The sequence below is a fragment of the Novosphingobium sp. G106 genome (assembly GCF_019075875.1).
In the GTDB taxonomy this organism is placed as follows: Bacteria; Pseudomonadota; Alphaproteobacteria; order Sphingomonadales; family Sphingomonadaceae; genus Novosphingobium.
In genome coordinates this window covers 167844-280865 of the sequence record NZ_JAHOOZ010000003.1, presented here as the reverse complement: position 1 = coordinate 280865, position 113022 = coordinate 167844, and the positions used below count along the sequence as shown (strand labels likewise).

Genomic DNA, 113022 nt, shown 5'->3' with positions numbered 1-113022 from the left:
GAACGTATTCTCGTCGAGGGGCCCAGCGGGCAACGCGGAGAAGTGAATAAAACCTTCGCCGAAGCGATGGTTCAGGATTTACCATCGATTCTTTTATGCGCGCTGCGGGGAATGAGAGCAGGCGCGTCGACGACGTAACTTCGGCGGTCGCAGTTGACACCGTAGCCATCCGGCGAAGGCCGCAGGATAGGATGAGCGGTGCTATATCAGTTCCCGCGAAGGGAGCTGACGGATGGCCGAGCCTGAGATTGACACTGAGCTGATTGACGAGGCGGTGTTGGCACTACTGTTTCTTACACTGCACAAAGATCGGGCCTCGGAGCCGCTTTGGCGTGCGTGGAAGTCGTTCGACTGGAACGCGATGGGCCGCCTGCACGAGAAGGAGCTGATTTTCGATCCGGTTGGTCAGGCGAAGTCCGTCGTGTTGACGCACGAGGGACGGCGACGCTGCGAAGAGGCATATTATCGCCTCTTTGCCAGGCGGGATAATCAGGCCTGAGCGGCTACAGCGTTCCAGTTCCAGGGCAGCAGTTGGTCGAGCTGCCGGGCGGGATGCCCAGCGATGCGGGCGAGCACGTCTGCGAGCCAAGCCAGCGGATCGACATCGTTCAGGCGGGCGGTCTGGATCATCGTGTAGAGGACGGCGGCGCGCTGGCCGCCGCGATCAGAGCCGCAGAACAGCCAGGCCTTCCTTCCGAGCGGCACGCAGCGCAGAGCGCGTTCGGCGGCGTTGTTGGTCAGGCAGACCCGGCCGTCTTCAAGGAAGCAGGTGAAGGCGTCCCAGCGCCGGAGCATGTAGTTGATGGCCTTGGTGAGGTCGTGGTTGCGCGAGAGCCTGGCGAGCTGGGCGATGAGCCAGGCGTGCAGTTCGGCCATCAGAGGCGCGCTCAACTCGCGGCGCACAGCGAGGCGCTCGGCGACGTTCTTCCCATTGATGGCGCGCTCGACATCGAACAGGGCATCGATCCGCTGCACGGCCTCGAGCGCGATCGGGTAGATCATGCTTGCATGCTCGCCGCGGCTCTTCTTGCGGGCTGCGCTGGCAACGTCGGCCAGCTCGAAGAACTTGCGCCTCGCGTGGGCAAAGCAGCCGGCCTCGAGCACGGGCGCAGGCACGCGACCGGGAGCATATAGCTCGCCGTAACCGCCATAGGCGTCGGCCTGCAGGATCCCCGACCAGGACACGAGATGCGCTCGTGGATGCTCACCGCGCCGATCGCGAGAATAGTGGAACAGTGCCGCGGGCGGGTCGGCGCCGGCGAACGGCCGATCATCGCGCACGTAGACCCACAATCGGGCGGTATCGGTCTTCACCTTGGCCATGACCGGCACGGTGGTATCGTCGCCGTGCAATCGCTCGGCGGCGAGGACATGGGCCTCGATCAAGCGATAGAGCGGCATCAGCGCAAAGGCGGCGGCACCGACTTGGTCGGCAAGCGTCGAGGTGCTGAGCGGCACCCCCTCGCGGGCGAAGCGCTCAGCCTGTCGGTTCAAGGGCTGGTGCTGGCCGTACTTCTCGAACAGCAGCATGGCGAGGAAGCTCGGGCCCGCCCAGCCACGCGACACGACGTGGAAGGGTGCCGGCGGCTGTGTGATCGTCTCGCAGTCGCGACAGGAGAATTTCTCGCGCACGGTCTGGACGACCTTCCAGGCGCGCGGGATCACCTCGAGCGTCTCGGTGACGTCCTCGCCAAGCTTGGACAGCCTGCTGCCGCCGCAGGCCGGGCAAGAGCACGGCGCCGGCACGATGACCCGCTCGCGCGGCAGGTGTTCGGGAAACGGCTTCCGGGCTGGCCGCTTGCGTTCGAAGGCAGTCACGGTCGCGCTCTTCTCGGCCGCGACTTCGGCTGCAAGATCATCCTCGGCCGCGTCGGCCTCGAGCTCTTCGAGCTGCAGTTCCATCTGGTCGAGCAGCCGGCGGGTGCGCTCGGCGCTGGCGCCGAACTGCTCACGCTTCAGCTTCGCGATCTGCAGCTTGAGGTGCGCAATCACCGCCTCGGTCGCGCTCTCCCGAGCATGGGCATTGGCAAGCTTGGCCTCGGCCTCATTAGCCCGCTGGGTCGCGCTCGCCAGCAGCGCCTTGAGCGCTTCGATATCGTCAGGAAGGGGCGAAACGGCAGCTTCCACGAGCGCGATGGAATCACAGAAAAGCGCCCGGATGAAGCACAAAATGCGAGGGCAGAGAAGAAAATGCGCGCCCTATCCGGCGCTCTGCGGACGCCAGGAATACTGCGGGTTACGCCAGTCGATCCCGTCGAGCAGGCAGGCCAGTTGGGCGCTGGTCAGCGACACCATACCGTCCTTCGCCGAAGGCCACACGAACCGACCCTTCTCGAGCCGCTTGGCGTAGAGCGACATGCCGATCCCGTCGTGCCAGATTAGCTTCACCAGCGATCCGGCGCGCCCGCGGAACACGAACAGATCGCCGCCATGGGGATCGCGCTTGAGGCCCTGCTGGACCAGCAAAGCCAGGCCCTGCATCCCCTTGCGCATATCCGTATGCCCCATCGCAATCCACACCCGCGCGCCCGAAGGGATCATCGCAGCGCCTTCAACGCTGAGGCCACCAGAGCCGGCGAAGCCGAAGCAAAGATGCTGATCCGCTTGCCGCGCGCCAGATCGATGACGATCGCGGGCTGCAGGCCGGAAGGAGCGACGTCCACATCTTCGATCATCACAGCCGCGGCGAAACCGGGGGCCGCCAAATCGTCCGGTTCGGGCTCGGCATGAGCATCGCGCAGCTTACGCCGCCACGTGTAGACCAGCGCGGTCGACACATCACGTCGCCGTGCGACCTCGGCGACGCAGGCCCCGGGCGCGAAGGCCTCGTTCAGGATCTCCAGCCGTTCCTCGTCGCTCCAACGGCGACGCCGCTCCGGCCCGGAAAACACCGTGATCTGACCCATCGACCGCTCCAAAGCGCACTCTCAAGAGCACGCTTAAGACCGCTCGGTCACCTCATCGACAAGGCGGGACCCGCCGGATGGCTACTTGACACCAAAGGAGCGGCGTATTGCACGCGCCGGTCGCCACACTTTCTACCGTTCAACTCGATACGGCGGCAGTCACCTGATTTCTAGCGGCGCCTGCGTGTTTCAGCGAACATCTGCAACGGACTCGGTTGTGCCTTGTCCGGAAAAACTGCTGTGGAGGCTGGACGCAGCGCGGGCCGCTCTTAGCCGCCTGCGAACGACAGGCAAGCGCGCCCAATCCTAATACGATGACCAATGCGATCATACACATCACGAGTGTCATATGTCGAGCATCACAGGAGTAAGAGCGCAGTAGCAAACTGATAGTGCGGATCATCGGCCCCTTCCTTTGTGAGGCGCAGATTGACTTCCTGGCTGCGCACACCGATCGCGCTGATCGTGTTTTTGCAGCGTCGTGTCGAGGCCGCCTAACGCCTCTGCCGGCGCTGCGCTGAGTTCGACCGCGGCCTGCCGCCTCTCCGCAGGAAACACGTTTCGAAATGGGACAGCTGATCGATTATGGTGAACTGGGGCAACCAATCCGGCCATCAAGCGTTCACGTCGGGCGCCCCTCTTACGAGGTTTTTTGGCGCGGGTTGGAGACTGCCGGATTGATCCGAGCGCGGTTTCTAGGGAGGTACGTATGAAGTTCGCTGTTGTTTCGTCCGCTATGGCACTTTCTTTTTTATTGGGACCTGCGGCGCAGGCCACCGTAGTCGCGAGCCTTGGCACAAGTGGGTCACCCTTCGTCGCCATTGATGCATTGGGCGGGCGCTCGGGAGGCGCTATCTACAACTCCGATCAGCCTTTTGCTGATATCCCGAAGAGCGGCATCTTCAACAACCAGTTTCTTGCCGTTGGCAAGACCGCAGGAACTCCTTCGAGCATTAACTTCGCTTCTGCCCTTAGCTATTTGAGTTTCTTATGGGGGTCGCCGGACACATACAACGTCCTAACTCTCAACACCAACTTGGGGAATACACTCACTTACACGCCGCAGAGTCTGAACTTTGCAGTTACTGACGGCAATCAGGCATTTTCGCAGTACGTGCAGTTCGTGACCTCGGGCGGTGAACTGATCACATCAGCTAAGTTCGATGTGACCCCGCTGAACGACGCGTTTGAAGTCGCCAACTTCCGCACCGGCGTTCCAGAACCGGCCACGTGGACCCTTATAATCATGGGAATCGGTTTCGCTGGTGTAGCAATGCGCCGCCGCCAGACAGTCCTGCATATGTTTGCCTAACTTGGATCTCATGTGATCGAAGTCCTCCCAACATTAATTCGGACAGGGCTTCGATCGATGAGGGGAATACCGGTATTTTTTGTCAATACGTAAAGCTATCCTGACGATAGCATTCGATGAAGATCAGCCACGCTGGATTCAAAGTCGCAGCGGCGTTTCATCACCGTGAAGCGGGTGAGTTAGCGCGAAGCAGCCTTGCAATCTCAAGCTGACGTCCTCTCCCTCGCGCCCGCTCTTCCCGCGGTCACCCTCCGCAGGAAGAGCTTTTATTGCGGGTGATTCCGAACGGCCTCGATCCCACTTCGCAACCTGTTCAGGCGACGCCCGCGGCTTGCCTTGATTTGCGCATTGTCGCCCCGACGAAAGCGATGCTGACCACCATCGTCGTTCAGGTGTTTAGCGCCGGAACGGCATTAACGGCGATGTTTCGGGCGTAGTTGAGTTACCTTGATATCGTCGGTAACGCCCCGTCCATAGGTCGGTCCGCCGCCGAAATTTCCGTTGACGTGATTTCTCGGACGACCTCCGTACCGGCGTAGCTGTGCGATGATGTATCGTTGTAGGTTCACGGCTCGGTCGCTTCCAAGGCGGCTCACGACCAAAATCCGCGCGGTCGTCGATGGGCGAGGCCTCCCGATCCGGCTGCGACTTACCTCCGCGCAAGCCATCACGGCCAAACAGCCGACGACGTGCTCGACCATATCGGTAGCGGAACAATCGTGTTGGCGGACAAGGCATACCATGCCGACCGCACCTGTCTCTCCGCGAAAGGGGCGCGTTCGCCAACAGCCCTCCCAAAGCCAACCGGAGGTCGAGCCCTTACTTCAGCACTTGGCTCTGCCGCGAGCGAAAACCTGATCGAGCGCTTCTTCTTCAAGCTGCACTTTCGCCAGGTTGCCACCCGCTAAAAAAGCTGGCCGAGAACTTTCTCGTCATGATCCAACTGGCGTCCATGCGCTTATGGCGTCGGGCTCATGAGTCTCGGCCATGCAAGAACCGTCGACATCTAAGCCTTGGCCAGAAATGTTGATTTCCGCTGAGAGTTGGCCCGGGATTTCCATCGAGAAGTGACCCGGGTGAAGATATGCCCCGCGATGCGCGCGGTGGGTCAGGCCGGCGATTTTCCTTTTGTTTTTTTGGCGCTGCGGCGGCGGTGCTGGCCTGCGATTTCTGCGGCTACCCGTGCGGGAAGCCCAAGCCGGTCTCGCAGCGCCATGGAAGTTACGATCCTCGCCGCCGCGCTCGCCTTCATACTTGGCCGATGTCGCAACCTTGGCGATCTGATCCAGATTTGACAGGCCGAAAACTTCCCCGTTCGGATGTCAGACCGCGCCTCGTTTGAGCTTTACACACTAGGCCACGAAGCGAGTCACCGCGCTGGCCCTTCCGATGGAGTTCGTCACCGAACAGACGCGCCTGTCGCAGTAGCCATTAAGCGGACGGGAATTTGGCTGGGATTATGGAGAAAGCGACCGCGCCTCGCGCGCGCTGCTCCACTCAAAAGCTGCACGCGAGTTCAGTTCGGGATGGAGGTTGCAAAAAGCCAACATGACTCGACTCGCGGCGAGGAATCTAATCCCGGCTACGGCGCGATTGCGATTTATCAGCGCCATCTTCAGGTCCCGCGCCAGTTACAGAGGAGGGTGACATGCGATACTGGATGTGCAGTGGCCTAGCTGCTTTTCTTCTTCCGATTGCCGGCGCCGCAGTCGCAAGCGAATTGGTGGTGTCGCCTCCTGTAGGCAACGACGTGGGACAGTGGGCTACTTCGGTCTCTCGGCTACTCGACGGCACGCTTCGGTATCCTTACGTGGTTCGGGAGCCGACCCCGACGGGAGCGGTATCAGTAATATTTCGCATAGATGGCTTGGGGCAGCCTACCGACATAAGGATCATTCGCTATTCTGGAGAAGCGCGGCTAGATCGTGCGGCCTTTCTCGCCGTCCAGCGTATGAGGGGGCTTCCCCCTGTTCCCCAAGGGCTGAACAGAGATTGTTTAATGCAAGCCAACATCGTGTTTGCTCCGGACCAGAAGACAGCAAAGCGCGAGGAGGCAGCTATGCGTGCCGCGTTGAGCGAAAAGGGGCGAGATGTTGCTATAGGCGAGCAGCCGCTTGTAATTACCGTAAGATATAAATTGAGCTAGCCCTTCGTCGCGAAACGATCGGTGCTTTTAAACGCTGCAAGCATCCTCAGGCTACGATGGGAGATCATCAAGCGCCATTATGGCATAAAAGCGCTCAACGCAATTTCCGACGACCGCGGTCACCCAAAAAATCAGGCAATTTTTTCAAAACCACTTAAAGATGCCGCAGTTTTCATTTTCTCGCTGCCCAAATATATTGCGACAATGTCGCGTTTTACAAGTGGCGCAGTTATTTAAAGATCGAGATTGCGAGGCGGCCCGAGAACTCGCTGACCTTGTTGACGATTTGTCTAAACTTTGCGGTCTGCGGCCATAAGGTCGTGGGCCGTACTTTATTTAGGTCTGTCAACTAACTAGCCGTACGGTATCAAGCGACCACTTAGGGCCGCCGCCCGGCGGTGTGCAGGTGTTCGTTATGTCGGAATCGCCGGTGAACGTGATCCTACGGCTCACGAGCTGGATGCAATTTACCGCCATTCCCGCTGTGCCCGCGAATGTCAGCGTGTCGGCGGGGAAATAGAAGGCGCCCGAGAAGCTCGAACTGGAGTTGCCGTTAACCATGCAGCACTGGTTGCTCGCAGAGGCCCGTCGATCGCGGTACATGACGATCCCAGCATAGGTGCCGGTGGTAGCCGCAGATATGTTCACTTGTGCGCCGCCATTGATGCTCATCGTGGCATGGCTGCTGCCGTTGTTCGGCGTAGTGCTGGTGAGTACGAAAGTGCAGCCGTTGCAGGTTAGGACAGCCTGCGAACCGATCTGGAGGCCGGCGTTATTTGCGCCGTTCGCCAGATAATAGGTGCCTGGATCAAGTATCAGGTTGCCTTGAACGCTTATCGTCCCATAGCATCCGGGACCGCCGATCGACCCGCCGCTCGCCGCCATGAGTTGCGCCGAGGTGGTGGTCGTTCCAGACGGGACCGATATGGTTCGCCAAGCGTTCCCGTTTTTGCATGCCGAGTTCGACACATCAGAACTGCTCGGATCAAGTGTGGTGCCACCTCCGAAGGGATCGGCGATCTGCGCGTGATTTGGCATTAAGACCGTGCCTTGCGCGTAGTTGGTCGAAGCCGGTACCCCGCCCATCGCAGCGATAGGTGAGGCCGTCACACTCGAGCTACCGCTGGCGATCGCGGCAGAGCCGCTTGTCGAGTTGGTGCCGACCCCGCAACCGAGATTGACCGTGGTGTTGCCTTGGAACGTGACGCCGGTGACGTTTCCGGTCTCAAGCGCGAGATAGCAGAATTTGCCCTCGGGCACGACGGCCGCCCGGGCCTCTGCAGCCACGCTGCTCGCACCCATGCCAAAAAGGCCCATTAACGGGGTTGCCTTGGTCGTGGTGAGCCGCACGTACATGCTTGATGTGAACGTGGCCGTGGCGGTGGTGTAAGGCCCGGGTGTGATCGTCGAACTCACGTTCGCCATCAGGTTGTTCTGCGTCAACGCATCGTTCGCCGCTGCTGTCGCGGCCGTGTTGCCTTGCGCCTGGAACAGCGAATAAGCGCCCGCCAGCGCCGCAGAATCCGCTTCGCGCTGCAGCTGCCGCTTCGTCAAGACCAGCTGGACCGAGTGAATGCCAATCCCTGCCCCGCCTACAACGATGGGAAGCGCCAGGCCTGCGGTCACAAGCACATTGCCGCGCACGTTGGCGAGCAGACGGCGCGCGAAGTGCAGATACCGCGTGAAGTCCATAGTGAGGCTCCGATCAGCTAGGAAACAGTGAAGGCCTTACGGCTTTCGGAAAGGGTAATGTTCTGCGTGCCCAGAACGTAGTTGACGCTAATGTTGTAGGTCATCGATATCGTCACGTAGTTGGGCGATGCGCCCGAGCTGAAGACGATGCTCGGCGTCCCGATGTTCGCAGGAATCAGCCCGAACCGGTTGTTCGTTATCCGTGTCTGGATGGCCGACGTGCTGGGCTTGGGCCAGGTCGTCGCATAGCGCGCAGCGTCCTCCACCGAGTTTCTGAGGCCCGATTGAGCCTGAAACAGGATGCCGAGCTGCACGACACCGAACAGGAGAGCAAAAAAGACCGGAGCAACGATTGCGAATTCCAACGCGGCAGCGCCGCCCCGGTCCTCCCCCAGTTGAGTGATTTTACCGCGCCGCGTCATTGGATTCGCACCGCGCCCGTAACCGAGATCGGGATGTTGCCGTTCGTGCTCTTGTACATCTGGTTCAGCGAATTCAGCACGAACGACGGGGTGAACGTGGTCGCGATCGAGACCTGCGTGTAGCGCGCGGTCTCCTGCCCGGAGGCGCAGGTTAGCGTCCAAGTCGTCACGGTGCCTGCGCACTTCAGAGTCTGTGTAACGGTGACGGCGCTTACGTCCACGCCAGCCTGATCCGCTGCCTGCGCCTGGATATCACTGAGGGCGACTGTCGGCCCACCCATCAGCGACATTTCGAGACTGCGGTTCACGGCCTGCTGGACCTTGATACCAGCCGCGAAATAGCGCGCCGTGTCGATGGTGCCCATCATCAGAGCAGCCATCAACGGCGCGATTAGCGCCATCTCGACGACAGCGGCCCCTTCGATAGCCGTCACCAATCCGCGAACAGAAGGTAGCATCAGAAAATCCTCACAATCGGGGATTAACTTAGGCCGCCGACATTAAGAAAAATTAAACACCGAGTCTTGATGCGCGACGGTCAAAACTTAATCATCGAACGACCGGATTTTCGTAAGGGTCGCCAGCGGAGGGCGCGGTTCTAAAATCAGCACGAACAGGAGTTCGCCGCAGGTTGCTCTTGTAGAAACGAACTCTTGCCCCAGTTTGGGGCACACATCGTCGCAATAGGATGACTAATGACGATTAACGCGCTTGACGTGACCCCTGGTTTCCACCAGCATGAGTTAGAGTCCAGCAGCTTTGTGCACTGCTACCCAACCTCGGACCGCTGGGGTCTAGAGTTTTGCGCCTGGCCCGTGTCCGGAGGGCTGGTTGCCCCGGTCGGGTTTGCCAGCATTATCGGGGGGATGTTCCCGATCGCGCTGTGCGGTCGCTCTTCGTTGTAGTGTCTACGCCAGCGGTCCAGTTTGTCGCAAGCATCTTCGAGCGACAGGAACCAGTGCGTGTTCACGCATTCGCTGCGCAGCTTGCTGTTGAACGCTTCGATGAACGCGTTGTCGGCGGGCTTGCCAGGGCGTGAGAAGTCGAGCGTCACGCCCCGCTGGTAAGCCCATAGATCCATGTCGCGCGAGACGAACTCGCTGCCATTGTCCACCCTGATCGTTCGCGGATAGCCGACCTCGCGGCAGGTTCGGTCGAGCGTCGTCACGACGTCCTCGCCGCGGTAGCTGAACGAAAAATCGCAAAACGAACTCCGGCGGAACATTTCTGCTCCGCCGATGTTCGTTGAGATCACCAAACTCGTTTTAATCAGAACAGAAGCAGGTCTGGCTCCAAAGAGGAAAGCGGAACGAGTTCGAATAGCGATGAGCTCGTGGCATTGGCTGACGAATCGCCCACAATGTTGATGCTGAACGTTTGCGCATCGGTCTTGTCACCGTCATAATCGGCGACCTGCACGCCGAAATCGAGGTGCGCGTCGGCCGTCTGCGTGTTCGAGGTGATGAAGCCGATATTGGTGATCTTGAACACGTCGCCATCCCAGGTGCCGCCGTTATTCGGACCGGAGTCCTGGATCATATCGAGGTTCTGATACTGCAGCACGCCGTTGACGCTGGATCCACCGCCCGCGCCGATCGCACGGACAAGGTTGACGCCCTGCCCCGAGATGCCTTCGGTCGAGGCAAGTACCTGTGCGCCCTGGATGTGCCAGGTCTCGCCGGCCCCGTTATAATCGTTGCTCTCGATCACGACGAAGCCATCGTTATTGTCGAGCGTTCCGGTAAAGCCGAAGCTGGCGGGCAGCTGGTTGATGTCGGTGTTGTGGTAGATGTCACCGTATCCGACGATTACGGCGCGCGTCGTCGTGTCATTGGGATTGTTCGGATTGACCAGCTTCAGGACAACGACCAGATCCTCGCCGTTGTCGAGCGCGTCGAATTGCATGAAGACGGTTGAGGCCGACACCTTGACCGGCACGGGATTGAGCGGCGGATTTGCGGCGGAGGGGTCGAGGAAGCCTTTGGGATTCCCGCTCCACAGGGTGAAATCGAGCACTTCACCATTCTGCATCGTATCGCCTGCTACGCCTGCTGCGCTACCCGACACACTGACCCAGGAGAGCAAGGGCTTGTCGTTTACGGCAGGGCCTGGATCCGCGTCGTAACGCAGACCGAAGAGCTCGCCGGGGGTGAAAGCATCGTCGTCGCCGTTGCTCCACGCCTCATTTGTCGTAAGTGCATCAAGGTTGTGGTTGTTGGCGAACAGGGCCTGCTTGGTAGCCGTATTGCCATCGGTGCCGCCGCTGTCTTCCGCAGTGCCGTTGAACTGCACGTAGAAGCTCGAGGCCAAGGCAGCGACCGAAACCGGCGGCTGAGAGTTGGTCGTCGTGCTGCTGTTCGCCAGATAGCCGGTGAAACCGACACCCGGGTCGCTCAGCGACAGGATAGTGTAGCTTGATATCGGCGCGTTGAGACTGACGTGGTAAGTGCCCGCGGCCTTGTCGAACGAAAGCGAGCCGGTGGCATTGGTCGCCGACGTGTTATCGGCAGGGTTAGACAGATAAGTGAACGAGAAATTGAATGTGGCCTGGGCGTCGCTTTCAGAAACCCAGGAAACGCTCTTGTTGGTGATCGCGCTTCCCCCAACGTCTCCGCTGGCAAAGGAAAGCAAGAGATCACTGCTCGACGCGCTGTAGCTGTCGCGATCGTCGAAACCGATTCTGTAGGCGAATACCCCGTTACCGCCGGGATTTGGATTGTCGGCGTTGTCGTAGGTGATGTCGTTCGCCGAATCGAGCGTGGTAATCACCGGGCTATCGTCGTCCGCGGTTATCGCCAGCTTGTTGGCGGCGGCATAGGCGGAGTCGCCGTCCTTGTCGGTCACCTTGAGGATTGCCCCGAGGTTGAGCGTCAGTTCATCCTCCCAGGCGACCTCCGCCGTTCCGATCGTAGCCGGATTGTCAGTCACCGGATGGTCGAGCTGGTCGATCAACGTGAAGAGGAATGCACCTGGCGTTCCGCCGACATTGAGATCGAGCGTGAAGACCTCGCGATCGTCTGCCGGGGTGTACCCTGCGGTAAGGCCATTGACGTAAGCGGTTAGCGTGTTGCCGGTTACGTCGTAGAGTACCTGTCCTCCTTGCGAAGTAAGCGAAGGCAGCAGGCCTATCTTGGCGGGGTCATTCGACAGACTGTAGCTTCCGACTCCGTCCGCGCCGGCACCAAAGATCGCCGAGACGTTGCCGCTCGCTGTCTTGGCAGCGAGATCATCATCGCCAGGACCGCCGGTGTTGCCGGTCCCGACGACATCGCCGTCCTCGTCGACGGTCTTCGCCTGCGCGGTGCCGTTGGCGTTGGGCCCATCGTCCTCGAACTGCAGGTTCTGGCCGATGCCGATCGTCGCCGAAGCGTGATCTCCGTCCTTGTCGGTGGGGATCGCGGTCAGCGTTATAAGGCCATCGGAAGCCAGCGTGGCTGCGGCCGCTCCGGTCTCGATGCCGTCGGTGGGATCGTCGTGGACGACCGCGCGCTGCTGGTCGAGCGTGATTTGGCCCGCGCTGTCGACGCTGACCACGAACACGGTCGGACCTACCGCACCAGCTTTGCCGACCACCTGGCCATTGCTGACGCTCAGCACCACCTCGAGACCCGTCGCCGTATCGAACAGGCCCGTCGAGCCGGCGGCGATACTCAGCGCATAGGTGACCCCGCCAGCGCCGAAGACCGGCGTGAACGCACCCGCGAAGCTCTTGGTATCGTCGCCGGAAAGCGTCGTCTCGTCGACGACCAGGGCTGGCTGCGCACCGGGCGCGGTGATCGACGGCCCATCGTCCTCGAACTGCAGGTTCTGGCCGATGCCGATCGTCGCCGAAGCGTGATCTCCGTCCTTGTCGGTCGCGGTCGCGGTCAGCGTTATAAGGCCATCGGAAGCCAGCGTGGCTGCGGCCGCTCCGGTCTCGATGCTGTCGTTGGGATCGTCGTGGACGACCGCGCGCTGCTGGTCGAGCGTGACCTGGCCCGCGTTATCCACGCTGACCACGAACACCGTCAGCGCACCGACCTTGCCGAATACCTGACCATTGCTGACGCTCAGTACGATCTCGAGGCCCGTGGCCGTATCGAACAGGCCGGTTGAGCCGGCAGCGATGCCCAGCGCATAAGTGACCCCGCCGTCCGCGGCGGCGACGCCGTCAGCGCCGAAGACCGGCGTGAAGGCACCTGCAAAGCTCTTGGTGTCGTCCCCGGTGAGCGTCGTCTCGTCGACAACCAAGGTCGGCTGCGTGCCGGGTGCGGTGATCGACGGCCCATCATCCTCGAACTGGAGGTTCTGACCGATGCCGATCGTCGACGAAGCGCTGTCACCGTCCTTGTCGGTTACTGTAGCGGTCAGAGTGATGAGACCGTCAGCCAGCGTTGCCGCACTCAGTCCCGACTCGATCGAATCGTTAGGATCGTTGTGGAGGACCGCGCGCTGCTGGTCGAGCGTGACTTGGCTGTGTGCCGTCGACGCTGACCACGAACACGGTCAGTGCGCCGACCTTGCCGAGCACCTGCCCGCCGACAAGGCTCAACACCGCCTCAGCTCCCGTGGCTGTGTCGAACAGGCCCGTCGAGCCGGCACCGATGCCCAGCGTGTAAACGATCCCGCCGCCCGCCTCTGCACCGTCGCTGCCAAATGAGGAAGTAAACGCGCCCGCGAAGCCCTTGGTGTCGTCGCCGGAGAGGGTCGTCTCATCGACAGTTAGTATTGGCTGCGTGCCGGGGGCCGTAATCGTCGGCGCATCATCGTCGACCAGCAGGTGGGACCCGAGGCCCGCGCTGGAAGTCGTGCCCTCGGTGATCTGGAGCCCGCCGAGGTCGAAGGCGCTGGTAGTCGCGAGGGCTGTGAGCTTGATGCGATTGAAGGAGGCGCCGCCGGCGGCGGTCCAATCGACATTGTCGAGCGAGCCGAGACCGGTAACCTCAAAGCTATCGAGGCCCGGCGCATTGATGGTGGCGAAGGCGTCGACCAGCGAAACCTTGACGCCCGACTGTGTGGTGCCGAACGCCGCGCCGCCAGTTCCCCAGGTCAGAACCACACCAGCATGCGTAACCTTGACCTGCCCAACCGAGACCAGCGCATCATCGTGCAGGGCTGTATCATCGCTGATAGTCGATTCATTCGTGAATGCGTTGTCGATGTAGGAAAAGCTCTCTTCGGGCGTCGTGCCGCCGCCTGCCTTCCACAAGGAAATGCGCATGTTGGCATGGGCGTTGCCGCCGGTGAGCTGGGAAATCGTCAGGCCTGCTCCCACCGTGTTGATGTAGCCGCCGTAGGCGATGTCCTGCCCGTTCGTCCCGGTAGCAGGCACGCCCCCGGTTCCCTGAAGCGGCACGAAGGCGGAAACGAATGTGAAGTTGGCGGTAGATTCGTCGGTCTTGTTCTGGCCGCTACCGCCGTAAGTGAAATGCTGCGCATCGATGCCGATGGTAGCTAGATTTCCTTAGCCGCTTGGCTGGTGTTGACTGTATCGCTGCTGTTGGTAATGATCTTACCATAGCCGCTTGAAGGTCGTCGCCAGTGACCAGCATTGCGACAGTCATGTTCCCGAAAGCAGCGTAGAGGAAATTGCCCGAGGGCAGGTTGGCAAATGTAAACGCGGTGCTGCCCGCCGCGCTTACTTGCAAGACATCACTGAAGTTGATCGGCTCATCAGCATTGTTGCTGTCCGTGTGCTTGAGCGCTTCGAACGTAACCATTTGCACTTGGGCGCTGAGATGGTCGGCGCTTTCCTTCAGGTAGAACGCGGCGACGATCTTTCCGCCCCAGGGTCGTCAAAGTCGCGAAATCGGTATCGGCGTTGATGTGAAAGAAAAGATCCTCGTTCGCCCGGGTTTTGACCGAATTGATGGCTCCCGATGGGGCTGAAGGAGCGAGGGAGAAGAACAAGTTACTGATCGTCTCGCCGGCCGTGGCCGTGACCTGGATGAAGCTGGTCGAACTCGATGCTCCGCCGACATTGGCGACAAAGCCCAGTGCGGTGTCCCTGACCGCATCCAAAGCGGGCTGTCCCGCCGGATCGAGATCAGGAAACAGACCGCTGATGTAGTTTACAAAGGCCACATCCAGGCCGCCAGCACCGCTGGCGAACACGTTCGACGTGGAATTGTAAGTTGCGAGAACGTCGTCGTCCTTGTCGCCGGTCGCCGTGCCATTGGCGTCGGCCGTGGTCTGCAGTGACGCGCTTTCGTCGAGGTCGAGCTGTTGGGTTCCCAGGAGGTTGCGATCGTTGTCGACAGTAATGGAGATAGCCATGACTCGCCCCTGGCTGAAAAGGATAGTCCGTCATGCGATGGCGACCGTCGTTCTATGAGCGTCTCTAAAAGGCCCGCTCTTGCCATTTCATCGTTCGATTGACCAGCCTTGGTTAAGTTAAAAACTGCAGCTTATGCCGCACCGAAATGCCACAATCACGCTCCTGATGGGGCGATTTTCAAACCAATTACGTGAGCAAAATAACCGGGGCGCCAAACCGCTTCCAGCGCTGGTCAATTCACCTACGCTTGAGTCGCTCTAGCACTGAACCCACGCACAGTTTGCTAATATTAGATTAGAGTCAAATATAATATCGCACATAACAGTTACTTTTTCCATTGACCCTCAAAGTCGATTTGGCCAGTATTTTACCTCTATTGAAAAAGCATTATACTCTTTGCCTTTAATCAATGTATCGAGTGCGGCTGGGGCATCCCCTGGTTCAGAGCACGCCTATTTCTGGGTGAGGCCGGTGACCGTGGCCACGTCGGCATCCTCACCTGCCGGAATCGCACGATCCCCGATAGGGTCGCTCGCGAACTTTCAGCCAGGTTCGCCATGAATGAATGTATGGCCCGCCCCGTTTGCACGACGAATTTTCGGGTGATCAGATCAGTCTGCGTCAACGTATACGGCCTCGTGGGCAAGCCATGGCCAAGATGGACATCCGCGCATCTGAAAACCCACAACGGCCACGGCATCGAGTGCCACTTGATTCGCCGGTTTTCCAGATGCCGGCCGATCGATAATGCGCGCCAGAGCGAGGCCTACCGGTTACTGATGTCCATCCCGGGCGTCGGTGCCGTCAACGCAACCGCTTTTGCCACTGCTGTCGAACACCCGGGTAATTCCCAAACTCTCCGTCGGTCGGCGCTTGGCTAGGGGTGACCACGCCCCAATACCAGTCAGGTCAAGTGGACTACGCCGGTCACCTCTCAGGCGCGGCGATCATCAAATGCGAAATCTGCCGCGCCGCCGTGCCGGTGGCACGGGAACTCTCGGTTGTGATGAGCGGGGGGCGCAGCATAGGCAGAACACCGCGTCCAGCGGCGCCGCTCCCTCTTGCATATTCGTAACAGGGGTCGGCTAGCGCGCGCAGCCCCTCGGGGTCACCATTGGCGCCTTCGATCAGCTTGGCGAGCGGCAGTACCACTATGCCAGCCCCACAGTTGCGCGGACCAGAAAGCGCAGTTTTTGGAAGCTGAGCAGCCAGACTTGCGAGGCCGGTCATTCAGAGCAATGACAAGCGCATCGTTGGCACGGAAGGACACACATGGGTGTCCTGATTTTCGACAGTCTCGATACACCACTGTCACCCCGACGTGCTAAGTAGCAATGTCAGAGTCAGCAGGATCAGCATGCGGCCAGCAAGGGGGCCGGGCAGTCAGAGCTGACCGTTGGACGAAGGCCCCCGACATAGCGGGGGTCTTCATTTTTCGCATTGTACGTTTGTCCGTCAGCTGCAGGACACTTGATTTAGCCACGCCCGAGGAGGGGCGAAGCTACAAAAGCTGGCTCGAATCAGGCCGCCAGCGAGGACGACGTGGAGTTGAACGTAGTTCCGAGCTGAGAGCCCAGGCCCTGCATCGCGCTGATCGCGGCAACGGCGATTAGCGCAGCGATCAGACCATACTCGATGGCCGTCGCGCCGGCTTGGTTCGTGCGCAGCTTGCTAAAAAACTTCATAGCCATTTCTCCCTGAACGCCAACTTGCTAGCGCTCCGAAGTTGAGGCTAAGTTAATACCCTCATCGGTTTTTTCGACGGCTGCGCACGCAGGCCAGTTCTGTTCTCGCTTGCACGAACGAAGCGAGGTGTCCGACGCAGCCCAGTTATTCTCTGGAGCGGACGATGGTCGCATCGGCCCGAATTGTCGATGACACGGGCTTTGACCGCTAACCCTAGCGCCGACCATATAGGCTTGAGCCGATCACCGTACGGCCCATTGGGCTCTCTTAGCACGGCCGTTTCGGCTAGGCCGAGGCTCCGCAAAAGATTCAATGTGCCGAGGCGACAGCAATCGGTCTCGACCGCGCGGCGCTGCGCTGAGGTGAGGCGACGAGCGATTCCCTCGACGTACGCGGTGTCCATGATGGGCGCCCTGGAAGTTGATGTCAGTTAACGCAAGCGTGGATTGAGGGTTCCGGCTTTGATGGTTGGGAGCCCTACACGCCCAGTCGCGTTTCACGAGCTGACAGAAAGCAACCGAAGCGCAGGTATGCCAAAAGAGAAACGCGAACCTCGCAAGAGTGTAATCGAACGGGCTCTCGACCTAGCCCGCAGTGGGAATACTCCACCATCGATAAGGTTCGACAGCGTTTGGACGCCGAAGGCTATTTCGACGCCCGGGAGCATTTGGCAGGGCGCTCCGAATCCAACTTCTCGCGCTCTTGCACAAAAGGGTCGAAATCCGAGACGGCGAATAAGCTGACGCGACCGGGCCACGTCTCCGGTAATGGACTCAAGAAAAGCGGAATACTTAGGAGTACGTCGCCATCATGATGACGCATTCAATGGTTGTGCTCGTCGTCGAGCCAGCGCGCTCGGCCGGGCGGCGGCAAGCGTTACCGCGCTGAGCTTGCAGACTCCCGGCCTGGCGCGCTGGTATCGGTATCCCACCGCCCGAGCGTCCTTGCTGCTGCTTCACTCCGGCAGCAAGGACGCTTAGCGTTTTCGGGTTACGTGTGGCTCGTTCGAGCGTTTTACCTACGTGCCGCCGCTCGACCCCTGCGGCGCCACACGAAGGGTTGACCGACCCTCCAACTTGCCCCCGACCCTGGTGGCCGGGGGCTTATTCAAGCGCAGCTCAGCTTCCCGATTGAGTGCCGCGACTGCGCCCCGTCATGCCTATGCCTGGTCGACGACTACACGCGGGAGTGCCTGACGCTGGTGGCCGACACGTCATTGTCGGGCGTGCGGTTGGCTCGGGAGTTGACGCGGCTGATCGGCATGCGCGGCAAACCACACACGGTGGTCAGTGACAACGGCACCGAGCTGACCACATCGGGCATCCTGCGCTGGTCGCAAGAGCGGCAGGTCGAGTGGGACTACATCGCGCCGGGCAGCCGATGAAGAATGGCTTTCGTCGAGAGCTTCAACGGGCGCCTGCGGTACGAATGCCTCAACGAGACGCTATTGTCGTCTCTGGCTCACGCCCCCTTCGTGCTCGACGCCTAAACTGGGCAAGGTCGGCGGCAACGCTCGAGGAGCGAGTGAGTTAAGGCAAATGGCGTCACCGTTTGACGTCAGCCAGCGAATCGAAAGGCTTGGGCATGATAGATACGAGACCGTATCAGCGGCCGTTTTCCGTTGAGGTCTACGATGGAGAAGTCGTCGTGAGATCCACCGAGGGCCCTTTCTCTGCGCACTGACGCCGACCGCGGCGGCGAAGACCGCGGAAGACTTAGCAGCCGCTGCGAAGATTGCGCTCGATCATCAAGCATCGCAGCAACGAACCTCGCGAGATTGAATATCTTGGCGAGCAAATGCTAGGGATTCCCGGCAGCTGCAGTCCGCAGTTTCGAGCCGCAGGACATCAAGGATTTCAAGGCCTCCGCCGCGACCCACTTCGTATTTGTCCAGCTCGTTGCAAGGTCGACATCGCTGCAGCGACGGTAGTACGTGGCACACCCAGAAGCTCGGCCAACGCGACTTTTGTGATTGGCAGCTTGGACGAACCAAATTTATCCGCTGCGTCCAGAAGGGTGCGCGCAAGCCGATTCTCCACGCTGTGAAGGGCATTGCACGCAACATATTGCCGTGCCTCGACCGTCAGAACCTCGACATATTTGTTGAATGGCGGTTCGAAGCGTGGAGCTATTATCATAGAGCGCGCGATATGTCGTCGCTGGGGTTTGCCATAACACACCTCCAAATTGGACCGTCGCCGCGGAATAGAACGTCCGGCTTCCGCAGGCTTCGAAAACACCCACGGCCCCTTCGTGGCCTAGGAGTGCCACATTAACGCTTTCGCCAGCGGCGGTTTCGATCCCCGGCACAATTACGGCGGTGGTAGGGAACTGAACATGCTCTACTTGCTCCCCGGGCTGCTGGAGGGACGCGCCTTTTCGTAATTCGAAAGGCGTGAATTTGCCCTGGAACTCCGCCCAGATCTCTGGCTCGATGCTTGCGATAAGCGCGTTTCGTCTCGGCATTATGTTCCGAATGTCCTCTGGCGGAGAAAGCTCTGGAACACTTAACGGCCATTCGCACTATGCTGTAGTAAAGTCGACAAGGCCTGAACATGGATTTTGCTAGGCACGCGTTCTGAGAATGGGGCCTGTAGCAATGAGTGGGACGGTAGCGGAACTAACTCTGATTGATCAGTCCGCGAGTCAGTCGGAAACCTGCATTATGTTCCATATCGGAATGGGATTATGAGCGCCGACATGACCGACCATTCGCTTCGCAAACCCGTCCGCAAGGCCGTTTTCCCCGTCGCCGGTCTCGGCACCCGATTCCTCCCCGCCACCAAGGCGATTCCCAAGGAGATGCTGCCGATCATCGACCGGCCGCTGATCCAGTACGCCGTCGACGAAGCGCGCGAGGCGGGGATCGAGCAGATGATCTTCGTCACCGGCCGCGGCAAGACTGCGATGGTCGAGCATTTCGACAACGCCTTCGAGCTCGAGGCGACGCTGCGCGAGCGTGGCAAGGCGCTCGACGCGCTGGAACCAACGCGCATCCAGCCCGGCAACCTCGTTGCCGTGCGCCAGCAAGTGCCGCTGGGTCTCGGCCATGCGATCTGGTGCGCGCGAGCCATCGTCGGCAACGAGCCATTCGCCATCATCCTGCCCGACGAGCTGATGATCGGCGCTCCAGGCTGCATGAAGCAGATGATGGAGGCCTACAACGAGGTCGGTGGCAATCTGATCTCGGTACTCGAAGTGCCGCACGAGAAGGTGTCGAACTACGGCGTGATCGCGCCGGGCGAGAAGCGCGACGGGTTCGGCGGCACGCTGACCGAAGTGAACGGGCTGGTCGAAAAGCCCAAAGCCGAAGAGGCGCCATCGAACCTGATCATCTCTGGCCGTTACATCCTTCAGGCCGACGTCATGCGCACGCTCGAAAACCAGGAAAAGGGTGCGGGCGGCGAGATCCAGCTGAGGGACGCCATGGCCAAGATGATCGGCCATCAGCCGTTCCACGCGGTCACCTTCAACGGCCGGCGCTTCGACTGCGGCTCAAAGGTTGGCTTCGTCGAGGCGACGCTGGCGCTGGCGCTGGAACGCCCCGACATCGGCGAGGCCGTGCGCGCCATGGCGAGCCGGCTGCTTCGGTAAGCTGCCAGGGGACGGATGACAGATGCCCCCGTGCAACTGCGACGAGAACAACAGCTTAGGCCAAAGCCCCCCTGCCCCTCCTGGTCGGTCTTTCTGCGGCCGATCGCGATCACCCCCGCCCCGTCGGCATCGGGCCCCTCGATATCAGTCACCTGCATCGCGGCGAGTTCCGAGCGCCGGCAGCCGGTGTCGTAGGCCGTTAGCAGCAGCGAACGGTCGCGTACCATCTCGATCCGGCCTCGCAGCCTGTTCGCCGTTTCCGGCACCTTGCTCCAGATGGGCAGCACATCCTCGGTGTCGATCTCTTCGACCACAAGGTGCGCAGCGGCGCAGCGTAGACTGTGAGAGTCATCTTCCACTGGGCGATGTGCTTTGGATTGCGCCATGAAGGCTCCATCGTCGCTATGTAGACGTCTGAGTAGGTGCCGAAGGTGACATGGCGATCGCACTGCTGCCGGGCAGTCTTGGGGTTGCGCCCCTCGCTTACCATTTCGCGCTATTCGGCCGCCATCTCGCGCGCCTTCGCGAGCGAAAGATCGCGGGCGCTCCCCAGCCCTAGCGACCTTTCCCGTTCTCGCCAGGTGTAGCGGAAAATCCATGAGCGCCGCGACCCATCGACGAGGAGATAAAGGCCGCCTCCGTCCGCATGCTTGCCGGGTGTCTTCAGTTTTGCTGCCTGCATCGCGGTCAGGCGATTCAAGGTGCGACTGGTCATGGTCTTGAACTCCCGTCCAAGACCCCTTCCCGCCATGGGCCGAAGCTGCACGAGGGAGTCAGTTCACGCGGAGGACCGGTTCCAGTACCCCGTCCATTACCCTGTTTAGTGTCGCGCTTACCGATGCGTCGCGAGATTACCCGAGACAACCCATCGCAGCAACCATTTGAAAGAAGAAGATTTACTGAACGTCTTGAGACCAGGTGCGACCTCCTGAGAAGGCGCAGTTGGCGGATAGCGTGGGGTTCGAACCCACGGTGCGTTTCAGCTCCCGCGAAACCTCCTCGCCATCCGCGCGGAGGCTCCCCTCTTGGCCGCCCGCTTGGCGCCATAGCGCAAAACCGTCTTGGGATCCCGCCAGCGGTAGGCCTGCATGATCGCCGGCAGGCCCTCGCCCGCGGCGATATTGTCCTGGGCGACGCCGACGCGGATCGAGTGCGAAGACACTGACCTAATCCACCGCACGACCTCGGTCTCGCCCATGTCGCCGAGCAGCCGCTTGTCATAGGCCTGCCGGATCAGCCGCTTATAGATCAGCGTCACCGAACCCGGATGGAGTGCCCCCTCCCCTACCGAGCGGACCGAACCGTCGAACCAGGTCTCCACCCGCCGGAACAGAGGCCCGCGCGTGATGCCGGCCTTCGAGCACCACGCCTCGATCGCGCGCATCGCCTGCGGCGACAAATAGGCCTGGGCCCCCTGCCCTTCCTGGTCGGTCTTGCTCCGGCCGATCGCGATCACCCCTGCCCCGTCGGCATCGGGCCCGTCGATGTCGGTGACCTGCATCGCCGCGAGCTCGGAGCGCCGGCAGCCGGTGTCATAGGCGGTCAGCAGCAGCGCGCGGTCGCGGAGCCCAAGCAGATCGCGCCGCGTCGCTTTCAGGAGAATTCCGAGCGAGACGCCGCTGGCCAGCGCATCGAGATCGCTTCCCTCGCCTTTGAACCGGATCGCCCTTGCCTGACGCTGCCGAGTGCCCAGCGCCTTGCGCGCCGCCTTCAGCTCCAGCCGCACGAGCGGCGCCGCGGTTGGATCCTCTCGCCCGGCCATGCGGTAAGCCCACCCGATGCTGACGAGGTACCGCGCAATGGACGCAGCAGCGCGGGTCTCGGTTGCGCGCGCCGCGGCGCTGTCAGGGTCCTGACCCGCGAGCGCGCGGACATAAGCTGCGACGGTGTGGGAGGTGGCTTCCCCGGTGGCGACGCGCGAGAGCTGGTACTAGGTATCCCAGAGCCTAATGTCGGACAGGAACGCGTGGATCGTGTTTGCCGACCAGGCGCGCGCCGCGGCTTCGACGAGCTGCGGATCGACGATGATCTGCTCGGTCGCCAGCGCGCGGACCTCGCTGACGACGTCAGACAAGCGCGGCGGCGGCGCGGCATTCCTCAGGGCAACGGCGCGTTTCGGCATGGACGCGAGCTGTCGTTTTCAGCAAAAGACCAGACTGCAAGGCACTGAGATTCCTTTGACCATGTGAAAGCCGACCCCCGGACTCTCGCATTTGTGGAGCACATTTGCTACCAAACGACCGGACCCGGCAACACGAGTCCCTGATGCAATCGGGGATAGATCATGGCCGACGTCGGTACCGCCCTGACGAGGACTAGCTCTGCTGATTGGCGCATCGCTTGTAGCCGCGACCCGGCGATCCGCATGCTCGTGGAAATGCCCAAAATAACCCGCATTGCCCTCCGCGACGTAGGCACAGAACTGGGCTTGAACCGATCGCGAATCTACGAACTTGTCGCGCGCTACCGCGAGGCGCCTGTCACCAGTTCCCTGCTGGATAAGGTAGGCGGCTATCCCAAAGGGCGGCGGCGGCTCTTGCCAGAGCTCGAACATGTCATCGCCGCAGAAATCGAGCGGTTCTATCTCACCCGCCCGAAGCCAAGGCTAGCCCAACTCGTCCGCAGCATCAAACACTTGTGCCATGATCAAGGCTGCGCGCGCCAACGCGCAATACGATCAGCAGCCGCGTTCTAGCGATCGGAAAAAACCGGCTGATCAAGGCCCGCGATGGTCCCAAGGCCGCTGCCGACAAATGCCGGCCCGTGGTCCAGTCTTACGTAGCCGAATACCCGCTCCAAATCGTCCAGATGGACCACACGCCCGCCGACATCATCATCGTCGACGACCATTTTCGTAGGCCGCTGTGCCGTCCGACCCTGACGCTGCAAATCGACATTGCGACACGCGTCATCCCAGGCTTCTACGTCTCGCTTGAGCATCCCTCCGCGACCTCGGTCGGCATGGCTTTGCGACATGGGATCTTGCCGAAGGCGGCATGGCTGCAAGAGCGGGGCATCGATATTGATTACCCTGTGGCGGGCATTCTCGACATCCTCCACGTCGACAACGCCCGCGAATTTCATTCACGAGCCTTTGCGCGCGGCTGCCAGCAACATGGTATCGACCTGCATTATCGTCCCAAACGAACTCCGCACTATGGTGGCCATATCGAGCGGCTGATCGGGACCATGATCGGCGAGATTCATCTGCTCCCAGGCACAACCTTCTCGAGCGTCGCGGACAAAGGCGACTACGATGCCGAAGGTCAGGCCTGCATGACACTTGGAGAATTCGAACGCTGGCTCACGCTGCAGGTCGGCGTCTATCACGCCGACACCCACAGCGAACTCGGCGTGCCACCCATTACCGCTTGGCAGGAAATGCAGGGCAAGCGACCCCTGCCCTTCCGGTTACCGGTCGACAGGACCCAGTTCCTGCTCGATTTTCTGCCGTTCGAGATGCGCAAGGTTCGACGCGAGGGCATCGAGCTGTTCCATGTGTTCTACTGGCATGGCGCGCTGGCAGGTCTCGTTGCCAATTGCGCCCACAAGCTGCCGATCAAGTACAATCCGCTCAATCTTTCAGCGGTCTACGTCGAACTCCCCGACAAAAGCCACCTGACCGTGCCGCTGCGGGATCACCGCCGGCCCCCGATCACCAAGTTTGAACATGATGCTGCACTCGGAGCACTACGCGAACACGGAAGGCAGTCGGTGGACGAACAGGCGCTGTTTGACATGGTCGCCAAGGAACGCCGCATTGTTCTTGAAGCGATAGAGAAGACCAAGACCGCACGGAAATCCGCGCAACGTATCACCAATGCACTGGATATCGGCGGTCCGCCGTACGTGCCGTTCGTCGCGCCGGGGATCGCCGCCGGCAATCTTCTAGAAAAGTTTGAGGATATCGTGCCCTTCGAAATCGAGGAACGACTATGACCGACCTCTACGAGCACCTATTTCCAGCTTACCGCGAACAGGCAGAAAACTCCGACGCTGCGCGTATAGACTGGCTCCGCCGCGATCGATGGGTTGCTCTTCCGCAGGCGGAGATGGCGCTTTCGCGTCTTGAGGACCTGGCGACCTATCCTCCACGCGGACGAATGCCTTGCCTGCTGCTGTTCGGTTCGACTGGCACGGGAAAGAGCGAAATCCTTCGCCGCTTTGCCGAGTTGCACGCCTCTACGTTTGATCAGCGTGCCGGCCTCACCAACATGCCGGTGGTTGTCGTGCAAATGCCGCCACAGCCGACCGAGGAAGAATTCTACACCGAGTTGCTGCTGGCGATGAACTATTCGGAATTCCACCACATTTCGCTACGATCTCTGCGGGGCCTTGCTCGCCGCACGCTCGCCGAATTCGGCGCCAAGGTCCTGGTGCTGGACGAGATCGGCAAGATGCTGGCCGGCTCGCCGCGGCAACAACGCATTTTCCTCAACACCATCCGGTTCCTCACGAACGACCTGCGGATCCCGATCGTATGTGCAGGGACTGAAGACGCGCGGATCGCCGTACTCACCGACCCCAATCTTGCCGACCGCTTCGGCGCCTTTGAGTTGCAGCCTTGGCGCAATGACCATGCGCTGCGACAGTTGATGGTCAGCTTCGCCGGGCTGCTTCCGCTGCGCCGCCCTTCCAATTTGGACACGAACGAGGTTCGCCAGCGCGTAATCGCGCTGACCGCTGGCGTCACCGGCCGGATATTCCGGCTGATGGAAGCGGTGGCGATCGCCGAGATCCGCAGCGGGCGCGAAATGATCGACGCGGACAGCTTCGATGACGAAGAACTGCTGCTCCCTTTGGTCTCGATGCAGATCATCGCCGGCAGCGACCGCGCGATGCGGCGACGTGCAGCATGACCGACTATCTCGCCCCGCTCCCCGGTGAACTGCTGACCTCCTGGTTTGCGCGGCGAAGCCACAAGCTTCAAGCACGGGCAAAAGCCGAGCCCCGAGCCGTCCAGGATCGCCGGGGCACATGGAGGCACCCGGATGTGCAGCCAACCAGATCCTGGCTCATTGCAGCCGCTACGAAATTTCATGTCGATGCTGCGGTTCTGGCAGCCAATTCGCTCGCCCGCCTGCGGCCCGGAGTTCCAGTGGATCTCTTAGCATGGGAACGGCCGCCATTTTCCGAGGATGTGGAGGGTTTCGCATCAGCACCCAGGCTGGCCAAAGCATGGTGCAGTCGTTGCCTCGCCGAGGATTTCGTTGCGGGTCGTCCTGCTCACATTCGGAAGCAATGGGCCGATGCCGCCACAAGCTTCTGCCGACTGCACCGCTGGCCGCTCTTCGATCAATGTCCTTTCTGCAGATCGTGTAAATGGCGGTTGATTGCGCCCCGGCGGGGCCCGCTCCGCACGTCATGCGCGGAATGCTGGCATCCGCTTGACCAAGCTACGCCCTGCGCCCTCACTTGTGCCGACGAGTATCGTGACCAGTGGGACTGCGTGACCGCCTTCGAAGCTGAGCTCCATGCTGCCTTGCGCGGCAGAACCCCCGATCAATTCCGTTTCAACTTCACGTCGGCATGCCAACTCATCAATGAAGTGCGAGATATCTGCAGCGTTCTGCTCTTTGTGAGCACCGGCTACGAAGCGACCAGCATCCCTTTGAATGCCTATCGTGTGCCGCAATGCGGATGTACGGATATTCTCGCCCTTTCGGGCCACTCGTTCGCCGTTCCCGCTCGCGATCGCGACCATGTGGCTCCGACGATCCTTGTTGGCAGCCATCTGTGCAATTCTCGACCCGACGGAGCAAGCGGGTCGTCGACTCTATCGCCCGGCTGAACCGTCGGCGCTCAGGATATTCCTCAACATCAGCGACAACGCCACGATCGACCGATATCTCGCAGAGCCAGGGCGGTGGTGCGCCATCGTTCGCGCGCCGGATCGAAGAAACGCGGCGAAAAGACCGGCAGGTCACTGCCGTCGAGAAGCTCCAGCGGGCAATCGGACAACTGCAGGAGGTCTTTGTGACGCGCTGTTGATTGGGCAATCGGCCTTCCAGCCAATAGCCGTTATGAACCGGTCGGATTCAACGATCGCGTCTGCACAACTCGACGCCGCACGCCCGCGGGGACCTTTCCATCGGCCGCGCGGGATGGAATCGGATGTACAAGCGGCAAGCCCCCAGAGATGCCTCGGGTCAGGGGTGCAAGTGGCGCTCAGCCTCACAAGGCTCGGTTTCGGTCTGAATGGTGCAATGCTGGATGTTAAATCGATCCGCGAGCATCGCCTGGACTGAAGATCGCACGTCATCGCTGCGTGATGGATCTCCGATCTCGACATGGGCGGTGCAGTTCACGTCGTCGGTCGTCATCGACCAGACATGCAGATCATGAACTCCAGTTACCCCGGGCACATTGCCTATAGCCCTGCGGATTTCGGGAAACCGCAATCCCCCGGGCACGCCTTCGAGCAATACGTTGATCGTATCGCGCAGCAATATCCACGTGCGCGGGAGGAGACCCAGAGGCCGATACCGACAGCGACGATCGGGTCCATGAGCGTCCAACCGGTAAACCGGATAACCAGGGCGCCCGCGATGACCCCGATCGAACCGAGCATGTCCGCCCACACCTCAAGGTAAGCGCCCCTGACGTTGAGGCTCGCGTCCTTGCCGGACATGAGGATCGCATCGAGACGAGGTTCACGACGAGGCCGATCACGGCCACGACCAGCATGCCGGTCGATTGCACGGGCTCTGGCGTCCGGAATCTCTGGACTGCCTCGATCAGAACATAGATCGCGACCGCGAAAAGCATCAGCGCATTGAATGCCGCCGCCAAGATCTCGAACCGGCGATAGCCGAAAGTCCTTTTGTCGTCGGGCGCGCGCTGTCCGATCCTGATCGCCATCAACGCGATGAGCAGCGCGGCCACGTCGGTGAGCATATGTCCCGCGTCGGACAACAGCGCGAGACTGTTGAATGCGAAGGCTCCGACGATCTCGGCGACCAGGTAGGTCGCGGTTAGCGCCAACGAGATCGTCAGCATCTTTGCATTCGCGCCGGCCGCATGATTATGCGCATGGCTTGCGTGCTCGTGATCATCGGATCCGTGATCGTGCGCGCCGCGGGCTTCGCCGTTCGCAGAGGCCTTCATATCGCTTCTCCCGGCGAGGACACCGCGCCGCTGGGATCACAACGCTGCTGTCGAGCAATTGTCCCGCGGCGCTCCAGCGACAATCGGCGCATCGCTAGGCCACCGGTGCAGGATCGAGAGGAAGAAGCTCTTCGGCGTGCGCCTCCCTCGATGCCGGCAGCTCACGCCGTCCGAACCGAGCATAGAGCGTCGGCAGGACGAACAGCGTGAGCAGGGTCGCCGAGATGAGGCCGCCGATCACGACCGTCGCGAGCGGCTTCTGCACTTCCGAACCGGCGCCATGGCCTAGAGCCATCGGGACGAAGCCCAGCGAGGCAACCAGCGCGGTCATCGCCACCGGCCGGAGCCGAAGCAAAGCACCCTCGCGACTGGCCCGAGCACGGTCCATGCCGGCGCGCATCAGGTCCTGGATCGAAGTGACCATGACGAGACCATTGAGCACGGCGATACCCGATTGAGCGATGAACCCGACTGCGGCCGAGATCGAGAACGGCATGCCTCTCAGCATCAGAGCCGCCACGCCGCCGACCAGCGCGAGCGGGATGCTCGAGAATACGATCGCGGCATCGCGGGCGCTGCCGAGCGCGCCGTAGAGCAGCAGCAGGATCAGCGCGAAGCAGGCCGGCACTACCAGCATCAGGCGGTCGCGCGCCGAGGCAAGGTTTTCGAACTGCCCGCCCCATTCGAGGAAGATACCGGCAGGAAGCCGCACGTTCTTGGCGATCCCCGCTTGGGCATCGGCAACAACGCTGGCGACATCGCGGCCACGGACATTGGCCTGGACGACGACACGCCGCTTGCCGTTCTCGCGGCTGATCTGGTTCGGCCCGTCGGCGACCCGTATGTCGGCGACGCTGGCAAGCGGAACGAAAGCGCCCGATGGCGTCGGCACCGGCGTCTGGCCGAGCGTCTCGAAATTGGCACGCTCGGCATCGGACAAGCGGATCACGATCGGGAAGCGCCGATCGCCTTCGAAGATCACGCCGGCCGTGCGGCCGCCGACGGCTGCCGCAATGACGTCCTGCACGTCCTTGGCCGTCACGCCGAGCCGTGCGGCGGCGTCGCGGTTGAACGCGATATCGAGCATCGGCAGGCCTTCGGTCTGCTCGACCTTGACGTCCTGCGCGCCTTCGGTGCGGCGGAGCACTGCGGCGATCTTGTCGGCGGTCTCGTTCATCTGCGCGAAGTCGTCGCCGAAGACTTTGACCGCGACATCGCTGCGAACACCGGCGATCAGCTCGTTGAAGCGCATCTGGATCGGCTGGGTGATCTCGTAGCTGTGCCCGGGAACTTGGCCCACGCGCTTCTCGATCCGCTCGACCACCTCGGCCTTGCTTTCGCTGGGATCGGGCCACTCGCTGCGCGGTTTCAGCATCACGAAGGTATCGGTGGCATTGGGCGGCATCGGGTCCGAGGCCAGCTCGGCGGTGCCGGTCCGCGAGAAAACCACACGGACTTCGGGCATGCCCGAGAGCGCCTTCTCGATCTGGAACTGCATCTTCTGGCTCTGGTCGACCGAAGTGCCGGGCACGCGGAAGGCCTGGACGAGGACATTGCCCTCATCCAGCTGCGGCAGGAACTCCTGGCCGAGCGTGACGTAACCGGCGCCGGCCAGCGCCAATGCGCCGAGCGCAATGCCGAACGTGCGCTTGGGGCGCAGCAGCGCGTGATCGAGTCCGGGCTCGTAGCGACCGCGCAGCCATGCGACGATCCGGCCTTCCTTCTCCTCGACCGGCTTGCTCAGCCACACCGCGATGGCGGCGGGCACGAAGGTCAGCGACAGCACGAAAGCGAAGACCAGCGCCATGATGACCGTCAGCGCCATGGGCTCGAAAGTCTTGCCCTCGACGCCCGAGAGGGTGAGCAGCGGAACATAGACGAGGATGATGATCGCTTGGCCGAAGACCGAAGGGCGGATCATCTCGCGTGCCGATTGCGCCACCAGGGCGAGGCGCTGACCGCGATCGAGAGCATGACCGAGATGGTGCTGGCGTTCGGCGATGCGTCGCAGCGCGTTCTCGACGATGATCACGGCGCCGTCGACGATGAGCCCGAAGTCGAGCGCGCCAAGGCTCATGAGATTGGCCGATACCCCGACCTGGAGCATGCCGAAGCCTGTGAGCAGCATGGTGATCGGGATCACCGCTGCAGCGATCAGGGCCGCGCGGAAGTTGCCGAGCAGCGCGAACAGCACGACGATGACCAGCAGCGCGCCTTCGCCGAGGTTGCGGCCCACGGTCGAGATCGTCGCGTTGACGAGATCGGTGCGGTCGAGGACAGGCTCGATGACGATGTCGGGCGGGAGCGACGGACCGATGCGGCGCAGCCGTTCGCCAACCCCGGTCGAGACGGTCCGGCTGTTCTCGCCGATACGCATCACTGCCGTGCCGGTCACGACCTCACGGCCCGCTTCCGAAGCCGATCCGAGGCGGATCGCTTGGCCGAGCCGAACGTCGGCAACCTGGCCGAGCAGGATGGGCGTCCCTTCGCGCGTGGCGATCACGGTGTCGCGTAGCTGCGCGGTGCCGATGATCCGGGCGTCTGCCCGCACGGCGAGACCTTCGCCGTTGCGGTCGATGATACCGCCGCCGATCGCACTGTTGTTGGCCTCAAGCGCAGTTGCCAATTCGCTCAGCGACAGCTTGAGCGAGGCGAGCTTCTGGACGTCGGGGACGACCAGATATTCCTTGTCGTAGCCGCCGAGCGAATCCACGCCCGCGACCCCCGCCACCGACTTGATCTGCGGCGCGACGATCCATTCCTGAACCGTGTGAAGATAGGTCGCCTTGTCGGCCTCGCTGACCAGCCGGTCGCCCTCGGGCGTAATGTAACTGCCGTCGGGCTGCGTCCCGGGTTCGCCGGGCTTGTGCTTTTCGTGCTCGCGATCCTGGTAGCGAACGGTCCACATATAGATGTCGCCGAGACCCGTCGCGATCGCGCCCATTTCCGGGGTCACGCCGTCGGGCAGCCGCTCCTTCGCGTCGTTGATCCGCTCGGCGACCTGCGCCCGCGCAAAATAGATGTCGGTCGTGTCCGAGAACACCGCCGTAATCTGGGCAAAGCCGTTGCGGCTTAGCGACCGCGTGCTTTCCAGCCCCTTGATACCGGCGAGCGCGGTCTCGACAGGGAATGTAACCTGCTTTTCGATCAGCTCGGGCGAAAGCGCAGGCGCACGGACGTTGATCTGGATCTGGTTGTTCGTGACGTCGGGGACCGCGTCTATCGGAAGCCGGTAGAGCGAGAATGCGCCGACGAGGGCGGCGATAGCGGTGAGCAGCAGAACGAACCAGCGGCGCTCGACCGCAAGCGTGACGATGCGATCGATCATGGCTTAGTCCTCGTCCCCGCCTGCGCCCTTGCCGAGTTCGGACTTGAGGATGAAGCTGTTGGCGGCGGCGATCTGCTCGCGTCCAGTCAATCCCGACAGGATCGTGACCTGGCCCCCGCTCGCCTGGCCAAGCGCAACCGCGGCTACTTTGAATCCAGTCGCCGTGCGGACGAACACGACCGGCTTGTTCTTGATCGTCTGCACTGCAGTCGAGGGGACGCTGATACCGGTTCCCGCTCCGCCTCCGAGCATGATCGCGGCTTGCACACTCTCACCGACGCGCCACTGGCCGCTGCGGTTGTCGATCGTGGCGATAATGGGAACCAGGCGCGTCGTCTGGTCGAGGACAGGCGAGACGAAGGTCACGCGGGCGGTGCCTTCCCGGGCGGGCGCGCTCACTTCCACAGCTGCGCCTGGCCGGACGCGTCCGGCATCGGCCGCGGAAATCGATAGGGTCAGCGAAACGGTCGAGAGATTGGCGACGCGGAACAGCTCGGCATCGGCCGCTACGGTCTGGCCGAGCGTGGCCGAGCGCGCGACCACCTGGCCGCCGATGGGAGCGCGTATCGCCAGCCGATTGAGCGAGCCGCCGCCACCGCCGGCCGCACCGAGCTGCTGCCTGGCGAGCCTCAAGGCAATGTCGGCTTCACGCGCTGCGGTACGCGCGGCGATCAGATCCTGCTTCGCCGACACGCGCTCGTCGAACAAACGCTGCTCGCGCTGAAGGTTGGATCCGGCGAGTGCAGCACGCGCCTGCGCCGCCTCGACCTCTGCGTTGAGCTGCGCCGCTTCGCGGCTTTCTATGACGGCCAGCGTCTCGCCGCGGCCGACCGATTGGCCGAGATTGCGTGTCAAGGCGACGACGCGCCCGCCGATCGCGGCCGACACGACCTGCGTGCCTTGCGGATCGCCTTCGATCGTGGCCGGGAGTTCGATCGCGCCACCGCCACCGACCGTCGGGCGGACGAGCTGGATGCCGGCAGAGGCGATCTGCTGCGGGCTGAGCTTGATAGCGGCTTCGGCCTTTTCGCCGGAGCCTTCTTTGACTTCGGTTTCGGGCTTTTCTTCGTTGGGCTTGGCGCCGCCGCAAGCGGCGAGCGTGGCGGCGAGCGCGAGCGGCAGCAAGGTGCGCAGGATCGGGGTGCTCATGGGGTCAGTCTTTTCGTGATCGGGGAGACGGCGCTGGTCAGGCGCTGGAGGCGGGCACGGGCGTCGTGCCAGGCGGCTAGCGCGTCGATCGCGGCGGCGAGGGTCTCGGTCAGTGTGCGTTCGGCATCAAGGACGTCGAGCTGGCCGAACTTGCCTTCGCGGTAGCCGATCCGGGCGATGCGCGCGGCTTCGACCGCGGCGGCGAGCGCAGGTCCGGCCGCGTTGCGCGCATCGGCGGCCGCATTGGCGACTTCGGCTGCAGCTTGGGCGACGGCCTGCTCGGCTTCGATCCGGGCCATCCGGCGGCGCGCTTCGGCCCCGTCGAGTTCGGCACGCGCCTGGGCGACGCTGGCACTTCCACTGTTGAACAGCGGCAGCGGCACCGAAACGCCAAATACTGCCGCGTTGTCGTTGGTCGCTTCCAATCGGCGTGCGCCTGCCTTTAACGTCACGTCGCCAACGCGCTGCGAACGCGCGAGACGTACCTGGGCATCGGCGGTGGCTACGTCGGCATCAGCCGCGGCCAGTGCGAGCGTGCCGTCGACGTTGACGGGGGCGCTCGGGCCATAACCGTCGATACGGTCGAACCAGGCGAGGTCGAGACCGGTGTCCACCTGTCGGCCGATCAAGCGGGCCAGGGTTTCGCGCGCGACGATCGCGCCACGTTCCGCCCTAGCCGCCGCTGCATCCATGTTGATGCGAAGCACGTCGGCGCGTTGCTGCTCGATCGGAGACGCACGGCCGGCTGCTACGCGCACGCTCGCGGCTCGGTAGGCTTCACCGGCGAGCTGCGCCTGCTCGCGGGCCACGCCGAGCCTGCGCTCGGCGGCAACCGCAGCGATATAGGCCTGAGTGACGCGCTGCGTGACATCTGCGTCGGCGATCGCCGCATCGACGCGTGTCCTGGCCCCTTGCGCATCGGCGACGCCGATCCGGGCCGAACGCTTGCCGCCGAGTTCGATGGGAAGCGCGAAACCGACGGTCGTCTCGGCGCTGTCGAACCCGCGGTAGGGACCGCTGCCAGCTACGTTTTCGGTTTCGGCTTCGAGCGAGGGATTGGGTCGAAGGCCGGCAACCCTGCGCGCGGCGCTGCTGGCGCGCAGGTCGGCCGATGCCGCTTCGAGTGCGGGCGAAGTGCTGCGGGCCGCTGCCAGCGCCTGCTCCAGCGTAAGCGGGGCGCTGCCCGGGGGCGCGCCCTGAGCTGCAACCGGTGGAATGGAGAGGGCCACCGCAGCGATGGCCGCGAGAATACGGGACATGGGAATTGGACTCCTGACGAAAGGTCGAATGTCCGCGCGGGCGTGGGGCGGCGCGGACGTACTTCGCGTCAGGCGATGGGTGGTCTGAGTTCGCTCGTGGCCGCGATAGAGTCGGGCTCAGTTGCGGTCCCGATGCGCCATGTGGTCAGCGCGAGCGGAATGGCCGTCTCGATTGTGTCGATGGAAGGCAGGCTGAAACAGTGACCGTGACAGGTGCCATGTTGATGCTGAGCCTGGTTGTCGGGGACGCCGGGCTGCTTGCTGTCGTTGGCGCTCAAATGTGTCTCGATGTCGGCGGAAAGTTCCGTGCAGCCCATGAACTCGGCGGCGTGCACGGCCGTAGTCGAGACCCCGATCCAGAGCGTGAGCGCCAAGACCAGTCCCGCAATCAGGCCAAGCGCACGAGGCAAGGGCTGGCGCCTCCTGATGACATGGGCCGGCAAGGCAAACCGTCTTGATCGCCGTCTGTTTTCCATCGGCTATTCCCCCTGCATCCTCGGTAGGTTCGGCGACCCGGCCTCCTGGCGAAGCTCCCCGGCCGCCTGCCTCACGATCTGCCATCCCCCGCTGATCCCCAGCGCCGCCATGATAAACGCGACCAGCAAATCGGGAATACCGCTACCCGACCACAGCACGGCGAGACCCGCGGCGATCACCAGCACGTTGTTGATCGCGTCGTTGCGCGAACAGATCCATACCGAGCGCATGTTCGCGTCGCCCGTTCGGTAGCGGAAGAGCATCAGAGCGACCGAGAGGTTGACCAGCAGGGCGACGAACCCGACGAAGCCCATGGCAAACGGATCGGGAGAAGAGCCGTGGACGAGGCCCCAGACTGCCCATGCGAGTACGCCCAGACCGAACGGCAGGATGGTCAGACCTTTGAGCAAGGCCGATCGCGCCCGCCATTGCACCGCTAGGCCCGACACGCCGAGGCTGATTGCATAGTTGGCGGCATCACCCAGAAAATCGAGCGCATCCGCCTGAAGCGAGCGCGAATGCGCCATCACGCCGGCCACGATCTCGGCCGCGAACATGGCCGCGTTGAGGCCGAGCGCGATCCAGAGCACCCGCCGCCAGCGCGGATCGTCCAGCGTCCCTTGGGTACCGCAGGAACTGGCACAACACTGATCGGCCATCCGAAATTCCTCGCGCGACTCTCGCTACGGCGTCCCCTATGCACCCTCTAGCAACTAGAGGGTCAAGCGATGAAAATCGGCGAACTGGCGAAGGCGACCGCCACCAAGGTCGAAACGGTCCGCTACTACGAGCAGACGGGCTTGCTGCCAGCGCCGGCGCGGACGCAGGGCAACTACCGGAGCTATGGAAGCGAACATCTTGCGCGGTTGTCTTTCATCCGCCGTGCGCGCGACCTCGGGTTCGCGATCGAACAGGTCCGCGCCTTGCTCGACTTGTCGGACGATCAGGCTCGCGACTGCGCGACCGTCGATCAGATCACCAGCGAGCATCTACGCGAGGTCGACCGCAAGATCGCCGACCTGACTGCGCTCAGGCGCGAGCTGAGCGCCGTCATCGCGTCATGCGGCGGCGGCACCGTTGCCGAGTGCCGGATCATCGAAGCGCTGGCGCCCGACCCGGACGCTTCAAGGAGCCGCGTCTGATGCCAACGCTGTTTGCTTATGTGGGGGCCGCACTTGCCGAAATTGCCGGCTGCTTCAGCTTCTGGGCATGGCTCCGTCTCGGCAAGTCACCGTGGTGGCTCGTGCCGGGAATGGCATCGCTCGCGCTTTTCGCCTGGCTGCTGACGCTGGTCGACAGCAACGCCGCTGGCCGTGCCTATGCTGCCTATGGCGGCGTCTATATCACCGCCTCGCTGGGATGGTTGTGGGCAGTCGAGGGATTGAGGCCCGACCGCTGGGATGGGATCGGGGCGACCGTTTGCCTGGTCGGGGCCGGCATCATTCTGCTTGCGCCGCGGACAGTCTGAGAGGGCCGGCCGCGGCGACTGCCGCGACCGGCCCATTCTCCTTTACTGCTTCTTGATCGCCGTGACTTCGCCGGCATTGCCGGTGATCGTCACGTCGAAGGCGACCTTGTCTCCCACCGCGACGCTCTCGAGCAGCGCGGGCTTGGCGGCGAAGGCCATCGTCATCGCCGGCCATTTGACCTCGGGGATTGCTTTATGATCGAGCGTGATCTTTCCGGCCACCTTGTCGATCGCGGTGACCGTGCCTGTGCTCTTCGCCATGGTCGCCCCAACGGGCATGTCCATCTTGCCCATGTCGCTAGCGGCACTGGCGACGGCAGGCGCCGGCGCCGCAGATGGCTCGGCAGCGGGGGTCTCAGCCTTCTTGCCGCAGCCGGAAAGCAGCACGGCAGCGGCAAGCGCAGCAGTCAGATATAGAGGTTTCATCGGTCTTCTCCTTCGGGTTGAACAGGTTGGGAAACAGCGCGCCGCCGCATCAGCAGGTAGGCGGCGGGAATAACGAACATCGAGAGTAGCGGTGCGGTGAGCATCCCGCCGATCATCGGAGCGGCGATCCGGCTCATGACCTCGGAGCCCGTGCCGGTGCCGAGCAGGATCGGCAGCAGGCCGGCAAGGATCACTGCGACGGTCATCGCCTTGGGCCGCACGCGCAGAAGCGCGCCCTCGCGTACCGCGCCTTCGACCTGGCCCGCATCGGGGGCGTCACCGCGCTCCGCGAGCGCATGCTTCAGGTAGATCAGCATGACCACGCCGAACTCCGCCGCGACGCCGGCGAGAGCGATGAACCCGACCGCGCTTGCGACCGATTGATTGTAGCCGAGCAGGTAGAGCAGCCAGAGGCCACCGGTTAGCGCGAACGGGAGCGTGCCCATGATCAGGAGAGCTTCGTCCCAGCGGCGGAAGGTCAGGTAGAGCAGCGCGAAGATGATCACGAGCGTCACCGGGATGACGAGCTTCATCCGTTCCTTGGCGCGGACGAAGAACTCGTATTGGCCGGTGTAGGAGACGCTGACGCCGGGCGGTAGTGTCACGTCTTTGGCAATCGCGCGCTGGATGTCGCTGACCAGCGCCTGCATGTCGCGGCCGCGTCCATCGACGTAGATCCAGGTGACGGGCCGGCCATTCTCGCTCCGGAGCATCGGCGGACCGTCGCTGACCCGAACGCTGGCCACCGTGCCCAGTGTGATTTGCTGGCCAGAGGGCGTCAGAACCGGCAGGCTTGCCAGCTTATAGGGGCTGTCGCGCAGCTCGCGCGGGTAACGCACGCTGATCGGATAACGCGCCAGACCTTCGACCGTCTGGCCAATGTTCTCACCGCCGATCGCGCCCGAGATTACAGCCTGGACGTCCGCGACGTTGAGACCGTAGCGGCCCGCCGCAGCGCGATCGACGTCGACATCGATATAGCGCCCGCCAGTCAGTCGTTCGGCGAGCGCCGAGCTTACGCCGGGAACGCCCTTTACCACCTGCTCGATCTGCTTTGCCGTGCGGTCGATCTCGGAAAGGTCGGCCCCCGCGATCTTGATGCCGACCGGGCTCTTGATCCCGGTCGCGAGCATGTCGATGCGATTGCGGATCGGTGGGATCCAGAAATTGGCAAGGCCCGGCACTTTCACCCGCGCATCAAGCTCATCGACCAGCTTCTCCGGCGTCATTCCCGGACGCCATTGGTCGCGGGGCTTAAAGCGGATTGTCGTCTCGAACATTTCGAGCGGCGCGGGATCGGTCGCGCTGTCGGCGCGGCCGGCCTTGCCGAAGACACTTTCAACTTCTGGCACAGTCTTGATCAGCCGGTCGGTCTGCTGGAGCAACCGGCCCGCTTCCGCTGGCGAAAGGCCCGGCAGCGCCGAGGGCATGTAGAGGAGATCGCCCTCATTCATCTGGGGCAAGAACTCTCCGCCGATCCGGGACATCGGCCAAAGCGTGGTTGCGAAGATCAACGCGGCGATCAGCAAAGTCTGCTTGGGCCGCCGCAAGACCCAATCGATCGCCGGGCGGTATGCTCGCGCAAGCCAGCGGTTGATCGGATTTGCGTCCTCGCTTGGGATGCGGCCCCGGATCAGCAGGCCCATAAGTACCGGGATCAGCGTAATCGACAGGAAGGCAGCAGCCGCCATCGCATAGGTCTTGGTGAAAGCCAGCGGCGAGAACAGTCGTCCTTCTTGCCCCTGGAGCGTAAAGATCGGCAGGAACGAGAAGGTGATGATGAGGAGGCTGAGGAAGAGCGCCGGCCCGACTTCCGCGGCGGCCTCGGTGACGAGCCGCCAGCGCGTCACACTGTCCGGCTCGGCATCAGGATTGTCGCGATGCCAGCGCTCGAGATGCTTGTGCGCATTCTCGATCATCACCACCGCCGCATCGACCATCGCGCCGATGGCGATAGCGATGCCGCCGAGCGACAGGATGTTGGCATTGAGCCCCTGCAGGCGCATCACGATGAATGCGGTCAGGATGCCGAGCGGCAAGGTCAGGATCGCGACCAGCGCCGAGCGCGCGTGCCACAGGAACAGCGCGCAGACGAGCGCGACAATGACGAACTCCTCGAAGAGTTTGCCCGTGAGGTTATCGACGGCACGATCGATCAGTCCCGAACGGTCATAGGTGGGGACGATTTCGACGCCGGGCGGCAGGCTTCTCTTGAGTTCGTCGAGCTTGGTCCTGACGCCATCGATAACCGCTCGTGCATTCTGACCCTGGCGCATGACGATGACACCGCCGGCGACTTCGCCTTCGCCATTGAGCTCGGCGATGCCGCGCCGCATTTCAGGGCCGATCTGGATCGTGGCAACGTCGCCCAGCGTGACCGGGATACCGCCCGCCGCAGTGCGGATCGGCACCGCGCGGAAGTCATCGAGCGTCTTGAGGTATCCGCTGGCGCGCACGGTATATTCGGCGCCCGCCATCTCGACGCTCGCCCCGCCGGTCTCCTGGTTGGCGCGCTTCAGGGCCTCGGCCACCTGATCGGCCGTCACACCATAGGCCGCGAGCTTCTGTGGATCGACGACGACCTGGTACTGCTTGACCATGCCGCCGATGCTCGCGACCTCGGCGACGCCGGGAACGGTCTTGAGTTCGAAACGCAGGAACCAGTCCTGGATCGAGCGCAGCTCAGCGAGATCGTGCCGACCGGTCTTGTCGACCAGCGCATATTCGTAGATCCATCCGACCCCGGTCGCATCGGGGCCGAGTGAGGCCTTGGCGCCTTCGGGCAGGCGGCTCTGCACCTGGCTTAGATATTCGAGCACGCGGCTTCGCGCCCAGTAGAGGTCCGTGCCGTCGTCGAAGAGCACATAGACGAAGTTGTCACCGACGAAGGAATAGCCGCGCACGACGCGCGCACCCGGTACCGAGAGCATGGTCGAGGTGATCGGATAGGTGACCTGGTTTTCGACGATCTGCGGCGCCTGGCCCGGGTAGGTCGTGCGGATGATCACCTGCACGTCGGACAAGTCCGGGAGCGCGTCGACCGGCGTGGTCCTGACCGCCGCTATGCCGATCACGGTCAGAACCAGAGCGATCGCAATCACCAGATTGCGGGCTCTTACAGATGCGCGGATTATGCTGGCGATCACTTGCGGCTCTCCAGCGGGCGTGCAGCGATGCCGGTCAGGCTCGCCTCGGAATCAAGCAGGAACTCGCCGGACGCGACAACGTTCTCGCCAGCGCTTAGGCCTTGGAGGATTTCGGTCTTTCCGCCGCCTTCCCGGCCGGCGCGCACTTCGGCCGGGCGGTACCGGCCACCATCGAGAGCGAGCATGACGAGGGTGCGAGCGCCGGTCCGGATCACGGCCTCGCTCGGGACGAGCAGGGCCTGCCGTTGATCGCCGCCGAGGGCGACACTGGCGAACATGCCGGGGCGCAGCCGTCCGCCGCGATTGGCGAGTTCGATCCGCACGGTCAGCGTGCGGCTCTCCGCCTGCGTTGTCGGCAGGATTGCGATGACCCGGCCAGTGAAAGTTTCACCTGGAAAAGCGGCGAGCGTTGCGGTCGCGTTCTGGCCAATCCTGAGCGTACCCGCTTGTACTTCGGGCACCGCGGCGTTCAGCCACACCGTCCCGACCCCGGTCACTTGCGCGAGTGTCTGGCCCTGGGCGAGCGTCACGCCTGCACGCGCATCGAGTGTCTGGATGACCCCCCCAATTGGCGAGCTGATCGTCACCGTGCCGTTCGTGCGCCCGCTACGCTCGACCCCCGCGATCAATCCGTCCGACATCCCCATCAACCGCAGGCGCTGCCTTGCGGCGGCGGTGAGTTCCGGCTTGCCGAGCCGTTTGACGGCGAGAAACTCTCCCTGCGCGCCGCCCCATTCGGGCAATTGCAGGTCCGCGATCGGCGCACCAGCGCCGATCACATCGCCGGGCGCGCGGCCATAGACCCGCGTGACGAACCCACCTGAGCGCGCCTGGACGACCGCAACATTTCGCTGGTTGAAATCGATCGTGCCGGTGACGGTGAGCGCCGATGGCAGACTGCCGATCTGTGCCGTTGCCGTGCGCAGTCCAAGGTTTTGCCTCGCGGCCGGATCGATACTGACGCCGGGTTCTGCATTCGCAGCAGGCGCTTCATCGGCATATTTGGGCTGTGTCTTCATCCCCATCGACGATAGGGAATTGGGGTTGTCGTAGTGCTCGGCCGGCACCATCGGGTCGTACCAGTAGAGGACCTTCCGCCCCGACTGGGTCGACGCCGTTTCGCTCGCAGGGGCTTCCCTGTGGCCGAGCCAATAGCCGCCGCCACCAGCGATCAGTGCCACGGTCAATGCTCCAGCGCCCCACAGCGCCGCCTGTTTCGCCTGCCAGGTCATGGCTGCGTCTCTCCATAGGTAAAATTGATCCGGATCGCGTCGCGCGCGACATCGGCTTCGCGTGCCAGCGCATCGACCTCGGCTTCGGCAAGCGCGAGCGTCGAGAGCAGCGCGCTTCCGAGATCGAGCTTGCCTGCGGCATAGCTTGCCATGTCGAGCTCGGCCCGGCGTGTGGCGAGCGGCACCAGGGTATTGCGCGCGTTCATGAGCCGCTGATGGTGCATGGCATGGTCGGCGAGATCGCCATCGAGCGCGGCTACGACTTCGCGTTCGCCGGCCGCGCGCATCAACCGCGCTCGCTCGGCCTCGCTCGCGCGCGCGGCGATCTTGGGATCCTGCCGGCGCTTGGCGAATAGCGGCAGGTCGATGCTGACACCGACCGAGACCATGTCGCCATAGGCGGGATCGCGGCGGCCGTAGGAAGTGTTGACCCGCCAATCGGGACGCTTGTCGGCACGGGCAAGTTCGGTCTCTGCGTCGGCCGCTTTGGTTTGGGAATCGAGGGACTGCAGGCGCGGCAGCTCCGCAAGTCCTGCCGCCAGCTCGGCGCGATCCACATCGAGCATGGGGGGATCGCCCGCTATTTCGGCCTCGGGATCGCCGGTAAAGCGCGCGAGGCGCGCCCGAGCCTTGCCGACATCGGCAGTCAGTTCGCTGCGCCGGTCGCTCACTGCAGCGCGCAGCTGCTCGGGTTCGAGCGCCGCGCTGGGGCGCGCCGAGCCCGAGGCCAGCCTTGCCGATACCGTCGCCTGAAGATCGCCGAGACTTTGATCGAGGACCTGCAATTGGGCGAGCCGCCGCTTCGCGTAGTAGAGATCGACCCAGGCCAGCGCGGTTTCGAGACGGACGTTCTGCGCTTCGATCGCGGCCCCTGCCTCGGCAATGCCAATGTCTGCCTGCGCGCGTTCGCGCTGGGCTCGGCGCTTGGCGGGGTTGGGGAATGCCTGCTCCACCCCGATGCGGGCCATCGTCATGCTATCGCGCGTGAAACTGAAGGCAGGCGGCCCCGAAATGGGAAAATTATCGATGCCGACGGACAGCGTGGGATCGGGCAGCTGGCCCGATGCTGTCTCGGCGGAACGAGCGGCATCAACACCGGACGCGCTCGCCTTGAGTGACGGCGCCTCGCTTCCGGCACGCCGCAGCGCCGCGTCGAAAGTTAGCGGCTCAGCCAGGGCTGCGCTGGGGATCGCCGCGAGCAGCGGCGCCAGAACAATCATTCGCATGGGTGTCTCCTGATCGGCAGGAAGCGACGCGCCTCAAAGGCTTGGGGCTAACGGGGCGCCGGCGGAGGGGGGTCATACTCCGCCGGCGCCGCGCGCCTGGCCTTGGGCTCTATCGCTATCGGCCAGGCAATCGCCTTAGCCGGCCGAAGGGGCTGCGCCCTTGCCGCGCATGTCCATGCATCCTGCATCATCGGTCTTCATCATGCCGCAGTCGCAGTTAGCCATGCTGGCCTCGGTGCCCTTGACCCAAACACGGAGGCGCGAGGGTCCGGTCGACTTGGGGCCAAACGTGGGCTGGCTGCGCCACTCCCAATGGCCCGTAGCTGTATCATGCGCCGAGGCGGCGGATGCGGTAGCGAGTGCTGCCGCGACAGCGGCGAGCGTGAGAAACGTCTTCATGTGGGGTATCCTTGGTTGAACAATGGGGAGGCACGAGGCGAACCTACGGGTTCGCCGCGCACCGCTCGGGTTCAGCCAAGGCGTGCGGGTGGTTCGGGCTCTGGACCGAAGTTTCGGCCGACAAGGGGGGCTGCCGGTATGATATCCGGAAGCATGGCGCGGAATTCCGGCGCTGCATCGGGTGCCAGGGGCGGCAACAGCGCCAGAGGCGCCGCACAGCCCATCTTCGCGATGCATTCGGGCGTCATGCCCTGGCAGGGCTGATCGGATTTCGGCTTTTGCTTTGTGAGCCCCATCATTTCCGCGCATTCTGGGCTCATCTGCTCGGAAGCAGACACTGGCTCGGCCTTCGGAGCCGGCATGACACGCGCAAAGGCTGCTTCTTGGCCGACCAGGCCAAGCAGTGCTCCTGCAAGCAGCAACAGAGTAAACCAGCGCTTCACACGACTTCTTTCCGCCTGCGACGGGCCGCTGTCAATTCCGGGGTCGGGCGGCGCTCGCGCTTTTCGGCTAGTCCGGCAAGGATCGGACAATCGGGGCGCGCATCGCCGCTGCACGCCTCGACCAGGTCGAGCAGCGTACGTCGCATCGCTTCCAGTGCCGCCGCTTTGCGCGCAAGATCCGAGGCATGTTCGAGCGCGATAGCCTTGACCTCGCTGCTAGCTCTTTCCCGATCATCCCATAGTCCGAGAAGCGCGGATATCTCTTCGACCAAAAACCCCAGATCGCGGGCATTGGCAATGAAGCGCAGGCGCTCCACCGAACGGGGCGGATAGTCTCGATATCCATTGTCACGCCGGTCGGGCAGCGGCATCAGCCGATGCATTCGTAGTGACGGATCATCCGCTGCGACACACCTGTCGCAATCGACACCTCTCCGATATTCATAGCGCGACTCTCCTGAGACGCAGGGAATTGCCGATGACACTCACCGAGGAGAGGGCCATCGCCGCCGCGGCGATGATCGGCGAAAGCATCAAGCCGAATAACGGGTACAGCGCGCCCGCCGCCACCGGTATGCCCGCGACATTATAGGCAAAGGCGAAAAATAGGTTCTGGCGAATGTTGCCCATGGTCGCATGGCTGAGGTGCCGGGCGCGGACAATGCCGGTGAGATCGCCCTTGAGCAGTGTCACCCCTGCGCTTTCGATCGCGACATCGGTGCCCGAACCCATGGCAATGCCGACGTCGGCGGCAGCGAGCGCGGGCGCATCATTCACACCGTCGCCGGCCATGGCGACGATCCGGCCCTGTTCCCTCAGGCGCTTGACTACCGCGCTCTTCTGGTCGGGCAGAACATCGGCCTCAATATCCGCGATACCCAGGCGGCGGGCAATCGCCTCTGCCGTGACGCGATTGTCGCCGGTCAGCATGATGATATGGAGGCCCGCCTCGGCGAGTGCCTTGAGCGCTGCAGGCGTCGTTTCTTTGATGGGATCCGCGATGCCGATGGCACCCGCCATCTTGCCATCAACACCAAGGAAGATCGCGGTCGCGCCTTCGCTGCGAAGCCGGTCGGCTCGCGCGGCAAGATCGGCCGTCGCAATGCCCTGCTCGTCCAGAAATCGTGCATTGCCCGCGACAATGCGGCGTCCGTCGATGAGGCCCGTGATCCCTTTTCCGACAGGCTGATCGACTTCGCTGGGCTCGCTGATGGTGAGGTTCCGATCCTCCGCGGCCTTGACGATGGCAAGCGCCAGCGGATGTTCGCTGCTGCGTTCGAGACTGGCGGCAAGGCGCAGCACTTCGTCCTCGCCGAAACCTTCGGTCGTCTCGACAGCGACCACAGCGGGCTGGCCCTGCGTGAGCGTGCCCGTCTTGTCGACGACGAGCGTGTCGACCTTTTCCATGCGCTCGAGGCTTTCCGCGTTCTTGATGAGAATGCCCGCATGCGCCCCTCGCCCAACCCCGACCATGATCGACATCGGCGTCGCGAGACCAAGCGCGCAAGGGCAGGCAATGATGAGCACCGCGACCGCTGCGATCAAGCCATAGCCCATCGCAGGGGGCGGACCGACGAGCGACCAGACGATGAAAGCCAGCACCGCGACCGCGATCACTGCGGGAACGAACCAGCCCGAAACCGTATCGGCAAGCCGCTGGATCGGCGCACGGCTGCGCTGCGCATCGGCGACCATCTGGACAATGCGCGAGAGCATGGTGTTGCGCCCGATCTTCTCGGCACGCATGACAATGCCGCCGGTCTGGTTGATCGTGCCTCCGATCAGCTTCGAGCCAGTTTCCTTGGTCACGGGCATGGACTCGCCGGTTACCATCGACTCGTCGACAGTGCCGCGGCCGTCGAGGACCACGCCGTCTACCGGCACCTTCTCGCCTGGGCGAACCCGCAGCGTGTCGCCGACCAGAACCGCATCGAGCGTGATTTCCTCATCCGATCCATCGGTACGAACCCGCCGCGCGAGCTTGGGCGAGAGGTCGAGCAAGGCACGGATCGCGCCGCTTGTCGTCTCGCGTGCGCGCAGTTCGAGCAGTTGGCCGAGCAGGACCAGCACCGTGATCACCGCCGCCGCCTCGAAATAAGCCGGAACCGCGCCGTGGGCCGTGCGGAACGCCATCGGGAAGACATCCGGCACGAGCGTGGCCGCCACGCTGTAGGTCCAGGCGACACCCGTTCCCATGGCGATCAGCGTGAACATGTTGAGATGACGGCTTTTCAGCGAGGCCCAGCCGCGCTCGAAAAACGGCCAGCCAGCCCAGAGCACGACCGGCGTCGCGAGCGCCATTTGCAGCCAGTTCGACATCTGCTGGCCGATCACCTGGTTGAGGCCCAGAAGATGTCCGCCCATCTCGAGCGCGACTACCGGCAACGCCAGGATCAGCCCGATAACGAAGCGCCGCTTCATGTCGGAATACTCGGCGGAAGGCCCGTCATTCAGCGTCGGTGTCATCGGCTCCAACGCCATGCCGCAGATCGGACAGCTTCCCGGACCCGGCCGTTGAATCTCGGGGTGCATCGGGCAGGTCCAGATTGCGCCTTCGGGCACTGGCTCGGCTCGCTCTGGCGCGCCGCTTGCGTAGCGTGCTGGATCGGCGTTGAACTTGGCGAGGCAGCCGGCACTACAGAAGTAATGGTGTGCGCCGGCATGAGTCGCGACATGCGGGGTAACCGCAGGATCGACGCTCATTCCGCAGACAGGATCGACTGCCAGTTCCGCTATCGGCGACCCGGAATGGGCGCCGTGGTGGTGATCGTGATGCGACTCGGCCATGCCAAATGCTCCTTCAGTCGCCACTTCATGAACCTTCACATCATGTCAGGGTCAACAGCCAATTCATCTTGTTGTGCTCAGCGGGTCCAGGGTGCCGAGCCAGGCGACCAGGGCGAGGATAGCGAGCGCGGCACTGCCCTCGGCCAGCAGGCTTCGCCTGAGACCGACCACGGCCAAGGTCGGGCTGTCATTGCGGATCCCAAAGCCCAGTGCTGGTGTCAGGCGCCAGCGATTGAGCGCTGCGATCGCCAACATCGCGGCGAACAGCAGCAGCTTGCAAATCAGCAGCTTGCCGTATGCCGTCAGGGGCAGCTGCGTGAAATGCGGGAAGCCCACGACGGCCAGGCAATTAATGATGCCCGTTGCCACGATCAGACCGACGGCAAGCGTGCCGACGCGCGAAAATCGGTCGAGCGCGCGATGCGCTATTGCAAGATGCGCCTTCGACCGGGCAGCGACGGGCCGAAACAACATCCATGAAAAGGCGGCGATGCCGCCAATCCAGACCGCTGCCGCCAACAAATGGACAATGTCGCTGAAGCGATGGGCGGTTCCCGGCCATCCCTCGGTCGCACCGGCGTGGCCGGTCCAGATCAGCGTCGCGACGGCAAGTGCCGCCGAGACAAGGAGGCCGACGCGAGCAGTCGTTGGACTTCGCGTAAGGGCCAGCGCGGAGAGGACAGCTACCGTCATGGCGGCCATGCGAACCATCCACGCAATGCCGATTGCCGTCTCGCCGACGATTTCGCTCAGGCTTGCGCGATCGATGACCCGCAGGCTCGAACCGGTCATCGACGCAACGAGGGCAAGCATTGCGAGAGCGGAGAGTAAAAATCCGGCCGACGACAGCGCGATTGCAGGTCTGGCCAGAGGCAAGACGCCGGCTGCGTACTCGTCGCGAGTCAGGGCATAGAACGAAAACGCCGCCATGCCCGCCAGCACCATCAGGTCGGCGTAGAGCGCAAACCGAAGGGCGATGACGGGCAGGTTGTCCATGCGGCCTACCGCACCGTGAAGTTGAAGTTGCCGCTCATGCGGTGGGTGTCCGCACCCGCAGCGGTCCACGTCACCTGATAGGTGCCAGCCATGAGCGGGCGCCTGAGAAGCAGCGTCATCGACTTGCGGTCCTTGCCGATCTGGGCGGTGAAGCCGGTGATCGCCATCGGCGCATGATTTGCCATGCCGGGCATCCCCGTCATGGCGATCTGCGCGCGAGCGGTGGCGCCGATGACGGCCTCGTTGAAGCGCAGCTCGATCTTGGTCGGGGCAGCGACAGTGGCATTGGCCGCGGGGCTCGACGAGACGAGCGCGGTGTGAGCCGCGGCAAGCTGCGGGGCCGCAAGCCCCAGAGCTGCGACGGCGAGGGCAAGACTTGGCAAACGCATTGGCGATCTCCTTGGGCTGCGTGTCACCCGAAATACGCAGCCGACGGCGCAACCCCTTGGAATTTTCTCGAGGAATTTTCGTGAGGGATCGCGTTGGCGCCCGCGTATAGGGAGCCGAGACTTAAGGAGACTGCCCGTGCCCGATATTGATCAGGCGCTTCACCGCCTTGGCGCTTTGCCGGTTCCTGTGGAGCTGGACGAGATCGACGATGCCGTATTCGCGTGCCTTGCGCGCCGCAGGCGAGAGGCGGCGGCCACGCCGCGCGTGATGGGCTTTGCCGTCGCCCTCGCATTGATCGTGGGAATTGCAGGAGGCGGGCTCGCGGGTAGTGAACCTGCGTCCGCGCAGCCAATGTCGCCCTTTGCGCCCGACAATCCGCTCGCACCATCGACCCTGCTCGATGTTCATCCGTGAACTGGGGCAAGCGGGTCGTCTTGATCGCGATCGTCGCCTTCGTGGCGGCCATGGGCGGCACCTATGCCGGGCGCACGCTCTTCGCGCCTCAAAAACAGACAGAAACCGAACTTCACGCGCTGCTGCACAAGGAACTGAAACTCGATGCTGCGCAGGAAGTGAAGATTGAGGCAATCGAGCAGCGATTTGCCACGCGGAGAAAGTCGCTCGAACTCGAGATGCGAGCCGCGAACGCCCATCTCGCTGAAGCGATCGAGGCTGAGCATGGCTACGGTCCCGAAGTCACCGCGGCGATCGATCACACGCATCAGGTCATGGGAGAGATGCAGAAGGAAACGCTCGAGCATCTGTTTGCCATGCGGGCCGTCCTGAAGCCTGAGCAGACAGCACAGTTCGACAGAACCGTGGTCAAGGCCCTGACCCCTGACACGTCACCGCCTGAAAAACGGTGAGTCTGCCGCTGTCCGATGGCAGCGACGCGGAACTCGCGGCGCTGGCGCTCGCCGGCCGGCAAGACGCCTACCGCGAGCTACTGGCGCGGCACCGCGAAGGCGTATTCCGCTTGGTCCGCGCAACCACCGGAGATGCGCATGAAGCTCTCGATGTCACCCAGGAAACCTTTGTCGCGGCTTTTGCATCGCTTGGACGCTACGACCGCGAACGACCGTTCTCCGTCTGGCTCAGGCAGATTGCGCTCAACAAATGCCGAGACTGGGCTCGCCGGCGCCGGGTGCGGTCGTTTTTCACCCGCGCGGCACCGCTGGACGACGCAGCCGGCATTTTCGACGAGGCTGTCCCGGCCGATGTACAAGCTGAAAACCGGACCGAGCTGCTACGCGTGACCGCCGCCATGGCGCGGTTGCCCGCGCGCTTGCGCGAGGTTCTGGTGCTAAGAACGGTCGATGGCCTGACCCAGGGCGAGGCCGCACAGGTGCTATCGGTCAGCGAGAAAACCGTCGAGACCAGGCTTTACCGTGCCCGGACCAAATTGAAGGCGCTGCTCAGCGATTAGCTTTGAGGGTTGCGGCGCGGCGCTGCGTATGGGGCAGTGACGTCAATTTTATCCGGTCATGCCCATGCCAGCAATCTCACTCGATCGACGCTCTCTGATACGCTCCGTCGCGTGGGGAGGCGGAGGGCTCGCACTTTCAGCGGCGCTACCGGCCTGGGCTCGCAGTGGAACGCAAGGACTTACCGCGCCCATGGCGACGGTGGCCGGCGAGGACATTCGTCTCTCGATCGGCCGTGCAATGATCGGCGTCGCGGGACGCGAAGGACATGCCATCGGTATCAACGGCGCCACTCCCGGACCTGTCATTCGGCTAAAGGAAGGTCAGAATGTCCGCCTGGCGGTGGCGAACACCCTCACCGAGGAAACCTCGATCCACTGGCACGGCCTGCTGGTCCCGTTCCAGATGGACGGCGTTCCGGGCGTCAGTTTCCCCGGGATCAAGCCGGGACAGAGCTTTCTCTACGAGTTCCCGGTGCGTCAGTCGGGCACCTACTGGTATCATAGCCATTCGGGGATGCAGGAAGCGATGGGGCTCTATGGCGCGATCGTGATCGATCCCGCGGGATCCGACCCCGTTGCCTATGACCGCGAGCATGTGATCCTGCTTGCCGACTGGAGCTTCACCCATCCGCATGAACTGCTGCGCAAGCTGAAGGTGCAGCCGGGCTATTTCAATATGCAGAAGCAGACGCTTTCCGGGCTGTTGGCCGGCAAGGACCAAAGCGCTTCCGAACGGCGCATGTGGGCAAAGATGCGGATGGATCCAACCGATATATCTGACGTCACCGGCTCGACCTACCATTTCCTAGTCAACGGCCACGACAGCGCGGCCAACTGGACGGGGCTTTTCGCGGCCGGCGAGCGTGTACGCCTGAGGATCATCAATGCATCGGCGATGACCAACTTCAATGTCCGGATTCCGGGGCTTGCCATGACCTTGGTCGCCGCCGACGGGCAGAACGTGCAGCCGGTCGAGACCGACGAGTTCCAGATCGGCATCGCCGAGACTTACGATGTGATCGTCCAGCCTTCGGCCGAACAGGCTTACGGCTTCATTGCCGAGGCTATCGACCGCTCGGGTCAAGTCCGCGCTACGCTGGCGCCGCGCCTTGGCATGGCGGCGCCAATCCCCGTAATCCGCGAGCGCCCCATCCTGACGATGAAGGACATGGGCATGGGCAACATGGACATGTCGTCCGAGAACGCCGCGAGCGGCGGCGGAATGACGAACATGGATACGTCCGGCGGCGAAATGGCCGGGATGGACCACTCGGCAATGGGCCATGACATGGGCGGCATGGATCACGGATCGATGAAGATGCGCGATCCGTCCGTCGCGCCGCAGGTCAAAATGGGGCCAGGAGTCGCGACGCTGGCCCCGATGCCCGTGGACCGAACGGGCGAGCGCCCGACCGGACTTGAGAATGTCGATCACCGCGTGCTCACCTATCGCGACCTGAAGTCGCTCGCGCCCAATCCCGACTCCCGCACGCCATCCCGCGAAATCGACCTGCATCTGACCGCCAACATGGAACGCTACATGTGGTCGTTCGATGGTGAGAAGTTTAGCGAGAACACTGACCCGATCCCCTTCCGGCATATGGAGCGGGTGCGCGTCAATCTCATCAACGACACGATGATGCCGCATCCGATCCACCTTCACGGCCACTTCTTCGAGGTCGTGACGGGCAATCCCGGCCATCACCCGCTGAAGCATACGGTCAATGTCCTGCCTGGGGGCAAGGTGTCGTTCGATCTGACCGCCGACGGTCTCGGCGACTGGGCGTTTCATTGCCACATGCTGCTTCACATGATGTCGGGCATGTTCCGTGTCGTAACCGTTCGCCACGAGGAGGACGCGGCATGAGAACTCTTCTGCTCGCCAGTGCCGCGGCGCTGCTCGGCGTACCCGCCATGGCTTCCGCCCAGTCCTCCATGCCGGGCATGGACATGAAGGCCGCGCCAAAGCCCGCAGAGGCTAAGCCGGCGCCGGCACCCGCCGAAGATCACGGCAACCATGACATGCAGGGCGCTGCTGCTCCGACGTCCGACCAGGCCGATCCGCATGCTGGGCACAAGGCGACCTCCAAGCCTGCCAGTCCATCGGACACGAGCACCATGGATCAGTCGGGTCACGGCATGGCGGAAATGCCAGGTATGGCGCCCAGCGGCGGCGAAGTTGGCACCGCTCCGGCACCTGCACTTCCAACCGACCACGCCGCGGATGCCTTGTTCGACCCTGTCGAAATGGCCCGAGCGCGCGAAGGGCTCCGGCGGGAAAATGGCGCATTCAGCGGATCGAAGATCCTTTTCGATCTCGCCGAATATCAGGCGCGCAAAGGCGGCGACGGTTATCGTTGGGAAGGTGAAGCTTGGTTCGGCGGCGACATCAATCGCTTGCTGATCAAGGGCGAAGGTGAAGGCACCTTTGGTGAAGCCATCAAGGACGTTGAAGTCCAGGCGCTCTATTCGCGAGCGATTTCGCCGTTCTGGAACGCTCATGTCGGTCTGCGGCATGACATCGTACCCAACCCATCGCGCACCTACGGCGTGGTCGGCGTCGAGGGCATCGCGCCCTATTGGTTCCACGTGACGGGGCAAATCTTTCTCTCGGACAAGGGCGATGTCCGTGGGCGGCTTGAAGGCAGCTACGATGAGCGCATCACCCAGCGGCTCATTTTCCAGCCTCGCGTCGAAATCAACTTCTCCGCGCAGGACATGCCTGCGATCGGCGTTGGATCGGGTCTTTCAAGCTTCGAACTGGGTGCGCGGCTGCGATACGAGATGCGCAAGGAGTTTGCGCCGTATGTCGGGTTCGAGTGGGCCAAGAGGACCGGGGATACTGCAAGATTTGCGCGACTCGCCGGGGAAAATCCTGACGCGGTGAATTTTGTCGCTGGAATAAGGTTCTGGTTTTGAAGGATAGCGACGGCACGTGGATCTCCCCGGCGGACTGACTGTCTGGCGCGCCTTATCCCTGGTCGCGTGAGCCCACGTTCCAATAGCTACATAGCCGTCATTTTGGCTGTTCGTATCTGCCACCCCTTTACCGTTACACTGTATAGGGGTAGGGGGTATGCCTATGGCGCACCTTTTCCACAGCAATAGCGATCTCGTAGCGCGCGTCCGCCGTATTTCGGGCCAGGTCGGCGCCGTTGAGCGTGCGCTACAATCGGACGCAGGATGCAGTGAGATTTTACATCTTGTGGCCGCAGTCCGCGGCGCCGTGAACGGTCTTTTGGATCAGATCATCGCTGAGCACCTCGAAGCCCATGTTTCGGCGCCCGGACTCACGGACAAGGAACGCGCTGAAGGTGCGAACGAACTGCTGGTGGTGATCCGCCGTTACGCGAAATAGGAATGAGTATAACGACGCTGCCCGACATTGACGGCCACACTCATAATCACGTGTTTCTGGGTTCATCGCATGACGAGAATGCGCGCCGTACGCGCTGGGTGATACCACTCACCACAGTGATGATGGTTGGTGAGATCATCGCCGGCTATATGACAGGCTCGATGGCGCTTCTGGCCGACGGCTTTCACATGGCAACGCACGCTGGCGCATTGTCGGTGGCCGCTGCCGCCTATACCTATGCCAAGCGGCACGCACGCAGCCCGAACTACAGCTTCGGCACGGGCAAGGTTGGCGATCTGGCCGGGTTCGCGTCGGCGATGGTGCTCGGCCTGATCGCGCTCTGGATCGGCGTGGAATCGGTTCTCCGGCTGCTGCAGCCAACTGCTGTTGCGTTCGGGGAAGCGACCATCATCGCTATCGTTGGGCTCGCGGTGAACATCGCTAGCGCCTTCCTGCTCTCGGGCGGCCATGGGCACGAAAACCATCATGACGGACATCATGACCATGGACATGCGGCCCATCGCGGTGACAACAATCTGCGGTCGGCCTACGTCCACGTCCTTGCCGACGCCCTAACCTCTCTGCTGGCCATCGCTGCCCTGCTCACGGGCCGTTATCTTGGATGGGTGTGGATGGACCCCGTAATGGGGATCGTCGGCGCGGTCGTCATCGCGCGCTGGTCCTGGAGCCTGCTGCGCGACACGGCTGCCGTTCTGCTCGACCGGACAGACGATCACGTGGCTGAGGAAGTGCGCGAACTGGTCGAGACGCCCGGCGATGCCAGGATTGCGGATTTGCATGTCTGGCGCGTGGGGCCGGATGCCCATGCAGCCATTGTCAGCGTCGTTGCCGATCGCGGCGTCACTGGGGCGATTATTCGCAGCAGGCTTGTGTCCGTTCACGAGCTTGCGCACCTCACGGTAGAATGCCGATAGCATGGCAGATTTATGTTCCCGGAAACTGTCGAACAGCACCTAGATAACGTGCTTGAGTTCGCGGCGCTTTTCGGATCCTCGGGCGCTGGATGCGCATGGTAACGATCCCGAACCAGTCCAACGTCTCGATGGTCTACAAGGAATTCGACGCCGCGGGCCGGATGCTCCCCTCGAGCTACTATGACCGGATCGTCGATGTCATGGAGGAACTGGTCCGGTTCACGGTGCTGCTCAGGCCGCACACCGAGCAAATGACCGACCGGCATTCAGAGCGCGTCGAGCAGGAACGGCCGGTGGCGAAAGCCGCGGAAATTCTCTCCTCGCTGCAGGACGGAAGTGCTATAGTTGCGCGCCGACTATAGGCGATCTTCACCCGCCTCGTCTGCTCCTTCATCGAGCAGATGCAGCGCCTTGGCCTTGGCGATCACGCGCCTGACCCCTTCGGGCGCCCACGCGAAACCACCGCGCGGGGTCGGTTCGCGCAGATCACGTGACAGCCAGGAGGCAATCTCGCGCAGCGTAGAATCGGGGTGCGTTCTCAGCCGGTCGGCCACGAGCCGAGCCACACGCGTGTCGGGCGGCAAACGCGGTGCGGGATCGAGGATGACCGCGTTCGCATAGCCGGCTCTGACCAACGTGCGGCACGCTTTTACCAGCGTGCGCTCGCTGAACGACCGCGCCGCCGGCGAGATCGCGCGGATCTGGCGCAGGCACCAGCGCCCAGGGAAGATGCGGGCGCAGACGCTCGACCGTGGGCAGCCAGCGCTGCCGTCCGTCAACCAGCGCGTGGAGATAGCGCTCGTTGTGGCTGTAGCGGATCTCGGCGATCGCCGCAGGATCGCGCGCGCGCATCTTCGGGTTGCCGGGCTTTGCCCCGCGCGCGACCGCCGCTTTGAGCCCGGCCCGCGTCCGTTCACGGATCAGCGCCCGCTCGAACTCGGCAAAGGCGCCAAGCATCTGGGTCATCAACATGCCCTGCGCGCTCGAGGTGTCGATCGGATCGTTGATCGAGCGGAAGTAGGCATCCTTGGTGCGCAAAGTCTCGACGATCTCCAACAAATGCGACAACGAGCGCGCCAGACGGTCGATGCGGACGACCAGCAGGGTATCTCCCTGCCCTACCCTTTCCAGTGCCCGAGCGAGGTTCGGCCGTTCGCGGCTGCCGCCGCTGGCCTTGTCCTCCAGAATCACGCTGCAGACCTCGGCGCGAAGCGCATCGCGCTGCGCGGCCGTGTCCTGCTCATCGGTGGAAACGCGGGCGTAGCCAATCAGGGCCATTTGTCACATTCCATAGAACGGGGGCAACCGACCGGTTGCCCCCGTATGATATAAATTCGACGACGTCCTGGCCAGTGCTGATTGATGCAGAACTGCGGGCTTAGATGGATTCTGCTGCCGCACCGCGACACACGCCACGCGCTCCCCCGAGCGGTCAGGCGCTTCGTGAGTGCGCTGTACGCGTAGACCGGAAACGACGCGGCTCCGCGGGATTAGCGCGGCAAGAGCCCGCCAGTCCGGCCGTATTTTGCCCAAAATCCGGAGGTTTGCGAACATTCTGACGCGCTAAATCGCGGGAGGTCCTTGAGTCCGGCCGTATGCGGAAACCGACAGTAAGCGATACCGGCAAATCGGCTTAAAAGATAGGGTCGCGATAATCTCCCATTATCACGACTAAGTATCACGGCCAAGTTGACTAAAATGGCCTCCGGGTTAAAAGATGGCATGGAACAGGCGTCCGGATCGGGCCGTTACGGCCCCGCTTATAGCGCGCAGATGGCCAGTGCGATCGCCTCTTGCACGGGCGCGATTTCTCGCCTCGACGCCCGGATTTGCGTCAGTCCGGTAGCCAAGGCCTGGGCGCGGCGCGCAATGTGGTCGGGCTATGCCAAGGCCTTACAACTGCAGCAGGCCGAGATCGACGAAATCGACGTATTTTCCTGGGGCTGCGGACTCAAAGTGCCCGGCCGCGCCCTCCGTACCACGCATCTCGACGTCTACGAAGACTTCGAGCCCTGGGAGGCCGCGCTTGCCGATAGCGATCCCCTCGCCTGGCGCGACGCGCTGCCGCTCGCGATCGGCGAACCGGCAGAAGCCGCAGACCACCCGCCTCTCGTACGCGCGTTCGACCGCGTACGCCAGCATGCACGCGCCGTTGGCAGCATCGTCCCCTGGCTCGCACTCCCCTTTGCGCTGCGCGACATGAAGATGACCGCGAGCCCCCTCCCCTGCCTCGCCGGCGGGGTGAAGGCCTTCCGGCTCAAGAAGACGCCGCAAGACGACGACTGGCTCGCCGCGCTGCGCGCGCTAGGCAGCAGCGCTCTTGCGGGCCTCGATCGGATACACGCACTCGAGCGTTTCTACCGCGATGCCCAGCGGGCCATTGCCGAGCAGTATCGCCCTGGCGCCCTCCCCGCGCTGCTTGCGCTCAGCCACCACCGCCCGCTGCTCTCCCCCCAGGCGGTCGCCGATCGGCTAGGGCTCAGCGTGGCTGGCGCCAGCAAGCTGCTCGAACGCGCGAAGGAAGCCCGCCTACTTGAGGAGATCACGCAGCGCCGCACCTGGCGCCTGTTCCTCACGCCCGACCTCGCCGCGGAATTCGGTTATGTGGAGCCTAAGGCGGGGCGTCCCACTAAGGAGCCCCTCCCCTACCCAGTGACCGGAATCTTGCCGCAGCCTTCGATGCATTTGACGAAGAGATGGCAGCGATCGACGCGTTGTTAGAAAGCCAGTCCGAACGCGCTGCACGATGAGAATATACTGCAACACGGAGTATTTTGGGCTCCTCACCGGAAAACGGCATTTAGTATTTTGTAATTACTAGAGAAATTTGAAGTCCTGTTTCAGCCTCGTACAGAGCCAAACGGCGCGCTCGGTAGGGCAGGAGGGCCGCTGGCGCGCGAAAGCGCTGGAAGGGCCGTCTGAGGTCAAATTCGGGCTTACGCGCCGCAGCAGGATGCTGATTCTCTCTGATTTTCCCCAAAGCTTGACGCCCGTTCGTCCGGTTCGCGCGTGTGTTGGTGAAAAATGTCGCTGAATTGCATAAATGAATGACTTATGGCACATCTGCTTGAGAAAAGCTTCAAGGAGACGCCAGAGTGGCAAGCGTACATTCAGTCGTGAGTCAGATCGGGGACATGGCGGAAGCCGGCGAACGAATGATCGAGAGACTTCGCCGCAAGGCTTTTTTGCCCGAAAGTCGAAAAGAGCTGAGCATTCGCTTTGGAATAGCCGAGGCAGCGCAGCTTCTCAATTGTTCCACGAACCGCATTCGCATGGCTGAAGAGGATGGGCGTCTCCCCCCTCCCCCCTGCTTCCGAAAATGGTCGCCGCCCTGGGTATTCCGTCGAAGAGCTACAAAACATGCGCAGCGTTCTTGGCGCGTCGCCAGAGCGGGCTCCCCTAGATGTGCCGGCGGTGATCGCCGTGCAGAATTTCAAGGGTGGCGTCGGCAAATCCACCGTGACCACCCACCTCGCGCACTACTTCGGGGTGCAAGGCTACCGCGTTCTGGTGGTCGACTGCGACAGTCAGGCGACTACGACCACCCTCTTCGGGTTCAATCCGCATTTTAACATCACCCGTGAAGAGACGTTGTACCCGTATCTCTCAATCGACCCGACCCAGGCCGACCTGCTCTACGCTGTAAAACACACGCCTTGGCCGAACGTGGACCTCATCCCGTCAAACCTTGAGCTCTTCGACGTCGAGTACGAACTCGCGGCCTCAGGTGCAGATGGCCAGTCGATTCTCGCGGCCCGCTTTCGAAAGCTCAAACAGGGCCTGATGGATCTCGCCCGCAACTACGACATCGTTATTCTCGACCCGCCGCCCGCGCTTGGCACAATCAGCCTCGCAGTTATGCAGGCAGCAAACGCCCTTCTCGTGCCGCTCGCGGCAACCACACCTGATTTCTGTTCAACGGTGCAATTCCTCTCAATGCTTGACCAGGTTTTGAGCCAGCTGAGCTCGGTAGGTATCGAGGTGGACTACAGCTTTGTGCGGCTGATTTGCTCTAAATTCGATAGCAACGATCCCAGCCACGCCATGGTCCGTTCCATCATGGAGCAGACATTCGGGCCCGCGCTACTTCCGGTACCCATTCTCGATTCCGCGGAGATTAGCCATGCTGCGCTTCGGATGATGACGGTTTTCGAACTCGAAAAGCCGATCGGGACCCCACGAACCCACAAGCGCTGCAAAGCAAACCTCGACGAGGCGATGGGCCAAATCGAGCAACTCGTTCGCCAGAGCTGGGGCCGCATTGCGCCCGCCTCGGAAGAGGAACTGCTCCATGCGACTGCATAGCTTGAACGTCGCTCGTCACAACCCTTCCAGATCGGGACGGAGATAAGCCATGGCCCGTAAGCAATCCGACTATCTCGCCGATCTCCTCGCAGAGGACCAGGAAAGCCCAAGCACCCTCCCCTCGTCTGAGATCGTAGAGCCAGCGTCACCTGTCCGTGAGCGCCCCCCGGGGCACTACTCTGCTCAGCCGCGAGAGCGCGCTGGCGCGCGTTGCTACTGGCGAAGTCCGTCAAGTTACCCAGCTCCTTCTCGATCCGGCGCGCGTCCGTATTTGGCCTGGAAATGCCCGCTCTTACGCGCACCTTTCGGAAGAGAGCTGCCGCGAACTCATCGACGCTATCATTGCCGAAGGTGGGCAGAAGGTTCCTGCGGTCGTCCGGAGGGTCGAGGGGGACCCGCAGTGCGACTTCGAGGTCATTGCCGGGACCCGCCGACATTTCGCGATCAGCTGGCTTCGGGGAAACAGCTATCCGGACATGCAGTTCGTCGCCCAGGTTGCCAACCTTGATGACGAGGCGGCCTTCCGGCTCGCAGACATCGAGAACCGTGCCCGCAAGGACGTGTCAGACCTCGAGCGCGCTCGAAATTATGCTGCAGCACTGAAGACCCACTACGGCAACCGAGCAACGAGAATGGCGGAGCGCCTGCGCGTCTCCAAGGGCTGGCTCTCCAAGATGCTTAAAGTCGCTGCGATTCCCGACGCGATTGTAGGTGCCTTTGCGTCCCCGGCCGATCTTCAGCTCAAGCCGGGCTACACCCTTGCCCAAGCACTAGACGACAAGGTCGCGGCCGGTGCAATTTCCCGAGCAGCTATCGCGATCGGAAAAGAGCAAGCTGCGCGCCGTAGCAAATCTCAACCTCTCATTCCCGCGCCGGAGGTCCTTAAGCGACTCCTGTCTGCGGCGGCGGGCGCCGATGGCCGAGAGGCTCTATTCGCTGCTAGTTCACCGCTCGGCCGGCCGATGCTAACCGTTCAATCTGCCAACCGCCAAGGGGTCACAGTTCGGCTGCACTCGGGATCGGGAGCGGAAATCGATGACCTCGTAGAAGCGCTCAAGAACGCTTTGGCCGATCTCGAATCCCAAGGGAAAGGTCTGATGAGGTGAACTTCAGGCCGGCAATCTCTTCCGCCGACCGGAAAGTTTCCCCGGGGAAACTTTTTACCACCCTCCCCTGCCCCGGGATTCTCGGATGACCGAAGCACGCAAACAAGGCATCGCTGAACAGTTCGATTTGTTCCTGCCCTATCTCGCTGATTTGCCGCTGCGCGATCAGCGCGAGATGATGGAGCGTCCGTTCTTCAGCCTCGCCAAGTCAAAGCGCACCAAGCCGATCGACTACACCTCCCCCGACGGGAAACTCTGGGTCCATGTGTCCGCTAATCCCGACTATGGCATGGCCACGATTTGGGACGCGGACATACTCATCTATTGCGCAAGCGTCTTGGCTGACATGGCACGGCGCGGCCAAAACGATGTTCCCCGCAAACTACACATTATGCCTTATGACCTTCTTCGGGCCATCGGCCGACCCACAACCGGGCGCGCGTACGAGCTGCTGGGTCAGTCACTGGACCGCCTCGTTTCCACAACTATCAAAACGAACATTCGCGCCGAGAATCGCCGCGAGGCCACCTTCAGTTGGTTAGACGGTTGGACCCAACTTGTTGACGAGCGCACCGAAAGATCTCGGGGCATGACCCTTGAGCTTTCCAACTGGTTCTGGGAGGGCGTCATGATGAAGGGTGGCGTTCTCTCGATCGACCGCGCCTATTTCGATATCACAGGCGGTCGTGAGCGCTGGCTGTACCGCGTCGCGCGAAAACATGCAGGAGGCGCCGGCGACGACGGCTTTGCGATCTCGATGCCCGTGTTGTTCGAAAAATCCGGGGCCGAGGGTCTTTACCGCCGCTTTAAATTTGAAATGCTGAAGCTGGCTGAAAAAGACGACCTGCCTGGTTACGGTTTATCTATCGAGCCGGGCAGGGGGAGGGGAGCCCAACCTTCGAATGCGCCGTGTGGATGGTAAGAACGGAGCAGAAAAACGGTTGGCTGACCAATCCAGCGTCCAGAGTGTTTCCCCGGGGAAACTCGAAGCTCCGGCACGGACGTCAAGGTCGAAATCCAGCGTCGAAGGCGAGGCGATAGAATCCTCGCCGTCCTCGATACTCGACGCACATTCACTTATCCGTTCGACGATCGCAGGCTTGTCGACCGCTGGTACGCGCGGGTTCATGACCGATGACACGATCGACCATCTCCGGGAGAAGTGCCCGGGATGGGATCTATACGCCCTGCATGCGGATTTCGAACGCTGGGTAAATGCCGATGCAACGCGCTCCCCGGCCGACTGGCAGAAGGCGTTCATTGGGTGGGTCAAACGCCACCATGAGAATCATCGCCACGAACTGCGCGGCTAGTGCCGAATTCGCCGCGGCCCATGTTCCTGAAGTGTCGGGTGGAAGAGGCGAGGCTTCAATTGAAACACGAAACGCGCGGCGAGCGGCACAAATTTGAACCTCATTGGCTCACAGACCGTGCGAAATGATTCAATCCGACGGCATCGAAGCACGCTCTACCCAAACCTTCGATACATTAGGAACGCAAGTCGACCTATCAGGAACAGACCGTCGACCTTTCAGGAACGCCAGCGTCGACACAACGAGAACGAACTCTCGACCCATCAGGAACACCCCGACCAACGCGACTCGCATGGAATCGCTCGATTTCGAGCATCTCCCGAGCCCCTAACCTTAGTAAAAGTCATATAAACCAATCTAACCTAGTCGAAGCCTTTAGGGCATTTGATTTTAGTGAGGGTGATAGCGGGTACGGGTCTGAATGCTTGCCACGGCAGATCAGAAACGCGAGTGAGCGAAGACCAGCTGATCGGGGCAATTGGAATCGCCTTCCCAGCTTCCAACGCAACGTGAAATTGTCCAGTTGGTGCCTAAGTTATTGAGGCGCAACAATATTATCCGTCGCCACGGCCATATTGGGCCGACATGGCGACGCGAACGGATAGAGGAAAGGGGGAGGGACCTTCGCGATCCAGTTGTTGGGTCGAAAGAAGGGAACCCCAATGCCCAGCCAAACGCTCGATGCGCAACAGGTCGCAGCGCACCTCTCGTCCGCGGCCGCCGCTATCTCCCACTCCCTGCTCACTTCTGTGGCACTCATAACTCGGGCCGCAGTGAACGACGCTATGAGTGAAGCCTTCCAAGCGACATCGCGAGAAGGCGTGTGGACACAGCGCGACAGCTTCCAGATGTGCGAAATCGCCTTGGTCATGGCGCTGTCCTCAACCGAGATCCCGCTGGACGCGATCGCCGCCGTCGCCCAGCTGGAGACACTGGAAGCGAGGCTTCCCACCCAAACGGTGCGAAGCGAAGACCAGGTCGCGCTCCAGCACTTCTCTACCCCTGCTGGACTCGCATGGATGGTTGGGCGGCTCGCGGCAATCACACCGGTCGATCATGTCCTGGAACCCAGTGCGGGAATCGGCATGCTGGCCCAGTGGGCGAGGGGGGCAACCTCGCTCCAGCTCAATGAACTCGACCCCGTCCGGAAGGCAGTACTTGGGCGGCTTTTTGCTCAATCGGTGGTGACCGATCACGACGCGGCCAAGATCGGCAGCATCATCACCCACAGACCGACGGTCATTCTCATGAACCCGCCGTTCTCCAGAAACGCTTCAGGCCACGCCGATGGAAGCGTCGCTGCGCGGCACTTCGCCGCGGGACTTTCAGTTCTTGCTCCTGGCGGCCGACTTGTCGCAGTGATGCCCGACAGTTTCTCGGCGACCGGACCCCACTCCGAAAGCTACAAGCGCGCCATCGCCGGCGCGACTGTCCGGCTTGATTGCCGATTGTCGGGGGCTTTCACAAAACAGGGGACGTCGGTCCTGGTCCGGGTGCTCGTTGCCGACAAGGGTTTGTCCGGCGGTCATGCGCCAGCGATTACACTCGGCTCCGCTTCCGAGCTCCTCTCGCAAATACCGGGACTGCCAAAGCGTCTTCAGCTTGCCGACGTGCGGGAGGAGAGGCCGGGAAGGCCAAAAGCCAATGATGGCCGTCTCTTTCGCAGGTTTGCATCCGGCCCCAGCGCCGCGCCGCGCCCTTCCGCGATGGAAGGGTCAGGCGAAACACGCCCTGTGGCTTTCGAGATTATCGAAGCAGCGGGCGAGGAGGGGAAGCAGATCGGCATATATGTCGCTTACCGCTCGCAGCGCTTGCGATTTCCTGGCGGGGCTGATCATCCGTCACCGGTGCTGGAATCCGCGGCGATGGCGTCAGTGGCCTTGCCCGTTCCTTCCTACAGGCCGATCTTGCCTGCCAGCGTCATCGACAACCAGGTGCTCAGTGCGGCGCAGCTCGAAACAGTGGTCCACGCGCTCGACGCGACATCGCAGGACCTGCCTGGCAGATACAAGGTCCGCGAGAAGGGCATCGATCTCGCCGCGACTGGCAGGCCCTGGGCGGCACGGCGCTCGATATTCGCCCGCTCTCCAAGCTCAAGCCGACGTCGCGGATCGAGGGTGGCGACGGGATTGTCTTCCTGTCCTATGCCACTCTTCGCAGTGGGACTGGCGATCGCACACGGCTGCAGCAGCTTCTCGAATGGCTCGGCCTCGACTTCGATGGTCTCATCCTGTTCGATGAAGCACACGCGATGGGGGGCGTCGCCGGCGGAGAAGGGCGCTACGGCGCCATCAGCGGCTCGCAGCAAGGTATCGCCGGCGTTGAACCACAAAACCGTCTGCCACGGGCGCGGGTGGTCTACGCGTCGGCTACCGGTGCTTCGGACATCAACAATCTTGCTTACGCCGGGCGGCTCGGACTTTGGGGCGAGGGGACCGCCTTTCCCGACCGGATCAGCTTCATCAGCCGAATCCGCGAGGGCGGCATCGCCGCCATGGAACTGGTCGCACGTGACCTCAAGGGGATGGGCGTCTATACCGCGCGGGCGCTTTCCTATGCCGGTGTCGAGTACGATATCCTCGAACATGCGCTGACGACCGAACAGATCCGCGATTTCGACGCTTATGCGGAAGCCTGGGCCATCATCCATCGCAACATGGAGGAAGCCCTTGGCCTCGCCGGCGTGATCGATCGTATCGACGGTAACACACTTAACGGGCAGGCGCTGTCCGCGGCGAGGTCCCGTTTCGAGAGCGCCAAGCAACGCTTCTTCGGCCAGCTGCTGCTCAGTCTGAAGCTGCCGACCTTGCTGCCGTCGATCGATGAAGCTCTGTCGGCCGACCAAAGCGTGGTTGTCCAGCTTGTTTCGACTGCCGAGGCGCTGCTCGACCGACGCCTGGCCGATCTTGGTGCCGAGGACCGCGCCGAGCTCAGCCTCGATTTGTCGCCGCGCGAGCTCGTGCTGGACTACCTCGACAATGCCTTCCCCACGCGCGCGATGGAGAGCTTCTTCGATGATGACGGCAACGAGCGCTCGCGCCCTCTGTTCGACGAAGCCGGTAACCCGGTTCACTGCGAGGAGGCGCTGCGCATCAAAGCCGATACAATCGAGCTGCTCGGCGCGTTGCCGCCGATCGTGCCGGCACTCGACGCCATCATCACGCGCTACGGTGTCGATGCCGTGGCCGAAGTCACCGGCCGCACCCGCCGCTTGATCGCTTTGCCTGACGGACGGCAAAAGCTTCAGCCGCGCTCAGCTTCGCAGAGCCTCGCCGATGCGAATGCCTTCATGGCTGGAACCAAGCGCGTGCTGGTTCTCCGATGCAGGGGGAACAGGGCGATCCTATCACGCCAGTCTCGACTGCTCGAACCAGCAGCGCCGGGTTCATTTCCTGCTCGAGCCGGGCTGGCGTGCGGACAGGGCGATACAGGGCCTCGGCCGAACCAACCGGACACACCAGGCGTCGGCGCCCATCTTCCGGCCGGTCACGACCGACTGCCGCGGAGAGCGCCGTTTCATCTCGACGATCGCCCGCCGTCTCGACAGCCTGGGTGCGCTCACCCGCGGCCAGCGCCAGACAGGCGGGCAGAACCTGTTCGATCCCGCCGACAACCTCGAAAGCGAATATGCGCGAGTAGCACTCGTGCGCTGGTACTGAGGGTCCCCCGGTTTCGCGTCCGGGTATTATGTGAGCTTCCGGCCCTCTGAGGGTCCCCCGGTTTCGCGTCCGGGTATTATGTGAGCTTCCGGCCCTCATCTGCCGGGGTTAACCCCGGCAGATGAGGCAAATTCGGCTGGCGTAAGCCAGCCCAGGGAGGTGTGAGGACGGCACTCGTTATAGTCCCGTCGCCACGCGTCGATCTTGCTCCTCGCGTCGGCGAGAGACAAGAACCAATGGGTGTTCAGGCATTCGTCGCGGAACCGGCCATTGAACGATTCCACGAAGGCGTTGTCGGTCGGCTTGCCAGGCCGCGAGAAGTCCAGCGTAACCCCGTTCTCGTAGGCCCAGCGATCCAGCGCCTTCGAGATAAACTCGGGGCCATTGTCCACGCGTATAGCGCGCGGGGCACCGCGGATCGATGCGATCCGGTCCATCGCCTCGACCACCTGCTCGCCCTTGATGCCCTGGTCGACGTCGATCGCCAGGGCCTCCCGGGTGTAGGCATCGACAACCGTCAGAGCACGCAAGCGCCGACCATCGAACAAGGCGTCCGAGACGAAGTCCATCGACCACATCTCGTTAGGGGCCAGCGCCGACGGCTGCCTCTCCCGCCGAGCCGCGCTGACGTGTCGGCGCGGCCGTTTGAGCCGCAAACTCAAGCCGTCTTCCCGGTACAGCCGGTAGACCCTCTTGTGGTTCACCACCCATCCTTCACGGCGAAGCAGGATGTAGATCCTGAAGTAGCCGTATCGCATCCGGGTCTGCGCGATGTCCCGGATGCGCATGATCAGAGGTGTCTGATCGGCTCGGATGGACCGGTATCGCACACTTCGCCGATCAAACGTCAGCACGGCGCAACTGCGTCGCTCGCTGACCGCATGGGCTGACTGCACATACCGGGCAATCTCGCGCTGCCGAGCAGGCCTCAGACTTTTTTTGACAGCACGTCCTGAAGGATATGCTTGTCCAGGCTGAGATCTGCCACCAGCTGCTTGAGCTTCCGGTTCTCGTCCTCGAGCTGCTTCAGCCGGCGCAACTCGCCCACGCCAAGCCCGCCATACAGCTTCTTCCAGCGATAAAACGTCTGCTCCGAAATCCCCATCCGGCGCAGCACTTCAGCCACCGGGGTTCCCGTCTCCGCCTGCTTCAGCGCGTAGGCGATCTGCTCTTCGGTATAGCGACTCTTCTTCACGGTATGCTCCTTCAGCACGAGGATCACATTACCGGAAAACTCTCATTCAAACCGGAGGAAGAAAGCGGGGGGACGTCAACCGTGTTATCGGCGCCGATCGGAAGAGCATGCGCTATCGGTCGCAGCGGGATGATGATGCCGAGCTTCGGTCGAAGCTGCGCGAGCTGGCTCAGCAGCGCCGCCGTTTCGGCTATCGCCGGCTGCACATCCTGCTGCGTCGGGAGGGCGTGGTGATCAATCACAAGAAGACCCAGCGGCTCTACCGCGAGGAGAAGCTGGCGGTCCGACGAAGACGCAACTGCCGCCGCGCTATCGGTGCGCGTGCTCCCGCGCCGGTGCTGGCGCTGCCCAACCAGCGCTGGAGCCTCGACTTTGTGCACGATCAGATGGCGTCGGGACGCCGGTTTCGGGTGCTCAACATCGTCGATGATGTGACCCGGGAGTGCCTCCGCGCGGTGCCGGACACCTCGATCTCGGGGCGCAGGGTCGTGCGCGAGCTCACCGATCTGATCGCCGAGCGCGGCAAGCCAGGGATGATCGTCAGCGACAACGGCACCGAGCTGACCTCGAACGCAGTGCTGGCCTGGTGCGGGGAGATCGGCGTCGAGTGGCATTACATCGCGCCGGGCAAGCCCATGCAGAACGGCTACGTTGAGAGCTTCAACGGTTGAGCTGCTCCCCGATCCTGGACCGCCTGGCTGGGGGCTATCCAGCGTTCCGACGTCAGGGCGGGCCATGTGCCACTGACGCGGATAGCAGCGATATCGGCGGTTTGTTGCCGATCGCGCTGTGCGGTCGTACTTCGTTGTAGTCTCGACGCCAAGCCTCGCATTTTCGCACCGCGTCATCCAGGCTCATGAACCAGTGGGCGTTCAAGCACTCCGCCCGGAACTTGCCGTTGAAGCTTTCGATAAACGCATTGTCGGTCGGCTTGCCAGGCCGCGAGAAGTCGAGCGTCACTCCCTTCATGTAGGCCCACAGATCGAGCTCGCGGGAGATGAACTCGCTGCCTTGGTCGACCCTGATCGAGGCCGGGTAGCCAACTTTCGCGCAGACCCGCTCGAGCACCTCGATCACGTCCGGTGCCCGGAACCGGAACCGGGGTTCGACCGCCGGCGAGAACCGGCTGAACGTGTCGACCACCGTCAGGATGCGCAGCTTCGGTCCGGTCGCTAGCTGGTCATGGACGAAGTCCATGGCCCAGACATCATTGACGCGGGAGGCCGCGCAGCGGCCTTCCCTCAGCTTTGCCTTCACTCGTCGGCGAGGCGCTTTCTTGCGCAATTGCAGGCCCAACTCCTTGTAAAGCCGGCAGACTCGCTTGCCGTTGATCTCCCACCCCTTGCGCCGGAGCAGGACGGGAACACGGCGATACCCGTAACGCACACGCGTCTCCGCGATCTCCCGGATGCGCTTCTTGAGGTCGGCCTGATCGGTGCGGCAACCGCGGTAGTGGTAGCTCGATCGTTCTGCCCGAAGCACGGCGCAGGCCCGCCGGATGCTGACCTGCCACGTGCCGCGAACATCATCGACCAGCTGCCGCCGCCGATCAGGCCTCAAAGATTTAGCTGCGCTGGCCTGCGGCTCGCGAGACGACATCCTGCAGCATGGCTTTGTCCAGGCTGAGGTCCGCCACCAGCCGCTTGAGCTTGGCGTTCTCCTCCTCGAGCTGGCGCAGCCGCTTCATCTCCGACGGCATCAGCCCGGCGTATTTCTTACGCCAATTATAGTAGGTCGCTTCGCTGATCCCAGCCTTGCGGCACACTTCGCCGACAGACGTGCCATCCTCGGCCTGCTTGAGCACGAAGGCGATCTGCGCCTCCGAAAACTTCGTCCTCTTCATCGCTCACTCCGTATCCTGGCCCTCCAATCATAACTGGAATTTTCCAGCTCCAAACGGTCCAGGATCCGGGAGGCAGGTCAATCGCAGGGTGATCTCGGGCATCCTGCACGTGCTCAAGGTCGGGTGCCGCTGGTGCGACTGCCCGGCCGAGTATGGGCCGTCAACGACGGTTTACAACCGCTTCAACCGATGGTCGCGGCGGGGCTTCTGACTCAAGCTTCTCGACGCGCTGGTCGATGCCGGGGTGGTCGCGCGAAGCACCGCGATCGACAGCACCTACATCAAAGCCCAGCGCGCGGCTTTCGGGGAAAAAGGGGGCGCACGACGCAAGCGATCGGCCGTTCGCGCGGCGGCTGGACGACCAAGGTCCACGTGCTCACCGACGTCATCGGCCGTTCTTATGCGCTGATGCTGACGCCCGGGAACGTCAGCGACGTGAAGGCCGCCCCCGCGCTGCTCGAGCGCGCCGGGCGGATGCGCTACCTGCTGGGCGACAAAGGGTACGATGCCGACCGGCTGCGCCGCTCGCTGCGCGAGGGCGGCATCACACCCGTCATCCCAGGCCGCCGCAACCGCAAGCGCGCCATCCGCTACGACCAGCAACGCTATCGCGGCCGCCACTTAATCGAGAACGCCTTCTGCCGATTGAAGGACTTCCGCCGCGTCGCAACCCGCTACGACAAGCTCGCTGCCAACTTCCTTTCAGGCGTAGCGCTCGCCACCGCCGTAGCGTTCTGGCTCTGAACGAGTCTGAGCCCTAGCAGAGGGCGGCTTTTAGGCGATGAGAAATCGAGCTGGAATGTCCGGGAAGTCGGCGGTTGTCCGCGGTATCGTATTACAAAGTCGGTGATGCGGCGAAGCAACAGTCGCAACATTTTGAGATTGCATGGGAACGGTTCGTAACCAGCGCCCCTTAGTGGATGGTGAGCCGCCCCAGTGCGCCCGGCTCCAAGGGGTATTCAAATATGAGACGCAAAGCCATGTACGGCGGTGTGGCAGTCGGCCTTGCGGGAGCGGCTCTGCTCGCCGCGGCAACAATGACTGCCGACTACTGCAGCAAATGGAACCCCTTGAGTTGCCATGGCCCCGACCCATCTTTGTTGAAGTACACACGCTAGTTTGCAGGCTGACGACTACTGGCGCGTGAAGGCCGGGAGTAAGCCAGATGATCGTTCGCGTCTTCGTGCCGCGCAGCCTCGACTCCAGCGATGGCTCCCTCTTCAGTGGCAGTGATCACAATTTTCCCGTCCTTCCGAAAGTCGGCGACGTCCTTTGCTTCACGGATGGAAGCCAAGGCGGTGATTACACGGTCTCCAAGGCCGGCTTTATCCGGGACGGTGAGGCTTTCATTGCCGCGGTCTGGCTTGAAGGTCCTGCGACCGAGCCGGCCGAACCAGCCCAAAAGACCGTTGATCGCGATCGCGGCGAGTATCGCGATCTCAATTACGATGTGCCGCCAGAAAGCATGACTGGGTATTGAAGGGCCCAAAACCGCTTAGTTCTGCAAATCCTCTAGATTGGTAGGTCAGCGGCAAAAGTGCCCCCGCGCGGACGCGGGGGCAAGTCGAGGGTCAAAATTGTATCGATTGGCCAGTGTCGCCGCACTGACAACGGGATGCCTCCTCAAACTTGCGACCCGAGAGCCCATCGCGGTCATAACGACACGACCATTCAGGAACCGCAGTCGTTGAGAAAATTCAATGTGGCCGGGTGTTTAGGAAGCTAGCGCCTCAATCGGTCCCGCCGAGTCCTTTCCAGTTCAACCGGCAGTAGCCTCCGGGAAAGCGACTCGGTACCCCGACGTCCGCAAGGCCAGAAGCGCTTGTCCTTTCCGACTGCGGACTCTGCTTTGCCATGGCGTCTAGGATATGTCGGCGCCCTGAGGCCGACTGTCACTTTCGACAACCTCATCCTTTTGACCCCCGCCACGGCGGGGGTTTTTCTTTGCCCGCCCCTGGCGCGCTGATGCAACCGCCACGGCACTGAACCGGTTCTCGAACAACGGCTGCATGGATCCCAGTCCCCACCAGAGAGGCATCGGTCGACGCCAGGAGACGGATGCCTCTCGTGCGCTGATATCTGCTTGCACGGATTTGAGACTGGCCTTGCGTTCAAACAAGCGCGGCGATCAGGGCGTACCTTCGCCTGATTGGCGGGACCGGAAACGAATGCTCGCAACCGGTCCCGCCTCTAGGTCAGTGGCGCTGAGCCGAAGCGGCAACATCGCTGGTTTGCATAGCGCTGACCAGGACATTGCCTGAACCTTCGAAGTTCGCTGCGGGCAGTGTCACCGGACCACGTGCGGTGTTCACCACGAGCGTGCGCACGGCGCCGGCACGATCGGTTGCGACCGATCGGACGCGGCCGACGGTCTGGCCGGCGCGATCACGCACCATCATGCCGCGCGAAACCGCGAAATGCCCTGCCCTGGAAGCAGCCGCGCTCCCCCGAGCCGCGAGCATCGAAGCATGACCCGTCGCGCTCTGAGCAGCGCCGGTCGTCGTCTGTCGGACATTGCCCACGCTATCCCGAACGGCGTCTGTTCCGACAAGCTGGGCGTTCGCGCTACCCCCAATGTTCTGGCTCACCGATCCGGCGCCATGCCCGGTCGTGTTCGCGACCGTGCCAGTGGCCGAAGTCGAGTTGCTGCCGGTCGCCGATCCGGTTGCGCTCGCCGAGCCCCGGCGGTGATCGACCGAGGCACTTCCGCGCGTTGCCGCGTCGGTCGAGCTGCTGACCGATCCCGTCGTACGGCCGATGTCCGTTCCAAGCGTGCCGCCAACGGTACTTCCTGCACCGCCGACCACGCCGCCAGCGCCGCCGAGGATTTGCGCCGATGCCGGAACCGCGAGGGCCAGTGTAGCCGCGCTCGCGAGGATAATGGTCTTCATGGTGTTCTCCCATATTCTTCAGCGGCTGATTGTCGTGCGTGGGAAGAACGAGCGAGAAGCGGAAAAGCATCCAATTAATTTCGAAAGTCTTGTCCCCTATCCAGAATTGAGATCACGAAGCTTTCAGCTTGCTAGGATTTACCTCCCGCACTTCCCGATCAGAAGCAGGTGCCGCTCAATTTCACGAGTGAAACCGGCGAACGATCGATTGGTCGCTCGCCGGTCCTGACGATCAACACTTCTTGAAACGGCCCTTTGCATCGCGGCAAGGTGCCTTGCGGGTCGTTGTAGCTGCCGCGGCGTGAGTTGTAGCCGTGGCATGCGGCGCCGGGTGCGCGGCGGCGGCCGCATGGCTGGCAGCCGGTGCCTGCGCGGCCGCAGGCGCCCCGGCGCACTTGATGAAGTGGCCCTTTGAATCACGGCAAGCGGCAGCATTGGCCGCAGCGGGCGCCGCCATCATGGCGATGACGGATATAGCTATAGCGAGCTTTTTCATGGGTGTACCCTGCTCGCCCTGTGTTCCCCCACGAGGGGATGGGCCCGGCTGCATTTGAAGGCAATTGGTCGGAAGAAATTGTCACCGATGCCTCTCATTCAATTTCGGCTACTCGGCAGTCGTGGGATCGATGACCGCGCGTACCTGCGCAATTGAGTTGGCTGGAAATCCCGCGTCCCGTGCATGCTTCTCGATCAATTCGGCGCTTGGTGCGCGATAAATGCAATAGATCTTGTCATCGGTTACGTAGCTATGAACCCATTGGATTTCGGGCCCGAGATCGCGCAGCACCGAGCAGGATTTTTCAGATGCGCCCTTGAGTTCCTGGTCCCCAAGCCCGCCAACACCTGGCATATCTCGTTCAATCACGAACTGCGGCATGATCGGCACTCCCAAAGATCTTGCGATGCTGTTTCAACTCACCGGAATCATGAGGTGGGCATACGGCGTGCCCGCCCACATCACATAGGGCGCGTGGGTATCGGGCTTGGGCCCCGACGGGTAATTCGCGAGCGCTTTGGCCGATCCGACTACCATCAGGTGGGGGCCGGTCTTTATCCAATCACCGCCCGCGGTTGGCGCCTTCGCGTAGGGATCGGTATTGCTGGCATCGGTGCCGCCGGCGAGCATGTACATGACCCCTGGGGCATCGGTCGGAGGAGGCTTGTGGCCTACCCATGCCTCGGCCCATTTCATTGCGTTGGCGTCCATGCACATCGGATCCGGTCCCGGGGTTGCCGGGCTATCGGGCATGCAGGTAAAGCCATTGCTCCCCGCACGCAGGGTCTTCATCGTGCCGTCGTCATTGGCGACGACAATGGCCGCCTTCTCGGCAACGGCCGAGGGCGCGGCCGACATGGCGCTCTTGATCGGATCGGCATGATCAATGGCTGCACTCGAGGGCGCAGTAGCGGGGTCACTCTTGTTTCCCGGCGAACATGACGCGGTCACAAGTGCAGCGGCCAAACCGAGGAAGTTTTTGGCGAATGCTGACATGAGGCACTCTCCCATAATCTTTGCGACCTGCGGACAATATCACAGCTGCGCGCCTGTTCGTACGTCCGAGTGACCTTCGTCGCGTCTGGTTGGCAATTCTCAATGAGCGTTGGCAGCACGAACGATGCAAAGGGTTGACGCGGTTGGCTCGACGAGTGCAATCGTCAGCGCGCGAGTACTGGCCAACAAAATAATTCTGATCCCGGCACTCAGCGCCACGTCTTCACCTAGCTGGGTTTCGTTGCCCAATTGCACGCTCGTACGGCCAGTATCGGGCCTCGACTACGGCTCCTTTCGGACCGCAATCACTCCTCCCGCCTTGAGCGCCAGCCTGCTGAGCCCTCCCCCTTGCGAGGCTCTACGGAGTGTCGTGATGATCCACGGAACTCATAACTGACAATCGGGTAAGCTCGAATGAGCGGATCGCATGATATTCGTCGCTGTCCGGCACTTTAGCGACAAGCGCGAAAATGACGCTGCCGCGCGTGCAGCGGCCTTGGTTTCTCCATCTGCTGAGCTTGATTAGTAATGCGCCCCGCGCATTGATGCCCAGACGTTGTCGAGATTTAATAATTCTGGCAGGTCTTCACAAATTCATGATCAAGCTGACCAAGTTCAGCAAGCGTCCTTTGATGTAACTTGATGAAGGTTTGGAAGGTTTCATCCTCCGGGCGGAGCCCATCGTGGATCGCGGCGATGACCGCGTCACGTGCGAGCGCTTCCCGCCGCCGAAGCTCTACCCCTCGATTCTCATATTCCTGCGACGTCATGCCCCCTCCATCCTTGTGGCCAGGATCATGTACAACGCTTACAGGATTAATTTGGCTCCACGAGCATCGAATATGGATGTTATTTTTTGTGCGACCAGTTATTATGGATAATTGTTAGCTAACAGCGGCAATTTAGACATGTGTACAAATTCTCTCGATAAAGACAGTGCGTCCGGATGTTGTTGAAAACTTGTAACATTCGATTCCGCTAAAACTCGGGTTGAGTTACTGCCGGATAAAGACTTGCGAGAGGTCGTCGCCCCAATCGCCGCCATTCTGCGCCATCTTCCCTTTGCTTGTCATTCGCTGGCCGTTCGGATCGGCAGTGATCGTCAATCGCTGCATGAAATTGGGATCGTCATGATGCCACTGCACGGCCCTCTCGCTCGCGCGGACCCCGCACAGGCGAGAAATCCCTCGTTCGTCGAACCAGCACATCGTGATTACGCCGAGAGCATTGTCGCTCGCGAAGATTGCCATACCATCGGGAAAGTCTTTGTGATCGGTCTCCGAATGCATGATGAGGAAAGCACCGTTTTCAGTCCACGCGAAACTCGTTCTTCCGGGTAGTTCTACACCTGGCGCGGCCGGATGCGTGCCGATTGTCGCCCAATTTCCAATCAAGAACTCAAGCGGCAGCAGTGCTGGGTTCGGCCGGCACGCCTTGGCCCCGATAACCAGATCCACCATCGGCCTGTCTCCAAATAAGGTTGCGAGCTGGCGCAATCCATAGCTCAATTTCCAGTCGTGCGGGATCATCGTCGCCGATCACATCGAGCATCACCTGGAGGAACTGATTGGACTTCTACCTGGCACGATGCAGATCTCGCCAAGCTTGGCGAAAGGGCAACCTGCCTATGACGGAGCATGGAATAACGCTCTACGGGCGCAATACTATTAGCGCGGCGGCCATGTTCCCGGTCGCGCGAGCAGCTACGAATAGACGATTGAGTTCGGGGACGAAGAGGCCGGTGCGAGCACCCTGGCGGGTCGAGGTAGCGGGAAGCCGCTCGTATCCGGTGGCTCCTTTCTGGAAGGTATCGACCAAACCCGATCCACAGACCACGTAGATTCTTGCGCGGAGGGCATCGAAGGCTACATCATCGGCGTCGCCGCAGGTTGGAAGGTCCTGGCGAACGCTCCCGGTCTCCTGATCCAGGAGCACCAATCGGGAAGGCCAACGATAGGCGATCGCGATCGTGCGAGATGCTGGATCGAGGGCGAGCGGGAAGTTCATTGCGTGGCCCGCAGGCAAACGCTTGGTCACTGCTGCGGCCCTGCGGTCCGCGAAGAAGACCGAATGGGCATTGGGAGGGTTCACGAAGAGACCTGGGCCATCGGGATCCAGGCTGAAACCCTCCGGGTGCGCTGGTAGGCCGATAGTCGATATAACCGCCTGGCGCGCAGGATCGATGAAGGAAATTGCGCCTGACCCGAAGCCCACCGCGATCAGCCCCGAGTTCTGGTCGATACGCACATTGTCGGCATCGTCGCCAAGCCGGATGACGCCGGTTGGCGCGAGCGTTTCGCCGCTGAAAAAGCGCAGCGTGCCGTCACCGCCGCTGGCGACTGCCACCAAATCGCGATCCGGGAAATAGCCTATGCCCTGCGGATCCTTCAGGCCCGAGATGCGGCGCGATCGGCCGGTGTCGATGTCGACTGCGTCAACGCTGCCGTTTCCGAGTTCTGCCACGAAGATACGGCGATGGCGAAGGTCGATGGCAAGGTGATCGATCCTGCCGGCTACATGATCGAGAGGAATTGTCCTCGCGATCGTCAGCGGTGCAGCGCCCGCCGGCGTCTCGGCCTCGCCACATCCAGGAAGGGTAATCGATAATGCTAAGGCGAGAAGTCGGAAGGACTGGTTCACGGAAGTTTCCACGTCGGCAGACTTTAGCGAGTGAAGGCACCATCAGGATTTCGACGCGTAAATACCTTCTGCGACGTCAGGCTCTATCGCAAAGCTAGCCAGTTTTCGCCAGGCGCGTTCTGCGGCAAGCAGATTGCCCCTACGCCGAAGCAGTTCAGCCCCTTGCGCCGCCACGGCGTAACGCGAGGCCTGCTCGAGGTAGAATTCTTGCTGGGACATATTCCGCTCTCACTCATCAATCCCGCCAAAGGCGGTCGCAGGCTTGTAGCAACGCGGTTCCACCGCTGAGCATGAAGTCATCGAGTCCATCATCTTCTATGTCAAAGGGCTTACGGGGAGCCAGTTGCCCTTGACTGGCTGAGGGTAGGGCGGTTTTTGCGATGGTCGGAATGAGCGAGATGTCGGCGGCATCAATCCATACGGCAAATCGCTGGCCCCATCGTTCGTCCTGCCCCGCTCAGCCAAACGCGGTAGCGATTGCCTCAGCGCTGCGTTTTTGCGCTTCGGCCGTCAGGTGCCCGGCGACTTCGGCCAAAAACGACCGCTCCTGGTCGGCGGAGGCGAATGCTCGCTTTGGCAGGATGAAACTCATCGGCCCGGTTATCAGCAACCAGTGGTGCGGAGCGGAAGCAATTTCCAAGAATGCAGTCCAATCGATAGCGTGACGCATGCCCCCGCCCGATATGGCGAGCCCACCATCCATCAATTCGAATGAGATCTCGTCTTCTCGGCGATGCCCCAACTCGATCAGCCTATCGATGTAGCGCTTCACATATTTTCGGTTAGCTTGCTGCGAACCCAGCCATAGCGCCCACCACCTCTATTGCGGGGAGCAGGATGCCAAGAACGGAAGGCGGGGCAGTCCGACCGCTCAGCGCCAGCGCGAATGGGAGCACGACCGCTATAAAGCTTCCCGCAACGACACCGGCGAATGTCCCGACAACCAGGTAAATCATCAGGAAGCCGTATCGGCCAGCGACCCTGGCGTTGATGAGCGGCGCAACTGCGACGCCCTCGTCAATCGACATGATTGTTTTGACCAGCATGACTTTGGCCCCAAGTGCTGCCCGGCGAGAGTAAATTTGCACGCTAACTGCTTTGGCCGCAATGATGCCAGGCGATTACGCTTCTCCGCTAAGCGGATGCCGCAGTTCGGACATCGAAATCAGAAATTGAGCGTGGGTCATCGGATGAACATCGCACTACGCATGCATTCAGCCTGAGGCGATGTCCTTCGTCCTATCGTCGGTCTCATGAGGCTGGCCGAGACGGCCGCCCGCCCATGGAGGGGACGATGAAGAAACTACCCATCGCAGCCGCGCTGGCAGCAGCTACAGTGATTGCGGCTTTGCCCGGCGCAGCGGCAGCCCAAAGCCGGTTCAGTATCACTATCGGCAACGGCTACCCCGGCTACTATGACGCCTACGGCAGATATTACGATCCCTATGACGGCTACAACGATCCCTATTATCATCGTGACGCCCGCCGCGCCTGGATAGAACGCCAGCGCTGGGAAGAACGTCGGCGTTGGGAACAGCGCAGATATTGGGAGCAGCATCGCAGGTGGGAAGACCGCCGCTGGCACCGACATCATGATGACGATGACGACGATTGAGGCGGTGCGCTAGCCCGCCTTCTGGCCAAGCGCTTCATTGTCTTCGAGATCGATCGAAGCACTGAGCTCGATGACGTAGGTCTTGGCAAGAGAGTTCGCTTCAAGGCGCGAGTGTAATTCACTGGTGGTGACGAAGCCGACCTTCTCCAGGACTCGGGCGGACGATCTGGCGCCGGGAATGTGGCTCGCGATCACGCGGCGATGTCCGAGTGTGCGAGCAAAGCTCAGCACCGCACGGATGGCCTCAGCTGCATAACCCCGGCCATGGTGCGCCCGCGTAATCCAATAGCCGAGCCCAATTTCGTCGCCATCAGGTCCGAGGCCGATGCCGCCGATGAGCTCTCCGCCGTTGATCTTGGGCAGAGTGATGAAGAAATGCGGCAAGGAAGGCTCGCTCGGCCGATCGATGAAACGCTGCACGTCTTCCGCCGTGAATGGCGAGGGAAGGCCCACGGCGCCAGGAGTAATCGCCCCGCCGCTTATCAGCGCGAGCATCTCGTGGCGGTCTTCCGGCCAGCATGGCCGCAGAAACATGCGAGAGGTTCGAATGAACATGCCGGCAGCTCTCCCGTCCATCGACCGATCGTGACGCCGGTCAGTGCATTCGAATATAGGCGGCATTCGGCAACCTGGCCAGATATTCCCGGCCTTTCGCCGCATTTGGCCTGACCGTGAACTGCAGGCCCGCGGCCTGCCGCCCTCGCACATTAAGTTTTCCCACTATTCCCATGAATTAGATGTGCTTAACGAGGCGGTAAGTAATTTTCCCGATAAACATCTATATCGGCAGGGAATGCCGGCGTCGGGAGAGGATGTTCTGAACGGAAGTATTTCTGGACGGGACATCGCATGCGCAATGACATTCTGAGCTTGGCCCTCGATCTTTCCAAACATACCGCCGAAAAGATCAGCTCGATCGACATGATCATGGTCAAGACGCAGATGCTGTCGATGAACGCCCGGCTCGAGGCCGCCCGGGCAGGCGAAGTCGGCAAGAGCTTTGCGGTCGTCGCACAGGAAATGACCGAAGTGACCAAGGAGGTCAGCGCACTTTCTGCGGGGCTTCGCAGCGCGATCAACGACAACACCGGCCGGATCGAAGCCGCCGGACGGCAGATGCTGCTCGATGCGAGCGGCAACCGTTTCGCCGACATGGCCCACAACGCCGTCGAGATCATCGACCGCAACCTCTACGAACGCTCCTGCGACGTGCGCTGGTGGGCGACCGACGGCGCTGTGGTTGCGGCTGCACAGGATGCCTCGGCTGAAGCCCTCGCCTATGCCACCCAAAGGCTGGCGACCATTTTGCGGTCCTACACGGTCTACCTCGATCTCTGGATCGCCGACGCCAATGGCAGGATCATCGCAAATGGCCGCCCCGACCGCTACGCGACCGTCGTCGGACGCAATGCCTCTTCGGCCGAATGGTTTCGCCGCGGCATGACGACGAGGAGCGGCGATGATTTCGTCGTCTGCGACATCATGCGAAACGACGCCCTGGGAAACGCCGAGGTGGCAACCTATGCCACGGCGATCCGGGCAGGCGGATCTGAGCATGGCAGGCCGCTGGGCGTGCTCGGCATATTCTTCGATTGGGAGCCTCAGGCCGCCGCCATCGTCAATGGCGTGCCGCTCGGCGCCGACGAGCAGAAGACGACGCGCGTGATGCTGCTCAATGCGAAGAACCGTATCATCGCCTCCTCGACCGGCTTTGCCGAAGGCGAAGTCTACCCGCTCCAGGCCAGCGGCAAGCGCGGCTACTACCAGACTGGTCCCAAACTGATCTCCTATGCGCTGACACCGGGCTACGAAACCTATGAAGGCCTGGGCTGGTTCGGCTGCATCGAGACGCAGGCCGCCACCAGCGGACATTGACCCCGCTTTCGATCGCCACCGAACATCTTCGCTTCCGAGCCGGCCCACATCGCCGTCTCGCCTGAACGATTGACGCCCTCATGCATGACCTTGCTTTCGTGATCGACAGTGATGTGCGGCGCCGCGCATCGATCTGCTATTTTCTCAACAACGAAGGAATCTTCGCCGAGCCGTTCGAGACGATCGAGGAATTCCTTCGATCCTGGCCGCGATCTGGCGTTGTCCTCATCCACGACGATGAAAGGGCGGTCGCCTCACTCATGGAGCAAGTGTGCAGTCGGCATGGCTGGCTACCCATCGTTGCCTATTCGGAAGGCCCCGCCCCGCCGAGAGTCGTCGAGGCCGTGCTGGACGGCGCGATCGGCTACGCGGCCTGGCCGGGTTGCGGCAGCACATTGATCGCAGCTCTTCGAACGTCGCTTGCCCGGACTGGACCTGCAATCGCGAGCGGATCGCGCCAAAGGTTGGCCATGGCAGAGATCGACAAGCTGTCCGTCCGCGAGCGCGAAGTCCTGGCCGGCATGGTCGAAGGACTCAGCAATCGCCTGATTGGCGAACACCTGGGCATCAGTCCGCGGACCGTGGAACTGCACCGGGCGAACCTTCTGGCCAAGCTTGGCGCGAAGCATAGCACCGATGCGATACGCTTGGCGATTAAGGCCTCGCTGGCGCCATTTCGCGCTGGTGCCCTCGAGATTGCCTGATCGTCGAGAACGGTCGACGGCAGGCTTGTGGTTTGGCGCTACAGCTTGATCTGGCGCTAATCAGGCCGACTGCTGCCCTTCGTCCTGGCGCTTCTGGGATTTTTCGGCTCGGTATCATGCTCAGCGGGCATGGGGTTTTGGTCTGCTTCCTTCTTGTCGCTCATCGCCTGTCTCCTTGGCGATGGAAGCGCTCCGACGTCAGCTTGGTTCCGACCGATAAGGCATCGGCGGCCTGCGGAAACGCCATCACGGCGGACGGGGCAGGTGCGATGGTCAGCGTTGTCTGAATTTCAGTCGCGTGACGATGGGAAGCGCCTGCGCGCCTTACCAAATCTCGGCCAACAGCTGCCCAACAACGGATCCTCGGTGACCCGAGGTTTCAGGCGGCGCGGACCCATTCTGACCTTTGCTCGGTAGTATCTTCACGGCCGTGTCAGCACGCGGCGCCCTCGTATCGTCCGCGGAGGGAGGAGGATCCAGCGTCCACAACGCGGCGCTCCGGAGATGTCGGGAATTCATCCATATCTCCCATGTTACGTGTATCATTACGTGGTCGAGGCCGAGTCGATAGACTCAAGGTCCGAGGCCGCGCTCTACGTACAAAAATATACGAGCCCTATCAAGCCGCGGCATTAAGGTTAATGAGTGCGGCGAGCATTACTGAACTAGTATCCGTTTTTTCGAATTTGAATCGACGACTAACGGATATAACGCGCCTCCAGCCAATCTTTTCTCGTTCGAGAAATGAAAAGAAGAACTCTCACCGAGGTTTAACTTGTTCGGCGCTCTAAAGGTGCCATAATCACATTTCGACTCATCGACCCGGGGGCATCCGACGATGGCAGTTCACCCAAGAAAACGCCGTAGACGAGAGACAATCTCGTTTACTGCAGAGTGCACGGGGGCACTCGGCTGGGTTCTGACTGCCGCGACGCTTTTCTTTGTCTTGCTCGGATTCATGAAGGTGAGCACGGTCATTTGGTTTCTTGCCGGGGCGCTGCTTGCTTCGTTCGTCTCAAGGACGTTTGATGACGACCGCGTCGCCACGATGGGCAGCGGTGCGCTCGTAGACGGGCGAGACGAGGCGATCGCGAGCGATTTGGTTCAGACCGCCACTGGCGAAGTGGCTGCGTCACACGCGAAGATCTCGCGCTGATCGCGAAAGACCGAATTGCCAGACGGTCCTATTCGCTGCTCGTCATGGCGAGCGCGGAGAGATTTTCGGGGCAATCAAACATGTGATCTGGCTGAGCCAGGGCGAGCGCTTCTCGGGTGGCGTAGCCCCAGGCGGCCGCCCCGGCTGCCACGCCCGCCGATCGCGCCGCGGCGATGTCGCGCAACTCGTCCCCGACGTAGATGCTGTTGCTGAATGCGATCCCGCTGCGCCCGACTAGGCGTCTGATCAACCGGGCCTTGCCGAACAGCGCCGCGCCGCATGCGTAAGCGCTGATAGAAGCAGCGTGTTGGCCGAGCACGGCGCGAACCGTCACTTCGCTGTTCGAGCTGACCACCGCCAACCGGGATCGGCTGGATGCCAGCGCCGAAAGTACCTCGGGTATCCCGGCAAATAGCGGAATTCGCGGCGCATCTGCTTCGGCCAAACGGCGCAGATCCCTTGCAATAGCCGGCACGCGCCAGGCCGGAATACGCAGCGCAGCCATCACTTCACGCGCGTGGCATCCGCGCAGCGCTTCGATCTCATCGGGGGCAGGAGCCCGGAAACGGTGCCGATCAGCGAGATCGGGCAGGACCTGCAGAAGCCAGTCGGCGCTGTCGGCAAGCGTGCCATCGAAATCGAACACGATCAGATCGTACATTGGCGGAATGGTCTTCGTCCGATTGGTGCGAGGCCGCTCGCCTACTTGCCGATAGCATTCAGGCCATGGGCCACGCGAGGCGAATTCGGAAAGTTGGTGGGCCCGGCAGGATTCGAACCCGCGACCTAGCCGTTATGAGCGGCCAGCTCTAACCGCTGAGCTACAGGCCCACCTGGTGCGGACGGCGGGACTCGAACCCGCACGGGGCTTGCCCAGGGGATTTTAAGTCCCCGGCGTCTACCATTTCGCCACGTCCGCGCCGGACGCGCGCACTGGCAGAGAGGGACGGGCGGCGCAAGTCGGCGAACGGCGCGCGCCCGATAGGCCCGAAGACGAGTTCAATCCACCGGCGATGGATCGAAGCAGCAAAAACCGTGCTCTGCTATGAGAGCCTTGGCCTCCTGCTCGTCTTTCTCCGCGCCATCGAGAACGGCGACCTTGAGGAAGGTCCAGGGGCCGAGATCCTCCGGCAGGCTCGCGCCCGCCTCGTCGCCGCTAAGTGCCCAGAGACCGTTCGCGCCGACGAAACACCAGACCTGCATGTGTTGAACTCCGCACTTGGCGGGGCTCCTTAGAGGATGTGATCGCATCAGGACAGCCTGACGGCGAGTTTCTCATTCTACCGAACATGCCCCATGACCATTCCGACAGCGGCCCGTGCTCGTAATGGGTCATGGGGAAGGGGAGGTCACAGCCGGACGGTGCAGCCCTTGGCGGCGCTCTCGAGACCGGCCTGAAGCACATCCATCACGCTCAGGGCCTCATTTACCGGCACCGGATTAGGTTCATTCCATTGAACTGCACGTGCCAAGCCCTGCCAGAATAGGCCGTAGTTGCCCCGTTCGTTGGCGATGGGAAGCTCTCGATTACCAGCTTGAGAAAACATGCCCAACACCGGGTCGCAACCCAAATTGGTGTCCCCAGGAAGCGCTCCCGCCACTATCGCGCCTTCCTGCGTGTCGAGACCGTGCTTGATCCAGCTGCCACCGGTGCCGTGGACAGCGAACCGCAGGCGGTGGTCGGCCGCAAGCTTGCTCGAGTGCAGCACCGCCCTCAAGCCGGGGTAGTGAAGCCCGGCATGAAACCAGTCGGGTGCCGGCGCGCCCTCGCGCATCGCGCAAATATCGGCCGTCACGGCTTCGGGCCTACCGAACAGGCAAAGCGCCTGGTCGACAAGATGCGGGCCCAGGTCGAGCCATGACCCGCCCTCGCGCGCTTCTTTCCAAACCGCCGCGGGCTCCGGCCGCCAGCGGTCGAAGTGGCTTTCGAAGTGAACGATGCGCCCGAGCCGGCCTTCGCCGATCAGGCGCTTCAGGGTGAGGAAGTCGGCGTCCCAGCGCCGGTTATGAAATACCGTCACCATCTTGCCCGCGAGATCCGCCGTCTCGGCGATTAGTCGGGCATCGGCGAGGGTGGTCGCGAACGGCTTGTCGACCACGACATGTTTGCCGGCGCGCAACGCCGCGATCGCATGCTCGGCATGGAGTGCGTCCGGGCTCGATACGACGACGAGATCGATTCCGTCCTGGGCCAGGAGTTCGTCTACGGATGGAACGACGGTCATGTCCGGCAACTCGCCGAGCACCTTCACCGGATCGCGGGACACTACCGCGCGCAGCGCCAAGCCGTCTGTGGCCTGGATAAACGGCGCGTGAAACACGCGGCCGCCGAGGCCATAACCGACCAATCCAACTCCGATTTGTTTTGAAGCGTGCGCCATGCGGGCGCGCTAGCACATTGCTCGGCCTCTTAGAGTCCGTTTGGAAAATCACGGATGAGCGTTTCGGCGTAGGAGGTTCCCGCCCATGGCGACGAGGATCATGGCCTGGGAGACATCGATCCTTTTCTCGTAGTCGCGGACCAGTCGCCGCCATCGGATTAATCCAGCCGAAGGTGCGCTCGACGACCCAGCGCCGCGGCAAGACCTTAAAGCCCTGCTGGTTGTCACAGCGACGGACGACCTCGACGACGAAGTCGAGATAGCTGGCCTTGTCCATGAGCTTGAGCCGATCATAGGCGCCGTCGGCGAAGAGGTGCTTCACCCAGGGCCAGCGCTTGCGGATGCCATCGAGGATCGTTTGGGCGCCGGCGCTGTCGGAGATGTCGGCGGGCGTCAGGTTCACCATCAGCAAGCGCCCGTCAGTATCGACCGCGATATGCCGCTTGCGTCCCGCGATCTTCTTGGCGGCGTCAAACCCGCGCTTTTCTGCCGATGGCGCCTTAACCGACTGACTGTCGATGACGGCCGCGCTCGGGCTCTGCTCCCGGCCTTGACGTTCGCGATCGAGCATCAGCTCGACGTCATGGATCGTCTGGAACAGGAAGCGCCGCGCCAGCTCGCGGAACCAGCCATAGACCGTCTGCCAGGCACCGAAGTGGATCGGCAGCATGCGCCAGCCACAACCTGAGCGGACCAGATAGCGCACCGCGTTTAATCACCTCGCGGAAATCCACCTCGCGGGGCCGCCCGCGCCGTCCCGGCCTGGGCATCAGCGGGGCGATCCGCTCCCATTCCTCCAGCGTCCCTGCCGGGCCGCGCGCCAGGAGAGGGAAGGGGGGCGGGGCGGGGGTGAGACCCCCCTGAGCGATAAAGTGCTCCTGATCCGGGTCTCACGCTCACCGGAGGACTCCGCTCATGGAAAACATCACCGTTCCCTTCTCCTCGCTCGTGCTGTCAGACCTCAACGTCCGTAAGACCAATAGCGATCTTGCCCTCGATGCGCTGGCTGCCAGCATTCTCGAGCACGGCCTGATCCAGCCCCTCGTCGTGACCGCAATCAAGGCCCGCCGATCGACTTCTTATGCTGTCCATGCGGGCGGCCGCCGCTGCCGCGCGATTGCGCAGCTGATCGAGAGCGGCAAGCTGCCGCAGGATCACGGCGTCGACGTGCGCGTCTTCGCCAACCGTGCCGCCGCCGCCCGAGAAATCAGCCTCGCCGAGAACCTGATCCGCGAGTCCATGTCGCCTGCGGACGAATGCCGCGCGTTCAAGGATATCATCGACACCGACGGCGCTGATGCCGAGGATATCGCCCGCCGCTTTGGCCTCACCGTCCGCCACGTTCAGGGCCGACTGCGCCTTGCCGATCTCGCCGAGCCGATCTTCGCGGCGCTCTCCGCCGGCGACATCACCCTCGACATCGCGATGGCTTACGGCGCGACCGCGGACCGCGATCGTCAGCTTGCGGCCTGGGAGCGCCTGTCGGCGGGCTGGCAGGCGCAGAACGCGCAGACCATCCGCCGCGCGGTTGCCGAGACCGCGATTGCCTCGACGCACCCGGTCGCGCTGTTCCTCGGCGAGGACGAGTACCGCGCTGGCGGAGGGCGCATCGAGAGCGACCTCTTCGCAGCCAGCGGTGAGGGCATGTGGCTCGACGGCGAAATCGCCACCGACCTCGCTACCAAGAAGCTCGCCTACGAGGCAGAAATCGCCGCGCTTGGCGGTCGCTACGGCTGGGTCACGCCGGTGCTCGCCGCGCACCTGCCTTACGAGCTGACCAAGGACCTGCACCCCTTCTATCCCTCGCGCGTCGATGCGGCGCCCGAAGTACAGGCCCGTCTCGACGAAATCGAAGTCCGCATCGATGAGCTCAATGATCTCGCTGAAACCAGCGCGGACGAGGACGAAGCCCAGAGGGCCGAGGCCGAACTCGAAGTGCTTTCGGCCGAGTACGACAAGCTCGGCGAGACCTGCCTGGTCATCCGCGACGAGGACAAACCCAATGTTGGCGTCTTCCTCGTTCTCGAGAAAGACGGCACGCCCGCGCTGCACCACCAGCTCTATACGACGGTGAAGCCGGGCCGCGCCAGCACATCGGGGCAGGCCGGCGGCGGTTCGGCTGGCTCGGCCGGCGCTGCAAAGGCGGACGGCTTCAGCCGCAGCCTCGAGGAAAACCTCGCCAAGGAGCGGCGCGACGTTCTCGCGCTCCATGTCGCGACCGATCCCGCAATGGCGCTCGATCTCGTCATCTTCCGGCTGGCGATCGATTGCACGGGCTTCTTCACGGCCAATGATACCGGGCTCTCGATCAAGATCGGCGACCGGTTCGAGCCGGCGGGGCTCGTCGGGGTCCCGCCGAGCCAGGCGATCGTCGATCTCGATGCCGTCCGCTCCGCGCTGCCGCACGAATGGAGCCAGGCCGACGACCTTTTCGCTGCCTTCCTCGAGTTTCGGGGGCTGGACGAAGAAGCCAAGGCGAGCTGGCTCGCTTACGCGGTCAGCCAGAGCCTGAAAGCGAGTCTCGATGTGGGCTGGCGCGGCAACGCGTTCCTGTCGGGCCTCGGTGCCATGATGGAGATCGATGTCGCCGCGCACTGGCGGCCGGGCGCGGAAAACTACTTCGACCGCCTTAAGAAGGGCCAGATCCTGACCGCGCTGGGGCAGATCGATCCCGAGCTGCCGGCGCGTTACGCGACCGCGAAAAAGGGCGAGCTCGCTTTGGCGGCAGCGAAGCTCTGCGCCGGCGACACGATCACCGATCCGGCGGTCAAGCAACGCGCGGCCGCCTGGCTTCCCGAGGCAATGCGCTTCACCGCCAAGGCGCCTGCCGAAGCGGATAGTGCGGCGCAGAGCGACGTTGACGGCGATGAGGGGCCCATCGCCTCGGGCGATTGCGATGCCGAGCTCATCGGCGATGGTGACGATGGACTCGAGCAGGCGGGCGCGCCCGGCGAGCCGGCCGCTGATGCTGAGCTCGAAGACGGCCATCTGTCCGAGGAAGTGATCGCCGAAGCGGCCTGACAGCGCCGCATGGGGTCGGGGGCCGATCGGTGAACTGCCGGCGGTCCCCGGCTTCCCCAACATCCAGGCCGCCAAGCGGCCCATCCCAAAAGCGTGAGCGGGAAAGGTGCGAGCGAGCACCGATGCTCGCCTAGAAGAGGAGACATTCCATGACGCGACGTCATGACATCTACGCCGCCGTCACCGCGCAGATTGCAGCAGCGATCGAGGCCGGCGCCGGCCAGTGGCGCATGCCCTGGCATCATTCGGGGGCGCCGGTCATGCGCCCGACCAGCGCCGCCGGGCGCCGCTACAGCGGCATCAACCGCCTGGTGCTTTGGGCCTCCGCCGAAGCCTGTGGCTACACCTCGGGCGTCTGGGCGACCTACAACCAGTGGAAGGATAGCGGCGCGCAGGTCCGCAAGGGCGCAGCCGGCACCCACGTCGTGCTCTGGAAGAAGATCGACCGCGTGGATGACTCCAGCGGATCCAGTGGCGGCGGTGATGATGGGAACGAACGCCGGGCGCGGTTCTATGCACGCAGCTTCGTCGTGTTCAACCGCGCGCAGGTCGATGGCGCCCCCGATGAGGCGGTTATCGAGGAGCGGCCGATGGAGGATCGGATCGCCGGCGCGCTCGGCTTCTTCGCGGGTCTCGGCATTCCCATCGAATACGGCCCCCACGACGCCTATTATCGTCCTGATCTCGACAAGATCTTCATGCCGGGGCGGCAGGCCTTCGAGAGCGACCTTGGCCTTGTCTCGACGCTCGCGCACGAGATCACCCATGCGACCGGTGCGGCGCACCGGCTCGACCGCGAAACCCTCCGCGATTACCACAAGGGGCTCGCTATCCGCGCGCGTGAGGAACTCGTCGCCGATATCGGCAGCGCCTTCCTCCTCGCGGATTTGGGCCTCGCGCACACGCCGCGGCCCGATCACGCGGCCTATGTCGCTTCCTGGCTGAGAGCGCTGCGCGATGATCCGCGGGCCATCTTCACCGCGGCCGCCAAAGCGCAGGCGGCGTCAGAATGGATGCATGCGCAGCAGCCCGCGGCTGCTCCGCTGCCTTTAGCGGCATGAGGCCCGCCATGCTCCGATCGGCCTATCATCCGCCGGGCGCCCAGGCGGGCGTCCGCGGCCTGCCGGCGCCCGCCGACCCACGCGATTGGCCGGCGGCCTATGCCGCCTTCGTCGACGACATCCACCGCGAGGTGCCGGTCCATCTGCCCTCGTTCGAGCGTCGGCATGCCTGGCGGGGGCGGAACCACCGCGTGCTCGCGCGCAATGTCCACGCCGATATCGGCATCTCGACCTGGCAAGGCGCCGCCTGGGTCTGGATCGCCGCACGGTCGGACCGGGAATTTCGCCGGCGTGCCGAGTGGATCGACGCGCGCGGCGAGGCCAGAATCTGGCTCCTCCAGATCGCGCCGCGCTTTGCGCGCCTCCTAACCACGCTCGGCTGCCAGCAGCCTCTCCCCGGCAGCGATGCCGCCAGCGATCAGCTCGCGGCCGCCTGACCATCTCATCCGGAGATATTCCATGACCTATCAACCGACCGCCGGCGCATGGCGGGCAAGCCCGCTGCGCCAGAGCGGCGCATCCTGGCCGTTCGGCTGGACCGGCGAGGTTACCGCGATCGATCCCGCCACACGCAGTCACCGCTATGTCGCGACCGTCCGGCAAAGCGGAAGCTGCCCCTTGGCCGAAGCGCAGACGAACCTGCGCGTCATGGCCGAGGCCGCGAACATGCTCGGCGTGCTGAGGGCCACCGCGCAGGTGCTCGACATGAGCAATCCCGACCACGACGCCTTTGTGGACAGCGGCGCCGATTGCCTCGACGCGCTTCTGCGCCAGGAACGCGCCATCCGGCAGATCCTCCACCGCATCGCCGGCTCGCCGCTCAGCGCGGCGGCCTAGGCCAGCATCATCACCGCGCGGTTCGGCCGGCTTCGCCGGTCGTCGCCGTCCACGCGCCCGTCCAACACTGACATTTCAAAAGGAGCCCATCATGGCCGACCATTTCACCACCGCCGCCTTCGTCCTCGAAGTCGATGCGCTCGAAGCCGAACTTCTCGATGAGGTCATCGAGATCGCCGAACAACTCGCGGAGGGTTTGGGCACTCCGACCGAGACGCAGGCGCTCTACGCCGGGGCCAGCTCGCAATTCCAGGCGCTGTTTCCTAACATCGATGCCGAAAATCCCTTCGCCGGCCTCCTCGCGCTCTTCGAAGATCCTTCGTTCCCGAGTCCGGACTCGCTCGTCTGGCATGTTCCGGTGGTCGGCAATCCGGGCAAGCGTAATGTCCATGTCGAGGGGGAGAACGTCGCCGTGTTCTCGGTGGCCCGGCTTTTGCAGAAGGTCTGTGTTTCGGCTCTGCCGTTTCGCTTCGGTTGGGCACACACGTCATTGCCGATGCGGGTCGACGCCTTCGGTGGCGGCTATCTCGAGGTGCGCAAAGACCGGATCGTGCATCTCTGGAGCCCCGGCGACAATCCCGACGCTGCGCGCCTGGTCATCGCGCTGAAGGACGAGCAGTGCGGCCTGCTGTTTTGGAATACTAAGACTGGCTTCGGCTCGTTGAAGGAAGCCAGCGTGTTCACGCACGACGAGGCTGACAGCTACCGCCTGCCATCCACCGATGGGACGAGGCCTGGTTGGCTGGAACTACCGTGCACCCGCGAATTCGTGCCGGCGGCGGCATAGGCCGCCGCACACCAGCGCAAAGGGGAGTGGGCTTGGAACGAGCGAGCCACGGCTCGTTCGAAGTTCGCGTGGGGGCAGCCCCCGCGCCGATCTCATCCTCCCTACCACCTTTCCGACAAGGAGACCGACCATGGCCACACAGGCCAGCGACGCCGCGCGCACCCTGACGATCGCCGAGCTCAACGACCGAGTTCGCCTGGGCCTCGACCGCAACGCCAGGATCCTCATTACATCGAATTGCCTGGAAACGCTTTGCGGCGAGAGCTGCGCGCCCACCGAACGCGTGCTGGTTCAGGCCGAGCTGATGGCCGCCTTTCGGCATTGCCAGTTTTCCGAAGACAGCCCCGAACGCGATTTAGGCGTGGTCGAGCTGCGCGGCCGAACGGTCTGGATGAAGATCGACTATTACGATCTTACGCTCGAGTACGGCTCGGACGATCCCGCCGACGCTTCGGTGACGACCCGGGTCATGACGATCCTGCTCCCCGAGGACTATTGATGTCGGCGCGGCTCGTCGTCGACCGCAGCGCCGAGCTGTTCGGATCGGTCGTCACGATCGCCGACCTCGCGGTCTATTCGTTCCCCGCGCTCGATAGCCGCGGCGCCCATATCTACGAGGTCTGGGACGTGCTCGAGCGCGATTGGCACGGCGAGCTCGATCGTTCGGGCAGCACCATGGAATATGCGCTGGGCGTCTCGGCGCGGTTTCGGGACGGCTCGATCCTGCACATCGGTGCCTCGGCCGACTGCTGCGACGGATCGGGCTGCCGGCATTGCCACGCCTGACACGCGTTCCCTGCCGGATCATCGCGCGCCGCGGGTGGTCGCGCTCCTTCACCACAACCAACGAAAGGACAAAGCCATGGGATGGTTCTTCATGTCGACCTGGGCGATGGGCGGCTTCGCCACGCCCAAGGCCTATCTCGACGACCAGTTCACCTATGCGCCGGACGCGGATGGCGGCCGGCAATATGGCCTTCGCATAGTCAAATCGGTCTGGTCGGGCAGCGAATACTACGCGGCGGCCGAGCCTTGGAACGCCGAGGGCACTTTGCCAGTTTTCGCCGTCGTCTGCCTGGTGCGCTGGAATCCAAAGGCGAAGAGCGGCGAGCACTTCGGGTACAAGGATATGTCGGAATCGATGGGGCCTTGCTACTATCGGTGCCCCGCTTCGGTGCTCGACCTGCTCGGGCCGACCGATAGCGAATATGCCGCCGGGTGGCGGACGCGCTGCCGGCAGCAGCTCGCACTGGCACGCCGGCGCAGGCCGCGTCCCGGGGACACGCTGGTGCTCGCCGAGCCGATGCAGTTTTCCGACGACTATGAGGGCCAGTCCTTCGAGGTGATCCGCTACCGCAAGGGCATTGCTCTCAGGGGTCGGAACGGAGGGTACTATCGCATCAGCCGTCTGATGGAGCGCGGGTGGACGCTGATCCCGGCGTCGCCAGCGCGAGGACTCGGTGCCGGCAGCGCCGCGGCCGAAGTGCCGGGGAGCGCACCGTGACCAGCGCGCCTGTCCACGCGACGTTCGAGAACGCCTGGCGGCTTGCCGCAACGATGGCGGATGTGCGGGGCCAGGACTTCGCTGTTGTGCGCACGCGCGATCCTGCAAGGCCCTTCGTCGTCGAAGACGACGTCGACCACCAGGACGCGGTCGCCATCATCCTCCGCGCGGGCCGAGCACACCGGCTGTTAACCCGGGCCTGATATAGCTGGTCAATCGAATGGAACAGCCCCACTCGATTGCCTTGGTCAGGGCGCCCGAGTTTAGGCTCGGGCGCCTTTCCATTTTGGTCAGGGGCCTTGCGCCGAGCGTATACCCGACCGATGATCTCCGAGCCGAATGCCGCGGGCCACTTGGAAACTTGCGGCCTGCGGCGACGTGGAAGTCTCAACGCTTGGGCGGCGGCAAAAATACCCGGCCCTGTGCATCGGGCAGGCGGTCGCCGGGCCGCCAGGTCACATGGGTCACGCCCGGCGTGCGCATCAGCGCGGCGAGCGCCTCGTCATAGGCGGGGTCCGGCATGTTGCGCGCGAGGTGTATCGCGGTGGCCTCGGCGCCTGTGTCCTTGAGAGCGATGCTGGCGATCGGCGCCTCGAGGCCGAGGTTTACGCGCAGGCCTTTCACGAAGCGGCGCTTCTCCTGGACAGCCTTGGCAACCAGCGCGCGCTCTTCGTGGCTTTCATAGGGAAGCCAGTGCCGGTTCACCGGCATCACCGCGATTTCGAAGAGCTGCGGCAGGCCCGAAGCGCCGACCGCGAAGCTCGCCGCCATGACCAGATGGCCTTCTGCCTCTTCGGAACGCCAGAGCTCTTCTTCTACGGCGAAACGCTTGTGGAAGCGCCGGGCCATGTCAGCGTCCATCAGGAATGGCCAATCCGGCAGGTGCCGCACCAGGATCTTCTCGCCGTAGCGCGCGGGCTCGATGGCTTTTACCTCGCCGATCACCACCATGATCGCATCGGGCGAGGCGTAGGCGAGTTCCAGTCCCGACAAGCGCCGGCCGGCGATTTCGTCCTTGTGGTCGAGATTGAAGGTCTCGGGGATGAACAGTGCGCGCGTCAGGCTGTCGCCGCGCACCTTGCAGCCAAGGCGCGCCTGGATCAGCGCGCGGCGCACGACGAACCAATTGCGCTTGCCCGCCATTTTGGGATGCCAGTGGGTCAGCTCTGCCTTGTCCCAGAGAAAGTGCAGTAACCCTCGCATCGTCAGCTTCTGCCCGTTGGTCTTCACCGAGGGCTTATCGTTGGTGAACGACGACGGCGCCGCGCGCGCCGGCCCCCGCGACAGCGGGAAGGCGAATTTGAGCGAGGTTTCGCCGCTCTCCTCATCCTCGACAATGGCCGAGCCCCGGACCTGGCCGAGCCCTGTCAGGAAGTCCGGCGCTTCGTAGTGATCGCAGGTCGGTGCATGGCGCGGGCCGGTGCCCGGCCAGCGCGCCAGGTGATGGCTGTCCTGGCGCCGCGCGATGTAAAGCGGCAGCGGGATGTCCCGGCGGCACAGGCACTGCGGCTTTTGCTTGAGCGAGTAGGCGCGGGCCAGGACCGCCTCGAAGCCGTCCTCGTCCGGCCCGATCTCGACATCGAGCATCTGGTATCGCTGCATTGGGAGCGCCCGGTTCTAACGGCGGTCGGCAATGCCGTCCCAGTGGGCGCCGAGCCGGAAGGATGCCTGAAACTGGCCGACAGGTCCTTCAGGACCGTCGGTCACGTAAGGATCGGGCTGCTTGGCGACGTTTTGATCCTGGCCCCGGCGACGGAGCCACAGTTCTGCGCGCGTGGCGAGGATCCCCGTAAGCCAGTGCAGGTCAGCGGCGACGCAAAGCGCGCCGCGGCCCGCGACCGCGTACCAGAGGCTGCGCTGATAGTCGTTGCCGTCTCGCCCGAGGATACGGGCGAGGCCAGCTTTGCCTTCAGGCTTCCCGCCCACCATCAGACGGACCGCCTCGACCAGTTCTTGTGCGCCTTCATAGGCGTCCATCGGATCTACGCCGACGCTGGTGCCAGCGAGCGCGCGCCGGGTCCACGGCTCGTCTGGATCGTCACGTGTTTCGAGCAAAGTCAGATCGACGTCGATGCCGTCGAGCCAGCGTTCCATCTTCATCGAAATCCCCTGGCAGTAGTCATCGCTTCTTACATAGATTGGTTGTCTTGGGCCCCGCAAGGCATTGAGTTAATATCAAAGTCCAAAATGACTTTTACTGCAGGATAACTGGTCTTTCGGCAGACGGTTGCACGGATTGAAAATGATGACGCGGTTCGGCGAGACCGCTCCGCCGGCGCCGGGAAATGAGATTGTGGTCGTCAGCGGGCGTTCCGAGCGCGATGCTGGGCTGTATGAGCCCGATCGCCCCTTAGTGTTTCAGAACTTCGTAGCTGGGCGGTAGGCGGACCGACGAGATCAGGGAAATCCGGCCTGCACTCAACCGGGTTTGCCGATCCCGAGCAATTCAGCGAGCTTCGCTGCCGTAACGATCTGACTTTTGCCATGGCGCTTCAAGGCCAGGAGATCGTCCTTGTTTCCTGTCACGAGCCAGTCGGCGTGGCCTGCTTCGCATAGGCCCAAGAGGAAATCATCTCTCGGATCAGGCGAACGCCTCACATGGGGAAGGGCATCCGGCATTTCGGCTATCAGGACGATCTGGTTGACGAGCCGACCAACCTCGGCGGGGCGAACGAGCGCGCGAATTTTGTCGCGGCGCGAAACCTCACGGATTTCGTCCATCTGGAGCGCGTGGCTGATAAGAACGAACCGGCGATCGAGCCAGGCTTCGGTGAGCTTTGCCGGTAGCCCGCCGGGCGAAATCAAGCCGCTCAGCAAGACATTGGTATCGAGTATGACCCGCACCAGCTATTGCCGGGCCCGTGTCCAGAACGACGCACGCGCGTCCGCAACTTCTTCGTCGATGAGGCTTTGAAGCTCATCGGGATCCGCGTCTGTATTGCGTGCCTGCACGTCGCGGATGGTTTCTCGCAGGACTTCGCGGTTGACAGCATCTTCCACGAACCGCGACATGTCGCCTTTCTTGCCACCGCGCGTTGCGAGCAGCGTGCGCAGGGCAATGTCTGTCTCGCGCGAGACCTTCAGGCTCCAACGTGTCAGATCACCCATTCATCACCTGTGCGTTTGTGTGTCTAGACACATATATGCCGATTTTTGTGTGACGCCAATGGGTGGGCTTTCGGAAAGATCGGACATTTGCGTGGCGCTATTTTCAGGCGAACCCACCAACCGACAATTGATCGAGGAAACTCAGCACCGCGTCGCCTTCGCCGGCTTTGACCAAAGCTTCTGGCGTCCGGCCATCGAGAGCGGGGATTGTCTCGGCTCGATACCATGCCATGGCCTGCAACTCACCGCCCGCCCATGGGTGCACCCTGGTTAGGATAAGCAACATCTCTCGCACGCGTGTTTGAGCGTCCGACCTCGCCCAATCCTCCACTCTATCGTCTTCTCCTATTTCGATACCGGCTGCCTCAGCGAGTTGTCGATCTGTCATGCGCAACCTGGCCGCAACCTTGCCCGCGTCGATGAACCCGCTCGCGTCGGTGAAGCTCTCTAGGAGTTCGGCTCCGGTGGAGGTGGATATAGCTGACCGGTTGGCGGCTCGTGCGCGCGCTTTCGTGACGATGCCAGTGGCCTTGCGCTTGGCGCGCCTTTCAGCCTGTGTTGGCATTACCGGGTCTCCAGCCTCTGGCGGTAACATGGTCAGTGAGGCCGGGTCTGGCAAGCGCGGGTATGGGAGAGGGATGGCCTCTCCCGCCCGGCTGCGCCGGCCGGACCGCGCTCTATTCGCTAAGGCCGGCGCCGGCCATGCGGCCGACCCCGACCTAAGCTCACGAAGCCAGCCCTGCGGTCTGTCTTCGCCCATTCGGGTCACGAACGCATGAGGGAAGGGGGAAGGGGCTTCGCCGGACGAGGACGTCCGGCTCCGCGTGAGGGCGCGCGCAGGCTCGTCCATCCCCTCCTACGCCGCCATCGCAGTCTCCCGGCGTCGCACGTGCGGGCGCAAAGTCAAAAGCTGCCTCAGCCCAAGGTCCGCTAGCCCATCCCCCGCCGGCCGGCTTTCGTCCGCTTTGGCGGACGGCCGGCGGGGGGATGAGCAAGCTCCCCTAGGGCTCAGCGCGACGTCTTTTGACTTCGCTCATCCCGCACGTGCTCCTTGGGGACTGCGACGGCGGCTCCGGAGGTGATGGACAAGCGGGCAGGCGTTTCGGTTGCCCGCACCAGGGCGGAATGGCCTTTGGCCATGCGTGGCTTGTTTGCTCGCTACCGCGCGCATTTCGATGCTCCGGCTCACCAGAAATGATGGGCAAATCTGTCAAGAAATCAATGAGATAGACCGAATTTTAGAGCGGCGCTATTAAGTAATGGTCAAGACGGAAACGCCGCTTGGCAAGTCAAACGGGCACCGCCCTAGTATCTGGAAAGTGAATATCATGGCTAACATTGGTTATGTTCGTCCGAATGCAAATGGCGCTCTGATCGGCAAGATCGAATGCCTCGCCTTCAACAATGTGATTGGCCTTTCGCCGGTCGAGAGCAACAACCCCCGAGCGCCCAAGTACGAGATCATGGCGCGGAGCGGAAATAGCTGGGTTCGCGTCGGGGCTCTGTTCGAGCAGACGGCGCGCACCACGGGGGAGGTTTTCTATCAGGGGCGCATTGACGATCCCAAGATGGATAAGCCGCTCGATGTTGCCCTGTTCGGCAACTCCGGCCCCGAAGGCGGCTACAATGTTTCGTGGACCCGTCGCCGCGCGCGGCAGGACTTCGGGCAGGGTGCGCCGGCGGGGGGCGACCACGGCGAAAACGAAGGCGATGGCCTCGGGGAAAGCACTACCGGCCGCGAGATTGAAACCGATCCTTTCGCCGGTTTCCCGAACTGAACTGGAACGAGGCGGGGAGGGTCAATCTCCCCGCCTCTACCAAACTCGGCTAACGTTGGTCCGCTTGCTTTAACCTGCGGAACCCGAGCCAAACAAGGGCAAGCCCATGCGCAGCTTTTCGACTTTCCCCGACTTTGCCGAACACTATGCGAGCCTCACCAGCGCCGACAATTTCGGCCAGGCATTCACCGCAGAGATTGAGACGAGCCAGCTTTCCCACCACGAGGAACCGACCGCCGCCGATATGCCGGATAGCGAGGCCGCGCGCGGCTGCGTCGAGCAGATGGTCGGCGATCTATTCACGCTGTTTTGCGATACCCGCCTTGCCCCCATGGCCGCGCGTGTCGCTTGGGGAATGGTCAACTCCTTCCACAAAGTGGCGCAGCAGATCGCGCGCGAAGAGGACAGCGCCGCGCGTGAGCTTGGCGAGCTCGCCCGGATCAACGACCCGTCAGAAATCCACGCGCTCGAAGTCGAGGAAAAGCAGCGTCATTGCCAATCGCTGCACGAAGCGCTCGCCGCGTTGGAATGCATGCGCGATCATGCCGCCGAGGTTTACCGCGTTGAAACCGGCCAGCCTTGGTCAGCCGTCTATGGCAGCCGCACGTCAAAATCGCTGATCGCTTCGCAGATCGAAGCGCGCGACTTTCTCGCCGCGCGCGCGGCATCGCGCCGCGAAGCGCATGCGCCCACCGGGCCCGTCGTCATCGTATCGGGCGGGGCAGGCTGGCAGCATCATGAACCGATCTGGACGCGGCTCGATTGCATCCGGGCGCGCATTCCATCGATGACGCTTGTCACCACCGCGCAGCGCAGCGGCACCGACGCAATCGCCGCCGCATGGGCCGCCGCGCGGGGCGTGCCCACGGTGAACTTTCGGCTCAATCGCAGCCTCGGCAACCGCGCCGGTTTCGATCGCAACAAGATGCTTGTTCGCCTCGCCCCCGTCGAGGCGATCATCTGTGAAGGGAGCGGCCTGCAGGTCAATTTGGCCGAGCGTTGCCGCGACGCCGGCGTGCCCGTCACCATCATGAGGGACAGGGATTTTGCGAGCTTAGCCCAAGCGGCCGGCTGAGAGCTAGCGCGGCGCCGGCCGGACACGTCCGGCCGGCGATTGCCCCCGCGATAAACGATCGTGATGCAGCGCAAAAATCGGCGCGGCCCGGCACGCTAAAGCGTGCCGGGCCGCAGGTGTTTTCGCGTTCGGTGTCCGCGATCAATCGAGTTCGAGCGGCTAGGCTTTGGCCGCCAGTAATTTCGCCGCCTGCGCGCCGCCCAGCTTGCCAATTGCAGCGGCAATCGCTTTCGCATCCTGACGGTTCATCTCGCCGATCTTGACCTTGCCCAGCGCACTGAGCAGCACGGGGCGGCCGGCATCGCGCGCAGCCTCAAGCGCTTCCTTTTCCCGCGCCGCCAATTCCGCAAGCTGTGCTTCGAGCTTCTCGCGCTGCGCGCAAATCGAGGGCAAATCCTTTCCAACTCTTTTGGGCCTTGCCACGTCTTCACTCCAGTTTTCGTCTGACTGGGCGAGTGGTAGCCAAATAGAAACAAAGTTCCAGAGCCGCACTCTCCAGCCCGAAGCGGGCAAGCAGCCCTACCGGAGGCCAAGGGCGGGCTTCGCCCGGCGATCTCGGTATCAGATCGGTCAAGGGTCATCCATGGGGGAATGACCCTATAAGGTCAGCACACCGTATGCACCGTAAGGCGCATTTATGAGAAAAAATCCCATAGAATCAATGGCTGTCTTCGAAAATCCGCCCGGCAGTTCGGGGGTTCCCGATGGCTATCTGCTCCCCAGAAATTCCCCGTTTTCAGGTACTTTCGAGGGCGATTTGGCACCCCAAGATGGCCTTTTGGTCCCACGGTGGAAATCGCATCCATTACGGGCCTTTCTGGACGGCAATTTCGTGCGGCGGACGCTGCCGCTGCGGGCGACCGAATACAGCATCTGGGACACCGTTCTGCCCGGGTTTGGGCTGCGGGTCAGGCCGACCGGGCGCTACTATTGGTTCGTCCGGGTACGGCATCGCAACACACAGCGGCGCGTCACGCTGGGGCGCGCCGACGAGGTGGACGCCGATCTGGCGCGCGCGCAGGCGCGACGCCTGCTGGCGGAAGTCGCGCTCGATGGCCTGCCCAAACGGACCAAGGTCAGCGCCACGCCGCCGCTCAATGACTATGTCGAAACCTACTGGTCCGACATCGCACGATATTGGAAGCCATCGACCGCAAAACGCAACCATGAGGCCTGGCGACGCGACCTCGCGCCGGTGTTCGGAACCATGCGTATTTCCGATGTTTCGGCAGCCGACATCACCAGGTGGCGCGACGATTGCGCCGACACTCTTGAAACCAATTTCAACCGGGCCATTCCGGTTCTCGCGGCGCTTTTCAAATATGCCGAGGCGCTGCATCTGCGGCGTAAAGGTTCCAACCCTTGCCGCGGAATGCCGCGCTACAAGCCGCAGGCCTGCGAGCGGTATCTGTCCCCTTTGGAGTACCGCCGCATGGGCGCAGCGCTGCGGGCAGCCGAAGCTGATCATCCCTCCAAAGTCGCGGTCGTTCGGCTGTTGCTCTACACCGGCGCGCGGGTGAGCGAAGTTCGAGACTTGCGCTGGGATTGGGTGCGGCCGCCACATCTCGCTTTGCCCGATAGCAAAACCGGCCCCAAAACCATCTGGCTGAACAGCCAGGCGCTGGCGATTTTGGAAGCGCAGCCCCGACACGAAAACTGCCCGTATGTATTCCCCAATGCGAGCGGGACCGCACCGCTCCGCCTGGACAACTGGTGGCCACATTTCAGGCGAATGTGTGCGCTGCCGGATTTGCGTATCCATGATTTGCGTCACAGTTTTGCGTCCGCCGCCATCATGGACAATGTTCCGTTGGCGACGATCGGCAAGCTTCTGGGGCATGTTCTGCCCGAGACGACCGCCAAGTATGCGCATCTCTCCGACGAGGTGATCGCCGACGCGGCAGTGAGAATCTCGGGCAACCTTGCTCAGGCGATAGGGCTGCGCCCATGACCGCCATTGCGTTAAAGCAGATCGTCACCGAGGCACTCGCGGAAGTTGGGGTCGATGTTGCCTCTATGCGGCTTCCTACGGGAAAGCCGCGCGAAACGACGTGGCTCGGCATCGAGCCTGGTTTTGGCGTTCGCCACTATGCCACCGGCCGCAACATCTACATCGTGCAGACGCGCATGGCGGGTCGGCTGCGCACCGTCACCATCGGCCCGGCGTCGGTCATAACGCGCCATCAGGCTACTGTCGTTGCACGGCGCGTACTGGCTTATGCGCGGGTCGGCCTCGATCCGGTGACCGAGCGCAAGCGTATCCGGAGTGCGCCCCGCTTCGACGACTTTCTTGAGGAATACTGGCAGCGCTGGTCGGGGCGCTGGAAGGCTTCGACCCTAGTGGCCAACGAGAAATACCGCAGGCTCTACCTCGATGATGCCTTTCCCGACATCTTCATCGATGCGCTGAACGAGGCGGACGTCACCAGATGGTTCGCAGACCTCAACAACCGGATGGGCCCTGGCGGAGCAAACCGGGTAGTCGCGATACTGAGCAGCCTGCTCAACAAGGCGGAGAGTTGGGGCTACCGCCTGGAAAACACCAATCCGTGCCGGGCCGTCCGTCCCAACCGCAAGCGCAAGTGCGAGCGGTTTTTGAGCCGCGCAGAACTGGAGCGGTTGGGCGAGGCGTTGGCTCGGGTGCGGTCGAGCGAAGACAAGGTGAGGCCGATCGCGGCGACGGCCATTGCCTTGCTGCTGCTGACGGGATGTCGGGCCGGTGAGATCACCAGCCTGCAATGGCAGGACTTACGGGGAAATCGATTGAAGTTAAGGGACAGCAAGACCGGCCCGCGCACGGTTTGGCTGGGGGACGAAGCGCGGGCGCTGATCGATGATCTCCCGAGGCTGAAGAACATTCCGTGGCTTTTCTGGAGCCCCCGCGTCAGGAAGCCGCTGCGCTGGCTCGACTACTATTGGCATGAAATCCGTTCGGAGGCGGGCCTGCGCGGCGTGCGGCTTCATGATCTGCGGCATACATTCGCCAGCCATGCCGCGATGAACAAGGAAACGCTCCCGATGATCGGGCGATTGCTCGGGCACAGCAATCAGCAATCGACAGCACGATATGCCCATCTTGGCGACGAGCACGTATTGGATGCCGCTGAGCAGATCGGCGCGGCAATTGAGCGCATGCTCGGGTAGGGGACAGCGGTGACTGCTTCCAGCAGGCCCGGCTTTTCCGTCGCCAAGTTGTAATGCGCCGTACGCACCCATTCTGCCAATAAATGGATTAAAATCAACATGTTGTGAGGAGTCCTTAACCCCTTGCCGGGATGCAATCTGGCGAGAAATGGGTCCCGAATCAACCCGAAATTCGCGCCCGACGAGGGGCGATTAGCAGACTGATTCGCGATGCCGGTTTCCTTAGCGGTGAGGCTTGCGGGGCGGCGGTATCGGGCGGAATGTCCGCTTAGCGTGGATGGTCGTCGCTATCGACGGGGACATGCCGCCGCCGGGATCAACTTGATGTTGCGGTAGTCCAAGGGCGCGCGCGTCTCGCCATCGTCGGTTTCTAGCGTCACATGTCCCTTGAATGTGGCCGGCGAGAACCCGGTCCCATCATTCGTCCTAATATCGGTTCGCTGCAACGGGGCTGAGAGAGACACCAAAATAAAGGAATAGAGGTCCTTCGGGTTTCGCCCACTGAACCACGTAGCACCTTGGCTCCCTTCTCCCCCAAGCTCGCCGTCAGGTGTTCCGCTGCTTCCGGCTGATATCCGCCAACCGGTTGGAATGCGGCAAACAGGTCTGAACTGCACTCCACAACTCTCGAACGAGAACGCCTTTACGCTAACGGCATCTCTCACCGGAAGGCTGACGATCGACAGAAGATAGCTCTGCGGATGGTCATCAGCGCAAGCGGCACTCGGCACGGCAACCAGGATCGGGAAAATCCACCTCATTGACCGACCATCCACGATTTGCATGATGTCTGCAATGTTCGGGGAGTCCGGTCAGTCTGCTTCTGGGCGCAAAAAAGCTATACCGGCCTCAACTCGTGCCTTCCGGGACATAGGTGTCTGTCTTGAAGTCGCGCATTAGAGCCGTGCCGATCGGCGCGTCGATCGAGTGTATCCAGCTATCGTCCTGATTCAAAACAGCGCCTAACGCCACATATTGTAGCTCGCGTGCCTCCATCTCTTCATCCGTGGCGTCCCCTGCGCGGCCTCGGATGCGCCATCCACTGTCGTGATATTTATCCCCCTCCTGCGTCATGTCTGGCTCTTCCCGATAGATGAACTCCACCGGCTCCTCGCCATCGAGAACGCATTGGTCGACGAGGCAGCGGTCCCAATATTCTCTATAGTCAGCTGGCGATGGCGCCTTTTCAGGGTGTGCCCATTGAATTGACAGAACGTGATGGCGCTTGAAATGAATCAGTTCACCAGCTTCCAGTGTCGTTGTGGGCTCGTCAAGGTCATTATCAAGCACGCCGAGAAGGTCATCGTTTCCTGCTTGCTCTACGATGACCCACATTCGCTCCGCCCCCCATTTCTCGGTTTCATGGGCGTATTCGAAAGTCAGTTTGACGAGATCGCCTTTTCCGACAGCAGTAATCTCGGCAGAACTTGGTAGAAAGAAGGTATAAGGAGCATTTGCCGCAATAGGGCGAGGGTCGAGCAGGGCGTAGGACGGATCAGTCATGCCGGTGATCGTAACGGGCAAACTGCGACCGGCAAGCGGCTGTTTCCAGACCATCGCGTTCAACACTCAAACGGTTGCTTTGTCAGCGGCAGACGACAAGTGCAAATCGCTTAGCGTTTTTTCGTCGCATCCCCGGTTTCGTACGGAACGCAACGGTGATTGGAGCTTGGACTTCGTCCATGACCAGCTGAGCAACGGGCAGAAGTTCCGGATGTTGACGGTGGTCGATGTGTTCAGCCGCGAGGCGTTGGCCATCGAGGTGGGACAGCGCCTGCGCGGCGAGAATGTGGTTGAGGTCCTCAATCGCCTGGTACGCCGACGCGCGGCGCCAAGGTTCCTGTTCGCCGACATGGGCGGAGAATTTACCGGCCGACTGGTTGAATTGTGGGCTTATCACCATGGCGTCCGGATCGACTTCTCGCGTCCTGGCAAGCCCACGGACAACGCCTATATCGAGACCTTCAACGGATCGTTCCGGGATGAATGCCTGAACATCCACTGGTTCGCCTCGATCCCCGAAGCCAGGCGGCTCATCGAGGCTTGGCGGCGCGATTACAACCCTGCTTCATAACACCCATCTGTCTATGTCGCTGAAGAGAATAGGTTCTGCTGATCGGGATGCGATCCCGTGGGGTATTTTGGGTTCAGCCGGGCGCGATCGATGATCTGTCGAGCGCTTTGTCCGCTAAGCTCGGTTCGGCTGAAGATCCAGGGGCCGTCCGGCAAGGGGTGGGTGGCTTCGATCTCATCAGCCTCGGCAGCGAGCCGAAGCGTTTTGGCGGCAACGCCGACATGGCGCGCAGCCTCGCTCAGGTTGAGCCACGGCTCAACGCCATCGGGCGCTGCCCGGAACACCGGAATCCTGTAATGCGACCGAAGCGCGGTGACGCGTTCGCGCGTCCAGCGATTGCCGTTGCCGGTCACCAGCCCATTCCGGTTGAGGATGCCAGCGATCACATCATCATTGGCGATCAGTACAAGCTGCCGCACGGCGGTGAGGACATCGGCGGAGGTCGCGTTGCGCTGCCCTCGACGACGCTTGGGCAGCCGCAACTCGCTATGGATGCCACCGGCCCAATGGATCAGCAGTACGATCTCAGATGCGTCATCATCAAGGTCTGCGACAACCTCGTGAATGAGAGTGCGCACAATGCACTTCTTCAGGCGCGTGTCGGTCTGCGAGTCTGTCCAGACAGCTTTGAGATCGGCGGCAAGTTCAGCGACATCGGAGGACGACAGCGACGCTCGAGGCGGTGCCGATCCATCGTGCGCGGCGATCCGAGCCTCGATCTCACCTACCCGCGTAAGTGCCCGATTCCACCGCGTCTCCAGTTCCGCCGCCACTAGCCGGTTCTGCGGATCGGCGGCGTCATATTGCCGGAAGGCCCGATCAGCATCGTAACGGGCAGCCTCGAGATCGCGCGTCAGCGCGTCACGAACCTGATCACGGCGATCGGTGACTTGTGCCTCGGCCTCGATGGCGGCCGCAATCGCACCAGGCTCGATGACCGGGATGAGCGCCTGCTCAATCGCATCATCGACGCGCAATCCGCCGAAGGCGATGCAACGAGGCTCGCCATTGTCGAGCAGACCGCGCCAACAGGAATATCGGGGAATATCATGCTTGGCGCCAGTGTAGCGCACTGTCAGTTTGCGTCCGCAGCGCCGGCAGCGAACGAGTCCTGCGAGGAGGGCATCGCCGTGCTTCGGGGCGCCGTGATGCCGACTGATGGGGACATTGTCGCTCACTTGTCTGCGGATATCCTCCGAACGCTCCCAGCTGACATAACCTTCATGCGAGCCGGGAATTAGCGCCAACCACTCGTCCCGGTCCTTGCGACGACTCCGCGACCGCATGGCAGCGCCATCATATCCAGCTACAGCACGGGTTTTACCATAGGCATAGGCGCCGCCGTAGATCGGGTTGTCGATCATCCGATGGATGGTCGCATAATTTGGTCTGCGCCACACGACGTCGCCGTTCTTGTGCTTTGCGGGCAGTTCCAGCCCATGCTCGAGGAACCAGAGCAGCGCCTGCCGCGCACTACCAAGTTCAGACACCTTGTCGAAGACGAGGGCAATCGCTTCCTGGACACGGCGGTCGGGATGCTTCTCGATCCGATCTCCGACCTTCACAAAGCCGACCGGAGCAGCAACGATGAGTTCGCCCCGCCGGGCCTTCTCGTAGCGGGCTGAAAGCGAGCGTTGCCGCAGGAGGTCGAGCTCATACTCATTGAGGCTGCCCTTCAACCCCAGCAGCAGGCGATCATTGCCCTGACGCGGAGCATAGACGGTCTCCTGGTCGATCAGCACCGTATCGACGACGCGGCACATCTCGATGAGCTGCTGCCAGTCGCGACTGTTGCGGGCGAAGCGCGAGACTTCCCGGGCTGCGACGGCACCGACCTTGCCGAGGCAGACCTCGGCGACCATCCGGTCGAAACCGGCACGCGTCACGCCGCCTGCCGCGGATCGACCGAGATCGTCATCAACAATCTCGATGTTCGACCAGCCCAGCGCCACGAGCCGATCGCGCATGGCGTATTGCAGCGCGCTGCTCTCGCGGTTGTGCAGCACCTGGTGAGCCGAGGACTGACGCACATACAGGATCGCCTTGCGATCGAGATGCTGCGGTCCGATCTTCTCAAAGATCATCGTGTATCTCCTCTCGGGCCGTGCTGGGATCGCCGCTGGCGTGATCGAGCAGCAGGCGCACGATCAGCGGCATCAACTTCTCGCGCGTCGACGTCGGAAGCGTCCGCCACTGCGGCGTCTGCGCCGCCCCGGAATCGGGAGGGCTGGAAAACAGATCGAACTGGAATGTCATGGGCTTGCGCGGCATGGAGGCCTCCCCGATGCGAGTCGTAAGAGCCCGATGCTGCACCTGAAATCTGTCGAGCCGAAATGGGCCGCGTCGCCCGCAGCAGCTTTACCAGGTTAGCCAGCGCACCGACTTCGACATGGGGAACGGTGTCGATGCGCACCATGGCGCAAACCCCGCGGTCGAACATCCAATCCGGAACTTCAAGCCAGCGCTCCGATATCGAACCGCCGATACTACACCGGAACATGTCCGAGCCTGCGCGCTCAACGACCTCATGAATGTGAACCTGGCACCCCGCCCAAGGATGCCATTGATAGAGAACCTCGCGAACATCGGTCCCGTGGGCGTTCCGTCGTCGTGTTGTACAATGAGAGCCGTCCTCACATGGCTCTTGGCAATCTGACCCCGGCTGAATACCTTGCCGGATCAGGATTTTGCATGGCCCCGATCGGGGCCATGCAAGTCGGAAGCTAATGCTGGACCTGGACCACCAACCCCAAGCGCTTCAAGGCGACAATGCACTAACAATCAACACGGACCACTCAGTGGCGGCCGGTCACCCGGACCGCGACACTATCAGCGACTCATCGCGCGCCGCGATTACCGGATGTCCACAGATGGAACTGGCAGCCAGCACGGCGATCCATCACCGCTTGATCAGAGCCGTGCCGCGGCCACCGCCGGATGGCTACGGCAGGCGCGGCTCCAGAATCGTCACTGGGCATTGGATTCGCGAGAGATTAGGCTGTCAACCTACCCCACTGATACAACTTAACTTAATTTCCGATCAGCCACTAAGGGTAAGCGAAGGTTAAACCTAGCACCGCCATTACTCAGGTTTTCCGCCCACAGTCGTCCGCCGTGGGCCAAGATTATCGTGCGGCTAATGAACAACCCCAGTCCCAGCCCTTCGGCTTTCGTAGTGACAAAAGAATCGAACACTGAATCGATTGGCTGGCACTGAATTCCCGGTCCGTTGTCCGCGACTGTGATTACTATAGCATTAGAGTCGCAATAGGCGTTGATTTCTATCCTCGGCGTCTGGTAGCCATCGACGGCCTCGAACGCGTTACGTAGGAGGTTGAGGAGCACCTGCTCGATTTGCACGCGGTCGCCAGCCACTGCTATCGAAGGATCTACGTTTGAGGCTACTGACGCCGAGGGTGAAGCAAGCCGCGCCAATGCGAGGGCATCGGCTAAGATCCTGCCTAGTTCAAATACCTCAATTGTACCAGCCTTCTTGGACACCATCGTTCTCAGCGATCGTATCGTTCGACCGGCGCGGTGGGTGTTAGCGTCGATCTCCTTCAAGGCAGCGGCAGCGTTTCCTAGCTTTTCATCGGCCAAGAACCGAAGTGCCGCAGCCGTAAAGTTAGAAATTGCGGCCAGTGGTTGATTAATTTCATGGGCGAGGGTTGCCGCCATGTTGCCCATGGTGGTGAAACGGGAGGCGTGGATTAGTTCCGATTGAAGGACGCGTGTCATCTTATCGGCCTTCACGTGTTCGGTGACGTCATGGCCTTCGCAGAAAATTCCCATAATCCGGCCGTTTTTGCCGAACCTCGGCGCGTAGAGGATGTCAATGTAGCGATCTTCTTCTGAACCGGTGGGGTTTAACAAACGGATGGGGATGCCGTGTGCTACAAAAGGCTCTCCGGAGCGGAAGACATTGTCGAGCACCTCAATGAACCCTTGCTTGACGATTTCGGGTAGTGCTTCGGCAACCGTGCGCCCGAGCACATTTCGTCCCCCAACGATTTTGCGGTAAGAAGCGTTGGCTAAGGTGAACCGATGTTCCGGACCGGATGTCATCGCAACGAAGCCTGGCGCTTTTTCAAACACTTCGTATAGTGAGTTTCTCTCCTGCTCGATCTGCCGGCTAAGCAGGACCTTATCCGTCCTGTCGCTACAAATACAGAGGACGCCGACAACCTTCCCGTCTTCCCTGACCGGACTGTAGGAAAAGGTGACCCAGCGGCGCACAAAATAGCCACTTTCGCAAACTGGCACCTCGAGGTCCTCGACCAGACCGCTATTACCCTTCAGCGCTTCGTCGAAGAAGGTGCCGATTTCCGACCATAAGCCAGCCCAAAGGTGGTGAATTGGCTGCCCGAGCGCCTTCTCATAATCCTCTCCAAGTAGAGATACAGATGCGGCATTGAATATGCACGTTCGGGATTTTCCCCACGCCAGAAACATGGGTTGTCGGGTTTCGAGAATAAACTCGACCGATCGTTTCAGAGATCCAGTCCAGTCATCGCGAGGTCCAATGGGAGATCTTGCCCAATCATGAGCGCGAAACATTCTATCGAATGCAGCGCAGGGATCATTTTTTCCCGTGCAGAGCTCAAACACTGGACCACTCCGTCTTGTCGTAGTCAGTTTTTGCGCCCGATCTAGAGTGCAGGGGAAGCGATGCAGGTGTCGGTCGGTTGACGAGCATAGAAACAGCCTGGAAATCCCTTCCTAGCAAACCCTCCGCTCATCCCGCTTGCGATGTGAGGCAGGAGCCGACCTCATCAGGGTAGCGCCTGTGCTGAAGATTGATAGTCTGGCTTTTCGCGGGAGGCGCTTGGCAATCGTTGGTGGAAACCGGCGCGCGTCAAGCCGCCCTGTCGCGCAATCACTATCCAGCTAGCCGCGTTACAAGAGACATCCCTAGCTTCTGACGGTACTCAATAGCCTGGCCCACAGCGATTCTGCAGGCGGACGCTCGAAAATTCGGAGGTCTGGATCTTCCTGATTAGGAATGCCGTAGAGGGGCACGTTAAATCCGGCCTCTTTTAGCGCCTGCGTGAGCATTGCTAACCAGACCCTTTTGCACCGTCTTGCATCGGTGTCACAAGAGGCATCCTTACCGATTTTGAGCATAGCCTCCGATGGATTGGCGAGCCAGTTGAGCGTCGTCGCAATGGCGGCATGAGCAACAACATGCGCGTCGGCCTCCAGGTCCTTTGAACCATGGATTCCAGCGTCCATGATAGATTTCGAAACTCTATTGTGAATGTCCATGGCCATGCTCCTTCAATGGCTGTCTCCGTCAGCAGGTGGGTCTGCGTGGGGCGATTGGTGCATGGTTTGAATAGGGTGAGATAGCGCACGATAGGTAAATGATATGAGCCTGTACGTTGACCCCAGTAAAGGTACGGTATCATGGTATCCGGTATTCCCGGGCTTGGTTGAATGGCTAAAAGAGTCGCGGTCCCGGCAAGTTGGCCCGGCGGACCGCCCCGGGATTGTCGGAGACCCTAACTCCTGAGAGGAAGGGTCTACGATGAGCAAGGCGGCGATCAAGTTTGCCCCGGAGGTTCGTGATCGGGCAGTCCGCATGGTGCTGGACTACAAAGCCGATCATCCATCCCGCTAGGCGGCGATCGCATCCATTGCGGAGATGATTGGCTGTTCGGGGCACACGCTGCTGGACTGGGTGAAGAAGGCCGAGATGAACAGCGGCAAGCGTGCCGGCGTTCCCACCGAGTTGGCAGACCGCCTCAAGGCGCAGGAGCGCGAGAACCGTGAGCTGCGCCAGGCCAACGAGATCCTGCGCAAGGCTTCCGCATAGTTTGCCCAGGCGGAGCTCGACCGCCCGTTCAGGCGATGACCAGCCTCATTGATGAGCATCGGGGTGATTACGGGGTCGAGCCGATCTGCCGGGTTCTGCCGATCGTCCCATCCACCTGCCAGGGACGTGCGGCACAGCGCCACGATCCGTCGCGCCTGTCACAACGTGCCCAGCGCGACGATGTCAGTGGGCGTCCAATTCTCCGCTAAAGCACATCTGAGGAAAGTTCTGTGCCAGTGCAGACGAGGCGATGAAGCCCGAAGTTCGGCGCATGTTCGACGCCAATTTCAACGTCTATGGCGTGCGCAAGGTTTGGCGACAAATGCAGCGGGAGGGCTTCGACATTGCCCGCTGCACGGTGGAACGGCTGATTCGCGAGCTGGGCTTGCAGGGAGTTATCCGGGGCAAGCCAGTGAAGACGACGGTCGGTGACAAAGTCGCACCGTGTCCGCTCGATCAGGTCAACCGCCAGTTCGACGCCTCGGCGCCGAACATGCTGTGGGTGTCGGACTTCACCTATGTCCCGACCCTGGGCGGGGTTTGTCTACGTGGCCTTCGTGATCGACGTTTACGCCCGCTATATGGTCGGCTGGCGGGTGATCAGGACGGCGCATGCCAGCTTCGTGCTAGATGCTCAGGCGATCCATGATCGGCGCCCGGTCCATCGTGGTGGCCTGATCCACCACAGCGACCGCGGCAGCCAAGGGCGGACTCAATCGGTCGTTGCAACACTCGACGAAAGGAGGTTGCGATGGGCATTCGGAAGCGGCGATCAGCTCGATGCAGACGGCCGCCGTTGCGATCACTTGGTCGGGCGCCGGTGGCGACGCGGAACGAACTCTGGGTATCCATCGCGACCGGGATGAGCAGCGAGGCAGCTGCGTTCAAGGCGGGCGTGTCGCAACCTATCGGAACCAGATGGTTCCGGGAGGCGGGTGGTATGCCACCAGCGGTGTTCACGCCCGCGGCGAAGCCGTTGTTGGGAAGATATTTGTCCTTGGCAGAGCGGGAGGAGATCGCGCTGCTTCTGGTTCAGCGTCGTAGCCTGCATGAGATCGCGCGCCGGCTTGGTCGCTCGGCCTCGACGATATCGCGGAAAGTTCGGCGCAACGCGACCATGCGTGGCGGCGGCCTGGACTATCGTGCGACCGTGGCCAGTGGCATGCCGAGCGATTCGCGCGTCGGCCAAAAACGGCGAAGCTTGCCAGCAATCCCGCCTTGCGCTCCTATGTGGAGGAGAGGCTCGCACGGCGTCGTGCGCACTAGCAGCGGTGGCCCGATTGCCGGGCCCGCGGTGTTGGGGAAGGGGCGTCGACACGGGCCGCGGCAAGACAGGCGCTCGGCGTGGGGCTGGAGCCCGGAACAGATCGCCAGCCGCCAGGCCGCCGACTTCCCGGATGACAAGACGATGCGCATCAGCCACGAAGCCTCTATCAGGCGCTTTTCGTTCAGGGCCGCGGCGCCTTGCGACGTGACCTTACGGCTTGCTTGCGGACAGGACGGACATTGCGCACGCCGCGTGCGCGCGTCGGCCTACGGGGCAAGAACTTTGTCTCGCCCGACATCATAATCTGCCAGCACCCGGCCGAGGCCGACGACCGGGCAGTGCCAGGGCACTGGGAGGGTGATCTTATCCTCGGTCTGGGCAGTTCGGCGATCGGCACGCTGGTGGAGCGTGCGACGCGCTTCACGATGCTGCTGCACCTGCCGCGCATGAAGGCTCATGGTGATGGGCCGAGCATCAAGAACGGCCGGCGCTTGCGGGACACGGCGCCGAGGCGGTTCGTGACGCAATCGCGCGTACTATCGTCACCTTGCCCGAAGAGCCGCGACGCTCGCTGACCTGGGATCAGGGCGCCGAGATGGCGCAGTATGCCCGCCTGAAGGTCAATGCCGGCTTGCAAGTCTACTTCCGCGACCCGCAAAGCCCATGGCATCGAGGCACTAATGAAAATATCAACGGCTTGTTACGCCAGTACTTCCCGGAAGGTACCGATCTTAGCGCTCATGATCCCGAAGCGCTCGCGTGGCGGCTACGCTCAATTTCCGGCCTCGCAAGACGCTGGGCTGGAAAACGCCGGCTGAGGCGCTTGACCAATACCTGGTACAGATCGACAAACCCCCCTGTTGCAACGACCGGTTGAGTCCGCCGAGGATGTCTCGAACAAGTATACCGAGTGCCTTGCCGAAGCCGGCATCGAGCCATCGGTGGGTAGTGCCGGCGACAGCTACGACAACGCCATGCCCTACGCCCCCCATGGCCGCATAATTCGAGCGGTTTCCACACGAACTGAATCGGTGGGGATTGAACGAACCCGCTGACGCGGCAGAGGCGGGTATTGGCTGGAATGGCCTTCTGATGGGAAGGTTTGATTGCTGAGACCCACCCCTGATCAGGAGACATCCCATGGCAGATACTACCACGCCAGCGGTGAGCCCGCCGTATGATCGACGATATGATGCTGCGCAACCTGTCCCCGGCGACGCAGCGGTCGTATTTGCACGCCGTCACAAAGTTTAGCCGCCATTTCGGCCGCTCACCGGATCGGCTTGGGCTTGAGGATGTCCGCGCATTTTGGGTCTATCTCGTGTCGCAGGGTATATCCTGGCCGTCGCTGAACCATACCGTTCGTGCGTTGCGCTATTTCTAGGGCGTGACGCTGAACCGAGGCGAGATGCCCGAGCGGATTGCCTATGCGCGGACGCCTTTCAAGCTGCCGGCAATCTTGAGCCCCGACAAGGTGGTTCATTTTCTCGAGGGAGTGCCGTCCCTGAAGGCGCGGGCTGCCCTGACCACTGCCTGTGCCGCTGGACTTCGCGTATCGGAGGCGGTCAGGCAGAAGGTGGGCAATATCGACAGCGACCGCATGTTGATACAGGTCCGCCGCGGCAAGGGCGCCAAGGATCGCACGGTGATGCTGTCGGCCCAACTGCTCGACATCCCCCGCACACACTGGCGCCTGATGCGCCCGGCCGACTGGTTGTTTCCCGGACGGGGCGATGGGCCGATCGACGTGACCGTCCTGCATTCGACTCGCCGGTCCGCAACGAAGGCGGCGGGATTGCCAAGAAGGTCAGCGTACACACGCTGCGGCACAGCTTTGCCACCCATCTGCTCCAGAGCGGCGTCGATATTCGCATCATCCAGGTGCTGCTCGGGCACAAGAGCCTGTCGACGACGGCGCGCTACACGCAGGTTGCCACGACAACGATCGCCGCAGCACAAAGCCCACTCGACCGTTTGACCCTAGGTGGTTCCGCCCGCCTGAGGCAGCGTCATGCGTTCGGCGTTGGAGGTGGCGGATATCTTCCGCCACCATGGCCCTGCCTATGCCCAGGCTCACGATGGCCATCTCGGCCGCGTCGAGCGCCGCGTCATGTCGCCGATCGAGCTGTGCCGAACAGCAGCGCTCGGCGGTCATGTCGAGGCCTGCTAAGACTGCGTGCACAGCCGCGTTGCAAACAACTTGTGCCGGAACCGCCACTGCCCGAAGTGCCAGAGCTGCACGCGAGCAATGGCTCGCCGACCGCAAGGCCGATCTGCTGCCGGTGCCCTATTTTCACGTCGTGTTCACCGTGCCGGCAGAAGCCGCAGCGATCGCGTATCAGAACAAGCGGCAGATTTACGCGATCCTGTTCGACGCCGTCGCCGAGACGTTAAAGACCATCGCCCCCCGATCCCCGGCACCTGGGCGGCGGGCTCGGCTTCATCGCCATACTTCACACTTGGGGACAGACGCTCACCTATCATCCACATATCCACCGCCTGGTGCCAGGTGGCGGCCTATACGTTGATGGCGCCAGCTGGATTGCCTGCCGTCGTCGGTTCTTCCTGCCGGTCCATGTGCTCTCCCGACAGTTCCGGCGGTTGTTTCTCGAACGGTTGCAAGCCCCCCTCATGCCGCCGGATGGCTGCAATTCTTCGGCGATCTGGCGTTACTCCACCATGCCGCATGCTCTGCCGAGACGATCCGGGCGCCGCGCAAGAAGCGCTGGATTACCTGCGCCAAGCCGCCCTTCAGTTCGCCCGAACATGTACTGGCCTATCTCGGTCGCTATACCCGCCGCGTTGCCATCGCCAACAGCCGACTGGTGCGCGCCGACGATACAAGTGTGACCTTCCGCTGGCGGGACGATCGCCAAGGCAATGCATCCGCGACATAACGCTCGATGCGCATGAGTTCATCCGGCGGTTCTTGCTCCGGTGTCTGCCCATGCTGTGGCGGCACCTTGCGGATCACCGCAGCTTTCCCGCGAGCACGGCGATGGCCCGCACGTCATGAATGCCCATCGCAGCCCTTATGGATCACTACGGCGTCGCTGCTGACCGATACAACGATGAGCGCATTCGTGTCATCGTTGCGCACGGGATTGGCCCCCATCAAGCCCGCCACCAAGGTGTTGGCGGTGCCCTCCATCCCGAGTACAACGCCGGAACATTGCAAGTAGCCGTGCTTCCGGCCACCCCGAGCGCCATCTCTCCGGCGCCCCCAGACCTGCCCGCGCACCGCCGCGCGACCTCACAGACCCTCCAGATTCCCTTTCCCGCGCTGGTGGGATACACGCTGTCTACTGGTGGCAGGACGCCAGCATGGATGGCGCGAACGCTTTCACAGGCCCTTCGGGACAGGGTCATCGCGGCGATTGATTGTGGGGTGTTCGAGCCCCATCGGCAACATCCCCGCACGCAGAAGCTGAAGCACAATCTATGCCATGCTGGTCGATGCGCACTATGTCTACATTACTTAACCCAGATGGCCTCCGGCAGTCCCGTGGCGGATCAAGGGATATATGGGGTCCGGTGTATGGACCTCGGCTCAGACTAGGTCTAATGTTGTGGTGCGCGCAACCTTATGACGCCCTGCAAAACCTTCGGATGTTGAAAGTGGTGGGAACTTCGGTTAACGGCTCAGATCCCGACGGCAACCCGACGGTTGATCTAGGCGCCAGCACACCAAACTACAAGAAAATGTATGAGCGAATTTCCGATCTCGCTCGGATCGGTGTGTGGGAATGCCACTTACTGACAGAAGAGTTGATGTGGACGGATACGGTTTACGATTTGTTTGGCATGCCAAGGGGGGGGGCGCTGGACCGCTCAGAAATTGTTAAACTTTACGAGCCCAGATCTCGTGTGGAGTTAGAGCGTCGCCGTGCCGAGGCCATCTTTTACGGAACTGGCTTTTGCCTCGACGCTCAAATCCAGACAATCAATGACGGGGAGCGCTGGATTAGAATTATCGCTGACGTGGAGCAGGAGGCCGGTCAATCGACTAGAATCTTTGGCACGAAGCAAGACATAACTGCTGAGAAATTGGCTCAAGATAAGCTTAACGCACTACGAAATGAACTCATTCATGTCTCGCGTGCTAGCGCCATGGAGACGATGGCCTCATCCTTGGCACATGAATTGAACCAGCCGCTCGGGGCGGCAGCCAATTACTTGGCGGCGGCAAGGAGGATGGCAGGCCGCGACGGCGCCTCGGAAGACCTCACCCATGCTCTCGGGAATGCCTTGGAGTCCACGCACCGGACAGGCGAAATCATACGGCGGTTGAGAGTTATGCTCTCGCGACGGACCACTAATAAACAAAAACTTTCGGTTCACGAGGTCGTCGGTCAGGCGGTTTTGCTGGCGACCGCTGGTCAAGAACACATCTCAGTCGCATGGGAACTCAATCATGTTCCACCGATTGAAGCCGACCCAATCCAAATACAGCAAGTTCTGATCAACCTGATTAAGAACGCCTGCGATGCAGCACGATCGCTTCCCTGCGCAATCGAGATCAAGGCCTCTGTAAACGATCGAGAGATCGAACTTTGCGTCGTCGACTCAGGCCGAGGTATCCCTTCCGACATTCTTCAACGCGTATTCGACCCTTTCGCGACCACCAAACAGTCGGGGATGGGACTGGGCCTCTCGATCGTGCGGACGATTGTCGAAGCGCACGGCGGCCGCGTCGCCGCGCAAAATCGATCCGAGGGGGGAGCCGAAGTCCGCCTCACACTGCCAATCAGTGAGCACAGTTAGAGCTTGCGACTGAATAGCCCCTAGATTTCTGGACGCCTTCGATCCTAATTTTGAGGACAGGAGGCGATGATGGGGAAGCCCAATTTCAGTGAGTAGTTCAAGCGTGATGCGGTGGCCCAGAACACCGAGCGTGGTTATCCGGTAGCGGAGGTATCGCAGCGGCTCGGGGGCAGCCCGCACTCGCTGTATGCCTGGAAGCGGCGGATCTCGAAGGTCGTGACGGGCGAAGCTGGCAAGGAGCCGAGATCCGCCAGTTGAAGCGCGAGATGGCCCGGGTTACCGAGGAGCGCGACATCCTAAAAAAGCGGCCGCGTAGTTCGCCAGGGATGCAAAGTGAAATACGCGATCGTTGCCGAGGATCGCGACCGGTTTGGATTGCGTACGATGTGTCGGTGCCCCCGCATCCAGCCCAGCGGATTTTATGCCTGCACTAAGCCAGCGATCTCGCAAAGACGCCCGGCAGACCGCGTTGATCCGGCAAGCGACAGCGGCAAGGTCTATGGCTACCGCAAATTGCACGATGACCTGCTCGATCAAGGCGAGACCTGTTGTCCTAACCGCGTTACCCACCGACCAGTCTAGCCGGCACAAAGGCGCAGATCGGCTAGAAGCGGCGTCCGGGCAGTTCGGGCGGCAGGGCCTCGGCCGTGGCCGCGAACACCCTGGATCGTCAGTTCGACGTGGCGGAGGCCGATCGCACTTGGGTGAAGGACATCACCTATATCCGCACCATGGAAGGCTTTGCTTATCTCGCTGTCGTGCTCGACCTTTACTCGCGCTGCGTGGCGGGTTAGTCGATGCAAAGCTGGCAGGCCGCCGACATGTTTCTACACGCTCTGCACATGGCCGTCTGGCGGCGCAAGCCGAAGAGCCGTGTCCTGATCCACTCGCACCAGGGTTCGCAGTTCACCAGCATGAAGGTGATCAAGATCGATCCCTTCTCGTAGCCGCGCGATACCAGCTGGAAGAACAGGTGGGCGGCGTTTGCTTCGAGCGGCAGATAGCCCAACTCGTCTATGATCAGCAGCTTGGGCCGGGCAAGCAGCGTCAGCTTTCGGTCGAGCGTCCCGTCTGTCAGTGAGCGTGCAATTCTCCCCAGATGTGGGTTCTCCCGCAATTTTGGTGCAGGCATTAGGCCATGATCCGCGCACAGAGTAGGTCGAGTCCGGCCCGGCCGTACATGGAACGCTTGATGAGCTTGAGCTTGTTGATCTTTCCTTCGACCGGTCCGGTGCTTCAAGGCAGCGTCAATGCGGCGCGTACGGTATCAATGTCGCGCCGGAGGCCTCGCGCAAAGAGGCAATAGCGCTCCCCAGCAGCTGAGCGAGCCACTGGTCAAACTCGGCGGCGTTACGTCCTACCAGGATGTCGTCGAACCGCCGTGCCAGGTCCGCCGCTTCGGCGATCACGGGCGATGCGGCTCGCACGGCATCGACAAACCGGGCGTCGTTCTTGCGGAGCGTTTCGCTCGGCGCGGTGAGGAAGCGGACCGATTGGCGCGACGACGGCGGTTTCCAGCGTGAGTGCGCGACAAAAGGCGTTGGAGGCTGTGACAAGCCGTCGCGCAACTGAGACTTGATTCAGCGGCGGAAGCTTCGCGCTTCGCCGTGATAGCCACGACCACACACCTCGCGATAAAGTTGGGCGGCGTTTCGACAGCCTTCGTCCCAGCGCGTGCGCAGATATGCTTCAAAAGCGATCGCTGGATGACGAGACGCGCGTTCCCAGGTTCCGGGCCGCTTGTCGAGAAGCCACTGACGGATGGTCTTGCGATCACGACCGGTTTCGTACGCGATTGCGGATATGCTCCAACCTTTGTCGCGCAAGCTGACGACTGCATCGAACATCATGTGGCAGTGCGCTCGGCTTCGTCGCTGATGGTCGGGTGCAGCAATGAACATCCCGATTGTCGCGGCTGTTCCAACGGCCCAACCGGAGTGACATCGTTCGCTAGCGATCGTCCGACCTCGCGGACGAACTTGTAGCGCTTCTCTACGGCGGCGAGCAGCGCATCGGAACAGTTTCGCAGCATATGCCAGCGATCTGCAACCTGCCGGGCCAAAGGCGCGCGCCCTCACGCGCACCTTTGGCTTAGCCGCCGGCCCGATCACGCGCGATGATCTGCGCGCCAGGGTTGGAGTTTAGAGACCCGCTTTTGGGAGGAACCCCTCCGACTTCAGTCGGATGCTGGCTTCAGCCACAGACTCGCGCCATCAAGAGCGTTGTCACACGACTTTTCATCATCGCTACCATCTCGTCTCGGCGCCGAAGTACCGGTTCAAGATGCTGCACGGGGAGGTCCGCCTGCGGGTGCGCGAGATCATCCGGCAAGTCTGTGACGAAATGGGCGTGACCATCGTCAACGGTGCTTTGTCGCGCGATCATGTCCACATGTTCGTTGAAATTCCGCCGCACGTCTCGGTCAGCGACTTTGTGCGCTGGGCCAAGGGGCGCTCCTCACGTAAAATCCAGCAGGAGTTCGAGCACCTCCGCAAGCGCTACTGGGACAACGATTTTGGCGAAAGAGGCTACTGCTCGACCACATCCGGCAACATTACCGACGAAATCATCATGCGCTATCTTGACCGACATACCCACAAGGACGGCTTCAGCCCCTCCGCTTGATCCTACCGGCGTCAGCCGGTCAGTCATTCAGCCAGGCGGCAAGTGTCGCACTCTCGATTCGGCAAAAGATCCACGACTTGGTTGGCCTCGAGATCGACCAGCACCGTGCCGCCTCGTTGCCCTTTTCGCCAATCCCAATCCCAATCCCAATCCCAATCGTCAACGTCGAGGACGCGCGGGGCGCCGTGTTTCACCTGACCCTCGGCATTGACGATCCGGCGCATCGTGTCGGCGCTGACCGGCATGCTGAGCCGCTCGATGAGACGAGCGCCCGCTTCGCCGCCGAGAGACCAACCGAACGCTGAATGTCGCGCAGGCGCTTCGTCCGGCGAGCGTGGCCGCTGGCGAAACTCTCGGCGCGCTCGGCGAAGATACGCTGCGCGCACCTCCGGTTGATACACCGCAGCCGGCGGACATGAAC

At 62.3% G+C, this 113022-nt stretch carries 100 protein-coding genes, 2 tRNA genes, 27 pseudogenes and 1 other annotated feature (1 of these 130 cut by a window edge); of the genes and pseudogenes, 61 read left to right on the top strand and 68 right to left on the bottom strand.

Annotation, left to right across the window (positions count from 1 at the left end; all coding sequences use genetic code 11):
- The first annotated feature begins 232 nt into the window (after positions 1-232).
- Positions 233-499 carry a DUF6429 family protein gene (locus KRR38_RS33500; RefSeq protein WP_217408094.1) on the top strand — a complete coding sequence of 89 codons (267 nt, stop codon included), beginning with the start codon at positions 233-235 and terminating at the stop codon, positions 497-499.
- Here the strand turns inward: KRR38_RS33500 and KRR38_RS33495 are convergent.
- The 3 genes from KRR38_RS33495 to KRR38_RS33485 all read right to left on the bottom strand — a co-directional run bounded on the left by KRR38_RS33495 (position 490) and on the right by KRR38_RS33485 (position 2906).
- A complete protein-coding gene (locus KRR38_RS33495) occupies positions 490-2127 on the bottom strand; it encodes an IS66 family transposase (RefSeq protein WP_217408093.1) in 1638 nt (545 codons plus the stop codon). The two genes, KRR38_RS33500 and KRR38_RS33495, sit on opposite strands and share 10 nt — an antisense overlap.
- 72 nt (positions 2128-2199) lie before the next feature.
- Positions 2200-2541, bottom strand: a complete 342-nt coding sequence (tnpB, locus tag KRR38_RS33490; RefSeq protein ID WP_217408092.1) for an IS66 family insertion sequence element accessory protein TnpB — start codon at positions 2539-2541, stop codon at positions 2200-2202.
- Complete coding sequence (locus tag KRR38_RS33485; RefSeq protein ID WP_217408091.1) at positions 2538-2906, bottom strand: transposase; 369 nt, start codon at positions 2904-2906, stop codon at positions 2538-2540. Before KRR38_RS33485 ends, tnpB begins: the two co-directional genes overlap by 4 nt.
- Before the next feature lie 709 nt (positions 2907-3615).
- On the opposite strand from KRR38_RS33485, the gene KRR38_RS33480 reads away from it, so the two are divergent.
- From KRR38_RS33480 to KRR38_RS38110, 4 genes and pseudogenes are all read left to right on the top strand, one after another.
- Complete coding sequence (locus tag KRR38_RS33480) at positions 3616-4218, top strand: PEPxxWA-CTERM sorting domain-containing protein (protein WP_217408090.1); 603 nt, start codon at positions 3616-3618, stop codon at positions 4216-4218.
- A gap of 269 nt (positions 4219-4487) precedes the next feature.
- A complete protein-coding gene (locus tag KRR38_RS33475) occupies positions 4488-4655 on the top strand; it encodes a hypothetical protein (RefSeq protein ID WP_217408089.1) in 168 nt (55 codons plus the stop codon).
- A gap of 154 nt (positions 4656-4809) precedes the next feature.
- Positions 4810-5248 (top strand): annotated as a pseudogene (locus KRR38_RS33470) (transposase); the annotation flags it as partial.
- A gap of 618 nt (positions 5249-5866) precedes the next feature.
- Positions 5867-6364, top strand: coding sequence for a TonB family protein (locus tag KRR38_RS38110; RefSeq protein WP_217408088.1), 498 nt, complete (start codon positions 5867-5869; stop codon positions 6362-6364).
- Between the two features lie 345 nt (positions 6365-6709).
- Here the strand turns inward: KRR38_RS38110 and KRR38_RS33460 are convergent, their stop codons facing one another.
- From KRR38_RS33460 to KRR38_RS33430, 8 genes and pseudogenes are all read right to left on the bottom strand, one after another.
- Positions 6710-8056 carry a pilus assembly protein TadG-related protein gene (locus KRR38_RS33460; RefSeq protein WP_217408087.1) on the bottom strand — a complete coding sequence of 449 codons (1347 nt, stop codon included), beginning with the start codon at positions 8054-8056 and terminating at the stop codon, positions 6710-6712.
- A 17-nt stretch (positions 8057-8073) separates the two neighbouring features.
- A complete protein-coding gene (locus tag KRR38_RS33455; RefSeq protein ID WP_217408086.1) occupies positions 8074-8478 on the bottom strand; it encodes a TadE/TadG family type IV pilus assembly protein in 405 nt (134 codons plus the stop codon).
- Positions 8475-8936, bottom strand: a complete 462-nt coding sequence (locus tag KRR38_RS33450; protein ID WP_217408085.1) for a TadE/TadG family type IV pilus assembly protein — start codon at positions 8934-8936, stop codon at positions 8475-8477. Before KRR38_RS33450 ends, KRR38_RS33455 begins: the two co-directional genes overlap by 4 nt.
- Before the next feature lie 311 nt (positions 8937-9247).
- A pseudogene (locus tag KRR38_RS33445) lies at positions 9248-9667 on the bottom strand (integrase core domain-containing protein); the annotation flags it as partial.
- 80 nt (positions 9668-9747) lie between these two features.
- Positions 9748-12708: a DUF5801 repeats-in-toxin domain-containing protein gene (locus tag KRR38_RS33440; protein ID WP_217408084.1), complete on the bottom strand. Its 2961-nt coding sequence runs from the start codon at positions 12706-12708 to the stop codon at positions 9748-9750.
- 120 nt (positions 12709-12828) lie between these two features.
- Positions 12829-12879, bottom strand: a pseudogene (locus tag KRR38_RS38105) (hypothetical protein); the annotation flags it as partial.
- Positions 12880-12883: 4 nt separating this feature from the next.
- The gene (locus KRR38_RS33435; protein ID WP_217408083.1) at positions 12884-13789 is read right to left on the bottom strand and encodes a DUF5801 repeats-in-toxin domain-containing protein; all 906 of its coding nucleotides are present in this window, start codon (positions 13787-13789) and stop codon (positions 12884-12886) included.
- Positions 13790-14130: 341 nt separating this feature from the next.
- Positions 14131-14733: a hypothetical protein gene (locus tag KRR38_RS33430; RefSeq protein ID WP_217408082.1), complete on the bottom strand. Its 603-nt coding sequence runs from the start codon at positions 14731-14733 to the stop codon at positions 14131-14133.
- A 750-nt stretch (positions 14734-15483) separates the two neighbouring features.
- Here KRR38_RS33430 and KRR38_RS38100 point away from each other — a divergent pair.
- Positions 15484-15700, top strand: a pseudogene (locus KRR38_RS38100) (transposase); the annotation flags it as partial.
- Between the two features lie 554 nt (positions 15701-16254).
- Here the strand turns inward: KRR38_RS38100 and KRR38_RS33425 are convergent.
- Positions 16255-16419 (bottom strand): Flp family type IVb pilin, encoded by a 165-nt coding sequence (locus KRR38_RS33425; RefSeq protein ID WP_217408081.1) that lies wholly within the window; start codon positions 16417-16419, stop codon positions 16255-16257.
- A gap of 1160 nt (positions 16420-17579) precedes the next feature.
- Here KRR38_RS33425 and KRR38_RS36800 point away from each other — a divergent pair.
- Positions 17580-17900 (top strand): annotated as a pseudogene (locus KRR38_RS36800) (integrase core domain-containing protein); the annotation flags it as partial.
- A 376-nt stretch (positions 17901-18276) separates the two neighbouring features.
- Here KRR38_RS36800 and KRR38_RS38095 read toward each other — a convergent pair.
- Positions 18277-18558: a Crp/Fnr family transcriptional regulator gene (locus tag KRR38_RS38095; protein WP_375293500.1), complete on the bottom strand. Its 282-nt coding sequence runs from the start codon at positions 18556-18558 to the stop codon at positions 18277-18279.
- 562 nt (positions 18559-19120) lie between these two features.
- Here KRR38_RS38095 and galU point away from each other — a divergent pair.
- Complete coding sequence (gene galU / locus KRR38_RS33405; RefSeq protein WP_217408134.1) at positions 19121-20014, top strand: UTP--glucose-1-phosphate uridylyltransferase GalU; 894 nt, start codon at positions 19121-19123, stop codon at positions 20012-20014.
- A 496-nt stretch (positions 20015-20510) separates the two neighbouring features.
- Here the strand turns inward: galU and KRR38_RS33400 are convergent, their stop codons facing one another.
- From KRR38_RS33400 to KRR38_RS37585, 3 genes are all read right to left on the bottom strand, one after another.
- On the bottom strand, positions 20511-20729 hold the full coding sequence (locus KRR38_RS33400; protein WP_217408077.1) for an Arm DNA-binding domain-containing protein: 219 nt from the start codon (positions 20727-20729) through the stop codon (positions 20511-20513).
- Positions 20730-20993: 264 nt separating this feature from the next.
- Entirely contained in the window at positions 20994-21776 is a 783-nt protein-coding gene (locus KRR38_RS33395; protein ID WP_309141246.1) for a tyrosine-type recombinase/integrase, read from the bottom strand.
- A gap of 168 nt (positions 21777-21944) precedes the next feature.
- Positions 21945-22136: a hypothetical protein gene (locus KRR38_RS37585; protein WP_309141245.1), complete on the bottom strand. Its 192-nt coding sequence runs from the start codon at positions 22134-22136 to the stop codon at positions 21945-21947.
- Between the two features lie 162 nt (positions 22137-22298).
- Here KRR38_RS37585 and KRR38_RS36795 point away from each other — a divergent pair, with 162 nt between their 5' ends.
- The 4 genes and pseudogenes from KRR38_RS36795 to KRR38_RS38090 all read left to right on the top strand — a co-directional run.
- On the top strand, positions 22299-22709 hold the full coding sequence (locus tag KRR38_RS36795; RefSeq protein ID WP_254515867.1) for a hypothetical protein: 411 nt from the start codon (positions 22299-22301) through the stop codon (positions 22707-22709).
- Between the two features lie 113 nt (positions 22710-22822).
- Entirely contained in the window at positions 22823-23953 is a 1131-nt protein-coding gene (locus tag KRR38_RS33390) for a Mu transposase C-terminal domain-containing protein (protein WP_254515866.1), read from the top strand.
- The gene (locus tag KRR38_RS33385) at positions 23950-24873 is read left to right on the top strand and encodes a TniB family NTP-binding protein (protein WP_217408076.1); all 924 of its coding nucleotides are present in this window, start codon (positions 23950-23952) and stop codon (positions 24871-24873) included. The genes KRR38_RS33390 and KRR38_RS33385 overlap by 4 nt, the downstream gene beginning before the upstream one ends.
- Positions 24870-25292 (top strand): annotated as a pseudogene (locus KRR38_RS38090) (TniQ family protein); the annotation flags it as partial. The gene KRR38_RS33385 and the pseudogene KRR38_RS38090, both read left to right, overlap by 4 nt.
- Before the next feature lie 84 nt (positions 25293-25376).
- On the opposite strand, the gene KRR38_RS36790 reads toward KRR38_RS38090, so the two are convergent.
- The 8 genes and pseudogenes from KRR38_RS36790 to KRR38_RS33350 all read right to left on the bottom strand — a co-directional run bounded on the left by KRR38_RS36790 (position 25377) and on the right by KRR38_RS33350 (position 33993).
- Positions 25377-25748: a hypothetical protein gene (locus KRR38_RS36790; protein WP_254515865.1), complete on the bottom strand. Its 372-nt coding sequence runs from the start codon at positions 25746-25748 to the stop codon at positions 25377-25379.
- Between the two features lie 636 nt (positions 25749-26384).
- Positions 26385-26585: a hypothetical protein gene (locus tag KRR38_RS38085; RefSeq protein ID WP_375293499.1), complete on the bottom strand. Its 201-nt coding sequence runs from the start codon at positions 26583-26585 to the stop codon at positions 26385-26387.
- A gap of 116 nt (positions 26586-26701) precedes the next feature.
- A pseudogene (locus KRR38_RS38080) lies at positions 26702-27013 on the bottom strand (cation diffusion facilitator family transporter); the annotation flags it as partial.
- A gap of 202 nt (positions 27014-27215) precedes the next feature.
- Positions 27216-30449, bottom strand: coding sequence for an efflux RND transporter permease subunit (locus KRR38_RS33370; RefSeq protein WP_217408074.1), 3234 nt, complete (start codon positions 30447-30449; stop codon positions 27216-27218).
- A 3-nt stretch (positions 30450-30452) separates the two neighbouring features.
- Positions 30453-31598, bottom strand: coding sequence for an efflux RND transporter periplasmic adaptor subunit (locus KRR38_RS33365; protein WP_217408073.1), 1146 nt, complete (start codon positions 31596-31598; stop codon positions 30453-30455).
- On the bottom strand, positions 31595-32857 hold the full coding sequence (locus KRR38_RS33360; protein ID WP_217408072.1) for a TolC family protein: 1263 nt from the start codon (positions 32855-32857) through the stop codon (positions 31595-31597). The genes KRR38_RS33365 and KRR38_RS33360 overlap by 4 nt, the downstream gene beginning before the upstream one ends.
- Before the next feature lie 68 nt (positions 32858-32925).
- Entirely contained in the window at positions 32926-33231 is a 306-nt protein-coding gene (locus tag KRR38_RS33355) for a hypothetical protein (protein WP_217408071.1), read from the bottom strand.
- 105 nt (positions 33232-33336) lie between these two features.
- On the bottom strand, positions 33337-33993 hold the full coding sequence (locus KRR38_RS33350) for a cation transporter (RefSeq protein WP_217408070.1): 657 nt from the start codon (positions 33991-33993) through the stop codon (positions 33337-33339).
- 69 nt (positions 33994-34062) lie between these two features.
- On the opposite strand from KRR38_RS33350, the gene KRR38_RS33345 reads away from it, so the two are divergent.
- Positions 34063-34476 carry a helix-turn-helix domain-containing protein gene (locus tag KRR38_RS33345; RefSeq protein WP_217408069.1) on the top strand — a complete coding sequence of 138 codons (414 nt, stop codon included), beginning with the start codon at positions 34063-34065 and terminating at the stop codon, positions 34474-34476.
- On the top strand, positions 34476-34802 hold the full coding sequence (locus KRR38_RS33340) for a YnfA family protein (protein WP_217408068.1): 327 nt from the start codon (positions 34476-34478) through the stop codon (positions 34800-34802). The genes KRR38_RS33345 and KRR38_RS33340 overlap by 1 nt, the downstream gene beginning before the upstream one ends.
- Before the next feature lie 42 nt (positions 34803-34844).
- Here KRR38_RS33340 and KRR38_RS33335 read toward each other — a convergent pair whose 3' ends face one another.
- From KRR38_RS33335 to copC, 10 genes and pseudogenes are all read right to left on the bottom strand, one after another.
- Positions 34845-35228, bottom strand: coding sequence for a copper-binding protein (locus KRR38_RS33335; protein WP_217408067.1), 384 nt, complete (start codon positions 35226-35228; stop codon positions 34845-34847).
- Positions 35225-38374 carry an efflux RND transporter permease subunit gene (locus KRR38_RS33330; RefSeq protein ID WP_217408066.1) on the bottom strand — a complete coding sequence of 1050 codons (3150 nt, stop codon included), beginning with the start codon at positions 38372-38374 and terminating at the stop codon, positions 35225-35227. The genes KRR38_RS33335 and KRR38_RS33330 overlap by 4 nt, the downstream gene beginning before the upstream one ends.
- Positions 38371-39606 (bottom strand): efflux RND transporter periplasmic adaptor subunit, encoded by a 1236-nt coding sequence (locus KRR38_RS33325; protein ID WP_217408065.1) that lies wholly within the window; start codon positions 39604-39606, stop codon positions 38371-38373. Before KRR38_RS33325 ends, KRR38_RS33330 begins: the two co-directional genes overlap by 4 nt.
- Positions 39603-40832 (bottom strand): TolC family protein, encoded by a 1230-nt coding sequence (locus KRR38_RS33320; protein WP_217408064.1) that lies wholly within the window; start codon positions 40830-40832, stop codon positions 39603-39605. Before KRR38_RS33320 ends, KRR38_RS33325 begins: the two co-directional genes overlap by 4 nt.
- Positions 40833-40967: 135 nt before the next feature.
- A complete protein-coding gene (locus KRR38_RS33315) occupies positions 40968-41231 on the bottom strand; it encodes a hypothetical protein (RefSeq protein ID WP_217408063.1) in 264 nt (87 codons plus the stop codon).
- A 71-nt stretch (positions 41232-41302) separates the two neighbouring features.
- Positions 41303-41674 (bottom strand): hypothetical protein, encoded by a 372-nt coding sequence (locus KRR38_RS33310; RefSeq protein WP_217408062.1) that lies wholly within the window; start codon positions 41672-41674, stop codon positions 41303-41305.
- A pseudogene (cueR, locus tag KRR38_RS33305) lies at positions 41671-42119 on the bottom strand (Cu(I)-responsive transcriptional regulator). The gene KRR38_RS33310 and the pseudogene cueR overlap by 4 nt, the downstream one beginning before the upstream one ends.
- On the bottom strand, positions 42116-44461 hold the full coding sequence (locus KRR38_RS33300) for a heavy metal translocating P-type ATPase (RefSeq protein ID WP_217408061.1): 2346 nt from the start codon (positions 44459-44461) through the stop codon (positions 42116-42118). The pseudogene cueR and the gene KRR38_RS33300 overlap by 4 nt, the downstream one beginning before the upstream one ends.
- Before the next feature lie 63 nt (positions 44462-44524).
- Positions 44525-45457 carry a copper homeostasis membrane protein CopD gene (gene copD, locus KRR38_RS33295; RefSeq protein ID WP_217408060.1) on the bottom strand — a complete coding sequence of 311 codons (933 nt, stop codon included), beginning with the start codon at positions 45455-45457 and terminating at the stop codon, positions 44525-44527.
- 5 nt (positions 45458-45462) lie between these two features.
- Positions 45463-45846, bottom strand: coding sequence for a copper homeostasis periplasmic binding protein CopC (copC, locus tag KRR38_RS33290; protein ID WP_217408059.1), 384 nt, complete (start codon positions 45844-45846; stop codon positions 45463-45465).
- A gap of 136 nt (positions 45847-45982) precedes the next feature.
- Between copC and KRR38_RS33285 the strand changes: the two genes are divergently transcribed.
- The 8 genes and pseudogenes from KRR38_RS33285 to KRR38_RS33250 all read left to right on the top strand — a co-directional run.
- Entirely contained in the window at positions 45983-46261 is a 279-nt protein-coding gene (locus KRR38_RS33285; protein WP_217408058.1) for a hypothetical protein, read from the top strand.
- 20 nt (positions 46262-46281) lie between these two features.
- A complete protein-coding gene (locus KRR38_RS33280; RefSeq protein WP_256449654.1) occupies positions 46282-46713 on the top strand; it encodes a periplasmic heavy metal sensor in 432 nt (143 codons plus the stop codon).
- Positions 46710-47273, top strand: a complete 564-nt coding sequence (locus KRR38_RS33275; protein ID WP_217408056.1) for an RNA polymerase sigma factor — start codon at positions 46710-46712, stop codon at positions 47271-47273. The genes KRR38_RS33280 and KRR38_RS33275 overlap by 4 nt, the downstream gene beginning before the upstream one ends.
- A gap of 64 nt (positions 47274-47337) precedes the next feature.
- Positions 47338-49140 carry a copper resistance system multicopper oxidase gene (locus KRR38_RS33270; RefSeq protein ID WP_217408055.1) on the top strand — a complete coding sequence of 601 codons (1803 nt, stop codon included), beginning with the start codon at positions 47338-47340 and terminating at the stop codon, positions 49138-49140.
- Between the two features lie 290 nt (positions 49141-49430).
- Positions 49431-50192: a copper resistance protein B gene (locus KRR38_RS33265; protein ID WP_309141244.1), complete on the top strand. Its 762-nt coding sequence runs from the start codon at positions 49431-49433 to the stop codon at positions 50190-50192.
- A gap of 163 nt (positions 50193-50355) precedes the next feature.
- Positions 50356-50631 (top strand): metal/formaldehyde-sensitive transcriptional repressor, encoded by a 276-nt coding sequence (locus KRR38_RS33260; RefSeq protein ID WP_217408053.1) that lies wholly within the window; start codon positions 50356-50358, stop codon positions 50629-50631.
- 2 nt (positions 50632-50633) lie between these two features.
- On the top strand, positions 50634-51566 hold the full coding sequence (dmeF, locus tag KRR38_RS33255; protein ID WP_217408052.1) for a CDF family Co(II)/Ni(II) efflux transporter DmeF: 933 nt from the start codon (positions 50634-50636) through the stop codon (positions 51564-51566).
- Positions 51567-51637: 71 nt separating this feature from the next.
- Positions 51638-51928 (top strand): annotated as a pseudogene (locus KRR38_RS33250) (arsenical resistance protein ArsH); the annotation flags it as partial.
- Here the strand turns inward: KRR38_RS33250 and KRR38_RS33245 are convergent.
- Positions 51923-52844, bottom strand: a pseudogene (locus KRR38_RS33245) (recombinase family protein). The pseudogenes KRR38_RS33250 and KRR38_RS33245 overlap by 6 nt on opposite strands.
- Before the next feature lie 444 nt (positions 52845-53288).
- On the opposite strand from KRR38_RS33245, the gene KRR38_RS33240 reads away from it, so the two are divergent.
- The 7 genes and pseudogenes from KRR38_RS33240 to KRR38_RS38070 form a co-directional block, all read left to right on the top strand.
- Positions 53289-54287: a helix-turn-helix domain-containing protein gene (locus KRR38_RS33240; RefSeq protein ID WP_254515863.1), complete on the top strand. Its 999-nt coding sequence runs from the start codon at positions 53289-53291 to the stop codon at positions 54285-54287.
- 413 nt (positions 54288-54700) lie between these two features.
- A pseudogene (locus KRR38_RS33235) lies at positions 54701-55871 on the top strand (AAA family ATPase).
- 49 nt (positions 55872-55920) lie between these two features.
- A pseudogene (locus KRR38_RS33230) lies at positions 55921-56977 on the top strand (ParB/RepB/Spo0J family partition protein).
- 85 nt (positions 56978-57062) lie between these two features.
- A pseudogene (locus KRR38_RS33225) lies at positions 57063-58290 on the top strand (replication initiator protein A).
- Positions 58291-58952: 662 nt separating this feature from the next.
- Positions 58953-60239, top strand: a pseudogene (locus KRR38_RS37580) (methylase); the annotation flags it as partial.
- Positions 60146-60850: pseudogene (locus KRR38_RS38075) on the top strand (strawberry notch-like NTP hydrolase domain-containing protein); the annotation flags it as partial. The pseudogenes KRR38_RS37580 and KRR38_RS38075, both read left to right, overlap by 94 nt.
- A gap of 231 nt (positions 60851-61081) precedes the next feature.
- Positions 61082-61946, top strand: a pseudogene (locus KRR38_RS38070) (strawberry notch C-terminal domain-containing protein); the annotation flags it as partial.
- 98 nt (positions 61947-62044) lie between these two features.
- On the opposite strand, the gene KRR38_RS33210 reads toward KRR38_RS38070, so the two are convergent.
- A protein-coding gene (locus KRR38_RS33210; protein WP_375293498.1) for an IS3 family transposase occupies positions 62045-63144 on the bottom strand; the annotation gives its coding sequence in 2 pieces (ribosomal slippage) (positions 62045-62883 and positions 62883-63144; 1101 coding nt in all).
- An 80-nt stretch (positions 63145-63224) separates the two neighbouring features.
- Here KRR38_RS33210 and KRR38_RS33205 point away from each other — a divergent pair.
- Positions 63225-63812 (top strand): annotated as a pseudogene (locus KRR38_RS33205) (IS3 family transposase); the annotation flags it as partial.
- A gap of 55 nt (positions 63813-63867) precedes the next feature.
- On the opposite strand, the pseudogene KRR38_RS33200 reads toward KRR38_RS33205, so the two are convergent.
- A pseudogene (locus KRR38_RS33200) lies at positions 63868-64987 on the bottom strand (IS3 family transposase).
- Between KRR38_RS33200 and KRR38_RS36770 the strand changes: the two are divergent.
- Both KRR38_RS36770 and KRR38_RS33185 read left to right on the top strand, forming a co-directional pair.
- Positions 64986-65731, top strand: a pseudogene (locus tag KRR38_RS36770) (IS5 family transposase). The pseudogenes KRR38_RS33200 and KRR38_RS36770 overlap by 2 nt on opposite strands.
- A gap of 421 nt (positions 65732-66152) precedes the next feature.
- Positions 66153-66467, top strand: a complete 315-nt coding sequence (locus tag KRR38_RS33185) for a hypothetical protein (protein WP_217408050.1) — start codon at positions 66153-66155, stop codon at positions 66465-66467.
- A gap of 715 nt (positions 66468-67182) precedes the next feature.
- Here the strand turns inward: KRR38_RS33185 and KRR38_RS33180 are convergent.
- From KRR38_RS33180 to KRR38_RS33145, 8 genes are all read right to left on the bottom strand, one after another.
- Entirely contained in the window at positions 67183-67878 is a 696-nt protein-coding gene (locus tag KRR38_RS33180) for a hypothetical protein (protein WP_217408049.1), read from the bottom strand.
- A 604-nt stretch (positions 67879-68482) separates the two neighbouring features.
- Positions 68483-68755, bottom strand: coding sequence for a DUF4242 domain-containing protein (locus tag KRR38_RS33175; protein ID WP_217408048.1), 273 nt, complete (start codon positions 68753-68755; stop codon positions 68483-68485).
- A gap of 33 nt (positions 68756-68788) precedes the next feature.
- On the bottom strand, positions 68789-69370 hold the full coding sequence (locus tag KRR38_RS33170; RefSeq protein WP_217408047.1) for a hypothetical protein: 582 nt from the start codon (positions 69368-69370) through the stop codon (positions 68789-68791).
- Between the two features lie 566 nt (positions 69371-69936).
- Positions 69937-70140 (bottom strand): hypothetical protein, encoded by a 204-nt coding sequence (locus KRR38_RS33165; protein ID WP_217408046.1) that lies wholly within the window; start codon positions 70138-70140, stop codon positions 69937-69939.
- A gap of 225 nt (positions 70141-70365) precedes the next feature.
- Positions 70366-70899 carry a hypothetical protein gene (locus KRR38_RS33160; protein ID WP_217408045.1) on the bottom strand — a complete coding sequence of 178 codons (534 nt, stop codon included), beginning with the start codon at positions 70897-70899 and terminating at the stop codon, positions 70366-70368.
- Between the two features lie 121 nt (positions 70900-71020).
- Positions 71021-72010: a YncE family protein gene (locus tag KRR38_RS33155; protein ID WP_309141242.1), complete on the bottom strand. Its 990-nt coding sequence runs from the start codon at positions 72008-72010 to the stop codon at positions 71021-71023.
- A gap of 457 nt (positions 72011-72467) precedes the next feature.
- On the bottom strand, positions 72468-72782 hold the full coding sequence (locus tag KRR38_RS33150) for a YcxB family protein (protein WP_217408044.1): 315 nt from the start codon (positions 72780-72782) through the stop codon (positions 72468-72470).
- 10 nt (positions 72783-72792) lie between these two features.
- Positions 72793-73056, bottom strand: coding sequence for a hypothetical protein (locus KRR38_RS33145; RefSeq protein WP_217408043.1), 264 nt, complete (start codon positions 73054-73056; stop codon positions 72793-72795).
- A gap of 248 nt (positions 73057-73304) precedes the next feature.
- Between KRR38_RS33145 and KRR38_RS33140 the strand changes: the two genes are divergently transcribed.
- Positions 73305-73625 (top strand): hypothetical protein, encoded by a 321-nt coding sequence (locus KRR38_RS33140; RefSeq protein ID WP_217408042.1) that lies wholly within the window; start codon positions 73305-73307, stop codon positions 73623-73625.
- 9 nt (positions 73626-73634) lie between these two features.
- On the opposite strand, the gene KRR38_RS33135 is transcribed toward KRR38_RS33140, so the two are convergent.
- A complete protein-coding gene (locus tag KRR38_RS33135; protein WP_217408041.1) occupies positions 73635-74180 on the bottom strand; it encodes a GNAT family N-acetyltransferase in 546 nt (181 codons plus the stop codon).
- 294 nt (positions 74181-74474) lie between these two features.
- Between KRR38_RS33135 and KRR38_RS33130 the strand changes: the two genes are divergently transcribed.
- The 3 genes from KRR38_RS33130 to KRR38_RS33120 all read left to right on the top strand — a co-directional run bounded on the left by KRR38_RS33130 (position 74475) and on the right by KRR38_RS33120 (position 77360).
- A complete protein-coding gene (locus KRR38_RS33130) occupies positions 74475-75500 on the top strand; it encodes a methyl-accepting chemotaxis protein (RefSeq protein ID WP_217408040.1) in 1026 nt (341 codons plus the stop codon).
- A gap of 80 nt (positions 75501-75580) precedes the next feature.
- Positions 75581-76204, top strand: a complete 624-nt coding sequence (locus tag KRR38_RS33125; RefSeq protein ID WP_217408039.1) for a response regulator transcription factor — start codon at positions 75581-75583, stop codon at positions 76202-76204.
- 964 nt (positions 76205-77168) lie between these two features.
- Entirely contained in the window at positions 77169-77360 is a 192-nt protein-coding gene (locus KRR38_RS33120; protein ID WP_217408038.1) for a hypothetical protein, read from the top strand.
- 28 nt (positions 77361-77388) lie between these two features.
- Here the strand turns inward: KRR38_RS33120 and KRR38_RS33115 are convergent, their stop codons facing one another.
- The 6 genes and pseudogenes from KRR38_RS33115 to KRR38_RS33090 form a co-directional block, all read right to left on the bottom strand.
- Positions 77389-78021 carry an HAD hydrolase-like protein gene (locus KRR38_RS33115; protein WP_217408037.1) on the bottom strand — a complete coding sequence of 211 codons (633 nt, stop codon included), beginning with the start codon at positions 78019-78021 and terminating at the stop codon, positions 77389-77391.
- A 94-nt stretch (positions 78022-78115) separates the two neighbouring features.
- Positions 78116-78191: transfer RNA gene (locus KRR38_RS33110), tRNA-Ile, on the bottom strand.
- Between the two features lie 3 nt (positions 78192-78194).
- Positions 78195-78279: transfer RNA gene (locus tag KRR38_RS33105), tRNA-Leu, on the bottom strand.
- Positions 78280-78359: 80 nt separating this feature from the next.
- Positions 78360-78563, bottom strand: coding sequence for a hypothetical protein (locus tag KRR38_RS33100; protein ID WP_217408036.1), 204 nt, complete (start codon positions 78561-78563; stop codon positions 78360-78362).
- A 146-nt stretch (positions 78564-78709) separates the two neighbouring features.
- Positions 78710-79741, bottom strand: coding sequence for an oxidoreductase (locus KRR38_RS33095; protein ID WP_217408035.1), 1032 nt, complete (start codon positions 79739-79741; stop codon positions 78710-78712).
- Between the two features lie 48 nt (positions 79742-79789).
- A pseudogene (locus KRR38_RS33090) lies at positions 79790-80565 on the bottom strand (IS5 family transposase).
- Positions 80566-80656: 91 nt separating this feature from the next.
- Here KRR38_RS33090 and KRR38_RS33085 point away from each other — a divergent pair.
- From KRR38_RS33085 to KRR38_RS33045, 9 genes are all read left to right on the top strand, one after another.
- Positions 80657-82762 (top strand): ParB/RepB/Spo0J family partition protein, encoded by a 2106-nt coding sequence (locus KRR38_RS33085; protein WP_217408034.1) that lies wholly within the window; start codon positions 80657-80659, stop codon positions 82760-82762.
- 149 nt (positions 82763-82911) lie between these two features.
- Entirely contained in the window at positions 82912-83823 is a 912-nt protein-coding gene (locus KRR38_RS33080; protein WP_217408033.1) for an ArdC family protein, read from the top strand.
- A gap of 8 nt (positions 83824-83831) precedes the next feature.
- A complete protein-coding gene (locus KRR38_RS33075) occupies positions 83832-84260 on the top strand; it encodes a hypothetical protein (protein WP_217408032.1) in 429 nt (142 codons plus the stop codon).
- Positions 84261-84282: 22 nt separating this feature from the next.
- Entirely contained in the window at positions 84283-84660 is a 378-nt protein-coding gene (locus KRR38_RS33070; protein WP_217408031.1) for a hypothetical protein, read from the top strand.
- Between the two features lie 91 nt (positions 84661-84751).
- Positions 84752-85447 carry a hypothetical protein gene (locus KRR38_RS33065; protein WP_217408030.1) on the top strand — a complete coding sequence of 232 codons (696 nt, stop codon included), beginning with the start codon at positions 84752-84754 and terminating at the stop codon, positions 85445-85447.
- Positions 85448-85577: 130 nt separating this feature from the next.
- Positions 85578-85946 carry a DUF3768 domain-containing protein gene (locus KRR38_RS33060; protein WP_217408029.1) on the top strand — a complete coding sequence of 123 codons (369 nt, stop codon included), beginning with the start codon at positions 85578-85580 and terminating at the stop codon, positions 85944-85946.
- On the top strand, positions 85946-86233 hold the full coding sequence (locus tag KRR38_RS33055) for a hypothetical protein (protein ID WP_217408028.1): 288 nt from the start codon (positions 85946-85948) through the stop codon (positions 86231-86233). The genes KRR38_RS33060 and KRR38_RS33055 overlap by 1 nt, the downstream gene beginning before the upstream one ends.
- A 76-nt stretch (positions 86234-86309) precedes the next feature.
- On the top strand, positions 86310-86951 hold the full coding sequence (locus KRR38_RS33050; RefSeq protein ID WP_217408027.1) for a DUF6927 domain-containing protein: 642 nt from the start codon (positions 86310-86312) through the stop codon (positions 86949-86951).
- Positions 86948-87154: a hypothetical protein gene (locus KRR38_RS33045; protein WP_217408026.1), complete on the top strand. Its 207-nt coding sequence runs from the start codon at positions 86948-86950 to the stop codon at positions 87152-87154. Before KRR38_RS33050 ends, KRR38_RS33045 begins: the two co-directional genes overlap by 4 nt.
- 184 nt (positions 87155-87338) lie before the next feature.
- Here the strand turns inward: KRR38_RS33045 and KRR38_RS33040 are convergent, their stop codons facing one another.
- The 5 genes from KRR38_RS33040 to KRR38_RS36765 all read right to left on the bottom strand — a co-directional run bounded on the left by KRR38_RS33040 (position 87339) and on the right by KRR38_RS36765 (position 90624).
- Positions 87339-88553 (bottom strand): DUF1173 domain-containing protein, encoded by a 1215-nt coding sequence (locus tag KRR38_RS33040; protein WP_217408025.1) that lies wholly within the window; start codon positions 88551-88553, stop codon positions 87339-87341.
- 15 nt (positions 88554-88568) lie between these two features.
- Positions 88569-89051, bottom strand: a complete 483-nt coding sequence (locus KRR38_RS33035) for a hypothetical protein (RefSeq protein WP_217408024.1) — start codon at positions 89049-89051, stop codon at positions 88569-88571.
- Positions 89052-89369: 318 nt separating this feature from the next.
- Positions 89370-89795, bottom strand: a complete 426-nt coding sequence (locus KRR38_RS33030; protein ID WP_309141241.1) for a putative toxin-antitoxin system toxin component, PIN family — start codon at positions 89793-89795, stop codon at positions 89370-89372.
- A gap of 3 nt (positions 89796-89798) precedes the next feature.
- Complete coding sequence (locus KRR38_RS33025; RefSeq protein ID WP_217408022.1) at positions 89799-90059, bottom strand: ribbon-helix-helix domain-containing protein; 261 nt, start codon at positions 90057-90059, stop codon at positions 89799-89801.
- 103 nt (positions 90060-90162) lie between these two features.
- Entirely contained in the window at positions 90163-90624 is a 462-nt protein-coding gene (locus KRR38_RS36765) for an MbcA/ParS/Xre antitoxin family protein (RefSeq protein ID WP_254515862.1), read from the bottom strand.
- Positions 90625-91387: 763 nt separating this feature from the next.
- Here KRR38_RS36765 and KRR38_RS33015 point away from each other — a divergent pair.
- Together KRR38_RS33015 and KRR38_RS33010 are read left to right on the top strand one after the other, a co-directional pair.
- Positions 91388-91837: a DUF736 family protein gene (locus tag KRR38_RS33015; RefSeq protein ID WP_217408021.1), complete on the top strand. Its 450-nt coding sequence runs from the start codon at positions 91388-91390 to the stop codon at positions 91835-91837.
- 106 nt (positions 91838-91943) lie between these two features.
- On the top strand, positions 91944-92912 hold the full coding sequence (locus tag KRR38_RS33010; RefSeq protein WP_217408020.1) for a DUF2493 domain-containing protein: 969 nt from the start codon (positions 91944-91946) through the stop codon (positions 92910-92912).
- 159 nt (positions 92913-93071) lie between these two features.
- Here KRR38_RS33010 and KRR38_RS33005 read toward each other — a convergent pair whose 3' ends face one another.
- Positions 93072-93404, bottom strand: a complete 333-nt coding sequence (locus tag KRR38_RS33005) for a hypothetical protein (protein ID WP_309141240.1) — start codon at positions 93402-93404, stop codon at positions 93072-93074.
- A 169-nt stretch (positions 93405-93573) separates the two neighbouring features.
- Here KRR38_RS33005 and KRR38_RS33000 point away from each other — a divergent pair, with 169 nt between their 5' ends.
- Both KRR38_RS33000 and KRR38_RS32995 read left to right on the top strand, forming a co-directional pair.
- Positions 93574-94863 (top strand): site-specific integrase, encoded by a 1290-nt coding sequence (locus KRR38_RS33000; RefSeq protein WP_254515861.1) that lies wholly within the window; start codon positions 93574-93576, stop codon positions 94861-94863.
- Positions 94860-96056, top strand: a complete 1197-nt coding sequence (locus KRR38_RS32995) for a site-specific integrase (RefSeq protein ID WP_217408019.1) — start codon at positions 94860-94862, stop codon at positions 96054-96056. The genes KRR38_RS33000 and KRR38_RS32995 overlap by 4 nt, the downstream gene beginning before the upstream one ends.
- Before the next feature lie 849 nt (positions 96057-96905).
- On the opposite strand, the gene KRR38_RS32990 is transcribed toward KRR38_RS32995, so the two are convergent.
- Positions 96906-97559 (bottom strand): DUF2185 domain-containing protein, encoded by a 654-nt coding sequence (locus tag KRR38_RS32990; protein WP_217408018.1) that lies wholly within the window; start codon positions 97557-97559, stop codon positions 96906-96908.
- Between the two features lie 151 nt (positions 97560-97710).
- On the opposite strand from KRR38_RS32990, the pseudogene KRR38_RS32985 reads away from it, so the two are divergent.
- Positions 97711-98118: pseudogene (locus KRR38_RS32985) on the top strand (integrase core domain-containing protein); the annotation flags it as partial.
- Positions 98119-98141: 23 nt separating this feature from the next.
- Here the strand turns inward: KRR38_RS32985 and KRR38_RS32980 are convergent.
- The 4 genes from KRR38_RS32980 to KRR38_RS32965 all read right to left on the bottom strand — a co-directional run bounded on the left by KRR38_RS32980 (position 98142) and on the right by KRR38_RS32965 (position 103395).
- Positions 98142-100214, bottom strand: coding sequence for a recombinase family protein (locus KRR38_RS32980; RefSeq protein WP_217408017.1), 2073 nt, complete (start codon positions 100212-100214; stop codon positions 98142-98144).
- A complete protein-coding gene (locus tag KRR38_RS32975) occupies positions 100204-100401 on the bottom strand; it encodes a hypothetical protein (RefSeq protein WP_217408016.1) in 198 nt (65 codons plus the stop codon). The genes KRR38_RS32980 and KRR38_RS32975 overlap by 11 nt, the downstream gene beginning before the upstream one ends.
- 753 nt (positions 100402-101154) lie before the next feature.
- Positions 101155-102582: an ATP-binding protein gene (locus KRR38_RS32970; protein WP_217408015.1), complete on the bottom strand. Its 1428-nt coding sequence runs from the start codon at positions 102580-102582 to the stop codon at positions 101155-101157.
- Between the two features lie 459 nt (positions 102583-103041).
- Entirely contained in the window at positions 103042-103395 is a 354-nt protein-coding gene (locus KRR38_RS32965) for a hypothetical protein (RefSeq protein WP_217408014.1), read from the bottom strand.
- 262 nt (positions 103396-103657) lie between these two features.
- Between KRR38_RS32965 and KRR38_RS32960 the strand changes: the two are divergent.
- The 10 genes and pseudogenes from KRR38_RS32960 to KRR38_RS36755 form a co-directional block, all read left to right on the top strand.
- Positions 103658-104727, top strand: a pseudogene (locus tag KRR38_RS32960) (IS3 family transposase); the annotation flags it as partial.
- Positions 103939-104055, top strand: a sequence feature (AL1L pseudoknot). Its footprint overlaps the pseudogene before it by 117 nt.
- A pseudogene (locus tag KRR38_RS32955) lies at positions 104697-106089 on the top strand (IS30 family transposase). The pseudogenes KRR38_RS32960 and KRR38_RS32955, both read left to right, overlap by 31 nt.
- 300 nt (positions 106090-106389) lie before the next feature.
- Entirely contained in the window at positions 106390-106596 is a 207-nt protein-coding gene (locus KRR38_RS32950; protein WP_217408013.1) for a phage integrase N-terminal SAM-like domain-containing protein, read from the top strand.
- A gap of 24 nt (positions 106597-106620) precedes the next feature.
- Positions 106621-107090, top strand: a pseudogene (locus KRR38_RS37240) (tyrosine-type recombinase/integrase); the annotation flags it as partial.
- A 133-nt stretch (positions 107091-107223) separates the two neighbouring features.
- Complete coding sequence (locus KRR38_RS38065; protein ID WP_217408012.1) at positions 107224-107382, top strand: transposase zinc-binding domain-containing protein; 159 nt, start codon at positions 107224-107226, stop codon at positions 107380-107382.
- Positions 107366-107740, top strand: a complete 375-nt coding sequence (locus KRR38_RS38060; protein WP_375293497.1) for a transposase zinc-binding domain-containing protein — start codon at positions 107366-107368, stop codon at positions 107738-107740. Before KRR38_RS38065 ends, KRR38_RS38060 begins: the two co-directional genes overlap by 17 nt.
- Positions 107709-107777: pseudogene (locus KRR38_RS38055) on the top strand (hypothetical protein); the annotation flags it as partial. The gene KRR38_RS38060 and the pseudogene KRR38_RS38055, both read left to right, overlap by 32 nt.
- Positions 107750-108109 (top strand): transposase, encoded by a 360-nt coding sequence (locus KRR38_RS38050; protein WP_217408128.1) that lies wholly within the window; start codon positions 107750-107752, stop codon positions 108107-108109. The pseudogene KRR38_RS38055 and the gene KRR38_RS38050, both read left to right, overlap by 28 nt.
- Positions 108110-108821: 712 nt before the next feature.
- A complete protein-coding gene (locus tag KRR38_RS32925; RefSeq protein WP_217408010.1) occupies positions 108822-109976 on the top strand; it encodes a sensor histidine kinase in 1155 nt (384 codons plus the stop codon).
- 111 nt (positions 109977-110087) lie between these two features.
- Positions 110088-110893 (top strand): annotated as a pseudogene (locus KRR38_RS36755) (IS3 family transposase); the annotation flags it as partial.
- Positions 110894-110895: 2 nt separating this feature from the next.
- On the opposite strand, the pseudogene KRR38_RS36750 reads toward KRR38_RS36755, so the two are convergent.
- The 3 genes and pseudogenes from KRR38_RS36750 to KRR38_RS32900 form a co-directional block, all read right to left on the bottom strand.
- Positions 110896-111048: pseudogene (locus KRR38_RS36750) on the bottom strand (ATP-binding protein); the annotation flags it as partial.
- A 175-nt stretch (positions 111049-111223) separates the two neighbouring features.
- Entirely contained in the window at positions 111224-111544 is a 321-nt protein-coding gene (locus tag KRR38_RS32905; protein WP_217408138.1) for a hypothetical protein, read from the bottom strand.
- Between the two features lie 12 nt (positions 111545-111556).
- On the bottom strand, positions 111557-111826 hold the full coding sequence (locus KRR38_RS32900; protein WP_217408007.1) for a hypothetical protein: 270 nt from the start codon (positions 111824-111826) through the stop codon (positions 111557-111559).
- A gap of 334 nt (positions 111827-112160) precedes the next feature.
- Between KRR38_RS32900 and tnpA the strand changes: the two genes are divergently transcribed.
- Positions 112161-112601, top strand: a complete 441-nt coding sequence (tnpA, locus tag KRR38_RS32895; RefSeq protein WP_217408006.1) for an IS200/IS605 family transposase — start codon at positions 112161-112163, stop codon at positions 112599-112601.
- A 23-nt stretch (positions 112602-112624) separates the two neighbouring features.
- Here the strand turns inward: tnpA and KRR38_RS32890 are convergent, their stop codons facing one another.
- On the bottom strand, positions 112625-112846 hold the full coding sequence (locus KRR38_RS32890) for a hypothetical protein (protein ID WP_217408137.1): 222 nt from the start codon (positions 112844-112846) through the stop codon (positions 112625-112627).
- Positions 112792-113022, bottom strand: partial view of a transposase family protein gene (locus KRR38_RS38045; protein WP_375293494.1) — the 3' portion only. The gene runs 207 nt beyond the window's last position; the window shows 231 of its 438 coding nt (coding positions 208-438); its start codon lies off the right edge, out of view; it ends in the stop codon at positions 112792-112794. The genes KRR38_RS32890 and KRR38_RS38045 overlap by 55 nt, the downstream gene beginning before the upstream one ends.

Excerpts from the sequence above, each read along its gene's own strand:
- KRR38_RS33320 (WP_217408064.1), bottom strand. The coding sequence starts at position 40,832 with ATGCGAATGATTGTTCTGGCGCCGCTGCTCGCGGCGATCCCCAGCGCA.
- KRR38_RS33345 (WP_217408069.1), top strand. The coding sequence starts at position 34,063 with ATGAAAATCGGCGAACTGGCGAAGGCGACCGCCACCAAGGTCGAAACG.
- KRR38_RS33175 (WP_217408048.1), bottom strand. The coding sequence starts at position 68,755 with ATGCCGCAGTTCGTGATTGAACGAGATATGCCAGGTGTTGGCGGGCTT.
- KRR38_RS33260 (WP_217408053.1), top strand. The coding sequence starts at position 50,356 with ATGGCGCACCTTTTCCACAGCAATAGCGATCTCGTAGCGCGCGTCCGC.
- KRR38_RS33025 (WP_217408022.1), bottom strand. The coding sequence starts at position 90,059 with ATGGGTGATCTGACACGTTGGAGCCTGAAGGTCTCGCGCGAGACAGAC.
- KRR38_RS33115 (WP_217408037.1), bottom strand. The coding sequence starts at position 78,021 with ATGTACGATCTGATCGTGTTCGATTTCGATGGCACGCTTGCCGACAGC.
- KRR38_RS32970 (WP_217408015.1), bottom strand. The coding sequence starts at position 102,582 with ATGTTTCTGGCGTGGGGAAAATCCCGAACGTGCATATTCAATGCCGCA.
- KRR38_RS33315 (WP_217408063.1), bottom strand. The coding sequence starts at position 41,231 with ATGAAGACGTTTCTCACGCTCGCCGCTGTCGCGGCAGCACTCGCTACC.
- KRR38_RS33390 (WP_254515866.1), top strand. The coding sequence starts at position 22,823 with ATGGACCACACGCCCGCCGACATCATCATCGTCGACGACCATTTTCGT.
- KRR38_RS38095 (WP_375293500.1), bottom strand. The coding sequence starts at position 18,558 with ATGATAATAGCTCCACGCTTCGAACCGCCATTCAACAAATATGTCGAG.
- KRR38_RS33265 (WP_309141244.1), top strand. The coding sequence starts at position 49,431 with ATGGCGCCCAGCGGCGGCGAAGTTGGCACCGCTCCGGCACCTGCACTT.
- KRR38_RS33365 (WP_217408073.1), bottom strand. The coding sequence starts at position 31,598 with ATGAGCACCCCGATCCTGCGCACCTTGCTGCCGCTCGCGCTCGCCGCC.
- KRR38_RS33100 (WP_217408036.1), bottom strand. The coding sequence starts at position 78,563 with ATGCAGGTCTGGTGTTTCGTCGGCGCGAACGGTCTCTGGGCACTTAGC.
- KRR38_RS33180 (WP_217408049.1), bottom strand. The coding sequence starts at position 67,878 with ATGAAGACCATTATCCTCGCGAGCGCGGCTACACTGGCCCTCGCGGTT.
- KRR38_RS33335 (WP_217408067.1), bottom strand. The coding sequence starts at position 35,228 with ATGAAACCTCTATATCTGACTGCTGCGCTTGCCGCTGCCGTGCTGCTT.
- KRR38_RS32975 (WP_217408016.1), bottom strand. The coding sequence starts at position 100,401 with ATGCCGCGCAAGCCCATGACATTCCAGTTCGATCTGTTTTCCAGCCCT.
- copD (WP_217408060.1), bottom strand. The coding sequence starts at position 45,457 with ATGGACAACCTGCCCGTCATCGCCCTTCGGTTTGCGCTCTACGCCGAC.
- KRR38_RS33325 (WP_217408065.1), bottom strand. The coding sequence starts at position 39,606 with ATGACCTGGCAGGCGAAACAGGCGGCGCTGTGGGGCGCTGGAGCATTG.
- KRR38_RS32950 (WP_217408013.1), top strand. The coding sequence starts at position 106,390 with ATGATCGACGATATGATGCTGCGCAACCTGTCCCCGGCGACGCAGCGG.
- KRR38_RS33065 (WP_217408030.1), top strand. The coding sequence starts at position 84,752 with ATGGCCGACCATTTCACCACCGCCGCCTTCGTCCTCGAAGTCGATGCG.
- galU (WP_217408134.1), top strand. The coding sequence starts at position 19,121 with ATGACCGACCATTCGCTTCGCAAACCCGTCCGCAAGGCCGTTTTCCCC.
- KRR38_RS33010 (WP_217408020.1), top strand. The coding sequence starts at position 91,944 with ATGCGCAGCTTTTCGACTTTCCCCGACTTTGCCGAACACTATGCGAGC.
- KRR38_RS33000 (WP_254515861.1), top strand. The coding sequence starts at position 93,574 with ATGGCTGTCTTCGAAAATCCGCCCGGCAGTTCGGGGGTTCCCGATGGC.
- KRR38_RS33165 (WP_217408046.1), bottom strand. The coding sequence starts at position 70,140 with ATGACGTCGCAGGAATATGAGAATCGAGGGGTAGAGCTTCGGCGGCGG.
- KRR38_RS38110 (WP_217408088.1), top strand. The coding sequence starts at position 5,867 with ATGCGATACTGGATGTGCAGTGGCCTAGCTGCTTTTCTTCTTCCGATT.
- KRR38_RS33075 (WP_217408032.1), top strand. The coding sequence starts at position 83,832 with ATGCTCCGATCGGCCTATCATCCGCCGGGCGCCCAGGCGGGCGTCCGC.
- KRR38_RS32965 (WP_217408014.1), bottom strand. The coding sequence starts at position 103,395 with ATGGACATTCACAATAGAGTTTCGAAATCTATCATGGACGCTGGAATC.
- KRR38_RS33500 (WP_217408094.1), top strand. The coding sequence starts at position 233 with ATGGCCGAGCCTGAGATTGACACTGAGCTGATTGACGAGGCGGTGTTG.
- copC (WP_217408059.1), bottom strand. The coding sequence starts at position 45,846 with ATGCGTTTGCCAAGTCTTGCCCTCGCCGTCGCAGCTCTGGGGCTTGCG.
- KRR38_RS33140 (WP_217408042.1), top strand. The coding sequence starts at position 73,305 with ATGAAGAAACTACCCATCGCAGCCGCGCTGGCAGCAGCTACAGTGATT.
- KRR38_RS36795 (WP_254515867.1), top strand. The coding sequence starts at position 22,299 with ATGGCCGACGTCGGTACCGCCCTGACGAGGACTAGCTCTGCTGATTGG.
- KRR38_RS32980 (WP_217408017.1), bottom strand. The coding sequence starts at position 100,214 with ATGATCTTTGAGAAGATCGGACCGCAGCATCTCGATCGCAAGGCGATC.
- KRR38_RS32990 (WP_217408018.1), bottom strand. The coding sequence starts at position 97,559 with ATGACTGATCCGTCCTACGCCCTGCTCGACCCTCGCCCTATTGCGGCA.
- KRR38_RS33385 (WP_217408076.1), top strand. The coding sequence starts at position 23,950 with ATGACCGACCTCTACGAGCACCTATTTCCAGCTTACCGCGAACAGGCA.
- KRR38_RS33400 (WP_217408077.1), bottom strand. The coding sequence starts at position 20,729 with ATGACCAGTCGCACCTTGAATCGCCTGACCGCGATGCAGGCAGCAAAA.
- KRR38_RS33050 (WP_217408027.1), top strand. The coding sequence starts at position 86,310 with ATGGGATGGTTCTTCATGTCGACCTGGGCGATGGGCGGCTTCGCCACG.
- KRR38_RS33300 (WP_217408061.1), bottom strand. The coding sequence starts at position 44,461 with ATGGCCGAGTCGCATCACGATCACCACCACGGCGCCCATTCCGGGTCG.
- KRR38_RS33450 (WP_217408085.1), bottom strand. The coding sequence starts at position 8,936 with ATGCTACCTTCTGTTCGCGGATTGGTGACGGCTATCGAAGGGGCCGCT.
- KRR38_RS33015 (WP_217408021.1), top strand. The coding sequence starts at position 91,388 with ATGGCTAACATTGGTTATGTTCGTCCGAATGCAAATGGCGCTCTGATC.
- KRR38_RS33055 (WP_217408028.1), top strand. The coding sequence starts at position 85,946 with ATGTCGGCGCGGCTCGTCGTCGACCGCAGCGCCGAGCTGTTCGGATCG.
- KRR38_RS33135 (WP_217408041.1), bottom strand. The coding sequence starts at position 74,180 with ATGTTCATTCGAACCTCTCGCATGTTTCTGCGGCCATGCTGGCCGGAA.
- KRR38_RS33485 (WP_217408091.1), bottom strand. The coding sequence starts at position 2,906 with ATGGGTCAGATCACGGTGTTTTCCGGGCCGGAGCGGCGTCGCCGTTGG.
- tnpB (WP_217408092.1), bottom strand. The coding sequence starts at position 2,541 with ATGATCCCTTCGGGCGCGCGGGTGTGGATTGCGATGGGGCATACGGAT.
- KRR38_RS33160 (WP_217408045.1), bottom strand. The coding sequence starts at position 70,899 with ATGATCCCGCACGACTGGAAATTGAGCTATGGATTGCGCCAGCTCGCA.
- KRR38_RS36765 (WP_254515862.1), bottom strand. The coding sequence starts at position 90,624 with ATGCCAACACAGGCTGAAAGGCGCGCCAAGCGCAAGGCCACTGGCATC.
- KRR38_RS33145 (WP_217408043.1), bottom strand. The coding sequence starts at position 73,056 with ATGCTGGTCAAAACAATCATGTCGATTGACGAGGGCGTCGCAGTTGCG.
- KRR38_RS33340 (WP_217408068.1), top strand. The coding sequence starts at position 34,476 with ATGCCAACGCTGTTTGCTTATGTGGGGGCCGCACTTGCCGAAATTGCC.
- dmeF (WP_217408052.1), top strand. The coding sequence starts at position 50,634 with ATGAGTATAACGACGCTGCCCGACATTGACGGCCACACTCATAATCAC.
- KRR38_RS33085 (WP_217408034.1), top strand. The coding sequence starts at position 80,657 with ATGGAAAACATCACCGTTCCCTTCTCCTCGCTCGTGCTGTCAGACCTC.
- KRR38_RS33185 (WP_217408050.1), top strand. The coding sequence starts at position 66,153 with ATGATCGTTCGCGTCTTCGTGCCGCGCAGCCTCGACTCCAGCGATGGC.
- KRR38_RS33040 (WP_217408025.1), bottom strand. The coding sequence starts at position 88,553 with ATGCAGCGATACCAGATGCTCGATGTCGAGATCGGGCCGGACGAGGAC.
- KRR38_RS33430 (WP_217408082.1), bottom strand. The coding sequence starts at position 14,733 with ATGGCTATCTCCATTACTGTCGACAACGATCGCAACCTCCTGGGAACC.
- KRR38_RS32900 (WP_217408007.1), bottom strand. The coding sequence starts at position 111,826 with ATGATGTTCGATGCAGTCGTCAGCTTGCGCGACAAAGGTTGGAGCATA.
- KRR38_RS33395 (WP_309141246.1), bottom strand. The coding sequence starts at position 21,776 with ATGGCCGGGCGAGAGGATCCAACCGCGGCGCCGCTCGTGCGGCTGGAG.
- KRR38_RS33240 (WP_254515863.1), top strand. The coding sequence starts at position 53,289 with ATGGAACAGGCGTCCGGATCGGGCCGTTACGGCCCCGCTTATAGCGCG.
- KRR38_RS33060 (WP_217408029.1), top strand. The coding sequence starts at position 85,578 with ATGGCCACACAGGCCAGCGACGCCGCGCGCACCCTGACGATCGCCGAG.
- KRR38_RS32890 (WP_217408137.1), bottom strand. The coding sequence starts at position 112,846 with ATGCCGGTCAGCGCCGACACGATGCGCCGGATCGTCAATGCCGAGGGT.
- KRR38_RS38085 (WP_375293499.1), bottom strand. The coding sequence starts at position 26,585 with ATGCTCGGTTCGATCGGGGTCATCGCGGGCGCCCTGGTTATCCGGTTT.
- KRR38_RS33460 (WP_217408087.1), bottom strand. The coding sequence starts at position 8,056 with ATGGACTTCACGCGGTATCTGCACTTCGCGCGCCGTCTGCTCGCCAAC.
- KRR38_RS38060 (WP_375293497.1), top strand. The coding sequence starts at position 107,366 with ATGTCGAGGCCTGCTAAGACTGCGTGCACAGCCGCGTTGCAAACAACT.
- KRR38_RS33170 (WP_217408047.1), bottom strand. The coding sequence starts at position 69,370 with ATGTCAGCATTCGCCAAAAACTTCCTCGGTTTGGCCGCTGCACTTGTG.
- KRR38_RS33125 (WP_217408039.1), top strand. The coding sequence starts at position 75,581 with ATGCATGACCTTGCTTTCGTGATCGACAGTGATGTGCGGCGCCGCGCA.
- KRR38_RS33480 (WP_217408090.1), top strand. The coding sequence starts at position 3,616 with ATGAAGTTCGCTGTTGTTTCGTCCGCTATGGCACTTTCTTTTTTATTG.
- KRR38_RS33270 (WP_217408055.1), top strand. The coding sequence starts at position 47,338 with ATGCCAGCAATCTCACTCGATCGACGCTCTCTGATACGCTCCGTCGCG.
- KRR38_RS37585 (WP_309141245.1), bottom strand. The coding sequence starts at position 22,136 with ATGCCGAAACGCGCCGTTGCCCTGAGGAATGCCGCGCCGCCGCCGCGC.
- KRR38_RS33425 (WP_217408081.1), bottom strand. The coding sequence starts at position 16,419 with ATGAAGTTTTTTAGCAAGCTGCGCACGAACCAAGCCGGCGCGACGGCC.
- KRR38_RS33095 (WP_217408035.1), bottom strand. The coding sequence starts at position 79,741 with ATGGCGCACGCTTCAAAACAAATCGGAGTTGGATTGGTCGGTTATGGC.
- KRR38_RS32995 (WP_217408019.1), top strand. The coding sequence starts at position 94,860 with ATGACCGCCATTGCGTTAAAGCAGATCGTCACCGAGGCACTCGCGGAA.
- tnpA (WP_217408006.1), top strand. The coding sequence starts at position 112,161 with ATGCTGGCTTCAGCCACAGACTCGCGCCATCAAGAGCGTTGTCACACG.
- KRR38_RS33070 (WP_217408031.1), top strand. The coding sequence starts at position 84,283 with ATGACCTATCAACCGACCGCCGGCGCATGGCGGGCAAGCCCGCTGCGC.
- KRR38_RS33130 (WP_217408040.1), top strand. The coding sequence starts at position 74,475 with ATGCGCAATGACATTCTGAGCTTGGCCCTCGATCTTTCCAAACATACC.
- KRR38_RS33455 (WP_217408086.1), bottom strand. The coding sequence starts at position 8,478 with ATGACGCGGCGCGGTAAAATCACTCAACTGGGGGAGGACCGGGGCGGC.
- KRR38_RS33360 (WP_217408072.1), bottom strand. The coding sequence starts at position 32,857 with ATGTCCCGTATTCTCGCGGCCATCGCTGCGGTGGCCCTCTCCATTCCA.
- KRR38_RS36790 (WP_254515865.1), bottom strand. The coding sequence starts at position 25,748 with ATGGCTGCCAACAAGGATCGTCGGAGCCACATGGTCGCGATCGCGAGC.
- KRR38_RS33350 (WP_217408070.1), bottom strand. The coding sequence starts at position 33,993 with ATGGCCGATCAGTGTTGTGCCAGTTCCTGCGGTACCCAAGGGACGCTG.
- KRR38_RS33080 (WP_217408033.1), top strand. The coding sequence starts at position 82,912 with ATGACGCGACGTCATGACATCTACGCCGCCGTCACCGCGCAGATTGCA.
- KRR38_RS33370 (WP_217408074.1), bottom strand. The coding sequence starts at position 30,449 with ATGATCGATCGCATCGTCACGCTTGCGGTCGAGCGCCGCTGGTTCGTT.
- KRR38_RS33035 (WP_217408024.1), bottom strand. The coding sequence starts at position 89,051 with ATGAAGATGGAACGCTGGCTCGACGGCATCGACGTCGATCTGACTTTG.
- KRR38_RS32925 (WP_217408010.1), top strand. The coding sequence starts at position 108,822 with ATGTTGAAAGTGGTGGGAACTTCGGTTAACGGCTCAGATCCCGACGGC.
- KRR38_RS38065 (WP_217408012.1), top strand. The coding sequence starts at position 107,224 with ATGCGTTCGGCGTTGGAGGTGGCGGATATCTTCCGCCACCATGGCCCT.